The sequence below is a fragment of the Alcaligenes sp. Marseille-Q7550 genome, from assembly GCF_965112015.1.
This window is the reverse complement of the sequence record NZ_CBCOPU010000001.1, coordinates 286,662-400,118: the sequence shown is the minus strand read 5'-3', so window position 1 is coordinate 400,118 and position 113,457 is coordinate 286,662. Positions and strand designations below refer to the sequence as shown.

The window sequence follows — 113,457 nt, the reverse complement described above, 5'->3', positions numbered from 1 at the left end:
TGGCGGGCGGCCCTATCTCCTTGCCCTGCGCCCGCAAGGTCTCGTTCAGGCGGATCACGAAATTGAACAGGTTCAGGTCGTGCTTGACGAAGGCATGGTCGCGCAGCTCGTCCAGGTTCATGGGCGTCAGCGGCGTGGTCGGGACCGGCGCGGGCGAATTGGCCGCGATGAAGGCCAGCACCTGGGAGCCCAGGTGGAAATGGCGCAGGATCAGCCAGTTCGCCTCGGGCGAGACGAAACGCTTCAGGCCCCACACCAGGATGCGGTGCAGACCGCCCGAATCCGACCAGCTGCGCCGCAGGAAGGTCATGACCACCTGGATCAGGATGCTCATCAGCCGCGCCAGCGGCCGCAGGAATGGCAGCAGGTACTGGCGCGAGGACGAGCTGGAGTCGGCCAGCCAGGCCTGCTTCACATCGTCGGGCAGCGGCGTGCTGCGGTCCAGGTACAGGGCCAGCCAGGGGCTGGGGTCCTGGGGATCGTGGGGCTTGCTCAGGAATTCAGGGCGTCGGTCCATGGCTCACGACTCTTTCACGTATTGGAACTGCATCAGGTACAGGGCGGCGGTGCGGCGCGCGGTCTCGACGATGACCTGCTCGGCGCGGCCGGTGTCGTCGCAATCCAGGGCCAGCTCCACGGCCATCAGCCAGCGCGCCAGGTGATGCTCGTCGTTCTGGCCGTGATAGTGCAGGAAGCGGTACATGGAAGGCTCCAGATCCAGCGAGGACTTGAGCAGCGGCAGCAGGGCCGGCACGATGCGCTGGCCCGTGCCTTCGATGATGTAGATGGCGCCCAGCAGGCCGATCGGATCGCGGCTGGCGGCCAGGGCATGCAGATAGGCGTTCAGGGCCTCGCCGCCGGGGTTGCGCGCCAGTTGCGCGATGTCCGTCCTGTCGCCGCCGGCCTGGCGGTAGTCCTCGAACAGGATCTGGAAGTCGTCCTGCTCCTCCCCTGCGTGCAGGCGGATCAGCTCGGCCAGGGGCGCATAGACGGGAGACAGGGAATCGCAGGCCTCGCGCATCCACTTGGCGCCCTCGCGCACCTGGGGAATCCAGTCGGCCATCCACTTGCGGTAATCTTCCATGCCGATGGTGCCGTCATGCAGGCTGCGCAGCAAGGGCGTGCGCCAGACGCGCGAGCGGTAGTCGTGCCAGATGGGCGCCAGGCGCGTCAGCAGCTCGCGCAGTCCCTCCGGCGCATCGTCCGGATCATGAGGCGGAGCGATGTCCACCTGGGCCTCGGGCGTCGCCGCCCGCGCCTGGGCCGCGGGATGGGACAGGGCCGGGGCCGGCGCGTCGCAGGCCTCCACTTCCAGCAGCATGTAGGCCGTCATGAAGCGGCCCGATTCGGGGATGTAGCACAGGATCTGCTCGCCGGGCTTCAGGGTTCGGTCGCGCAGGAACTCGGCCAGCATGATCAGGATGGAAGCCGCGCCCGTATTGCCGCGCCAGCGCAGATTGCTGTACCAGCGCTCGGCCGGGATGGCCAGGCCGGCCTGCTCCAGCAGATCGGCCACCACGGGCATGAATTTCTCGGAGGAGTAATGGCACAGGAAATGGCTGATGCGGGCCGGGTCCACCCAGCCGTCGCGCACCAGCTTCACGTACTCGTGGATGCCGATGTCGAACAGGTGCGGCAGCAGGCGTATGTCCTGGCGCAGCGCCAGGGCGCCGGCCTGTTCGGCCTCGGCCCAGGAGTCGTAGTCCAGGTGGCTGCGGGAGGATTCGCGCCCTGCTCCCAGCTGCATGCAGACGGGATAGTCGCCCGAGAAGGACTTCTGGTGTATCCAGCGCAGCCGCAGGCGCAGGCCCGGCTGCGCCGTGGGCAGGACTTCGTCCTGATGGCTCAGCAGGGCGGCGCCGGCGCCATCGGACAGCATCCAGCGCAGGAAATGGGAATCGAAGTCCGCCTGGTAGTCCTGCGACGCAAAACGCGAGCGGCGGAACAGGCGCGAAGGCATCTCGCTGGCCACCGCCACGCCGTGCCGGTGCGCGCCCAGTTCGATGCCCTGGGCCGCGGCCTGCAGCGCCGTCACGCCGGCCGCGCAGATGCCGTGCACCGAATGCACTTCCAGGGGCGGCGCGCCCAGCTCGCCCTGCACGGCATTGGCCAGTCCGGGCATCAGCAGGTCGCCGCCGGAGGAGCCGCTGGCCAGCAGGCCGACTTCGCCCAGCGCCAGCCCCGCCTCCTGCAGGCAGGCGCGCACCGCATTGGCGGCCATGACGGTATTGCTCCAGCGGGTGGCGCCGTCCTCGCCGATGGCGTAGTAACGCTGGCGTATCCCGTTCTCCGCCAGGATGCGCTGCTTGATGCGCCCGGACAGGCGGTTCAAGGGCGCGATGAAGCGATCCATGGACTCATTGTCCACGGGTTCGCCCGGCATGAAGAACTGCGCCTGATGGATGACGACCTGCTCGAAGGCCACGGGCATGGGAATGCTCCTGACTAGACGGGGTCGCGCCGGCGCTGTGGCTCGCCGGCGGGCATGAAAGGTTGACTGCGGCAGGCCGGCACGAACAGCCCCAGCACGAAGACCCGCAGCATGTAGGGCAGCAGGCCGCCCTCGTTCAAGGCGGCGGAAGTGCGGTCGCGGTACTCGGTCTCGTGCAGGCGCGTCAGCTCCGACCAATGGGCGCGCGAATGCTCGTGATGCGCCACGTGCAGGCCGATATTGAACAGCAAAGGGTTGACCATGCCTTCGAAATTGCGGGCATAGGCCAATTGCGGGCCGCGGCGCCCCTGCGGCCGGCCGTCCGCATGGGCGTGCTGCAGGTAATTGGTGGTCAGCAGCCAGTGCAGGCCATGCAACTGCGGCAGGATCACGTACAGGAACCCCTTGACCGGATCCAGCGCCAGGGCCAGGCCCCAGCTGCCCAGCCACAGGCCGTACTGCGCCATGCAATAGCGCCACACGCCCGGCCGGCGGCGGCGCAGGCCGCCCAGCCAGCCAAAGATCAAGGGGTACAGCGCCGGTACCGCCTCGAAAGGATGGATGAGCCAGCCCAGGGTATCGTTGGTGTCGCCGCGCCGGAAACGGTAGGTGCGGGCCACGTCGCGCTCGCCATGCTTGTAGCGATGGTGGTTGCGGCCATGCGCCGGCCAGAACACGCAGGCGGGATGGCCCTGCAGCAGGGTCAGCCAGAAGTCCGTCAGCCGGTTGGGCAGGCGGCCATGCCACATGCGCAGGTGATGGTGGTTGTGATTGATGACGCCCACGCCCAGCGTAAGGAACCAGAAGCAGGCCAAGCACCCCCAAGAAGCCCCCGCCCCGCCACAAAGCGGCAACCAGCGCCGGATATGCCAGCAGATAGGCCACGCTCTGCCAGTCGCGGCCGTTGCGCAGCCGCCAGCCGGCCGTCATGCCCGCGGCTCCCCCGCCGGCGCGAGGCGCTCCGTCAGGCGCGTGCCGAACAGGCGGTCCATGAAGGTGAACTGGAAGCCGTAGTTGCCGTTGTAGCGGGCATGATGCAACTGGTGCCGGCGGCTGGCCGCCAGCCAATGACCGCCCGAGACACGCGGGAAGAAGTCGTAATTGGAATGGCCGATGCTGTTGAAGAACAGGCTGAACAGCGGCACCGACAGCAGCGACCAGAAGCTGAAGTCGTGCACCACCATGGGCAGCAGGATCACATTGCCCAGCATCAGCGATTCGATGGGATGGAAGCTGTAGGTGGAGAACGGCGTCACCACCACCGAAGAGTGATGCGGCCCGTGGAAGCGCCGCAGCCAGGCCGTGTGCAGCAGGCGGTGATTGATCCAGAAATGCACCTCGTTCCAGATCACCAGCGCCAGGATCTCCAGGGCGATGCGACCCGCGCCGGCGTCGGGCGTCAGATGCGCCCAGCCAAGCTGCAAAAGCCCCCAGGGAAAGACCATGCCGGTGCCGAAGATCAGGATGGCGGTGCCGGACTGCTTCAGTTCCCGGCGCAACTGGCCGGGGCGCAAGGGGCGCGTGTCCAGCGGGCGCCCCCAGCCCAGGGCCGGCAGCAGCCAGCGCGTCAGGGCCAGGGTGCCCAGCGCGAACAGCAGGTAGATCCCGCCGAAGAACAACAGCCCCACGCCCATCACCTGCCAGACGTTCAAGGCCTGAAAAGCCTGCCCCATTCCGTTCTCTTTGTATCAAATTGCGCCCATCGTAGCCTGAGCGCGGGTAAATCGCCTGCAATATTGGTTACAAATTGCTGTATGCGGCAAAGCTCAAAAGAGCAATACAGTTTTGCGCCGGCGGGGGCTAATCAAGCGCGGGAATCAGTACTACCCTTTGATATATAAACTTTTTTTCGACAGGAACACAACAATGAAAAACGTAATGGGCGTCCTCAACGCACCCCGGCCCCACTGGGTCGGAGACGGCTTTCCCGTCCGCTCCCTGTTCAGCTATCACGACGATGCCGCGCAGCACAGCCCTTTCCTGCTGCTGGACTACGCCGGTCCCGCGCAGTTTCCCGCCGGCTCGCACCGGCGCGGCGTGGGCCAGCACCCGCATCGCGGCTTCGAGACCGTGACCATCGTCTACGACGGCGAGGTCTCGCATCGCGATTCGACCGGCCAGGGCGGCACCATAGGCAAGGGCGACGTGCAATGGATGACGGCCGGCGCCGGCATCCTGCACGAGGAATACCACTCCGACGCCTTCGCGCGCGACGGCGGCACCCTGCACATGGTGCAGTTGTGGGTGAACCTGCCCGCCAGCGCCAAGATGACGCCGCCCCGCTACCAGGCCATCCTGGACGCCGACATTCCCGCCGTGCCCCTGGAAGGCGATGCCGGCCAGGTGCGCGTGATCGCCGGCGACTACCAGGGCCGCAAGGGCCCGGCCGACACGCACACGCCCATGCACGTGTGGGACGTGCGGCTGAAGGCCGGCTGCCAGGCCCGCTTCACCCTGCCCGAAGGCTGGAACACGGGCGTGGTGGTGCTGGGCGGCACGGTGCAGGTCAACGAGCAGACCATCGCACGCGAAGCCCAGATGGTATTGCTGGACCGGAAGGGTACGGAAGTGCGCCTGGAGGCCAACGGCGATGTGCAATTGCTGCTGCTCAGCGGCGAGCCGATCGACGAGCCCGTGGTGGGCTACGGTCCCTTCGTCATGAACAGCCAGCAGGAGATCGTCGAAGCCATCAATGATTTCAACGCCGGGCGCTTCGGCCAGATGCAGTAAGGCGCGCGGCCCTTCGGGGCCGCGCCTCCCCTTTGCCTCGCGCCCGCTTGCATGCGCGAGGCGGGCATACGATATACTGGGGCTCCCCTGACTTGCACCCGACAATATGAGACGCTGGTTCGTCGTCGTCTTACTGCTCATTCTCCCCTTCCAGGCCTACAGCGCCCACTACCAGGCCACCGTCCAGGACGGCCTGTCCGCCATGGCCCGCCACGAGGTCAGCCAGGCCTCGCCCGCCGATCGCCTGGGCGCCCGCTGGCTGACGTCCCTGCAGAATCTCTCCGCCCTCATGGCCGAGACGACCATGCAGGACTATGTGGACCATGCCGACACCCCGCTGCCCAGCCTTGCGCAGCCTTCCTGGCTGCTGCTGTGGCCGCCCGAATTCACCAGCCTTTTCCTGCCTGCCATTTCCTGCGAGTTCGCCCCCGAGCGCCGGCCGCCGCGCGCCTGACCCTTGCGCGCGCCCGCGCGCCTTGCACGAAATCCCCGCAGTCTTCTTTTTCTGTCTAACAGGACACCCTTATGGAATGGCTACTCGACCCCAGCATCTGGGTCGGTTTATTGACCCTCGTGGTGCTTGAGATCGTTCTCGGCATCGACAACCTCATCTTCATCGCCATCCTGGCCGACAAGCTGCCGCCCGAGCAGCGCGATCGCGCCCGCCTGATCGGCCTGTCGCTGGCGCTCATCATGCGCCTTGGCCTGCTCAGCGTCGTCTCCTGGCTGGTGACCCTGACCACCCCGCTGTTCTCCCTGGGCCCGCTGAGTTTTTCGGGCCGCGACCTGATCCTGCTGCTGGGCGGCCTGTTTCTGCTCTTCAAGGCCACCAGCGAGCTGCACGAGCGCCTGGAAGGCGGCAGCCACCACGCCAGCGCCAACAAGGCCTACGCCAGCTTCGGCGTGGTGGTCGCGCAGATCGTGGTGCTGGACGCCGTGTTCTCTCTGGACGCGGTCATCACCGCCGTGGGCATGGTGGAACAACTGCCCGTCATGATGGCGGCCGTCATCATCTCCATCGCCCTGATGATCTGGGCGTCCAAGCCGCTCACCAGTTTCGTGAACAATCACCCGACCGTGGTGGTGCTGTGCCTGAGCTTCCTGCTCATGATCGGCCTGACCCTGACGGCCGAGGGCCTGGGCTTCAAGATACCCAAGGGCTATCTGTACGCCGCCATCGGCTTCTCCATCCTGATCGAGTTCTTCAACCAGATCGCGCGCCGCAGCGCCCTGCGCTCGCAATCGCGTCGCCCCTTGCGCGACCGCACCGCCGAAGCCGTGCTGCGCATGCTCAGCAACCGCAAGAGCGAGGCGGGCAAGGACGAAGGCCAGGACGAGCATGCCGCCGAACAGGAAGAACAGGCTTTCCGCACCGAGGAGCGCAACATGGTCAGCGGCGTGCTGAGCCTGGCCGAGCGCCCCATCCGTTCGCTGATGACGCCGCGCCAGGAGATCACCTGGCTGGACACCGAGGACGACCACGACACCCTGCGCCAGCAGTTGCGCTCCACGCCGCACAGCTTCCTGCCCGTCTGCCAGGGCCAGCTGGACCAGGTGGTGGGCGTGGCGCGCGCCAAGGATCTGCTGGCCGACCTGGATGATTATCCGCAGATCAGCCAATGGCCGGACTTGCGCGAGCCCATCATCGTGCATGAGCACACCGATGTGCTCAGCGCCATCGCCATCCTGAAGCAGTCCAACGGCCAGTTCGTGCTGGTCACGGACGAGTACGGCGCCATCGAGGGGCTGCTCACGCCCATCGACATCCTGGAGGCCATCGCCGGCGAGTTCCCGGACGAGGACGAGCAGCCCGCCATCCAGCAGATCGGCCCCAATCTGTGGCAGGTGGACGGCGGCACGGACCTGCTGCCGCTGGCCCAGGCCGTGGACGCCGAGGAACTGTTCCTGAAGGACAGCAGCTTCAGTTCCGTGGCCGGCTTCCTGCTGGAGCGCCTGGACTCCCTGCCCGAGGTGGGCGCCGTGGTGGAGGCCGACGGCCTGCGCTTCGAGATCACCGAAGTCAGCCAGCGCCGCATCGCCACCGTGCGCGTCAGCCGCCTGCAGGATGCCGAGACGCCGGCCGAATGAGGAGGCCGGTCCGGCTCAGCGACAAAAGCCACTCCTGCGGGGGTGGCTTTTTTATATGGCTCCTCGCGCAGTGCCCCAAGGCCACGATGCGTCACGACGTTCTTTATCGGCAAACACCCCCATCGGCTGGTCGATAAGGTGCCCATTGCTTGAACGGCGTCTTCACAAAGACCAGCTCTGCTATCGATCAGCCGATTTGCGCCCCAACAGGACGATGCCGCCCGGCAGGCGCGTCAGTTCCACCCCGTAGGCGTTGCGTATCCGTTCGGGCGCCTCGTCCAGGCGATCCAGCGTGAACTGCGCGGTGACGCGGCTGCCGCCCAGCGATTCATCGGTCAGGATCAGGCGGCCCGCCCAGTAGCGGTTCAGCTCGCGCACCACGTCCGACAGCGGCACATTGTCGAACACCAGGCGGCCCTGGCGCCAGGACGGCGCCTGCTGCTGCGGCACGGCCTGCGGCTGGCTCAACGAACGACGGCCGTACACCACCTGCTGCCCGGCCTCCAGCGTCTGGCGCTGGCCGGAATAATCCACCAGGGCGCCGCCCGACAGGCAGGTCACGCAGACCTCGCTGTCCAGGTAGCGGATATTGGTGCGGCCATTGAAAGCCTGGATGGTGCCCGTCCCCGCGAACACGGTGAAGGCGGCCGCCGACATGCCGGCCTGGCGCACCTCGATCTCCCCGTCCAGCAGTTCCACGGAACGGCCCAGGTGCGGATCGTCGCGCAGGTTCAGGCGGGTGCGGGTGTTCATGTCCAGCCAGACGTGCTCGGCCACCTCCACGCGGCGCTGCTCGCCCGCGCCGGTGCGGTAGTCGGCGCGCAGGTCGGCCAGGCTGGGCCACAACTGCATGGGCGGACGGGCGACCAGGTACAGCGCGCCGCAGGCCGCGACGCCGCCCAGGAAGGCGCGCCGTGCGGGACTGTGGCGGCGCCCCTGGCGCATCTGGAAGTCCTGCGTCCATTGCTCACGGGTCTGCGGCAGGGCCTCCCAGACTTCGCGCGCCTGCGCGAAGGCCGTGGCGTGCGCCTGGCTGCGGCCGCACCAGCGGCGGAACTCGCGCGCCTGCCGCTCGGTCAGGGAAGAGGTCTTCAAACGGATCACCCAGGCCTGCGCCTCCAGCTGCAGGGCGTCGTCGTCCAGATTCGGGGCGGGTGGGGTGGCTGGGTTCATCGAAAAATCAATCAGACAGGGGTGAAACAAAGACGGCTCAGGGCATGGGAGCGCCGACCTGACGGCAATCCGAGCCTGCATCGGAACGCGGCGCCAGCGCCAAGGTGACGGGCTGAGCGAAATTGTACGGAACGCGACCCGGTATCGTCAAGCCGTACGCGCTTTCCGACAAGCCGGAGGGGGAAAATGCGAGGAAATAATGCCCATCAGGCGCGGCGGCCCCAATCCGGCACGCGAATACGGCAAGATAAGGCCTGTTTCAACTCTGGAGATTGCTTCATGCCCGGCTCATCCCTGTTCAGCATGCTCATCGCCCTGCTGGCCGGCTCGGCCGTTCCCTTCCAGGCCGCCAGCAATGCGGTCCTGGGCAAGATACTGGGGCATCCGCTCTGGGCCACCCTGGTATCGCTGGCCGTCAGCGCCGCCCTGGTCGTACCCACCCTGTGGCTGATGCGCGCGCCCGCGCCGCTGACCGCCCAATTGACCCACGCCCCCTGGTGGGTGTGGACGGGCGGGGTGGGCGGAGTCATCTACATCAGCGCCGCCCTGATCCTGACGCCGCGCATGGGCGCGGGCAGCTTCATCGTCTGCGTGGTGGCCGGCCAGATGCTCAGCTCCATGCTGATCGACCACTACGGCCTGATGGGGCTGACGCCCCGTCCCGTGCATGCGGGACGCATCCTGGGCGTACTCCTGATCCTGGCCGGCATGGGACTGGTGCAGTGGTTCACTCCGTCCACGCCGGCCCAGGCGTCCAGCACCGATTTCTCCGCGTCTTAGGACCTGCTCCAGGCCTCAGGCGCTCTGCGCCGCCGCGCCGCGCTGGCTGCACCACCACAGCGAGGCCGACAGCGCCGCGCTGGCCAGCATGCCCAGGGCCAGCAGCAGCGCGCTGTCGAACAGCAGGGGCGCGATCACGCCCGATACCGTCGCGAAGATCAGCATCTGCACCGCGCTCTGCAGCGACGAGGCCAGCCCGCGCATGGTGGGGAAGGTGCCCAGGGTCACCACCGTCATGCCCGGCAGAGCCATGGACATGCCGAAGGCGTAGATGAAGATGGGCAGCACCGCCCAGGGCACGGCGGCCTGGAAGAACAGGTTGTACACCGTGTTCAGCCCCGCGCCCAGGAACAGGATGCTCAGGCCCAGGCGTATCATGCGCGCCGGAGCAATGCGTTCGGCAAAGCGCGCATTGATCATGGAGCCGCCCAGCATGCCGCCGATGAATGGCAGGAACAGCCAGGCGAAGGCGGTTTCAGGCAGGCCGAGGATGCCGATCACGAAACCGGCGGCCGAGGCGATGTACAGCGCGAAGCCGCCGAAAGCGAAGGCCACGGCCAGGATGGCCAGCAGGAAGCGCCCGTTGCGTACGGCCCGGTAATAGTTGCCCAGGACCGGCAGCAGCTTCATGGGCTGGCGCGATGCCGGCGGCAGGGTTTCGGGCAACTGGCGCAGGCACAGCGCAATCAAGCCGACGGTCACCAGCGTCAGCATCCAGAAGATGGCCCGCCAGCCGGTATGGCTGCTCAGGTAGCCGCCCACCACCGGCGCGATGGCCGGCGCCAGGCTGAACACCATGGTGATGTGGGCGAACAGGCGCTGGGCGGCGGCGCCCTGCACGCAGTCGCGCGCCAGGGCCTGGCCGACCACCCGTCCCGCGCCGGCCGAACAGCCCTGCAGCATGCGAAAGAACAGCAGCCAGCCGAAGGACGGCGCCAGCGCCGACCCGATGGAGCCGATGCCGAACAGGAACAGCGAGGCCAGGATGACGGGCCGCCGCCCGAAGCTGTCGGACAAGGTGCCCCAGAACAGGCTCATGAAGGCAAAGCCGAAGAGGTAGACGCTCAAGGTCTGCTGCACCAGGGACGGGTCCACCTCGAACTCGGCGCCGATGCGGTGGAAAGCGGGCAGGTAGGCGTCCGTGGCGAACGGTCCCAGCATGGCCAGCGCCGCCAGCACCAGCGTCAGGTTGCGGTAATTCATACGCGAATATATGTAGACGAATGGAATAGGGCATCGTACTCGGATATGCCCAGGTACAGGAAATTTCCTGGCGGCTGTCATGAGTCTAAAAGGCGCTGTAAAGCCGCCGCTCAACATACGGTTGGGGCGGCTCATAATGGGGTTGCAGCGCCTAGCCATTCTTGGCCGCCTCGTCACCCCCCAAATTGGAGCTGAGCAATATCTCAGGGACGCCGCTGCACCCCCGGCGTGCCGAAGGCTTCGCGGCTGGTCTGGCCGAAGCCGCTCTGGTGCAGCAGGCTGCGTTCGATGAAGCGGCTGACCTCGGCGCGCAGCTCCGGCAGCCAGGCTCCTTGGTCGAACACCTGCGGGAACTTCATGCTGAACCAGGCGTACAGGCTGATCTGCTTGCTGAGCAGCTCGGCGTCTTCCAGGCGCGACGGGCTGGCCGATTTCAGCCAGGACGGCGCCGGCGGCAGGGCCAGGGGCCGCTGCGCGACATAGGCCGCCAGGCAGCGCTTGAAGTAGTCCAGCTCCGCGTCCTTGTCCACCGACACGGGCGCGCAGGCAAAGGTGAACTTCTCGCGCAGGTCCAGCCGGGGCGCCAGGCGGTCCACGCAAAAGCCCAGCTCGATGGCGTCCTTCAAGCCCGCCGTCTGGAACAGCGGACTGTCCGAGGCCACTTTCTGAGCGAAATACTGCAGCACCGCGCCGATGTTCTGGTTGTCCAGCAGCTCGGCCAGCGCCTGCACATGGTCCGGGCCGGGCGCGATGGGCAGGCGCAGGTCCACGGGCGGGTCGTCGGCCTGCAGCTGCGCGCGCACGTGCTGCAGGTCATGCGCGTCCATGGCGCCTACGTAGCCCTTGGGATAGAGCCCGTAGCGGCCGGCCCGGCCGGCGATCTGGCGCACCTCGGTGGCGTTGAGCGCGCGCATGGAGCGGCCGTCGAACTTGTGCACGGTGGAGAACAGCACGCGGCGTATGGGCAGGTTCAGGCCCATGCCGATGGCGTCGGTCGCCACCAGCACGTCCGCATGCCCCTGCGAGAAGCGTTCCGATTCGGTGCGCCGCACCTCCGGCGCCAGGGCGCCGTAGATGGTGGCCACCTTCAGGCCCTGGGCGCGATAGCGGGCGCTGAGCGTCAGCACATCCTTGCGCGTGAAGGCGACGACGGCGTCTCCCTTGGCCACGCCCTGGGCGTCGCGCTGGCGGTCCTTGCGGCCGCGCCAGGGCGGCGACTGGCGGCCGCGCTCGCCGCCCCGGGTCGCGCGCGGCGGCTCCACGGGATGCGCCATGACTTCCAGCGGCGTCTTGCGTTCGGTGAAGGCCAGCTCCATGCTTTCCTCCATGGCGCGCACCAGGCGCTCGCAGGGCCGCAGCACGGACGGGTCGCCGCAGACGAACAGGGTGCGCGCCGGCATGCCCACCAGCGCCGCCGTCCAGGCCCAGCCGCGCTGCTCGTCCTGCAGCATCTGGATCTCGTCCAGGACGGCGACGCGCACTTCCATGGTCGGGTCCATCATTTCCACGGTGCAGGCCGTGTGACGGGCTCCGGGCACCATCACGCGCTCTTCGCCCGTCACCAGATTGCAAGGGATGCCTGCATTCATCAGCCGGTCCCGCACCTCCATGGCCAGCAGCCGCAATGGCGCCAGGTACACGCCCGAGCGGGCTTCCATCAAGGCCTCCAGCGCCTCGTGGGTCTTGCCCGAATTGGTGGGTCCCAGGCGGAACACCAGGTGCCGCCGTATGCCGCGCGCCAGGCTGAACATCTGCGGGAAGTCGCCCAGGCGCAGCAGGTCCTGGGCGCGCTGGCGCTCCACGGTCTCCAGGATGCGCCGCACCGGTCCGCCCACCAGGCGTTTTTCGAAATCCCCGGCCTCGATGTCCTGCTGTTCTATCCCTTCCTCCAGGGCCTGGCGCAGGGCCCGCGCCAGTTCCAGGAAGGACTGGCCGTCGATCAGGGGGCGCTGGGCCTGCAGAAACGCGTCCAGGGCGTCGGCCAGGCGCTGCGCCAGCCGGTTCTGCGCGGCCTGGGTGAACAGCACCGCGACGCGCGCGGGCAGGCGGTCCAGCTCGGCGCCCGTGCGCGGCAGGGGCAGGGCCGCCTGCATGCGCACATTGGCCCGCCAATTCTGCAGTTCGCCCGCCACCGGCACCGCGACCGGCAGCCACAGGTCCTTGCGCCACCACAGGCGCTGCGGGTCCTCGGGATCCGCTTCATGATGGCATTGTTCCTGGGCATCGATCTGGGCCAGCGCCTGCTGCTGGCGCCATTGCGTGCGCGCCCGGTCGGCCGCGCGCTCGTACTGGGCGCGGTCGCGCGCGTTCAGGCGCGCCAGCGCCTCCCGGCGCCATTGCTCGATCTGCGCCTGGTCAATGGCGGCCAGCAGGTCGGGATGATGCGCCACGCGGGCGCGTCCGCCCTTGGCCGCTCCGCGCAGCTCCAGCTTGACGCTGGGCAGGCGCCGGTCGGCCAGCCAATGCTCGTACTCCTGACGCGTGATGCCCAGCATGGCCATGACCTCCTCGGGGCCCACGCATTCCTGCTCCCAGGCCCAGCGCTGCTGGCGCTGTTCGCGCAGGCGCTCTTCGCGCTGGGCCTGCGCCTGCAGCAGGATGTCCTTCTGGTCCTGGGGCAGGTCGAACACCTGGGCCAGCACGCCGGCGCTGGCATTGCGGCCGTGCACGGTCATGAACCAGTGCGCCGGCTCGCCGGACTGTAGGCCTTCGAAGGCCTGTACCGGAATGAAATGCGGCCCCGCTCCCTGTTCCCGCAGCCAGCCCTCCAGCCGTTCCCGGGCCTGGTCCAGCTTGCTCTGTTTCTGTTCCTGCTCCTGGCGGCGCGCCTGCTCGCGTTCCTGCCTGGCCTGCTCCCAGCGCTGGCGGCGCAAGTCCTCGTCCCTGCGCTCGGCCTGCAGGCGCCATAGATAAGCCTGGGCCAGGGGCAGGGCCTGCCAGGCGCCCACCAGGGCCTCCAGGCGTTCGCCCCGCTCGGCCTCGGGCCAGGCGTCGCTCAGCGGCAGGGACTGGGAGGCGATCGTGCCGGCCAGTTCGGCGCGCCGTTCGATCAAGGTCCCGCGCAAGGCGGCGAAGGACGCCGGATCCAGGTCGGCTTCGCTCATCTGGAACAGCAGGCGCAGGCATTGCACGACCACCTCGGGCACGCCTTGGGCACGCAGGCGCTCGTCGGCATCCGGCAAGGCCAGCTCGGCAGCGATGATCTGATTGAAGAATGCCGCGTCCTGCGGCAGCCGCCAGGCCTTGAGCCACAGGCGGCGGATCGCCTGGCGGTCCTCGAAGCGGGCTTTCTTGGCCGCCTGGCGGGCGACGCCTTCCAGGCGCGGATAATCCAGCCATTGCGCATGCAACAGCAGACCCGTCTGCTCGGCTGGGGAGTCGGAATGAGAGCAAGCGCGATGCGCGGCCATAGGGCAGGACCTGAAAACACGGTGCGGGAAACAGAAAAGGCCTGGAAACGGCCAGGCCTTCGGCCTCGCCCATTATACGGAACCCCGGCGCGCAACCGCAGTGAAGAACTCAGGCCTCGCAGCCGGGCAGATCAGCTCGTGCATTAAAAACTTGTCGCCCAGCAATAAGTTTTGTCTACAATACGCCGGTTGGCATTCACGATGTCCTCACGGAGTTTCCATGCCCGCCATCTTTCCCCCCGATGATTTCCTGCCCGGCGCCCAACTGACCGGCAAATCCCTGCAGGCCATCACCCGCATCGCGTCCTGGGCGCGCTGGTTCCTGCTGGTCGTCAGCACCCTGCTGTTCTTGGGAGCCGTCGGACTATGGATCCCGGACGAGGATTTCATGCCCTCGCTGATCATGTTCCTGGAAATCACGCCCGAACAGGTCGACTGGCTGCACATCACGCCGCTGCACCGGCTGGTGGGCTTCGTCATCACCCTGGTGCCCGCCCTGCTGCTGATCCGCAGCATGAACCACGCCCGGCACATGCTCAACAGCTTCACCCGCGGCCAGGTGCTGACCTTGCTCAACGCCATGCGGCTGCGCAGCATCGCCGCCCTGATCACCGGGTTCGGCATCGCCTTCCCCCTGTCCAAGACCCTGACGGCCATCGCCCTGACCATCAACAACCCGCCCGAGCGCCAGGTCTATTCCTTCATCCTGAACCTGAGCGACATGATGCTGCTGGGCCTGGGCGTGTTCCTGTGGGTGCTGTCCTGGGCCATGGTGGAGGCCGCCCGGGTGGTCGAAGAAAACAACAGCTTTGTCTAAGCCCCTGAACAGGCCCTAACGCCATGATCATCATCCGCCTGGATGTCGTGCTTGCCCTGCGCAAGATGAAGGCCCGCCAGCTGGCCCAGGAAATCGGCATCACCGAACAGAACCTGTCCCTGCTCAAGTCCGGTAAGGTCAAAGGCATACGCTTCGAGACGCTGGAGAAGCTTTGCCGGGCGCTGGACTGCCAGCCGGGGGACCTGCTGGAATACCGCCCCGATCCGCCGGCGAACGCCTGAATCGGGTCGCCGCCCGCCTACGCCGGGCGTCACTGTTCAAGCAAAGGCAAGGCCGGCGCCGGACCAGCCAGCCGTTCACGCTCGCAGCCAGTCCAGGCAGGCCCGCGGCAAGGCCGTGGGACCGGCCGTGCCGTGCGTGCAATGCGGCAGGATGCGGAACCGGGGCTCTGCGCCCTGCTGGCGGGCCAGAGCCTGCGCCAGTTCGCGCGCACCGTCGACCATGCGCCGCTCCCGGCGGCGCTCCAGGCGCTGCGCCTGGACGTCCGGCGGCAGCGCCCGCTCCTCGGGCCCCAGACCCTGTTCATGCTCCCCCACCGTGATGGCGACCGGCACGGACAGCGCCTCGCGAGGCAGCGGCTGGGCCAGCAGGCGCGCCAGGCAGCCCTCGCCCCACCATGCCGAGGGGCTGGACACCGCCATGGCCTGGAACAAGCCGGGCAGGCGATACAGCAGGTGCAGGGCGAACAGCCCGCCCAGCGAATGGCCGCACAACAGCCGGCGCTGCGCATCCAGCGGCGCCCGCGCGTGCGCCCAGGGCAGGGCGACATCGCGCAGCAGAGCCATGAAATCATCCGCCCGTCCCGCTTCGCCGGGCGCGCCCGGCGTATAGTCCTGCTCGCGCCAGTTCTGCTGCGCATAGCCCACGCCCAGCAGGGCGCCCGGCAAGTCCCCCAATCCCTGCAGGGCCGTCAGCGCGGCCTGGAACTGCGGCTCGTCCAGCACGCAGGCCAGCGGCCAGCCGGCAGCCGGCGCCGGGCCGTCGGGCGTGGCCAGGGTCAGGCGGTAATGTCGCCCCAGGGGCGAAAAATGGTCCAGATAGTCAAGCGGCATAAAAGAATCACGGTGATGGCGCCAAAGCGGAGCCGATGAACTATACTTCTTTCTGCGTAAACAGTTCTCATTCAGACACTTAATGTCCACATCTGCTGTTCCGGCCACGGCGCTGGCCGATTATCGACACATCCTCAAGCGGCGCTGGCTGCTGGTGGGCGCCCTGGCCCTGATCATTATGGCCTCCATCGTGGCCGATTTCATGCTCGGCCCCTCGGGCCTGAGCCTGTCCGAACTCAGCCACGCCCTGTTCAATCCGGAGCAGTCCGATCCCACCACGCGCGTCATCGTCTGGGAGATTCGCCTGCCCTACGCTCTCATGGCCATGGCCATCGGCCTGGCCCTGGGCCTGTACGGCGCGGAGATGCAGACCATCCTGAACAACCCGCTGGCCAGCCCCTTCACGCTGGGCATTTCTTCTGCGGCCGCCTTCGGCGCCTCGCTGGCCATCGTGCTGGACCTGTCCCTGCCCGGCGTGCCGCAGGCCTGGACCATCGCCGCCAACGCCTTCATCTTCGCGCTGCTCTCGGCCATGCTGCTGGACGCGGTCGCGCGCTGGGGCGCCATGAGCACCGCCAACCTGGTGCTGTTCGGCATCGCCCTGGTGTTCTCCTTCAACGCCCTGGTGTCGCTGGTGCAGTTCGTGGCCAGCGCCGAAGCCCTACAGGGCCTCGTGTTCTGGACCATGGGCAGCCTGTCGCGTTCTTCCTGGGCCAAGGTGGGCATCATGCTGGCGGTGTTCGCCCTCATCCTGCCGCTTTCGCTGCGCGACACCTGGAAGCTGACCGCCCTGCGCCTGGGCGAGGACCGCGCCGCAAGCTTCGGCATCAACGTCTCGCGCCTGCGCCTGACCTCCCTCATCCGCATCAGCCTGCTGGCGGCCATGGCCGTGTCCTTCGTGGGCACCATCGGCTTCGTCGGCCTGATCGCCCCGCACATCGCCCGCCGCCTGTTCGGCGAGGACCACCGCTTCTACCTGCCCGGCAGCGCGCTGGTGGGCGGGGTCATCCTGTCGCTGGCCTCCATCGCCTCCAAGAACATCGTGCCGGGCATCATCATCCCGGTGGGCATCGTCACGTCCCTGGTCGGGGTGCCTTTTTTCCTGGGCGTCGTGCTGCGGCGCCAAATGAAGTAAGCCATGCTTGAAGTCCGCGATCTCAGCCTGTCCTACGGCAAACGCCCGATCCTGTCCGATCTGACCGTACAGCCCCTGCAAGCCGGCCAGCTGGTGGCCCTGCTCGGCCCGAACGGCAGCGGCAAGTCCACCCTGCTCAAGTCCCTGGCCGGGCTGCTCAAGCCCACGGCCGGCCACATCCTGCTGGACGGCCAGGAACTGAACGGCGTCAGCTTCGAGCAGCGCGCCCGGAAAGTCGTCTACCTGCCCCAGTCCCTGCCGGCCTCGGTGCACCTGCGCGTGTTCGAATCCGTGCTGGTGGCCGCCAACGCCTCGGCGCCCGGCGGCCAGGCCCGCGACGTGGACCACGAGCACATCCTGCGCATCCTGCAGCGCCTGGGCATCGCGCACCTGTCCATGCACTACCTGGACCAGCTCTCGGGCGGCCAGAAACAATTGGTGGGCCTGGCCCAGGCCCTGATCCGCAAGCCCAAGCTGCTGCTGCTGGACGAACCCCTGTCCGCCCTGGACCTGAACTACCAGTTCCACGTCATGGACCTGCTGGCCCAGGAGACCCATGACAACCAGCTCATCACCCTGATCGTGCTGCACGATCTGAACGTGGCCCTGCGCCACAGCGACTACGCCCTGATGATCCAGGGCGGCGGCCTGCTGGGCCAGGGCGCGCCGCGCGCGGTCATCACCCCCGATTCCCTGGCGCAGGCCTACGGCGTGCGCGCCCGCGTGGAGAGCTGCTCGCTCGGCACGCTGCAAATCATCATCGACGGGCTGCAAGAGCCCGTGCTGTGACCCCGGAGACCCCATGAAGATCCTGCGCCACCTGCTTGTCTCGCTGTCCCTGCTGCTGCCGCTGGCCGCCCACGCCCAGGCCATCCAGGTCACCGACGCCATGGGGCGCCAGGTGGAGCTGCCCGGCCCGGCCAAGCGCGTGGTGCTGGCCCAGGCGCGCCACTTTCCCGTGCTGGCCCTGGTGCATCCGGACCCGGCCGGCATCGTGGCGGGCTGGTCGGACGAATTCAAGACCTCGTTTGCCAACGAATACGAAAACTACCTCAAGCGCTTCCCCCAGTTGGCCTCGGTGCCCGTGGTGGGCCGCCACACCGCCGACACTTTCTCCGTGGAGCAGACCCTGGCGCTGCGCCCCGACCTGGTGGTGCTGACCGCCGCCTTCGCGGGGCTGACCCCCGGCCAGGATGCCGGCGACTCGCCCCTGATCCAGCGCCTGACCGCCGCACGCGTGCCGGTCATCGTCATCGACTTCTTCGTCAACCCGCTGGAAAACACCATTCCCAGCCTGCGCGCCCTGGGCTACGCGGTGGGCGAACAGGCCCGCACGGACGAATTCATCGCCTTCTACGAGCAGCACATGAAGGGCATCGCCCAGCGCCTGGCCGACCTGCCCGAAGGCGAACGCCCGCCCGTCTTCGTGCACGCGCACGCCGGCAGCACGGACTGCTGCAATTCGCCGGGCGCCGGAACCTTCAACGACATGATTTCCTATGCCGGCGGCCACAATATCGGCGCCGACGTGCTCAAGAGCTCCACCGGCAAGCTGAACTTCGAGTACATCAACTCGCGCGCGCCCCTGGGCTACGTGGCCACCGGCACCGGCTCGGGCAAACGCACCAGCTCGGGCCTGCGCATCGGCACGGGCGTGGCCCCCGAGCAGGCGCGCGCAAGCCTGCAGGCCATCATAGACGGCAACCGCCTGCAGGCCCTGCCGGCCGTGCGCAGCGGCAACAGCCACGGCATCTGGCACGCCTTCAACGATTCGCCCCTGCACATGATCTTCATCGAGGCCCTGGCCGGCTGGATCCACCCCGACCGCTTCCAGGGCGTATCCGCCGCGCAGACCCTGCAGGAGGTCAACCAGCGCTTCCTGACCGTGCCCATGGAAGGCACCTACATGATAGACCTGCTGGACGGACCGGCTCAGAGCGCAGCCGCCCGCTGATCCATGGCCCGCCTGATCCCGCTGGACCTGCCCCCTGCCGGGGGGCATGAACACCAGGCGCAACTGCGCCTGCCGCAGCAATCCCCCGCCCATGCCCTGCCCCTGCTGTGCCTGCTGGACGGCCAGTGGACCCTGCCGCTGCTGGAGCAAAGCGGCCACCCGGCACTGGAGCGCTGCGCCGTGCTGGCGCTGGGCTATGCCGGCGACCCGGAGCACATCAAGCGTTGCCGCGCCCTGGACTACACCCCGCCCGCCCCCGACGGCGCCCTGTGGACGGATCCGCGCGTACCGCGCTGGCAGGCCGGCGGCGCTCCCGCCATGGTCGAACAACTGCGTCTGGCGCTGGCCCTGTGCCGCCAAGTCGAGCCCGCCCTGGCCTCGTCCCCCGCCAGCCTGTACGGCCACTCCTACGCCGGCCTGTTCGTGCTCTACGCGCTGGTCCGGGGCGCCCTGCCCCTGGACCGCTACCTGTGCGCCAGCCCTTCGCTTTGGTGGCGCGATCCCCTCGTCTGGACCTTGCTGGAGGGCGCCACCGCGTCGGCCCGCATCGACATCCTGGCCGGCGCCTCGGAAGCCTGGTATCCGGTCAGCGCCCAGGCGGCCGGTCCCGAAGGACGCCGCAACGGCGTGCCTACCCTGCCCGCCATGCAAAAGCTGCAAAGCCTGCTGCAGAACCGCGGCCTGGCCGCGCAACTGTACGTGCTGCCCGACGCGGGCCACGGCCAGATGCTGGCCCGGGCCACCGTGCGCGCCCTGGAACTGGTCGTCGCCGCGCCGCGATCCTGAGCGCCCCTAGGGTAATTCCCCCCTTTCCCTCTCTTGTTTTAAGCCTAAACATCTTTTAGTCTGTATTTATATGCAAGTGCATAGAAATAACGAGTCAAAGACTGGAGACAGACATGAAGGTAGCGGTATTAGGTGGCGGACATGGTTGTTACGCGGCGGCAGCCGACCTGAGTGAACAAGGCCACGAGGTGCGCCTGTGGCGCCGCGACACGGCCCAGCTCCAGCCCCTGCTGGATCGCCCCGTCATCACCTTGAAGGACGAACGCGGCGAGCGCGAGGTCGCCATCGCCCGCGTGTGCGCCGACATCGGCCAGGCCATCGCCGGCGCCGACCTGGTGCTGATCCCGTCGCCGGCCATCGCCCAGCGGGACATCGCCCGCGCCATGGCCCCGCACCTGAGCGACGGCCAGGTCGTGTTCCTGCCGCCGGGCACCTTCGGCTCCTTCCTGATGAGCGAGATCGTGCGCGAACACGGCAATACGGCCGACGTGAGCTGGGCCGAGACCGGCACCCTGCCCTGGCTGGCGCGCAAGCACGGCGACACCGTCATCAACATCACCACGCGCGCCACGCGCCTGCCCACCGGCGTCTACCCGGCGCGCAACACCGACCACGCGCTGCAGGTCATCAGCCAGGTCTTCCCCAGCGTGGAGCGCTGCGAAGACGCCCTGTCCGGCGCGCTGATGAACGCCGCCCCCACCACCCCCCCGCCGCTCATCCTGATGAACGCCGGTCCCCTGGAGCACTTCCCCGCCTGGGACATCCATAACGAAGGCACCCAGCCTTCGGTGCGCGCCGTGACCACGCAGCTGGACAATGAGCGCATGCGCGTGCGCGAGGCCCTGGGCTATGGCGCGCCGCACTTCCCGCTGTCCGACCACTACGAGAACGACCAGTGGATGTACGGCGACCGTTCCTCGCACGCCAAGCTGGTCAAGAGCGGCGACTGGCGCGAGAAGATCGACCTGCAGGAGCACCGCTACATGCGCGAGGACACCATGCTGGGCCTGGCCTTCCTGGCCTCGGTGGCCGACTGGGCCCAAGTCGACGCGCCCGTGACCCGGGGCCTGCTGGCCGTGGCCGGCGCCATCGTCGGCCAGGACCTGCGCCGGGGCGAACGCACGCTGGGCGCCCTGGGGCTGGACGGGCTGAGCCGCGCCCAGATGCAGGAGCTGCTGGCCAACGGGAGAGCCTGATGAACGTCTCCGCCCCCATCGTCGCGGCGGGCGCGGGGCGCATGGGCCGGGGCATCGCCCTGGCCTACGCGCTGCGCGGCCATGCCGTGACCCTGCTGGATTTCAAGCCCCGCGGCGCGCAGGACAGCGCCCGCCTGGAAGCCGACATACGCCGGGAACTGCGCGCCACCCTGGAGCAGCTGGCCGAGCTGGGCCTGTTCCCGGCCGAGCAGGCCGACAGCCACCTGGCCCGCATCGCGCTGGCGCGCCTGGACGAGGCGGCCGGCGTGCTGGCCGGCGCGGACCTGGTCTATGAAGGCGTGCCCGAAACCCTGGAGGCCAAGCGCGACGCCCTGGGGCGCATCGCGCGGCATGCGCGGCCCGACGCCCTGATCGCGTCCACGACCTCCACCATGCTGGCCTCGGACCTGGCGCCCATGGTCAGCCATCCGGAACGCTTCCTGAACGCCCACTGGCTCAATCCCGCCTTTCTGATCCCGCTCGTCGAGATCAGCGCGCACCCCGGCACCAGCCAGGACGCGCTGGAGCGGCTGCGCGGCAATCTGGAGTCCATCGGCAAGGTGCCGGTGGTCTGCGGCTGCCACCCCGGCTTCATCGTGCCGCGCCTGCAGACCCTGATCATGAACGAGGCCGCCCGCATGGTGGACGAAGGCGTGGCCAGCGCCGCCGACATCGACAAGGCCACCCGCTACGGCCTGGGCTTTCGCTTCGCCAGCATAGGCGTGCTGGAGTTCATCGACTACGGCGGCAACGACATCTTGTATCACGCGGGCAATTACCTGGCGCAGAACCTGGATCCCCAGCGCTACGCCGTGCCCGACATCATCGCCCGCTACATGGAAAGCGGGCGCAACGGCCTGCGCAGCGGGCAAGGCTTTCACGATTACCCGGCCGAGCAGGAACAGGCGTACCGCCGCGATGTGCTGGCGCGCGTCCTGGGCATGCTGCGCCACGTCGGCCTGGCCCCCGCCGGCGCCGATCACCTCGCCAAGGAGACACAGGAATGAAAAAACGCGCTGCACTGCTGTTCGCCCTTATCGCCTGCCAGGGCCTGGCGCAGGCCCAGGACTTACCCACCTTGCGCGTGGGCTGGACCATTCCGGGTGAAGAAGCCAAGTACCTGATGGCCAAGCGCCCCGAGCTGTTCCCCAACCTGGGCAAGACCTACCAGATCCAGTGGACCCAGTTCCAGGGCACTTCGCCCATGGTGCAGGCCATGCGCGCCAAGGTGCTGGACTGCGCCACCATGGCGCCCATGTCGCTGGCCAACGGCGCCATCGAGAGCGGCCTGAAGGCCTACATCGTGGCCCAGCACGTGCACTCGGACGCGGGGCACTTCTCCGTGTACTGGGCCGTGAAAGAGGACAGCCCCATCAAGACGGCCGCCGACCTGAAGGGCAAGGTCATCGGCACCAACGCCTACGGTGCAGGGGTGTACTTCGACATGCTGCTGTGGCTGCGCCAGAACGGCATCGATCCGGACAAGGACGTCAAGATCGTGGAAACGGGCTTTCCGCCGGCCGCCGACGCCATCCGCAGCGGCCGCATCGACGCCGGCCCCATGGCCCAGCCCTTCGCCCTGCTGAATGAAGAAAAAGGCGGCCTGCGCAAGCTGTTCTCCCTGTCCGAAGTGGCCAGCCCGTCCGTGCAGATCTTCGAGGGCTGCAGCCAGGAATACAGCGACGCCCACCCCGACGTGGTGCGCGCCTACGTCCAGGACCTGAAGCACGCCATGAGCATGATGAACAAGGATCCGTCGCTGGCGGTGGAGGTCACCTCGCAGGTGACGCGCGCGCCCAAGGAGCTGCTGTCCAAGTACCTGTTCACCGACAAGGACTTCGCGCGCGTGCCCGACATGCAGCCGGACCTGGATTCCATCCAGAAGACCTATGACCGCTACCACGAGGCCGGCTTCCTGAAGCAGGCCCTGAACGTGCGGGACTTCTACCGCGCCGACCTGCGGGAGGACAAGCCATGATAGAACTGGACGGTGTGGGCAAGATATTCAGCACGCGCCGCGGCAGTTCGCACACGGCCCTGCGCGACATCGCCCTGGACATCCCCGCCGGCCGCTTCGTCTCCATCCTGGGACCCAGCGGCTGCGGCAAGAGCACGCTGCTCTACATGATAGGCGGCTTCGAGTCCTGCTCCAGCGGCCAGATCCGGGTCCAGGGCAAGCCGGTCACCGGCCCCGGCCCGGACCGCGGGCCGGTCTTCCAGGAATACGCCCTGTTCCCCTGGAAGACGGTGCTGGGCAATGTGGCCTACGGCATGCAGGAACAGGGCGTGCCGCGCCGCCAGGCCGAAGAGCGCGCCCGCGAGTGGCTGGACAAGGTCAAGCTAGGGCCCTACGCCTCCTTCTATCCGCGCGAGCTCTCCGGCGGCATGCGCCAGCGCGCCGCCATCGCCCGCACGCTGGCCTACGAGCCCGGCATCCTGCTGATGGACGAGCCCTTCGGGGCCCTGGATGCCCATACCCGCGTCAACCTGCAGACCGAACTGCTGACATTGTGGGAACAACTGCGCAACACCGTCGTCTTCGTGACGCACGGCGTGGACGAGGCCGTGTTCCTGTCCGACACCGTGGTCGTCATGACGGGCTCGCCGGGCCGGATCAAGGAAGTCGTGGACATAGACCTGCCGCGTCCGCGCGTGCGCGCCGAGCTGCTGCGCAACCCCGTCTACCAGGACACCATCATCCGGCTGGAACAGTCGCTGATGGCGGAGGCCCACCCATGAGCCCGCGGCACTGGTACGAGCGTCGCTGGGCCACGCTGGCCCTGGCCGCCGCCCTGGTGCTGCTGGCCTGGGCGGGCCTGGCCCGCTGGGTCGGCCTGGACTCCTTCCCCGGCCCCGAGGCGGCGCTGCGCGAGCTGCCCGCCCTGGTCGCCGACCCCACGGCCTGGAGCGCCATCCTGCAGTCGGTGGGGCGCATGTTCGCCGGCTACGCCCTGGCCCTGGCCGTGGCCGTGCCGCTGGGCCTGGCCATGGGCCGCAGCCGCCTGGTCTACACCCTGTTCTATCCGCTGGTCGCCCTGGCCTATCCCATGCCCAAGGCGGCGCTCATGCCCATCCTGATGCTGTGGTTCGGGCTGGGCGACTTTTCCAAGATCCTGGTCATCGCCATGGGCGTGTCCCTGCCGCTGCTCTACCACAGCTATCACGGCGCCTGCCGCATCGAGCCCAAGCTGGTCTGGGTGGCGCGCTCCATGGGCATGGGCCCGCTGGCGCGGCTGGGCAAGGTGGTGCTGCCCGCCGCCCTGCCCGAGGTGATGATAGGCTGCCGGGTCGGGGTGGTCATGGCGCTCATCGTGATGGTGTCCTCGGAGATGATCGCGCGCCAGGAAGGCATAGGCAATCTGCTCTTCACCTCCATGGACATGGCCCAGTACCCCACCGTCTACGCCGTGATCGTGCTGCTGGCCGTGCTGGGCATCGCCTGCGACGCCTTGTTCGAGCAGGTGCGCAAGCGCTGCACGCACTGGTACGACTCGGCCCAGGCCCTGATCGACAAGGGATGAACCCATGACAAGCAAAACCTTGCCCTCCGCCCGCCTGGAACCGCGCCCCGCGGCGGCCTCCATGCCCGCGCGGCGCTGGAACCTGTCGGGCCTGTCGCTGTGCATCAGTCCCGCGCTGCTGCTCATCGTCTGGGAACTGGCCACCCGCCTGGGCTGGGTCAGCCCGCAACTGCTGCCCGCGCCCTCGGCCATCGTGCTGCGCGTGCTGGAGCTGGCCGGACAGGCCGACTTCTGGCGCAACCTGGGCATCACGGTCTATCGTCTGCTCAGCGGCCTGCTGATCGCCTCGGCACTGGGCGTGGCGCTGGCGCTGGCGGCCCAGCTCTCGCGCTGGAGCGCTTTGCTGCTGGACGCCCTGATCCGCCTGCTGGCGCCCATCCCCAAGATCGCGCTGTACCCCGCGCTGATCCTGATCCTGGGCTTCGAGAGCGCCTCCAAGATATCTTTGGTGGTCTCGGACGCCATCTTCCCGGTGCTCATGGCCACCTGGGTGGCCGCCCAGACGGTGGACCGCAAGCTGATCTGGTCGGCGCGCGCCGCCGGCGCCTCGCGGGCGGCCTGCCTCTGGAAAGGCGTGCTGCCGGCCATCTGCCCCACCGTGCTGGCCGGCGTGCGCGTGGCCGGGGTGATCGCCTGCGTGGTCGTGTTCCTGGCCGAGATGATCGCCTCCACCGACGGCCTGGGCCACATGCTGACCACCGCCGCGCGCAGCTACCGCATCACCGACATGTTCGTGCCCCTGGTGTGGATCTGCCTGCTGGGCTTTGCCCTGAACCTGGCGATTGCCGCCTTGCAGCGCAAGGTGGATCATACGGGCTGACACGGCCACTCTCCCGGCCGCATCCACAGGCGCGGCCGGGACCTTGCGGGCCCGCTCCGCCGGCACGAGGGAGCAGGCCTGTTTTTTTTTGACGATTGCGTGGAACCAGAACAATCATGACGACCCCTACCCCGGCCGGCGCCGCCACCGACGCCTATACCGGGCACGACACCTTCATTCCCTATCTGCTGAACCGCACCACCTCGGCCCTGAACGCCGACTTCCAGATTCTGCTGCGCAGCCATGACCTGACGCTGCTGCACTGGCGCGTGCTGGCCTTCCTGAACGAGACCGACGGCCTGGGGGTCAGCACCCTGGCCCAGTACACCGATGTGGACCAGACCACACTGTCCCGCGCCCTGGTCGTCATGGAGAACGCCGGCTACATCTCCCGCCAGCCCAGCCCGCAGGACCAGCGCATGGTGCTGATCCATATCCAGGAGCAGGGCCGGCGCCACTTCCTGCACGTGCTGCCGGCGGCGCTGGACATCCACCTGCGCGCCATCCAGGGCTTCTCCGCCCAGGAGCTCAAGCAACTGCGCCAATTCCTGAATCGCATCCGCGCCAACATCAACGGGGAGGCGGCCTGATCGGGGAAGAACTTCACTGAACATTAATACGTTCAGGCTCTCACCCGCATTCCGACGTTGAGAACATTTTTTTCATCAAACTGCGGACGGGAACTGGTCGATAACAAAGCAGGCCTTTGAGAAGCCGCCGCTCAAGCCGGGGGACGAATCGCGCTCCGAGTTCACGACCCGCCCGCTCCGGCGTTCTGCCAAGGGAACCCGTGCGCAGCACGGGCGAAGGACCAGCCAAGCCGGCCCGCCCAGGCCCGCCTCAAGAAAGCTGAGACTTCCTCCTGCTTGGCCCGAAAGGCTACCTGCGCTTTACGCTTTATTTACCAGGCAAAAGCTCCTAAAATGATAATGATTAACATTTAGTAGAGCATCCGCACGCTCTGAAGCGGTAATCAGAGGCGCGGCCGCCTATCTTGCGGAACCAGAATTCGTGACCACCTCCCATCCCAGCGCTGGCCGACGCCAGCTCTTGCTGGCCGCCGCGGCCAGCCCCTTGCTGTTCGGCGTGCCGCGCCTGCTGCGCGCCCAGGACGGCCCTCTGAAGATCGCCCTGCTGACCTCGCTGTCCGGCCCCTTCGCCTCGTTGGGGGAGAGCATGCGCGCCGGCCTGGAGCTGATGCTGCAGCAGTGCAATTACGAGATGGGCGGACGCAAGGTGCAGCTGCTGGTCGAGGACGACCACGGCAAGCCCGATGAAGCCATCCGCAAGGTGCGCAAGCTGATCTCGCGCGACCGCATCGACGTGCTGGGCGGAGTCATCAGCGCCAACATCGCCCTGGCCATCCGCGACATCGTGCACGACGCCGAACTGCCCACCTTCATTTCCAACGCCGCCGCCAACGCCCTGGCGCGCGAGGCGGCCAGCCCCTACGTGTTCCGTCCCACCAAGACTAGCTGGATGCTGGGCCACACCGGCGCGCTCTGGACCTACGAACACATCGAAAAATCCGGCGGGATCACCCTAGGCTCGGACTACACGGCCGGGCGCGAATACATCGAGGACTTCGCCCATACCTACCAGGAACAGGGCGGCTCGCTGGGCGAGCGCATCTGGACGCCGCTGGGCACGCCGGACTTCGCGCCCATCATCATGAACCTAGCGGCCAGCAATCCCAAGTTCGTCTACACCTTTCTGGCCGGCGCGGACGCCGTGCGCTTTCACCAGCAGATGCAGGACTACCAGTTGCACGGCAAGATCCAGGTGATCGGCCCCGGCGCCCTGTACGACCAGGAAGACGTGGTCACGGCCGTGGGTGAAGCCGCCCTGGGCGGGGTCAGCACCTTTCACCAGTCGCCCGGCGCGGCCGGCGCCCAGGAATTCGCGGCCGCCTACCAGGCCGCGCGCGGCCGCCTGCCCGGCGAGGCCAGCACCTCCGGCTACGTCACAGGCCAGGTCATCAAGGCCGGCCTGGACGCCGTCAAGGGCGATCTCTCCAGCAAGCCGGCCTTCAAGCAGGCGCTGCTGGACAAGCCCATAGACACCGCCTTCGGGCCGCTACAATTCGACCCGCGCAACAACCAGTCCATCCTGGACATCTACGTGAACGAAGTGCGCAAGGACGCGCAAGGGCGCCCCTTCAACACCGTCGTGCACACCTACTCCCGCATCCAGGATCCCGGCCCGCGCAGTTGAGCACCGCCTTGTCTTACTTCCTGCTTCAAGCCCTGAACGCCTTGTCCTTCTCGGCCCTGCTGATGTTGGCGGGGCTGGGGCTGTCCCTGGTGCTCAGCCTGATGAACTTCATCAATCTGACCCACGGCTCCTTCTTCCTGCTGGGCGGCTACATCGGCGTGCAATGGCTGGCCTCGGGCGCGCCCTGGTGGCTGGCCTTCCCGGCCGCCTTCGTGCTGTGCGCCCTCATGGGCTGGCTGCTGGACCGCTTTCCGTTCCGCCAGTTCTACCAGCGCACCCACCTGATGCAGGTGCTGCTGACCTACGGCATCTCGGTCATCTTCGCGGACCTGATGCGCTGGGGCTTCAGCGCCGACACGCTCTCGCCCGTGCTGCCCCAGGCGCTGCGCGGCGTCGTGTGGGTGCTGGGCCTGCCCTTCCCGGCCTACCGCCTGTTCCTGATCGTCACCGGCCTGGCGCTGGCCCTGCTGTTCTGGCTGCTGCTGGACCGCACCCTGTGGGGCGCGGCCATACGCGCCTGCGTGCAGGACGCTGGCGTCGTCGAAACCCTGGGCCTGGATTCGCGTCGCCTGTTCGCCATCGGCATGGCGCTGGCCGCCGGCCTGGCCGGACTGGGCGGGGCCCTGGGCGCGGGCATGCTGTCCGTCTACCCCGGCCTGGACGAGGAAATCCTGTTGCTGGCCCTGCTGGTGGTGGTCATCGGCGGCCTGAACTCGGTGCGCGGCACCCTGCTGTGCGCCCTGATCCTGGGTTTTGTCAGCACCTTCGCCCGCGTCTGGGTGCCCGCCTTCGCCAACGCCGCCACGCTGGCGGTCATGCTGGGCATGCTGGCCATCTGGCCGCGCGGTCTGAACAGTTCTTCCACGCGTCAAGTCTAGGAACCTGTTCAATGCGCACCCGATCCACCTCCCCGCTGTCCTCCTGGCTATGGCCCGCGCTGGCCAGCCTCGTGCTGCTGAGCAGCGCGGCCTGGGGCGACCCCTTCCTGTGGCGCTTCGCCACCGAAGCCCTGCTCATCGGCTGCGCGGTGCTCAGCATCAACCTGCTGATCGGCTACGGCGGCCTGGTGTCCCTGGGCCACGGCGCCGTATTCGGCTTCGCCGGCTACGCGACCGCCATCGCCAGCCAGTCGCTGGGCGCCAGCCTGCCGCTGGTCCTGGCGATCGGCATCCTGGCGGGCGTGCTGCTCTCGGTCCTGATGGCCCTGGTCAGCCTGCGCACCTCGGACCTGTTCTTCCTGGTCACCACGCTGGTCGCCGGCCAACTGGTCTGGGAAGTGGCCTTCCGCTGGCGCGAGCTGACCGGCGGGGCCGACGGCCTGCGCGGATTCCCGCGCCTGAGCCTGGGCGACATCCCCTGAGCGCCCCCTACACCCTGATGACGCTGGCCCTGGCATTGGCGCTGCTGTGCTGGCTGCTGCTGCGCTCCTTCAGCCGCGCGCCCATCGGCCTGGCCCTGGTCGGCCTGCGCGACCAGCCCCTGCGCACGGCCGCCCTGGGCTACCAGGCCTGGCGCATCCGCCTTTGCGCCTTCATGACGGCCGGCGCGGTCGCAGGCGCGGCCGGCGGCCTGTACCCTTTCGCCAACCAGTACGTCAGCCCGCAGCAGGTGCACTGGAGCTTCTCGGCCACCCTCATCATCATGGGCGTGATCGGCGGCATACGCACCTGGCGCGGCGCCTTCATCGGCGCGACCGTCTACCTGTTCGCACAAACCTACCTGAGCTCCTACACCGACCGCTGGCAACTGCTGGTGGGCCTGATCTTCGTGGCCACCGTGCTCTTCATGCCCAACGGCCTGGCCGAGCGGCGCAGGAGATCTTCGTGAGCGCACTGCTGAGCTTGCGCGGCGTGGCACTGCGCGTGGGCGGACTGGAGATCCTGAGCTGCGTGGACCTGGACCTGCAGGCCGGCGAGACCCTGGGACTGATCGGCCCCAACGGCGCCGGCAAGACCACGCTGTTCAACATCATCAACGGGATGGCCCGGCCGTCGGCCGGTCAGGTGCTGCTGGACGGCGCCGACCTGCGCGCGCACAGCCCCATCCAGCGCGCCCGGCTGGGTCTGGTGCGCAGCTTCCAGACCAGCCGCATCTTTCCCGAATTGAACCTGCTGCAGAACCTGGCCCTGGCCGTGCGCCTGAAAAAAGGCTGCGGCTACCGCTGGTGGGTCCGCGACGCCGCGCGACGCGACAGCGACGCCGCCGCCCTGGCGCTGCTGGAGCACAGCGGCCTGGCCGGCCGCGGCCACATTCCGGCCCGTTCGCTGTCCTTCGGCGAGCAGCGCATCCTGGACCTGCTCATCGCCCTGGCGCAACAGCCGCGCGTGCTGCTGCTGGACGAACCGACCGCAGGGCTGTCCGAATCCGAATCGCGCGAGGTCATAGCCCTGGTGCACGCGATGCGCGGCCAGTGCGCCGTGCTGCTGATCAGCCACGACATCGACATCGTCTTCCAGGAGTGCGACCGCATCGCCGTGCTGTCCTCCGGAAACCTGCTGACGACCGGCACGCCCGCGCAAGTGCGCCGCCACGCGGGCGCGCGCCAGGCCTACCTGGGCGAACTGGCCCTGGAGACGGCATGAACACAGACTTGACACTGGGCGGCCTGTGCGCCCGCTACGACAGCGCCGACATCCTGCAGGACATCAGCCTGGACATTCCCGCCGGGCAGAGTGTGGCCCTGCTGGGGCGCAACGGCGCCGGCAAGACCAGCCTGCTGCACTGCCTGTTCAACATGGGGCCGCAGTGGCGCGGCCAGGTCCGCATCAAGGGCCAGGACATCGCCGGCTGGCCCACGCACCGCATCGCCCGCCTGGGCATGGCGCTGGTGCCCCAGGGGCGGGGCCGCTTCCCCACCCTGACCGTGGCCGAAAGCCTGCGGCTGGCCGGCCTGGCGCGCCGCGCCCGCCCCGGGGACGCCTGGACGCTGGAACGCATCTATGACGCCATGCCGCGCCTCCACGAGCGCCGCCGGTCCTCCTGCGCCGCGCTCAGCGGCGGCGAGCGGCAACTGCTGGCGCTGGCCCGCGCCCTGCTGACGCAGTCCTCCATCCTCCTGCTGGACGAACCCAGCGAGGGGCTGGCGCCCATGACCATCGAGGACACCCTGCTGCCCCAGCTCCAGCAATTGCGCGAGCAAGGCATCACCGTGCTGCTGGCCGAGCAGAACCTGAACCTGGCCCTGCGGCTGGCCGACCGGGCGCTGCTGCTGGGCCACGGGCAACTGGTGTACGACGGCCCGGCCCGGCAACTGCGCCAGGACGCCGCGCTGCTGCAGCGCCACCTGGGACTCTGACGTGCTTCGCCTGTTCGCCCTGCCGCTGCCGCTGGCGCCCGGACTCCTTCCCTGGCTGCAGGCCCAGTTGCCGAACAGCCTACAGGCGGGCATCGCCCGGCGCCGCCGGCCTGCCGACCAGCACCTGAGCCTGCTGGCCCACGCAGCACTGCGCCACCTGCTGGCTCCGCTGCTGGGCTGCGCGCCGCAAGAACTCCCCATCCGCATCCTGCCCCATGGCAAGCCCGTCCTGGACACCGCACGCCCCGACCTGCACTTCAGCCTGTCGCACAGCGGCGAACGCGTGCTGCTGGGCTTCGCCGACCAGCCGCTGGGCGTGGACATCGAGGCCATCCGCCGTCCCGTGGCGCCCGCCCTGGTGCGCCAGTGCAGCCTGCCCGCCGAACAGGACTGGCTGCGCGGCGATGCGGACTTCTACGCCCTGTGGTGCGCCAAGGAGGCCGCCCTGAAGCAGGCCGGCACCGGCTTCAGCATAGGCCCCCGGGAACTGGCCCTGGACGCCCATCCCGACCTGGGCTGCGACGTGCGCTCGGCCCATACCGTCCTGGACGGGCTGCGCGTACAGAGCAGCGCGCCCGAGCCGGGCTACGCCGCCGCCCTGTGCCTGCCGGCGACGCTGCCGCCCTGGCGGATCGAATACATGGACCCCGTCCGCCTGCCCGAAAGCCGGCTGGACCGCGCCCCGGAAACCTGAGCGCGAGGCTCTATCCCTACACAAGCCACTCTTTTTATGTAATAGTTCTCATTACCATGATGACATCTATTCCTGTTGAACAAAACTGGCCCGAAGAATTCGCCCAGCGCTACCGCGCCGCCGGCCACTGGCAAGGCGAAACCTTCGGGGCCCTGCTGCGCACGCGCGCGCAACGCCACCCTGAACGCGAAGCCGTCGTCGGCGGGCAACAGCGCTGGACCTATGGCGCGCTGGACCAATACGCCAGCCAGATCGCCGCCGGCCTGCTCAAGGCGGGCCTGCGCAAGGGCGACCGCGTGCTGGTGCACCTGCCCAACATTCCCGAATTCATCAGCGTGATCTTCGGCCTGCTCCGCGCCGGCCTGCTGCCCGTCTATGCGCTGCCGGCGCACCGCATCACCGAGATCGAACACTTCGCCAACAGCGCTCCGGCGCGCGCCTACGTCGGCGTGGACCAGCACGCGGGCTTCGATTACCTGCCCCTGGTGCGTGAACTGCGCGAGCGCTGCCCGCAGGTCGAACACGTCTTCATCGTGGGCCAGGCCCAGGAATTCACCTCACTGGCGCAGCTGCAGGCCAGCGCCCTGGATATGGACGTGCCGGCCTCGGCGGCCCAGCCCTCGGACGTGGCCTTCCTGCAGATCTCCGGCGGCAGCACCGGCCTGTCCAAGCTGATCCCGCGCACGCACGACGACTACATTTACACTCTGCGCGAAAGCGCCAGGATCGCCGGCCTGGACCAGACCAGCGTCTTTCTGGGCGCGCTGCCCATCGCGCACAACTTCCCCATGAGCTCGCCCGGCTTCCTTGGCGCCCTGTACGCCGGCGCCAAGGTGGTGCTGAGCCCGGCGCCCAGCCCCGACGCCTGCTTCGAGCTGATCGAGCGCGAAGGCGTGACGGACACCAGCCTGGTGCCGCCGCTGCTGCTGCTCTGGCTGGAGGCCGCCGGCAAGGCCACGGCCCGTCTGGATTCCCTGAAGGTCATCCAGGTCGGCGGCGCCAAGCTGAACGCCGAAGTGGCCAAGCGCGTGCGCCCCACCCTGGGCGTCACCCTGCAGCAGGTCTTCGGCATGGCCGAAGGCCTGGTCAACTACACGCGCCTGGACGACCCCGAGGACATCATCGTCAACACCCAGGGCCGCCCCATCAGCCCGGACGACGAGATCCTGATCGTGGACGACGAGGGCCAGCCCGTGGCGCCCGGCCAGACCGGCTACCTGCTCACGCGCGGCCCCTACACGATCCGCGCCTACCACAACAACCCGGCCGCCAATGCGCGCTCCTTCACCGAGGACGGCTTCTACCGCACCGGGGACGTGGTGCGCATGACGCCCGAAGGCTACCTGGTGGTGCAGGGCCGCGCCACCGACCACATCAACCGCGCCGGCGAGAAGATCTCCGCCGAGGAGATCGAGGACCATCTGCTGGCCCACCCCAATGTGTTCGACGCCGCCGTGGTCTCGGTGCCCGATGAATTCCTGGGCGAGCGCAGCTGCGCCTTCATCATCCCCAAGCAGGACAAGCCGCGCGCCGTGGAGCTGAAGAAATGGATACGCAGCCGCGGCCTGGCCGACTTCAAGGTGCCCGACCAGATCGTCTTCGTGGACCGCTTCATGGAAACCGCCGCCCTGAAGATCAGCCGCAAAGAGCTGCGCGCGCAACTGCGCCAGCAATTGGAAAACACGACGCAAGAATGACTATGTATACCGCTCTCACCCTGGAACGCATGCGCCAGGACATCGCCGCCATGCTGCACGAAGACCCCGAGGACATCCAGGACGACGACAACCTGATGGATCTGGGCCTGGACTCCATGCGCGTCATGACGCTGGCCACCCGCTGGCGCGAAGCCGGGGCGCCCGTCGAATTTTCGGAGATGGCCTCGGTCGTCACCCTGGGCCAATGGTGGGCGCTGATCGAGCGCGCCCAGCAAAGCGCCCGCTGATTCACCCCGTTGCACCCGTTCCGCGATGTCTGACCCTGTTGCCAATCTCCCGCTGCGCCCCCTGACCGAAGCCCAGGAAGGGCTGTGGTACGCCCAACGCCTGGATCCGCTCAACCCGGTCTTCAATACCGGCCACTGCACGGAGATCCGCAGCCCCCTGGACATCGCCCTGTTCGCCCAGGCCGTCAACGCCACGCTGGCCGAGGCCGACGCCCTGGCGCTGCGGATGGCGGACACGACCGAAGGGCCTCGCCAGTACATCTGCGAGGCGGCGCGCATCCAACTGGAGATCATGGACCTGTCCCAGGCGCCGGACGGGCATGAGCAGGCCCGGCGCATCCTGCTGGCCGATCTGCATACCCCGCTGGACCCCGCCAGCGCGCCGCTGGCCCGCCACATCCTCTTCGTGCTCGGCCCCAGCCGCTGCCTGTGGTATCAGCGCATACACCACCTGGCCGCCGACGGCTACGGCATGGCCCTGATCGAGACCCGCGTGGTCAAGCTCTACAAGGCCTTGCTGCAGGGGCGCGCCGACCACGGCGAACCGCTGCTGCCCTTCGCCCTGCTGCAGGACGACGACCAGGCCTACCGGGAATCCGAACGCCGCGCCAAGGACCGCCAGTTCTGGCTGGACGCCCTGGGCTCGGCCGAGCCGGCCCAGAGCCTGGCCGAATCCCAGGCGCTCAGCGATCACCGCTTCCTGCTGGCGCGCGCCGCCGTCGACCCCGCGCTGACCGGGAGGCTGCAGGCGCTGTCCCGGCGCAGCGACATCAGTTGGCCCGACATCCTGACCGCCCTGACGGCCGCCTACGTGCGCCGCCACACCCGCCAGGACGAATGCATCGTGGGCGTGCCCTGGATGGGCCGCCTGGGCAATGTCAGCGCCCGCATCGTGGCCACCGTCATGAACGTAGCGCCGCTGCGCCTGCGGATCGACGAATCCCTGCCGCTGGAGCAGTACCTGATACAGGTCGCCAAGGCCCTGCGCGAGGCGCGCCGCCACGGCCGCTACCGCATCGAGCAGTTGCGCCGCGACCTGGGCCTGCTGGGCGGCATGCGCCGCCTGCACGGCCCCATCATCAACGTGCTCCCCTTCGACGCGCCCTATGAACAGGCCGGCCTGGACGCCAGCCAGACCGTGCTGTGCGCCGGCCCCGTGGAAGACCTGAACTTCACCTTCCGCGCCCAGCCCGACGCGGGCGGCATGCGCCTGGAAGTGGAAGCCAATCCGCGCCTGTACACCCAGGACCAGATCCAGACCCATCTGCGGCGCCTGGAACAGTTCCTGATCCGCGCCCTGCAGGCGGACACGCTGGCCGCCGTGCCTACGCTGACCGACGCCGAGCATCGCCACTGGATCGAAGAGGTCAACCAGACCGCGCACCCCGTGCCCGAGACCACGCTCTGGGCCCTGATCGAAGAACAGTTGCGCCTGCGCCCCGATCAGCCCGGCCTGGAGTTCGACGGCCAGGTGCTCAGTTACGCCCAGATCGATCGCCAGAGCGCCAACCTGGCCGCCCAGTTGCGCCAGGCGGGCGTGCAGACCGGCGACATCGTGGCCGTGGCCCTGCCGCGCTCGCTGGAACTGGTGCTGTCCCTGCTGGCGATCCATCGCGCCGGCGCCGGCTACCTGCCGCTGGACCTGCAGCAGCCCCAGGACCGCCTGAACACCATTCTGCAGGCCGCCCGGCCGCGCCTGCTGCTGGCTCAGCCCGGCTGCGCCCTGCAGGCTCCCCTGCTCACGCCGCGCCCGCAGGACGACACCGACGCCGGCGCCTGGACCCCGGCGGGCCCGCATGATCCGGCCTACATCATCTACACCTCGGGCTCCACCGGCGCGCCCAAGGGCGTGCTGATCAACCACGACGCCATCGTCAACCGGCTGCTGTGGATGAAGACCCACTACGGCATAGGTCCGGGCGAGCGCATCCTGCAGAAGACGCCGGCCACGTTCGACGTGTCCGTCTGGGAATTCTTCCTGCCTTTCCTGAGCGGCGCCACCCTGGTGGTCGCGCCGCCCGAGGCCCACAAGGATCCCGCCCATATCGCCCGCCTGATGCGCGAGCGCGGCATCACCGTGCTGCACTTCGTGCCCTCCATGCTGGCCGCCTTCCTGGACGAGCCGGCCGCCCGCGGCCTGGCGCCGCGCCTGGTGTTCTGCAGCGGCGAAGAACTGCCGGCCGCCACCCGCGACCGCTTCCACGCCACCCTGCACGCCGAGCTGCACAATCTCTACGGTCCCACCGAAGCCGCCGTGGATGTCTCCTGGTGGCCAGCCTCGCGCCAGGACCGCTCCCAGCCCATCCCCATCGGCTTCCCGGTCTGGAACACGGCCCTGTACATCCTGGACGAACAGTTGCGGCCCGTGCCGCCCGGCGTGGCCGGCCACCTGTATCTGGCCGGTCGCCAGCTGGCGCAGGGCTACTGGGGCCGCCCCGACCTGACGGCCGAACGCTTCGTGCCCGATCCCTTCGCCCTGCATGGCGACCGCATGTACGCCACGGGCGACGTGGCCCGCTGGCGCGAGGACGGCGCCGTGGTCTTCCTGGGACGTTCGGACCACCAGATCAAGCTGCGCGGCCAGCGCATCGAACTGGGCGAGATCGAAGCCGTGCTGGCCCGTCACCCGGACGTGGCCCATGTGGCCGTGATTGCCCGCGAGGACACGCCCGGCCAGATGGCCATCGTGGCCTACTGGGTGCCGCAGCCGCGCAGCGGCGCCGACGAGGCCGCGCTGGCCGCCTTTGTCGGCGAGCACCTGCCCGCCTACATGATCCCGGCCGCCTGGGTCGTCCTGCCCGAGCTGCCCGTCACCGCCAATGGCAAGCTGGACCGCAAGGCCCTGCCGGCGCCCGCGCTGCAGGCCCGGCCTGCGGGCCGGCCGCTGAGCGGCGCCACGGAGCAGCAGATCGCCGCCGCTTTTGCCGTCGTCCTGGGAAGCAATGAAGCCTTCTATGCCGACGACGACTTCTTCGCCCTGGGCGGCCACTCCCTGCTGGCCGCCAAGCTGGCCCTGATCCTGCGCGAGCAGCGCGGCCAGGATATTTCCCTGGGCACGATTTTCGAGTACCCGACCATCGCCCGGCTGGCGCGCCACCTGGACCAGGCCGGCGCGGCCGCGGGCGACGGCTTCGGCCCGCTCATCACGCTGCGCCCGGCGCAGGACGAACAGCCCGCCTTGTTCGTGATTCATCCGGCCGGCGGCCTGTCCTGGTGCTACGGCGCGCTGGCGCGCCGCCTGCCGCCGGGACGCGCCATCTACGGCCTGCAGGCCGGCGTGCTGTCGGACGAGGCCCTGGGCCTGGACGCCAGCCTGGAAGCCATGGCGCAGGCCTACGCGGACCGCCTCGAACAGGCCCAGCCGCAAGGCCCCTATCATCTGGCCGGCTGGTCGGTGGGCGGCATCATCGCCCAGGCCATGGCGGTGGAGCTGCGGCGCCGCGGGCACGGCGTGGGCCTGCTGGCCCTGCTGGACGCCTACCCGAGCGATGCCTGGCGCGGCCAGCCCGAGCCCGAGCCCAACGCCATCTACAAGGCGCTGCTGCACATCGCCGGCCACGATCCGGACAGCCTGCCGGACGTGGCGCTGACGCGCGAAGGCGTGATCGGCTTTCTCAAGCGCAGCGGCCATCCCCTGGCGGAACTGCCCGACGCCCGCCTGGACAGCGTGTTCCAGGTCGTGGAGAACAACAACCGGCTGGTGCGACGCCACCGCCACCAGGCCTACGACGGCCCGGTGCTGTACTTTCGCGCCGCCCTGGACCATGCGGGCACCAACCTGCATCCGGACCTGTGGCGGCCCTACGTCGCGCAGCTCGAGAGCCATGACATCGCCTCGCTGCACGCCCACCTGACCGGCCCCGAAGCCGTGGCCGTCATGGCCCCGCTGATGGAGTCGGCCATGGTCCGCGCCGAACAGGCCGCGGCCCAACCTGTATGTGATGCCTGATCCATGTCTGTAAGCCGTTTCCTCCTGGACATTTCCCCGTTGCGCGAGAGCCGCGCGTTCCGCTACGCCTACTTCGCGCGCGCCGCCACCGTGCTGGTCACCGGCATGCTGATGGTGGCGGCCAGCATCCAGCTCTACGATCTGACCCAGTCCAGCGTGGCCGTGGCCTTCCTGAACGTGTCCATGGCCACGCCCATGGTGATCGCGCTCATCATCGGCGGCGTGCTCTCGGACCGCATGGACAGGCGCAGCCTGATGGTCTGGTCGCGCAGCGTCTACATCATCAGCGTGGTGCTGTTCCTGGTGAACACGCTGCTGCCCCAGCCCGGCGTCTGGCTGATCTACCTGGCGGCCGCCATCGGCGGCGCGGCCGGCGGCATCAGCGTGCCGGCCATGATGGCCGCCACCCCCGCGCTGGTGGGCCGCGACAAGCTGGCCGCGGCCGCCGCCCTGTCGGGCCTGGCCATGCAGCTGGGCGGCATCATAGGCCCGGCCCTGGCCGGCCTGCTGATCTCCGGTCCCGGGCTGATCTTCTGCTATGTCATCGTGCTGTGCGGCGTCATCGTCACCCCCCTGCTGCTGCGCGCCCTGCCTTCCCTGCCTCCGCAGACCGGCAACCGTCCGCCGCAGAAGGCCTTGCAATCGCTGCAGGACGGCCTGCGCTTCGTGGCGGGCAATCCGCTGCTGCGCGCCCTGCTGCTGATCGACCTGGCCGCCCTGATCCTGGCCACGCCCCTGGCCCTGCTGCCCGAATGGGGCGACGCCATCCTGGGCATGGGCGCGCAGGCCCCCGGCTACCTGTATGCGGCTCCCGCCGTGGGCGCGACGCTGGCGGCCCTGTCCAGCGGCTGGTGCCGACAGGTGGCCCGCCCCGGCGCGGCCATCGTGGCGGCCGTGCTCATCTGGGGCCTGGCCGTGGCCGCGCTGGCGCTGCATGCCTCGCTGGCCTGGGCCCTGGCCTGCCTGGCCGTAATGGGCGCCGCCGACACGATTTCCAAGATCCTGCGCATGGCGCTGGTCCAGAAGCACACGCCCGACTATCTGCTGGGCCGGGTCTCCAGCCTGTGGATGACGCAGTATTCACTGGGCCAGGCCCTGGGCAATGTGCAGATGGGCTACCTGTCCCGCCTGCTGCAGCCCGCACTGGCCGTGACCGTGGGCGGACTGGCCTGCGCCGCCATGGCCGCCGGCTTCGGCGCCCTGAACCGCGGCCTGCGCGCGGTCCGTCAACAGGATGCGCCGCCCCATGCCTGAGTTTCTTCATTCGTTCCGCTTTGCCTTGCTGTACACCTGTAGCAGGACGTCCCGGCCGGGACGTCCCGACGCCCGAACTTTTTTTTAGGATAAATAGATGCAAATCAATTTCAATTGCATTCGCCATACTCCTGCCAGCCTGCTGCGCAAGGCCGGCCTGAGCGCCGCCGTCCTGTCGCTGTCGCTGGCCAACGCCTTTGCCGCGCCGTCGTTCGATCAGCCCGACCCGGACTTCCGCGGCATGGTCACTGCCGCCGGCGCGGTCTACCCGGGCTCCGACGCTCAACTGGCCGGCCGCGGCTTCACGCCCGGCCAGGAAGTCATCCTGCTGCAGAACGGCAACGCCCTGACCCAGGACGCCCTGGTCGCCGACAAGGACGGCAACATCAGCGCCAAAGTCGCCATCCCGGCCCAAGCCGCGACCGGCTTGCACCCCGTGGTCGTGCAGGCCAGCAAGCCCTCGGCCGCCGCCGTGTTCGAGCTGAAGGTCTCGCCCAAGGTCGAGCTGAGCGGCCAGGACAAGTTCGAGCTGCAATCGCAGCATCTGGTCCCCGGCCTGTACCAGAGCGCCTACAGCCCCAGGAGCAAGGCGCTGTTCGTGACCTCCGCCGTGGGCCGCCCTCCCGTCAAGGAATCCCAGCTGCTCAAGGTCAATCCCCAGACCCTGGCCATCGAAGCCCGCGTGACGCCCGCCGCCCAGAAAGGCCGTGACGACGGCCAGGTGCAGGCCGTCTACGGCGTGGGCGTGGACGACGCCCACGGCAACGTCTGGGTCACCAACACCCGCAGCAACACCGTGTCCGTCTACAGCCAGAAGGACCTGAAGCTGGTCAAGCAGTTCGAGGACGGCGCCGCCAGCCATGCCCGCGACGTGGCCATCGACGAAAAGGCCCAGCGCGCCTATGTGTCTTCGCCCGGCTCCAAGCTGATCTCGGTGTTCGACACCAAGAAGCTCGCCGCCCTGGAGCCCATCGAGCTCAAGTCCAGGACCCGCAAGGAGCTGAGCCCCATGAGCCTGGCCCTGGACAGCGAGCATGGCCGCCTCTATACCGTCAGCGCCAGCACCAATGAGCTGATCATCGTCGACCTGAAGAACGGCAACGCCCAGACCGTCCACGCCCTGCCCGGCGCGCGCGGCGCCGCCGGCGTGGCCGTGGACAGCAAGAACGAGCAGGTCTACGTGGCCTCCCAGGGCAGCGACAACCTGCTGATCGTCGACGCCAAGGACGGCAAGGTGCTGCACCAGGTTCTGGTGGGCGCCGGCGCGCTGAACGTGGCCTATGACCCCAAGACCGAACTGGCCTACGTGGCCTCGCGCGGCGCGGGCACCGTCACGGCCGTCAACGGCAAGGGCGAGATCGTGGCCAACCTGGACGGCGGCAGCTTCCCCAACCACGTCTCGCTGGACGGCCTGGGCAATGCCTACCTGGTCAACAAAGCCAAGGGCAAGGACGATCCGACCGCCGACCGCATCACCCGCATCCACCTGAAGTAAGCCCGCAACGGCCCCCGCGGGGGCCCGACCGGCCAGCCGATTGAACCGAAAGGGGCTCCCATGAACAGCCGAATCAGTGATGAAGTCCGAGCCTGCACCATCGAGCAATGGCTGCAGCACTACCAGGCCGGCAGCACCGTGTTCGCCTCGCCCACCGTCAGCCTGATGGCGCAGGGCACGGCGCTGGAACTGCACGCGACCAACGCCCAGGGGCAGTTGCTCGCGCAGTCGCGGGACCTGCTGGAGCAGGCGCACCGGCGCGGCCTGGCCGCCCCCTGCTGCTGGGGGCCATCCCTTTCAATCCGGCCCGCCAGGCCTACCTGCGCGTGCCCGCCCAATATCGCCGCGACCCGGTGCTGCTGCGTCCCGTGCAGCGTCCGCCGCTGGCGCGCTCGGCCAATACCGTGGCCGCGCAACGCCTGCAGCCCGACGGTCCCGGCTACGAAGACAGCGTCGCCCGCATCCTGGAGGTGATGCGGGCGCAGGGCATCCAGAAAACCGTCATGGCGCGCACCGTGTCCGTGACGCTGGAGCAGCCGCTGGACCGCCTGACCGTCTTGCGCAACATGCTGCACGGCAATCCCGCCGGCTACACCTACGCCATGCCCTTGCCGGGCGGCGACGTCGGCGATCCCGCCACCTTCTTCGGCGCCAGCCCTGAACTGCTGGTGCGCCGCCACGGCGAGCGGGTCACCGTCAATCCGCTGGCCGGCACCGCGCCGCGCCATGCCGACCCGCAGCGCGACCAGGCCAGCGCCGAGCACCTGATGGCATCGGGCAAGGACCTGCGCGAGCACGCCTACGTCATCGACGACGTGGTGCGCATCCTGTCGCGATTCTGCGACGAGCTGGAGGTGCCCGACGGCCCCAGCCTGACCAGCACGGCCAATCTCTGGCACCTTTCCACCCGGATCAGCGGCCGCCTGCGCAACCCGGGCACCAGTTCGCTGGAACTGGCCCTGGCCATGCATCCCACCCCGGCCGTGTGCGGCTACCCCACGCTGCCGGCCATGCAGGCCATCGAAGCCGCGGAATCCTTCGAGCGCGGCTTCTTCGCCGGCGCCATAGGCTGGAGCGACCATGAAGGCAACGGCGAGTGGGCCGTGGCCATACGCTGCGCCCACTACGAGCGGCAGCGCCTGACGCTGTCCGCCGGCGCCGGCATCGTCGAGGGCTCGCGCCCCGAACTGGAGCGCCAGGAGACCGGCAACAAACTGATGACCCTGATTCACTCCCTGGGCCTGGCCCAGGACATAACCATCTGACGGAGACCCGGCCATGACCATTCATGCGCTTCCCAGCTACCCCCTGCCCGAGGCCCCGGTGGCCAATCGCGTGGACTGGCGTCCCCAGGCGCAACGCGCCGCGCTGCTGATCCATGACATGCAGGCCTATTTCCTGCGCAAGTACGATATGGATCAGGCGCCCATTCCCGCCCTGATCGAGCGCATCGCCGCCTTGCGCGCCCTGTGCCGGGAACTGGGCATTCCCGTGTTCTACACGGCCCAGCCGGTCGAGCAGCCCGCGCAGGACCGCGCCCTGCTGAACGACTTCTGGGGGCCGGGCCTGACCAATCCGCAGTTCCATGAGCAGCAGGCCGTCATTCCCGAACTGGCGCCCGCCGAGGACGACATCATGCTGACCAAATGGCGCTACAGCGCCTTCCAGCGCTCCAACCTGCGCCAGCACCTGGCCGAGCTGGGCCGCGACCAGCTCATCATCACCGGCGTCTACGCACACATAGGCTGCATGACCACGGCCCTGGAAGCCTTCATGCAGGACATCCAGCCCTTCCTGGCCATCGACGGCGTGGCGGACTTCTCGCTGGAAGAGCACGAGATGGCCGTGCGCCATGTCTCCCAGCGCTGCGGCGTCAGCCTGACCTGCGCCCAGATCCAGGACAGCCTGAACGCCTGATGGAGACCGCCACGACATGAGCACATCAACACTGGAATTCGACGGCGAATGCATCGCCGTCACCGGCGCGGCCAGCGGCATAGGCGCCGCGGTGACGCGGCTGCTGCTCGAGCGCGGCGCGCGCGTGATCGCCATGGACCTGGACGCCGACGGCCTGGCGCGCCTGGGCGAAGCCGGGCGCAAGGACCGCCTGTCCTGCCACACGGTGGACGTCAGCGACGCCCGGGCCGTGGACCAGGCCCTGGCCGAGGGCCAGGCCAGGCTGGGCCCCACCCGGCGCCTGGCCTGCGTGGCCGGGGTATTGCAGATGGGCCGCATCACCGAGCTGAGCAACGAGCAATGGGACCGCACGTTCGCCATCAACGCCACAGGGGTCTTCAACGTCTGCCGCAACGTGGCCAAAGGCATGATGGCACGCCGCCAGGGCGCCATCGTGACGGTCAGCTCCAATTCCGCCGCCACCCCGCGCATCGCCATGGGCGCCTACGCGGCCTCCAAGGCTGCGGTCAGCCAGTTGACCCGCTGCCTGGGCCTGGAACTGGCCGAGTACGGCATACGCGTGAATATCGTCTCGCCCGGCTCCACGGACACGGCCATGCAGCAGGCCATGTGGAAACAGGGCAGTTCGCGCGAGACTGTCATTGCCGGCTCGGGCGAGCACTATCGCCTGGGCATCCCGCTGCGGAAAATCGCCCGCCCCGAAGAAGTCGCCGAAGCCGTGCTGTTCCTGCTCTCGGACCGCGCCAGCCACATCACCCTGTCCGACCTGCGGGTGGATGGCGGGGCGACGCTGGACCAAGGATAAGCCTACTCGCGGCGATTCATACTGCCGCTGCCCCATTCGTTCTTTAGGCAGACTGGCATAAAGACTTTCTTTCTTGAAACGTGTTTGCTGCCTGATTGATGCCGCGGACTTGGTCGATAGCAAAGATAGACTTTGTGGAGACGCCGTTTCAGGCAGGGGCGGGGCAGGCTGGGCTGGCGGCTTGCCCCGCCCCTGCCTGGGGGAAATCGTCTGTCCTGCCCTGCTTCTAGCCCAAACCCGCAAGCGACAGGGCCTTACCCTCGACCTGTAGCTACCAAACGAAATCCACACCCGAAAATAGACCAATTCGCATCAGGTCAACCCTAAATAGGTCTGCGAAACAATAAAGCTGTCGCACTGCCGTTTGGGCAAAGCAAAACGGTGCTGTTTTCTTGAGGGGCGCCGGCCCGAGCCGGCGCCCCTCAAGAAAACCAAGTTTCTCCCGCTGCGCCCAAACCTTCGGCCTGACGCAAGACGAGTGCTTGGCCTAAGCCTGCCACCTAAGCTTCTGCTTTGAAGCGCTCGATCTGCCGTCAATCAGCAGACCCTGGCCTGGACTTTACTCACCCCGCCCCGCCTCCGCTCCAGCAGGCCGGCCGAGCAGATGCTCCAGCCCCAGAGCCAGAGCGTCGCGCCAGGCCACGTAGTCGTGGCCGGTCGAGCTCTCGTCATAGCGCACGTCATAGCCGCGTGCGCGCAGCACGTCGTACAGGTGGCGGTTGGCCTGAACCAGGCTCACGTCCAGGCCCGAACCCGAATTTTCGAAAATGCCCGCCGACATATAGACCTTGACCGGCGCGGCCGGCGCGTCGGCGATGCGGCGCGTCAGCCACTGCCCGCGCTCGCCGGGCGGCCCCCACCAGTACGAGCCCGACAGGCTCAGGACATTGCCGAAATACTGCGGCAGGCGCCAGCCGGCATGCAGGGCCGCCAGCCCGCCGTAGCTTGAACCCGCGATCACGGTGTCGCCGGCCGCCGCCGCCACCCCATGAGCCGCCAGCCAGGGCATCAGCTCCATCTGCAGGAATTCGATATAGGCGTCATTGGGCGGCAGCTCGCGCGAACGGGCGGCCGAGCCGGGGTTGTCGACCAGCACCACCCAGGCCGGCGGAATGCGACCCTGTTCGATCAGCGCATCGACCAGGACAGGCGCATTGGCGATCTCGCGGTACTCGCGGCCGTCGAACAGGATGAGCAGATGGCGCAGGCCCGCCGCCTGGCTGCCGGCGGGCTGATAGATATGGATGTCGCGCTCATTGCCCAGCGTCCTGCTGGACAGGCGGCCCGAACGCCACTGGCCCTGCGGCTGGTCCGCCGCGCTCACCTGCACCTGCGGCGCCGGCGCCTGGGGCAGGCGCAGCACGGAGCCGCCCTCGAACAGGTCGGCGCTGTCCTCGGGGATCAGACGGGTATTGTAGGGATCACGCTGCAAGGTGGCGCGCAGGGCCGCGCGCCGCTCCGCCGGGCGGGTATGGGGTACGTCCGCCGCCACCCGGTAGCTGAAACGGGCGTCGCGCGGTACATCGTAGCTGATGTACCAGATGTCCGAATCGCCCAGACGCCGCATGCGGTCATTGTAGGAAGCCGGGCCGCCATGGATGCGCGCATTGTTCCGCGCGCCGCGCCACACGAAGGTGACGCGATCGTGCGTGGCGCTGTAACGCTCCACCAGAGGCGAGCCGACCCGCTCCACATAGTCCCAGAAACGATCGGAGGATTCGCCGGCCCGCAAGCGCAGGGCCCATTGCCGGATCACTTCGCCCTGAATCGGCTCAGCCTGCTCGGGCGCCTGCGGGGCGGAAATGGAAGTGAGCTGCCATTCGTAGCTGCCTTGCCCGGCCACCCGCAGACGATATTCCCCTGCGGAGCGCGCCACAAAACCGAATGGGCTGCCGTCGTCATCATCCTGGGAAAGGCGGCGAATGCGTTTGCCGTCCGGTCCGAGCAGCTCCAGAGCGACTGCACCGCTCTGCTGCCAGCGTCCCTGCACGAAATCATCCTGCTGCAGGCTGAGTATGCGTTCGTGATGCTCATGCGCCTGGATCTGCCCCTGGGCCGATGGAAGAGTCGCCGTCCAGGCCGTGCCTGCCGTCATTGCCGCCAACACCGCCGCCGCACGCCTGCGCCACATACTCGTACTCCCGCTGAAACCGTGAACCAAAAGGCAGTATACGATCAAAAATAATGAGAATTACTAACAATTGAACGAAATACTGCCGGACTGCATGCTGAAGAACCCGATCCAATGGGCCGGAGCTTCGTCATCACTATACAAATGCGCCTTCGGCGCCAGCAAATGCAGCCCGGCCTCGGCTGCCAGGCCGAGGCTTTCGTTTTGACGCGCGCTCAAGCCAGGCGGAAAGTCTGGATCAGGCGATTCAGCTCCTGCACCTGATCCTGCAGTTCGCTGGACGTGTTGGCCACCTGATCCACCATGTCGGCATTCTGCTGCGTGGCCGTGTCCAGTTGCCCCACCGCCACATTGATCTGCTCGATGCCGATGGTCTGCTCGCGCGTGGACGCCGCGATCTCGTGCACGATGGTCATGACCTGGGAGCTGCCCGTCACCATCTCCTCGATGACCCCGCCCACCTGCTCCATCAGTTGCACGCCTTCGCGCGTACTGCTGGAAGACGCCTCCACCAGATGCGCGATCTCCTGAGCCGAAGCCGTCGTGCGCTGCGCCAGGGCGCGCACCTCGCCGGCCACCACCGCGAAACCACGCCCCTGCTCGCCGGCGCGCGCCGCCTCCACGGCAGCGTTCAAGGCCAGGATATTGGTCTGGAAGGCGATGGAATTTATCACGTTCGTGATGTCGGCCACCTTCTGGCTGGTCTCGCGGATGGCATCCATGCGATCGACAAGCTGGCTGACCATCTGCCCGCCGTGCTGGGCCGTCTTCTGCACCTGGGTCGACACCTCTTCGGCCCGCACCGCATTGTCTTCGCTCATGCGCACCGTGCCCGTCATCTCTTCCATGGCGGAGGCCGTCTCCTGCAGCGCGGCGGCCTGTTGCGTGGTGCGGCTGGACAGCTCCAGATTGCCGCTGGACAGCTGCACCGCGCCGCCGGCGATCACGCCGCTGCTGTGCTGAAGCGTGCGCATGACCGCGCCCAGCTTGATGCGCATCTGCTCGATGGAGGCCATCACGCTGTCCGCCGGGATGTGGCGCAGCGAATGGGACACGCGCAGGTCGCCGTCGGCGATGGCGTGCGCGACATCGCGCAGCAGCGTGGGCTCGGCGCCCAGCTCGCGATAGATCTGGCGCGCCAGCACGCCCGCCCCGGGGCAAGCACCGCGACCAGCACCGCCAGCACCAGTGCGGACTGCCAGAGGCGCTCGTAGAACTCGGACTGGATGTCGTCGATGTACACGCCCGACGTCAGCACCCAGCCCCAACTGGGCATGCCCACGCCGTAGGCCAGCTTGGCGGCGATCTGCTTGTTGCTGAGCTTGGGCCAGACGTATTCCAGGTAGCCCGAGCCGCCGCCTTCGCCGATGCGGCCCAGCTCCGCGAAGGTCCGCACTCCATTGGCGTCGGTCAGGTCGCTCATGTCCTTGCCGTCCAGGTCCGGGCGGGTGGGATTCATGATGGACACCCCCTTGGTGGACAGCACCGAGACATAGCCCTCCTGGCCGAAACGGATGCTGCTGATGCGCTGCAGGGCCTGGCGCTGGGCCACGTCCTGCGTCAAGACTTCTTTCTGCACCAACTGCTCGTAATCCTGCGCGATCTGCAGCGCAATATGCACGATCTGCTGCAGACTGGTCTTGCGCTCCTGCAACTGCGCCTGATAGAGCTGATAGCTATCGAAAGCAAAGACCGACAACATGGCCAGCAGGCTCAAGGCCAGCGGCAACCACAATTTCTGTTTCAAGCTCAAACGCATCACACACCCCATCCCCACACGGAAAAGAACAAGCCCCTACGCACGCACAGGCCGGTCGTGTTTACACGGCCGGCCTGTGAGCAAGACTCATCGAACAGACTGGGTAACGGCGTGAAATGCCAATATTTAACCGATGTTACATGTCGCAAACATGAAGATGCCAAATTCCATCAGTGTCCGGCTCCGGTCAGGCGGCGCGGATTTTCATTATTGCTGCTGAAGGCCGGCTCGCTGCTGGCCAAGGTGAGCAGGAAGCCGTCCTCGGACATCAGTTCGGACGTAAGCTGGCCCTGGTAATGGCTGAGTTCCAGGCTCAGTGCGAGGTCGCGCTGCTCCAGCGTGTCCACGCCCTTGACCACTACTTCCAGCCCCAATTCATTGATCAGATGGCAAGCCGTCTCCAGCAAGGCCTTGAAGGTCGGCTCCGCGCAGGCCCGCTTGATCACCTGCGGCTCGAGCTTGATGCCGCGTATGGGCCACTCGCGCAGGCGGCTCAAGTGGTGATTTTCGATGTCCGCGCTGCTCAGCCATACTTGCACCCCGCTCACGCGCAAATACTCCAGGCTCGGCACCAGCTTGGGGAAGTCCCCCAGCATATTGTCGCTGAACACATCAAGCTCGATGCTCGCCGGGTCAAGCTCGAACTGGCGCAGCAGGCTGGGCAATCGCTTGTAGCAATGCTCCAGCATCTCCGCGGGCAGCTTGATGCCGATATGGCTGGCCCGCAGGGAATACTCCTGCCACCAGCGGCGCACGTCGCTCATCAAGGTCTGCATCATCCATTCGCACAAGGCCTGGCGGCGGTCCAGGTCCGTGATGTGCTGCAGGAGGCGGTCGGCGCCCAGGCGCTGGCCGCTGGGCGCGGTCCAGAAGACCTGGGCGTCCACGCCGCTGTACTGGCCCGAGCCGGCCGCCACGCGCAGCTGATAGCAGAACGACAAGGCTTGCGTGGTGCGCGGATCCAGCACATCCAGAGACTCCACGGCGCGCAGCAGCTCGGCGGGAATGGCGTGCTCCAGCACGGGCTCCTCGCGAAACGGCTGGAATTCCATGACTTCCTGCTCATGCGGCTCCAGATGCGCGACCAGCTTGCCGGTGAAGGTATAACCCCAGCCATGCACGGATTTGATGGGCAGCGCCACCCCGGCCTGCGAAGCCTTGCGGCGCAGCCGGCTGATCAGCGAATCCACGGCGCGGCTGTCGCCGGCCGCAATGCCCTTGTCGCGCATCAGATCCTCGCGGCTGAAACGGGCGTCCGCGTGGCGCACGAAGGCGTCCATCAACTGGCGCTCGCTGTGCGTCAGCTCAAGACTGACGCCCTGGGGCGAGACCAGCGTCCACCCCTTGTCGCGCAGAACCCATTCCTCGGGTTCGGGCTGGCCATGGCCATCGGGGGCCGCGCCGGCCGGCTCGCCCGCCGGCACGTGCAGCAGCCGGCGACGCACGGCATGGCACCAGGCCATGAGCTCGGGCACGTCGACGTCGGCCGGCACGCAGGCATCCGCCCCGGTCAGCAGCAACTGCACGCGCAGGCTGGCCGACAGGTCCTCGTGCATGGCCACGATGCCCAAAGCCTCGAAGTCGTTGCGCAGCTTGGCAACCATCAAAGGGACATAGCCGATCTCGACAGGAAAAAGGAGGAGGTCTGCCTGCGCGGTGCGGCACGCGTCCGCCACCATGTCCAGCGACCCCAGTACGGTTGTCTTGGCGCCAAAAAGCGAAAGCTGTTCCTGCCAGGACTGCAGACTTTCACCATCCTCCAAAACAACCAACACGCAGTGTGCATGTTCCATAGGCGCCTACTATTCAAATACTTATTGCGCCGCCCTCGTCACAACTGTGGACGGACAACTGTTTTTCTTTCAACAGTTCCGATTATCACTTCAACAATACGCAGTAAAAAGTCAAGAATCGTCAAATTGTGGCGTTTGAAATCTTTTGTCTTGAAAATCATGTCCCTACCAAACAAATTGCATGACAAGAATGCGTTTGCATGACCGGAATTGCTTTAACAAGTGCTACTAAAAAACACTTATAGTTTTCATAGCATTTAAGCATAAAAAAACCCGCCATATGGCGGGTTGCTCTACATCAAGCGCTAGAGGAAACGCTTACTTCGCGGCGGCAGCCTCCAGGCGCGCCTGCAGCTGGTCGGCGGGCAGCCAGCCGTCGGCGCGCGTGCCATCGGCGAAATAGATGGCGGGCGTACCCTGGATGCGCAATTGCCGGCCCACGGCCAGCAACTGGTCCAGGGGATGATCGCAGGAGGCGTTCTCGGGCCGCGCGCCCTTGCCCATCCAGGCCGTCAAGGTCTGGGCGGGATTCTTGGCGCACCAGATATCTTCCGCCTTGCGCCGGCTGTCCGGCCCCAGAATGGGAAACATCAGGCTGTAGACGGTAACGTTGTCGATGTCCTGCAAGGTGGCGTGCAGCCGCTTGCAGTAGCCGCAATTGGGATCTTCGAAGACCACCATGCGGCGGCTGCCGTCGCCCTTGACCAGCTTGATGGCCTTGTCCAGCGGCAGGGAATCCAGTGAAATCTTGTTCAGTTCCTGCATGCGCTGCTCGGTCAGGTCCACGCGGGTCTTGCTGTCCAGCAAGGCGCCCTGCAGCACGAAGCTGGCCTGCTCGTCGGTGTACAGCAAGGTGCCGCCAACCTGTACTTCCAGCAGATTGGGATAGGGCGTGGCGCGGATGGCGTCCACCTGCACGCCGGGAAAGGCGGACTCGAACGCCTTGCGGGTGGCCTCGAAGCGGGCCGCCGAGGGCGCGCCGGCGGCCTGGACCAGGCCGGCCGCGGACAGCAGCGCAACGGCCAATACAGTTCGAACTTGTTTATACATGGAACAGCTTCCTTTACATGGCAGCCCAGCGCCATCAGAACAACAGGGAACCAGGCGCGACCCCGGCCGCATGCGCAATGATACGCCGCTTCACCCATGGCAGGCGATCCACCAGCTGCATGCCTGCATTGCGCACCAGCGAAGCCGGCGCGCCCGACGCGGCGAACAGGCGGTACAGGCCGTCGGTGGCCGCCCGCATGGCCGCGATGGGTTCGGCGCGCGCGCGCTTGTAGCGGTTCAGCACGCGGATGTCCCCCACCGAGCTCTGCGGGCTGCGCGAGGACAGCGTCTGGATCAGGGCCTCGATGTCGCCCAGCCCCAGGTTCAGGCCCTGCCCGGCCAGCGGGTGCACGCGGTGGGCGGCATCGCCCACCAGCGCCACGCCCGGCGCGACCATGCCGCTGCGCTCGAACGTCAGCGGGAAGCCGTGCACGGGACTGCGCAGGCTCAGCTCGCCCAGGCGTGCGCCCGTCATGGCGCGCAGGCTGGCCTGCAGATACTGCGCCTGCTCCTGCCCCTTCAGGGCCAGGACGCGCTCGGCCTGCGTCCGCGACACGGACCAGACCATGGACACCTGCGGCCGGCCGTCCACGTCGGGCATGGGCAGCAGCGCCAGGATGGAGTCGCCGGTGAACCACTGCACGGCCACCTGCTGGTGCGGGCGTTCGGCGTTCAAGTGGGCGACCAGGCCCAGGTCGCCATATTCGCGACCCTGGTGCTCGATGCCGGCCGCCGCCCGCAAGGGCGAACGGGCGCCGTCGGCCCCCACGATCAGGTCGGCCTGCAGACGCTGCCGGCCGGCGGTGATCACGGCGCCCGGCTCCAACTGCTCGAAGCGATCCTCGATCCAGGGCACGCCGAACACCTGCAGGGCCTGACGCAAGGCTCGCTCCATCTCGCCGGACTCCAGAATCCAGGCCAGGCAATCCTGCGCATCCTGCCAGGCGTGCAGATTGACGCAGCCGCCCGCATCGCCATGGACTTCCATGCCCTGTACGGGTTCGATGCGTTCGGCCGGCATCAGGTTCCACACGCCCAACTGCGTCAGGAAACGCTGGCTCGCGGCCGACAAGGCGTAGACGCGCGGATGATACTGCCCCGGCGCCAGCTCCATGGCCTTGTAGGCCGGCGCCAGGATCGTGACGTCAAAACCCGCCTTGCGCAGGCCCAGGGCGCAGGCCATGCCGGCCAGCCCGCCCCCGCACACCAGAATACGTTCGTTTTTCATCGCGCGCTCGGAGCTCCTGCGTTGCGTGGCCAGAGCAGCCACATTTCACCCTTCTGCTTCATGCGCCCGGCCAGGGCGCCGGCCTGATCGCCCGTGCCCCAATAGAAGTCGGTGCGCGCCGCGCCCTTGATGGCGGCGCCGGTGTCCTGGGCGAACACCAGGCGCTGCAGGGGCTGGCCCGAACCGGGATGCGTGGTGGCCAGGAATACCGGCGTGCCCAGCGGCACGAAGGTCGGATCAATGGCCACGGAGCGTTCCCCGATCAGCGGTATGCCGTAGGCGCCCTTGGGCCCCAGTTCCGGGTCCACGATGCGCTCTTCCTTGAAGAACACCATGGCGGTATTGACGTTCATCATCTCCTGCACGCGCTGCGGATTGCGCTGCGCCCAGGCCTTGATGTTCTGCATGGACGTCTGCGCCAGCGGCATCTCGCCCTGCTTGGCCAGCCACTGGCCCACGGAGGCGTAGGGACGGCCATTGTGATCCGCATAGGCCAGGCGCACGGCGCTGCCGTCGGGCAGCAAGGCGCGGCCCGAGCCCTGGATCTGCAGGAAGAAGCCTTCCACCGGATCCTCGGCGTAGACGATCACCGGCGGCTGGCGGTCCGGATTGGCCACGATCTGTTCACGTGTGTCGTAAGGCACGATGCGCTTGCCCACCTGCTTGCCACGCACGCGCTTGCCGGCCAGCTCCGGATACAGGCCGCCCAGGTCTATGGTCAGCCAGCCATCCGCCGCGGCGAACAGGCGCCACTGATGTTGCCCGCTGCGCGATCGCGCAGCCTTGAGCAGGGGTTCGTAATAGCCGGTGACGGTGTTCTGCGCGACCTGCCCGTCGCTGGTCAGCAGGCGCCAGGGCTGGAGCTGCTGCTGCAGAAACTGGCGTATGGCGGCCGTATCGCGGCTGTTCGCATCCAGCCCGGCGGACGCCGCGGCCTGGCAGACCGGCTGCCAGGCGCGCGGATTGGCGCGCGCCGGCATGGCCAGCGAACCGCTGACCGGACGCATCAGGCCCTTGCAGTTGTTGATGAAGCCCTTCCAGACATGGTCCAGCGTGTCGGCCTGCCAGCCCGGCAGGGCGGACCAGTTCACGGCCTGGTATTTTCCGGCCAGCGCGCGCCGGGGTTTCAGGCAGCGCCGAGAGCGCGGGCACGCGCAGGGGCTGCAAGGCGATGTCGCCGGTATCGGACGGGGCCTCGGGAGCGGCCCCGTGGTCGACGGGGGCCGTGGAACAGGCGGCCAGCGCCAGCAGCACCGGCAGGCAATAAGCGATCTTCATGGATGGAGCCATAATGCGAGGATGAAAGCCTTAATGCAGGGTACGGGGGGAGGCCAGCACGAACTCCTCGATGGGGACCTCGAAGGGAACGCCGTTCTCGCCGACGCACTGGTAGCTGCCGCGCATGGTTCCGATAGGGGTGTGCAAAGGGCAGCCGCTGGTGTATTCGAAGGATTCGCCCGGCGCCAGCACCGGCTGCTGGCCCACCACGCCCAGGCCGCGCACTTCCTGGACCTGCTGGTTCTCATCGGTGATCACCCAGTGACGACTGATGATCTGCGCCGACTGCTGCCCATGGTTGGTGATCCGCACGGTATAGGCAAACACATACTGGTTGCTGTCGGGTTCGGATTGCTCAGGCAGGTACTGGGGCGTCACGCGCACCTCAATATCGTCAGGCTTCATGATGGCTTCCAATTTACGGCTGTACAAATACGGGGCGCGGCAGACGAGCCCGCTTGAAACTGCAATAATGACATACGCACACGTTTTACGTGATGTCTAATCTTTACCACTCCTATTATGTCCCAAGCCAGCTCCACCCGCATCGCCCCCAGTCTCCTGTCTGCCGATTTCGCCCGCCTGGGCGAAGAAGTGCGCAACGTCGTCGCCGCGGGCGCCGACTGGATCCACTTCGACGTCATGGACAACCACTTCGTCCCCAACCTGACGTTCGGCCCCATGATCTGCGAGGCGCTGCGGCCGCACACCAGCGCCCCCATCGACGTGCACCTGATGGTCGAGCCGGTGGACGCCCTGATCCCGGCCTTCGCCAAGGCCGGCGCCGACATCATCACCTTTCATCCGGAAGCCTCGCGCCACGTGGACCGCACGCTGTCGCTGATCCGCGACCTCGGCTGCAAGGCCGGCCTGGTGTTCAATCCGGCCACCTCGCTGCACTGGATGGACTACGTCATGGACAAGCTGGACATCGTGCTGCTCATGTCCGTGAACCCCGGCTTCGGCGGACAGAGCTTCATTCCCGGCACGCTGGAAAAACTGCGCCAGGCGCGCGCGCGCATCGACGCCTGGACGGCCCAAGGCGGCCAGCCCATCCTGCTGGAAATCGACGGCGGCGTGAAAGTGGACAACATCCGCCAGATCCGCGCAGCCGGCGCGGACACCTTCGTGGCCGGCTCGGCCATCTTCGGCAAGCCCGACTATGCCCAGGTCATCGCCGACCTGCGCGCCCAGATCGCGCTGGCGGAACAGGACTGAGCCGCGCCCTTGCGGCCCCGCCTGGGTCCGCCGCGAACGGCGGATCCCACGCGCGGGCGCATGGTCATTGCATCACCGTATCGCAACTGAAACGGGACTGGCTGATCATGTTTTCGGGATGGCGCCGCTCCACGAACAGCGCGTTGCCCTGGATCTTCTTGGCCTGCGCCTTGGCGGAGGTGGCCAACTCGGCGATCAGCGAACCCGAATACAGCTCGGGCCTGTCCACCATCACCACGCCCAGCGACAGGCTGACCAGCGGGTGGAACACGGGCATTCCCTGTCGGTTCTCGGCCAGATAGCCGCCCGCCTGCAGATGCTCGCTCAGGTACAAGGGCTCCAGCTCGCGCGCCAGCTCCTGCAGGATGGCGTGACAGCGCTGCGACCAGTCCGCGCTGGTGAAGACCAGGATGAAGTCGTCGCCGCCCACGTGCCACACGAAATCCGCATCGCGCACGGCATGGCGCGTGAACAGCTCGGCCATGGCGCGCAGCAGCTCGTCGCCCTTGCGGTAGCCGTACAGGTCGTTGTAGGGCTTGAAATGGTCCAGGTCCGCATAGCAGACCGCGAAACTCTCGCGGCTGCGCAGCAGCGCATCGATATGTTCGTTGATGGGCACATTGCCCGGCAACTGCGTCAGCGGATTGGCGTAGCGCGCGGTCATGATCTGGATCTGGGTGATCTCGCGCATCAGCTCCACGCTGGAGCCCAGCCCCATGTACTCGCCGTCCGAGGTGATGATGAAGCCGTCGCTGAGCGCATCGTCCGCGCCTTGTGACATCAGCGTGCCCAGCTCCAGCAGGCTGGTGTCGCAATCCACGATCAGGGGCGCGGTCTCGATGAACATCGAGCAGGGCTTGTTGCCATAGAGCTCGCGGTGATAGGGCCGCGCGAGCTGGTCGTACAACTGGCTGCGCCGCAGGATGCCGGTGGGCCGCCCGTCGCGCAGCAGGACCACGGCGCTCAGTTCGGGATGGCTCTGGAACAGGTCGTAGACCCGGTTCGTGGGCGTATGGTCGGAGACGGCGGGCGCCGTGCGCAGCAGCCGGCGCACGCTCATGGAATTGCGCCCCTGGGTCGAGCGCCGCGAGCGGGCTGCGGCGGACCCGAACAAGGCGGCCTGCGCCGGCTCCAGTTGCGGCGGCGGAAAAGGCTGCGGACGGCACAGCAGATAGCCCTGGCCGCAAGCCACGCCCAGATGGCGCAAGGTGCGCAGCTCGGCCTCGGTTTCTATGCCTTCGGCGATCACCGTGGACTGCGCGTGATTGGCGATGTCGCAGATGGAACGCACCAGTTGCTGCTTGAGCATGTCGGTGTCGATGTCGCGCACGAAATACTTGTCGATCTTGACGTATTCGGGCCGCAGCTCGGACCACAGGCGCAGCGAGGCGTAGCCTTCGCCCAGGTCGTCGATGGCGAACTGCAGGCCTTCCTGGCGGTACAGCTCGGTAGCCTGGCTCAGGTGGTCGTAGGTGACGGTGCGCTCGGATTCAGTCAGCTCGACCACTACCCGGTCCCATTCCATGTCCGCCAGTTGCGGCAGCGCCGCGCGCCGCTCCTGCCGGGTGGACGCCAGCAGGCGCATCACCATGTCGGGGCTGGAATTCAGGAACAGCTTGCCCGCCAGCGCCTGGCGCTTGAAGCTGGCGGTCAACTCGCGGCAGCATAGCTCTTCCAGGTCCCAAAGGCGCCCGCACTGGCGCGCTGCGTCAAACAGCGCCAGGGGCGAATGAAAGCAGCTCTGTTCCGGTCCGCGGATCAGGCCCTCGTAGCCCAGGATGAAACCCGACCGCAGGTCAACGATAGGCTGGAAGACGGGTGTGACTTGTTTTTCTTTGAGAATCTGGTGAAATGTGTCGAGCATCATACTTCCGCTCCCACGGCCTGTCCGAACGGAAGGCCGAAAGCCAAATATGTAACTAAATGCGGCGCACTCACTTTAACGGATAAGCTCAGGCAAACATAGCGGCCATATGGTAATCACTTAATCTGAATCAAATCCTGAAGCCCTCGAAAATATTTAAGCTTAGACATTAACAGGGGTGTGACAATATTTTGTCACAAGCTCGCTACAAAATGATGAAATTTTTCTCCGCCTTGTTCGACCTGGACGGCACGCTGCTGGACACCATTCCCGACCTGGCCCTGGCCTGCAACGCCATGCGCGCCGACCTGGACCTGCCCGCGCTGCCCCAGGAACGCATCGCCACCTTCGTGGGCAAGGGCACGGAAAACCTGGTGCGGCGCGCCCTGGCCGATGTCACCGGCGACGCCCCGGATGCAGCGCAGGCGCTGGACTTGTTCCACCGGCACTACGCTTCATGCAATGGCCGCCACAGCCGGCTCTATCCCGGCGTGCTGGAAGGCCTGCGGGATTTCCTGGATCAGGGCCTGCGCCTGGCCGTGGTCACCAACAAGCCCGAACGCTTCGCCCGCCCCCTGCTGGAGCAGACCGGCCTGGCGCCCTACTTCGAGCTGGTGGTGGGCGGGGACACCTGCGCGCGCAAGAAACCCGACCCCCTGCCCTTTTTGCACGCCTGCGACCAGATGGGCATGGCGGCCGCCGGCGCGCTGGTGGTCGGCGACTCCCTGAACGACGCGCAGGCCGCGCGCGCCGCCGGCATCCCCGTCCTGCTGGTGCCGTATGGCTACAACGAAGGCCGGAACGTGCAAAGCCTGGAATCCGATGGTATAGTTGCTTCCATCGCTTGCGCGGCCCGCTGGGTGCGCCAGGCCAACCAAACAGCAAACGCGTAACATTACTCATGTCTACTTCCCTCAACGTTCGCATTACCTACGGCGCTTATTGGCGCTGGTGGCGTTCGTGTATCGGGTAGACATAAACCCTGTAGTCTGGCGGCCGTAACAACACAGCAGCACCTGCGGATCGCCTCCAGGAAAACAAGCCCGGTAATCACAACGACCGGGCTTTTTTTGTTTCTGTCCGGCTCGTCGTACCCACTGACTCACCGAGACCCCCATGACAGAAATAGAATTCAATGCCCTGGCCGCCGAAGGCTTCAACCGCATCCCGCTGATCGCGGAAACCTATGCTGACCTGGACACCCCCCTCTCGATCTACCTGAAGCTGGCCCACAACAGCCCCGAAGGCGGCCGCTACAGCTGTCTGCTGGAATCGGTGGTCGGCGGCGAGCAGTTCGGCCGCTACTCCTTCATCGGCCTGCCCGCCAAGACCGTGATCCGCAGCCGCGGCCGCCACACCGAGGTGCTGCACAACGGCAAGGTGGTGGAAAGCGTGGAAGGCGATCCGCTGGACTTCATCGAAGGCTTCCAGGCGCGCTTCAAGGTCGCCCTGCGCCCCGGCATGCCGCGCTTCGCCGGCGGCCTGGCCGGCTACTTCGGCTACGACACCGTGCGCCACATGGAGCCCTCGCTGGGCGATAGCCCCAACCCCTTCCCGGCGGGCCAGGAAAACGGCGTGCCCGACATCGTGCTGCTGCAGATCGACGAACTGATCATCGTGGACAATCTGGCCGGCCGCACCTACCTGCTGGTCTACGCGGACCCCGCCCAGCCCGAGGCCTACGTGCAGGCCAAGCGCCGCCTGAAGGAGCTGCGCGAGAAACTGCGCACGCCCGTGGTCATCCCCTACGCCTACGCCAGCATGCAGACCGAATGCGAGCGCGACTTCGACAAGAAGGACTACCTGGAGGCCGTGCGCCGCGCCAAGGAATACATCGCCGCCGGCGATCTGATGCAGGTCCAGGTGGGCCAGGTCATCACCAAGCCCTTCCGCGACTCGCCCCTGTCCCTGTACCGCGCGCTGCGCTCGCTGAACCCCTCGCCCTACATGTACTTCTGGAACTTCGACGACTTCCAGGTCGTGGGCTCCTCTCCCGAGATCCTGGTGCGCCAGGAAGAGCACGTGCAGGACGGCCGCCACAGCGAGCGCGTCACCATCCGCCCCCTGGCGGGCACCCGCAAGCGCGGCGCCACGCCCGAGGCCGACGCCGCCCTGGCCGCCGAGCTGCAGGCCGACCCCAAGGAACGCGCCGAACACCTCATGCTGATCGATCTGGCCCGCAACGACATCGGGCGCATCGCCAAGACCGGCACCGTGCAGGTCACCGACACCATGACCATCGAGCGCTACTCGCACGTGCAGCACCTGGTCTCCAACGTGTGCGGCGAGCTGCAGGACGGCATGAGCCAGATGGACGTGCTGCGCGCCGCCTTCCCGGCCGGCACCCTGACGGGCGCCCCCAAGGTGCGCGCCATGGAGCTGATCGACGAGCTGGAGCCCGTGCGCCGCGGCATCTACGGCGGCGCGGCCGGCTACCTGAGCTACTCGGGCCAGATGGACCTGGCCATCGCCATCCGCACCGGCGTCATCAAGGACGGCATGCTCTACGTGCAGGCCGCCGCCGGCATCGTGGCCGACTCCGATCCCGAAAAGGAATGGCAGGAAACCGAGGCCAAGGCGCGCGCCGTCCTTCGCGCCGCCGAACAGGTGCAATTCGGCCTGGACGAACCCATCTAAATTCCTGATTGCGACCTCTTTCCGCCGGAGTACTTCCCATGCTGTTCATGCTCGACAATTACGATTCCTTCACCTACAACCTGGTCCAATACTTTGGAGAACTGGGCCAGGAGGTCGTGGTGCGGCGCAACGACCAGGTCACCCTCGAGGAGATCGAAGCCCTGGCCCCCACCCATCTGTGCGTCTCGCCGGGGCCCAAGTCCCCGGCCGACGCGGGCCTGTCCGTGGCGCTGATCCAGCACTTCGCCGGCAAGCTGCCCATCTTCGGCGTATGCCTGGGCCACCAGGCCATCGGCCACGCCTTTGGCGGGCGCATCGTGCGGGCGCAGGAAATCATGCACGGCAAGGTCTCGCCCATCACCCACCAGGGCACCGACCTGTTCAAGGGGCTGCCTTCGCCCTTCAACGTGACGCGCTACCATTCCCTGGCCATCGAGCGCGACAGCCTGCCCGACTGCCTGGCGATCACCGCGCAGACCGAGGACGGCGAGATCATGGGCGTGCGCCACCGCGAACTGCCCGTCTACGGCGTGCAGTTCCACCCCGAATCCGTACTGAGCGAACACGGCCATGCCCTGCTGAAGAACTTCCTGGAAATCTGATCACATGAACACCATCACCCCCACCGAAGCGCTGGTGCGCTGCATCGAGCACCGCGAGATCTTCCACGACGAGATGCTGCACCTGATGCGCATGCTCATGCGCGGCGAAATGTCTCCCCAGATCGCCGCCGCCCTGCTGATGGGCCTGCGGGTCAAGAAGGAAAGCGTGGGCGAGATCACCGCCGCCGCCCAGGTCATGCGCGAGTTCGCCACCCCCGTCATCACCCCCGACCCCAGCGAGCTGCTGGACATGTGCGGCACCGGCGGCGACGGCTCGAACACGTTCAACATCTCGACCGCGGCCATGTTCGTGGCCGCCGCCGCCGGCGTGAAAGTGGCCAAGCACGGCAATCGCAGCGCCTCTTCCTCGTCGGGCAGCGCGGACGTACTCGAAGCGCTGGGCGCCAACCTGGTGTTCTCGCCCGAGCAGGTCGCCGCCAGCATCGAGGAAACCAATATCGGCTTCATGTTTGCCCCCGCCCACCACGGCGCCATGAAGAACATCGCCGCCGTGCGCAAGGAACTGGGCGTGCGCACCATCTTCAACATCCTGGGCCCGCTCACCAACCCGGCCAGCGCGGGCCACCAGCTCATGGGCGTGCTCCACCCCGACCTGGTGGGCATCCAGCTGCGCGTGATGCAGCGCCTGGGCGCCCAGCACGTGCTCATCGTGCACGGCAAGGACGGCATGGACGAGGCTTCGCTGGGCGCCGCGACCCTGGTGGGCGAGCTCAAGGACGGCCAGGTGCGCGAGTACGAGATCCACCCCGAGGACTTCGGCATGGCCATGACTTCCAATCGCAGCATACGCGTGAGCAGCCGCGAAGAATCGGCCGCCCTCATCATGGAAGCCCTCAATAACCAGGAGGGGACGGCTCGTGATATTGTTGGCCTCAATGCCGGGTTGGCCATTTATGCGGCCAACCGCACGGACTCCATCGAAGCCGGCCTGAAGCTGGCCTTCGAAACCATCGCCAATGGCGCAGCCCGAGAAAAACTCGAACAATTCTGCTCCTATACAAGGAAGTTAAACGCATGAACGACATTCTGGCCAAGATCCTCGACACCAAGAAAGCAGAAGTCGCCACCGCCCGCCAACTGCGCAGCGAATCGGACGTGCTGCGCGAAGCGAAGAACCGGAACGACCTGCGCGGCTTTGCCAGCGCCATCGAAGACAAGATCGCCCAGGGCAAGCCCGCCATCATCGCCGAGGTCAAGAAAGCCTCGCCGTCCAAGGGCGTGATCCGCAGCGACTTCAACCCCACCGAGATCGCCTCCAGCTACGCCGCGCATGGCGCCGCCTGCCTGTCCGTGCTGACGGACGTGCAGTATTTCCAGGGCGCCTACGACCACCTGCGCCAGGCGCGCGCCGCCTGCGCCCTGCCGGTGCTGCGCAAGGATTTCATCATCGATCCCTACCAGATCATCCACGCCCGCGCGCTGGGCGCGGACTGCATCCTGCTGATCGTGGCCGCGCTCAGCCCCCAGCAGCTCAAGGAATACGAAGCCGTGGCCCAGGAGCTGGGCATGGATGTGCTGGTGGAAGTGCACGATCGCGCGGAGCTGGACACGGCGCTGGACATGCAGACCACCCTGCTGGGCATCAACAACCGCAACCTGCGCACCTTCGAGACCAGCACCCGCAACACCCTGGACCTGCTGCCCTTCATCCCCGCCGGCAAGCGCGTGGTGACCGAAAGCGGCATCCACACGGTCGAGGACGTCGCCCTGATGCGCGAACACGACGTGCAGGCTTTCCTGGTGGGCGAAGCCTTCATGCGCGAGCCCGATCCCGGCGTGGCCCTGCAGAACCTGTTCTTCGGCCAGCCCGCATGAAGCGGGCGGGCTGCCCCCTGTGCGCGCTCGAACCCGGCCAGGTGCTGTGGTCGGGCGCCGGGCTGCACGTGCTGGAAGTCGCCGACAGCCCCTTTCCGGGCTACACGCGCGTCATCTGGCAGGATCACGTCGCCGAAATGACGGACCTGCCCGGACCGCAGCGCGAACTTTTGATGGAAGCGGTGTACCTGGTGGAGACCGTCCTGCGCGAACATCTGCAGCCGGCCAAGATCAACCTGGCCCAGTTCGGCAACCAGGTGCCGCACCTGCACTGGCACCTGATCCCCCGCTGGACGGATGATCCGCTCTTTCCCGATTCGGCCTGGTCGCCCGCCCCGCAGCGCACGCCGGAACAGGCCCAGGCCTGGAGCCGGCGCCGGGACGCGCTGCTGGCGCAATTGCCCGCCTGCCATCGTCACCTGCAACAGGTGCTGCAAACGCGTCTCGCAGCCGGCTGAGGCTCTGGCCTCAGGCCGCGTACTTCGCCGCCAGCATTGTTCAAGCAATAACTATTTGGCCGGCAGGGTGGCTGGCGAAGAAGCCTGTATCAAGGTGCTACAGTGAATTCGGATTTCGCCCGGAATCCGCGTTCTACTGACGAGGTGCCTTCATGCCCCTGCACCACAGCTGGACCGCGCCCGTCGACGCGACGGCCGACCCTCTGGTCCATTACGATGCGCAGCGCCGCCGCTGCCCCGTCGCCCGCGACGACGCCCTGCAGTATGCCGTGTTCCGGCACGCCGACGCCCTGCGCCTGCTGCTGGACCACGACACCTTCAGCAACCAGGCCTCCCGCCATCGTTCCGTCCCCAACAGCATGGATCCGCCCGAGCATGGCGCCTACCGCCGCCTGATCGAGCCCTACTTCAGCGCCGGGCGCCTGGCGCAATTCCTGCCCGCCTGTCGCCGCATCAGCGCGCAGTGCATCGCCGCGCTGCCGCAGGACGGCGTGGCGGACCTCATGAGCGCGCTGGCTCACCCTTTCGCGCTGCGCATGCAATGCGCCTTCATGGGCTGGCCCGACAGCCTGCACGAACCATTGCGGCAATGGGTGCGGCGCAAGAACGAGGCCACCCGCTCGGGCGACCCGCAAGCCACGGCCCAGGTCGCCCAGGATTTCGAGGAACTGCTGGCCCGCGTACTGGCGGACTTTCGCCGCGCCGATCCGCCCGGCCAGGACGCCACCTCGCGCCTGCTGCGCGAAACCATAAACGGCACGCCGCTGCAGAAACCGAGATCACCAGCATCCTGCGCAACTGGACCGTGGGCGAACTGGGCACCATCGCCGCCAGCGTGGGCATCATCGCCCACTACCTTGCCGCGCATCCGGATCTGCAGGAACACCTGCGCCGCCACCCCGGGGACGTGCGCCGCGCCAATGACGAAATCCTGCGCATTCGCACGCCCCTGGTGGCCAACCGCCGCAAGACTACTCGCGAGGTGGATGTCTCCGGCACGCGGGTGCCTGCCGGCGCGCGCCTGACCTTGCTGTGGGCCAGCGCCAACCGGGACGAAGCCGTGTTCGGCGATCCGGACGAGTTCCGGCTGGACCGCGATCCGGCCCTGAACCTGCTGTACGGCGCCGGGATCCACGCCTGCCCGGGCGCGGGGCTCGCACGCATGGAACTGGAAAGCATCATCCAGGCCCTGCTGGCGGCCACGGACTCCTTCCTGCCCGAGCCAGGCCACCGCCCGCGCTACGCCACCTATCCTGAAGGCGGGTTCGAGACGGTCCCGCTGCGGCTGCAGCGCACGCCGTCCCCTTGAGCCGGCACAGGCCTGAGGCCCCGACGGCGGGCGATGCCGGCCAAGCCGCCTCGTCCGCCGCTTGGAATTAACCTGGATCAAGCCTGGAGCAAAAAAACCGGGAAGCGACTTGAAAGCACTACATATAGTGCCTAGCATCTATCCATGCACTATATATAGGATTCATCATGAACGACAGGTCCGCCCCCGACACCCTGGCCAGGCCCGTGCCGCAGATCGACATCATCCGTTCCGTCACCGAATACCTGGACCGCCAGGACTGGCGGGTCAACGCCAACGCCAACCAGGGCTACTCGCTGGGCGGCCTGATCCTGAACACCTCGGGCAAGATGATCGCCAACTACTGGCTCAGCTACGTCTACCCCGAGACCATAGGCCAGGCCCACCGCCAGGCGGACCTGCACATCCACGACCTGGACATGCTCTCGGGCTACTGCGCCGGCTGGTCGCTGCGCATGCTGCTCACCGAAGGCCTGAACGGCGTGCCCGGCAAGATCGAGTCCGCGCCTCCCCGCCACATGTCCAGCGCCGTGGGCCAGATCGTGAATTTCCTGGGCACCTTGCAGAACGAATGGGCCGGCGCCCAGGCCTTCAGCTCTTTCGACACCTATATGGCGCCCTTCGTGCGCAAGGATGCCATGGACTACGCCCAGGTGCTGCAATGCATGCAGGAGCTGATCTACAACCTGAACGTGCCGTCCCGCTGGGGCACGCAGACGCCCTTCACCAATCTGACCTTCGACTGGACCTGCCCCGAAGATCTGCGCGCGCAGGCGCCGGTCATCGGCGGCGAGGAAATGCCCTTCTGCTACGGCGAGCTGCAGCGCGAGATGGACATGATCAACCGCGCCTACATCGAGGTCATGACCCAGGGCGATGCACGCGGGCGCGCCTTCACCTTTCCCATCCCCACCTACAACATCACGGCGGATTTCGACTGGCACAGCCCCAACGCGCAGCGCCTGTTCGAGATGACCGCCAAGTACGGCCTGCCCTACTTCCAGAACTTCATCAATTCCGAGCTCAAGCCCAACATGATCCGCTCCATGTGCTGCCGCCTGCAACTGGATCTGCGCGAACTGCTCAAACGCGGCAACGGCCTGTTCGGCTCGGCCGAGCAGACCGGCTCGCCGGGCGTGGTCACCATCAATTGCGCGCGCCTGGGCTATCTGCATCGCGGCGACGCCGAGGGCCTCTTCGCCCGCCTGGACCAGTTGCTCGAGCTGGGCCGCGACAGCCTGGAGATCAAGCGCCGCGTCATCCAGGAGCACATGGACCAGGGCCTGTTCCCCTACACCCGGCGCTACCTGGGCACCTTGCGCAACCACTTCTCCACCCTGGGCGTGAACGGCATCAACGAAATGATCCGCAACTTCACCGGCGACGAGCACGACCTGACCACGCCCTGGGGGCACGCCTTCGCCGTGCGCCTGCTGGATCACGTACGCGCCCGCATGATCCAGTTCCAGGAAAGCACCGGCCATATGTACAACCTGGAAGCCACGCCCGCCGAAGGCACCACCTATCGCTTTGCCAAGGAAGACCGGGCCCGCTGGCCGGACATCCTGCAGGCCGGCACGCCGGACATGCCCTATTACACCAACTCCTCGCAGTTGCCGGTGGGCTTCACCGACGACCCCTTCGAGGCGCTGGAACGCCAGGACGAACTGCAGCGCAAATACACGGGCGGCACCGTGCTGCACCTGTACATGACCGAACCGCTGTCCACCGCCGACGCCTGCCGCACCCTGGTGCAAAGGGCGCTGAGCCGCTTCTCCCTGCCCTACATCACGGTCACTCCCACCTTCTCCATCTGCCCCAAGCATGGCTACCTGCCCGGCAAGCACGAGTTCTGCCCGCATTGCGATGCGGACATCCTGGCGCGCAAGCAGGCCGCCTGCCGGCACGAACCATGAGCGCCATCGCGCCCGCCCATCCTCACGCTGCCGGCCATTGCCTTGCCATGCAGAATGAAGGCGCCAAGCGGCACACCGACTTTCCATTCTTCCGTGGCCCGGCCCGGATTCTCACCAGGAGCTTTCCATGACAGACACCACGTTCACAGACACCACGTTCACCCTCGATGACGCCGAACGCCAGCCTTGCGAAATCTGGACGCGGGTCATGGGCTACCACCGCCCCATGTCCTCGTTCAACATCGGCAAGCAAGGCGAATTCCATGAGCGGCGCTACTTCACCGAACAGCGCGCCGGCCTGAACCCCGAACCGCGCACGGCATGACCACGCGCCTTTGCACCGGCCCCGCCGCTCCCGCTCCCTCCGGGGCGGCGGCGCGCCTGAAGGTGGGCGGCTTCGTCCCCTTTACCGCGACCGACTACCCCGGCCGCCTGGCGGCGGTGATCTTCGTGCAAGGCTGCCCCTGGCGTTGCGGCTACTGCCACAACCCTCATCTGCAGGAACGCACTTCGGACAGTCCTCTGGACTGGGAAACCATCCTGGACTTCCTGCGCCGCCGCGCCGGCATGCTGGACGCGGTCGTCTTCAGCGGCGGCGAGCCCACCATGGACCCTGCCCTGGGCGCGGCCATGCGCGCCGTGCGCGACCTGGACTTCAAGATCGGATTGCATACGGGCGGCACGCATCCGCGCCGCCTGCGCGAAGTGCTGCCCTGGACGGATTGGGTGGGCCTGGATGTGAAAGCGGGCTTTCAGGACTATGACGCGATCACGCGGGTCCAAGGCAGCGGCGTCGCCGCGCAAGCCAGCCTGGATATCCTGCTGGAGCACAACGTCGACTTCGAATGCCGCAGCACCATACATCCTCGCTTGCACAGCCCCGACGCGCTGCTGTCGCTGGGTCGCCGCCTGCATGATCTGGGCGTGCGGCGCTACGCCCTGCAGGTATTTCGTGCGCAAGGCTGCCAGGACGCCGCCTTGAATGACAGCGGAAAGGCGCTGGGCGCCTACCCCGGAGACGCCCTCATCCGGACGCTGGCCGGATTGTTTCCTTCTTTTGAAGTGCGGCGCGCCTAGGCTCTCAGGCTCCGGCGCGGCAGGGGGCCGCGCCGCAAGACGGCCCACGCCTGCCGCAGCACGGCGCGCGGCTGCAGGACGCCCGGATCCAGCGAGTCCAGGGTGTTCTTGACCATCAGGCCCAGCTCGGTATCGCCTTCTATCACCAGGCGCCGGTTGAAGAACAAGGTGTCCGGGTCCTCGCCGCGTTGCAGCAGTTGATAAAAGTCCCAGACATCGGCGCGCAAGGTCAGGTCCGGCGCCGGGCCGCCGCTCGCCAAGGGCTGGAAAGCGCCGTTGCGCCAGGTGTAGTCGAATTCCAGCCGCGCATCGACCACTTGCAGCCGCAGGCGTCGCCCCTCCAGCCGCTGACAGGTGTCGGCAGGCAGGTGAGGCGCCATCAGCAGATTCAGGGCGCTGGTCAGCGCCCGGGAACCGGGCCAGCGCGGCAGGCGTTGCAAGAGGCCAGCCAGGGGGCTGGGACTCGCGGGGTGGGCGAAGAAGAAGCGTTCATCGTCAGAACTCCAGGACTCCGAATGGTGAAGGACTCAAGCTTTGCGGACAATGCGAAGGCGCGCTCAGAAACGTTCGGACGCGGGCGAAACCATGTCCAGGCCCGGCCGGCCGTGCCAGAAGCCATTGCAGGCGCTGGCCGGCAACAGCTCCAGCAGTTGCTCATGCGCGACCGTGCTGGCCTGGCGCCCGTCCGCGACATCGCGGTAAAGCCTCAGGACCTCGCCCATGTCGCGGGACTGCGGACTGAGACGGATCACGTCCACGCCCAGGCTCTCCAGATCACGCAATTCGTGCAGCAGTGTGTAGACCCAGGCGGACTGCGTCTGTATGCCGTTGATGGTCAGGAAGCCTTGGCCTTCGCGCGTCTCCAGCAGGAGTCCGTCGGGATGGTCCATGCACACGTACTGGCAGTTGTCCTTGGGCAGGTTGCGATTGCGCGCCGTGAAGCACCGCGCCGAAAAAGCCAGGGGCAGGCGGCCGAAGGCGAAGACCTCGGTTTCCAGGCCGCGGGGCCTGTCCTGCTGGAGCTGCGCCAGGCCGGCGCGCCCCATTTCCAGCGGCATGACCCAGCGCACGGCGCCCTGCGAGGCGATCAGCTCCAGGGCCGGCGCATTGTAGAGATTCAGGAAGGGGCCGGCGACGAAGTCCCGGCCCTGCATGCGGCGCACCGCGCCCATGTCGTTGGCCTCGACCAGGTAGCGGCCGTGTTCGGTCACTCTGCGCAGGGTCGTCATGTCCCGGCCCGACTCCAGCAATACCTGCGTGGACAGGATCGGGATCTTGCCGGCCTGGGCGAGCATATCGGCCACTTCCAGCCAATCCTCCAAGCGCAGTTCGTGCCGCCGGGAGCAGACGGTTTCCCCCAGGTAGACCATATCCACCGGCCACTCACAGGCCGATTCGTAGAACTGCAGCACGGCGATGCGCGACCAATAGTATTGCAGGGGTCCCAAAGCGAATTTCATGATCGTTCTCCGTCGCCGGCTTATTTCCAGGGCCGCGAGTACGCGCCCAGCGTATGCTGCTGGCCTTCGGCCAGCTTGTCCAGGGCGCCCATCCAGGCCGGATGCACCGAATAGCGCGCCGTGCGGGACTGCGCCAGGTCTATGGCCTGGCGCCAGACCTGCGTGACCTGGGCGACGTAGGCCGGGCTGCGCTGCCGTCCTTCGATCTTGATGGCGGCAACGCCCGCGGCCAGCAGCTGCGGCAGCAGCTCCAGCGTATTCAGGCTGGTGGGCTCCTCCAGGGCGTAGTAATTTTCGCCGGCCACATCGAAGCGGCCCTTGCACAGTGTGGGGTAGCCCGCGTTCTCGCCGTCCTGGTAACGATCGATCAAGACCCCGTTCAGGCGCGACTCCAGGCCGCGCTCCGTCTGTTCCCAGCGCACGTGCCGGGCCGGAGAGCAGACGCCATGCGTGTTGGGAGACTCTCCGGTCGCGTAGGAGGACAGGGCGCAGCGCCCTTCCACCATCACGCACAGGCTGCCGAAACCGAAGACCTCCACCTGCACGGGCGCCTGCTCGCAGACTTGCTCGACCTGCGCCATGGACAGCACGCGCGGCAAGACCACGCGCTGGATGCCGAAATGATCGTGATAGTAGGAAATGGCCTCGGGATTGGTGGCCGAGCCCTGGACCGACAAATGCAGGCGCAGGTCCGGATGGCGCTCGCGGGCGTAGGCCATGAGGCCCGGATCAGCCATGATGACGGCGTCCACGCCGGAGCCGGCGGCCCGGTCCACGGCGTCGCGCCACAGGCGCCAAGCCTGCGGCTGCGGGTAGGTGTTGAGGGCCAGGAGGACTTTGCGGCCGCGTTCGTGCGCATAGCGCATGCCTTGTTCGATCGCCTGGGCGTCGAAGTTCAGGCCTGCGAAATTGCGCGCGTTGGTCGCATCGCGAAAGCCCAGGTAGACTCTTTCCTCGCCATGATCGATTTCTGCTTTCAGCTGCCGGCAGGCTGCCGGCCGGGCAGACCAGCTCCAGCCGCGGTTCCAGAGGCGGGACAGCCGCCCGAGATACTGTATTCATGAGACTCCCGATCAGACATCTCGCCGGGGCCCGCCCCGGCTCGGCAATGCCCACCACTATGCCCGCTCCTGCCGGCGCCCTCCTTAACCCACATCAATTCCTGCGCATCTTCTGATCACGGACAAACCGGGATCATTCAGAATCGGCAGCCGGGGACCGGCCTGGCCCACAATGCCAGCAAGCCATTCCAACTCTGATCGAGCACCCTCATGACAAGGACTGAAACACGGCTGGACATGCGCGGCCTGCCCGCACCGCAACCCCTGGAGCACTGCCTGGAAGCGCTGGCGGGACTGGCGCGCGGACAGGAGCTCATCATGCTGATCGACCGCGAGCCCTTCCCGCTCTATGCCATCCTGCAACGCCATGGCTTCGAGCACGACTGCATGGCATGCGGTACGCATTACCGGCTTGTCATACGACGGACCTGAACCATGCAGCGCGCCCTGTCCATCGACCGATCCCCGCCCCTGGCCCTGAGCCTGCCCTTTTTCCTCAACGTGCCACTGTTCGGGCTGCTGGCGTCCATCCTGGCCGCCTGGACGGGCCCCGAGTTGTTCACGTCCCGCTGGCATCCTGCCGCGCTGGCGCTGACCCATGCCTGGACGCTGGGCGTGCTGGGCAGCGCCATGCTGGGCTCCCTGCTGCACATCCTGGCCGTCGCCGCCAATGTACGCCTCGCCCTCCCCGGAGCCATGAGTCTGGCCTTGTGGGGTCTGCTGAGCGCCGGCACGCTGCTGCTGATTATGGGTTTCATGACATGGCAGCGCTGGACCTGGCTGCTGGCGGCCTTGTCACTGGGCGCGGCCCTGGCGGCTTATCTGGGCGTCATGGCCGCGGCGCTATGGCGCCAGCGCCGCCAGGTATTCCCGGGCGCCCGCGAGATCTTGACGCCGGTGCGCCTCGCCCTGGCGTTCCTGGGCCTGACCCTGCTGTCGGGGCTGGCCATGCTGCTGGCGCTGGGCCTGGACAGGCCTGTCCCCAATCTGCTCGACAATCATGTGGCATGGGGTCTGGGCGGCTGGGCCGGCCTGCTGTTGATGGCCATGTCTTTTCAGCTGCTGCCCATCTTCCAGGTCACCGAACTCTACCCGCGCCCTCTGGTGCGCTGGCTGCCCTGGACCTTGGCCGGCCTGCTGCTCGCCCGCTGGGCGCTGGAGCCCTTGCCCGGCCCCTGGCTGCCGCTGCGCGAGCTGCTGCAATACCTGATCCTGCTGTCCTACGCCTTGTGGGCAATCGTCACCTGGATCCGACTATGGCGCCGCAAGCGTCCCAAGGCCGACGTCAGCACGTTGTTCTGGTACAGCCCCCGGGCCAGCCTGCCCGCCTGCGTGCCCCTGGGCCTCCGGCTGAACACGCCCGCAGGTCAGGGCTCCGCCTTGAGCATCGGCATCCTGCTGATCATGGGCGCGCTCGGCTCGGCCGTCTCCGGCATGCTCTACATCATCGTTCCCTTCCTGCTCTGGCGGGAAGCCCAGCAAGCCGTACCCTTCGACGCAGACAAACCCGAGCAGACCCGCGAACTGTTGCGCCTGGTCCCCAAGACCGGCCACTATATGCCGCAATCGGCCGCACGCCGGCACTGGGTATTGCACAGCGCCGCCGTTCTGGTCTGGGCCCTGGCCGCATTGGGCGGGCGTGTGTTTGCGTGGATGGCCGCTGCTGTGCTGTTTCTGTCTTTTGCCGTGCTGGCTTGGAACCTGTGGACGGCATGGCGACGCTACCGCGAATGCCTCAGCGCTATCGCTGCGTATGCCCCTACCCGCGATACTGGCGCAGGGCCTCGCTGTCCAGAATCGTGAAATTGCGGCGCTGCACGCGGATCAGGCCGCGGTCCATCAACTCGCGCAAGGTGCGCGACAAATGTTCGGGCGTCAGGTTGAGCCGGGAAGCAATCACCGACTTGCCCACATCGATACGGAACGGCTTGCCCTCTTCGCCCGGCCACTCCTGCAGCAGATAGGACACCAGGCGCTGCACGCCATTCTGCAAGGTGTAGGACTCCAGCTCGCCCATCAGGCGGTACAGGCGCTCACTCAGCCCGGCCAGCATGCGCCGAGCCACGCCCGGGCTTTGCTCCAGCCGGGTGAACAAGGTGTCGCGCCCGACATGCAGCAACAGGGAGTCCACCAGCGCCTGCGCCGTGACGATGTAATTGCGCTCCATGAACATCAGGGCTTCGCCGAAACCTTCGCCCGGTCCCACCAGGCGCACGACCCGCTCCAGGCCTGAAGAGGACACGAAGACCAGCTTGATGCGTCCATACACCACCACGTGAAAGCCCAGGCAGGGATCGCCGCTGCGAAACAGGATATCGCCCCGCAGGGCATGGATTTCCCTCGTGCCCAGGGCGATGGGCTCCAGCTCGCTGCGGGGCAATTCCTTGAAGAGCGGCAGATGGGCAAGATGCGCCTGTATGCGCGTCAGACGCCGCGCCTCCTCCTGGGCGGTGAAGCCCGAACCTGCCGATCGCTGCGCAAGCCCTTGCTGGCAACTGTCCGGGTCCGTCATGGCCAACTCCAAAATCAAAATAAGATCCCGGAAAGACTGACACACTCCCTCCCCTCCTGGACGGGCAGGGCCATGCCTTGCTTGATGCAGGTCAATGGGATGGGTCAGGGTATTCAATGACTGGAAGCCGGGCCGCCTCCGAGCGCCTGGAGCAAGCGCGCCACGGCGCGGCGGCCTGCTGTCGGATCGGGTGCGGCGCCGGTTCTGAGCCGTGCCGGGCGGATGGCTCCGGCCGTCGCCTCCGGACGGACGCGGCGGGACACCGGATATGGCGGGTGCGGCGGCACGCCATGCAGGGGGCGGGCGGCACCTCCTGGCCAAGCCTCGGGGGCGAGGAGGCCTTGTTGCGGGCGCCCAAAATGCAAAACCCCCGCAAGGGGTGCTTGCGGGGGTTTTGACGGATAAGAGCTTGACGATGACCTACTTTCACAGACGTCCGTCCACTATCATCGGCGCGAAGGCGTTTCACAGTCCTGTTCGGGATGGGAAGGCGTGGGACCACCTTGCTATGGTCGTCAAGCGTAACTGGTTGCCGGGTCGCCTCGGGAGGCGGCCTGGCCAATATGGAAGAAGCACCGTATTCGGATCAGTACGGATCGCGAACACGTGTCTCGAAGGGTTGGCGCGCGGGTTGCGCTGCGCATTCAATATTTACGTTCTGTGGTCAACAACTTGTACTCACTACAACCCCAAGGGTTATAGGATCAAGCCACACGGGCAATTAGTACTGGTTAGCTACATGCATTACTGCACTTCCACACCCAGCCTATCAACGTCCTGGTCTCGGACGACCCTACAGGGGGTCAAGCCCCCGGGATACCTAATCTTCAGACGAGTTTCCCGCTTAGATGCCTTCAGCGGTTATCTCTTCCGTACGTAGCTACTCGGCAATGCCATTGGCATGACAACCGATACACCAGTGGTACGTCCACTCCGGTCCTCTCGTACTAGGAGCAGGCTCCGTCAAGTATCCAACGCCCACGGCAGATAGGGACCAAACTGTCTCACGACGTTTTAAACCCAGCTCACGTACCTCTTTAAATGGCGAACAGCCATACCCTTGGGACCGGCTACAGCCCCAGGATGAGATGAGCCGACATCGAGGTGCCAAACACCGCCGTCGATATGAACTCTTGGGCGGTATCAGCCTGTTATCCCCAGAGTACCTTTTATCCGTTGAGCGATGGCCCTTCCATACAGAACCACCGGATCACTATGTCCTACTTTCGTACCTGTTCGACTTGTCAGTCTCACAGTCAAGCACGCTTATGCCATTGCACTATCAGAACGATTTCCGACCGTTCCTAGCGTACCTTCGAACTCCTCCGTTACACTTTGGGAGGAGACCGCCCCAGTCAAACTGCCCACCATGCACGGTCCCCGATCCCGATAAGGGACCTAGGTTAGAACCGCAAACAGACCAGGGTGGTATTTCAAGGATGACTCCACGCGATCTGGCGACCACGCTTCAACGTCTCCCACCTATCCTACACAGGCCGGTTCACAGTCCAATGCAAAGCTACAGTAAAGGTTCATGGGGTCTTTCCGTCTAGCCGCGGGGAGATTGCATCATCACAACCATGTCAACTTCGCTGAGTCTCAGGAGGAGACAGTGTGGCCATCGTTACGCCATTCGTGCAGGTCGGAACTTACCCGACAAGGAATTTCGCTACCTTAGGACCGTTATAGTTACGGCCGCCGTTTACCGGGGCTTCGATCAAGAGCTTGCACCCCATCACTTAACCTTCCGGCACCGGGCAGGCGTCACACCCTATACGTCCACTTTCGTGTTTGCAGAGTGCTGTGTTTTTAGTAAACAGTCGCAGCCACCGATTCACTGCGGCCTCGTCATGCTCCGTGCGCAGGCACTTCACACTACAGAGGCATACCTTCTCCCGAAGTTACGGTATCAATTTGCCGAGTTCCTTCTCCTGAGTTCTCTCAAGCGCCTTGGAATATTCATCCCGTCCACCTGTGTCGGTTTGCGGTACGGTCTCGTAGAGCTGAAGCTTAGAGGCTTTTCTTGGAACTGCTTCCAGTCAGTTTAGAGCCGAAGCTCTATCCAGTCACACCCTTGAATTACGCACCCGGATTTGCCTAAGTGCCTTCTACGATGCGCCAACGGGGACATCCAACACCCCGATGACCTTCTGCAATCCGTCCCCCCATCGCACTCTACGACGGTGCGGGAATATTAACCCGCTTCCCATCAGCTACGCATCTCTGCCTCGCCTTAGGGGCCGACTCACCCTGCGCCGATGAACGTTGCGCAGGAAACCTTGGACTTACGGCGAGGGGGCTTTTCACCCCCTTTATCGCTACTCATGTCAGCATTCTCACTTCCGATACCTCCAGCATCCCTCACAGGACACCTTCACAGGCTTACGGAACGCTCTCCTACCATGTGTACATAGTACACATCCGCAGCTTCGGTCTATGGCTTAGCCCCGTTACATCTTCCGCGCAGGACGACTCGATCAGTGAGCTATTACGCTTTCTTTAAAGGATGGCTGCTTCTAAGCCAACCTCCTGACTGTCTATGCCTTCCCACTTCGTTTCCCACTTAGCCATAGTTAGGGACCTTAGCTGGCGGTCTGGGTTGTTTCCCTCTTGAGTCCGGACGTTAGCACCCGGTGCTCTGTCTCCCACGCTGTACTTGTCGGTATTCGGAGTTTGCCATGGTTTGGTAAGTCGCTGTGACCCCCTAGCCATAACAGTGCTCTACCCCCGACAGTAATACGTGAGGCACTACCTAAATAGTTTTCGGAGAGAACCAGCTATCTCCAGGCTTGTTTAGCCTTTCACTCCGATCCACAGCTCATCCCCTAATTTTTCAACATTAGTGGGTTCGGTCCTCCAGCACGTGTTACCGTGCCTTCAACCTGGCCATGGATAGATCGCCTGGTTTCGGGTCTACACCCAGCGACTGAATCGCCCTGTTCGGACTCGCTTTCGCTACGCCTCCCCTATTCGGTTAAGCTTGCCACTGAATGTAAGTCGCTGACCCATTATACAAAAGGTACGCAGTCACCCCCGAAAGGGCTCCTACTGTTTGTATGCATATGATTTCAGGATCTATTTCACTCCCCTTCCGGGGTTCTTTTCGCCTTTCCCTCACGGTACTGGTTCACTATCGGTCGATCACGAGTATTTAGCCTTGGAGGATGGTCCCCCCATATTCAGACAGGATTTCACGTGTCCCGCCCTACTTGTTCGACGCTTAGTTCCACGTCCTGGATTTCGTCTACAGGGCTATCACCTGCTACGGCTGGACTTTCCATTCCATTCGACTATCCAAGACGCTAAAACGTCCAGGCTGCTCCGGTTTCGCTCGCCACTACTTCCGGAATCTCGGTTGATTTCTTTTCCTCGAGTTACTGAGATGGTTCAGTTCACTCGGTTCGCCTCCACACACCTATGGATTCAGTGTGGGATACCGCATTGCTGCGGTGGGTTTCCCCATTCGGACATCTACGGATCAAAGCTTGTTTGCCAGCTCCCCGTAGCTTTTCGCAGGCTACCGCGTCCTTCATCGCCTGTGATCGCCAAGGCATCCATCATATGCACTTATTCGCTTGATCCTATAACGCTTACGGCTATAGAACCTATGAGTATACGTTGTTGCCGTTCATCAATCCTTAGCTGTCATCCCTTCCAAAGAGGGGACAACGTCTATATTTTTGAGAACTTGTTGAACATAAATTGTTCGTGTTGCAATCACAACCCGTGCATTGTCTACACCGCCTCCAAAGAGTCGATGCGTATCAGACAACACACCTTCGTTGTGCTTCTTCCAGATTGTTAAAGAGCAGATCGTGGGTCGCATAACCCAACGAGCAGCGCTCTTGCAAAAGAACGCTCTTCGTTGAATCTCGCGTCGACCAGGTGAACCCCGGGCGCGCCCCGCTCATGTCATGACGTCTAGTACTGTCGCCGTACCGCCCGGCAGGGGCGGTGGTGGAGGATGACGGGATCGAACCGACGACCCCCTGCTTGCAAAGCAGGTGCTCTCCCAGCTGAGCTAATCCCCCGAGGTAATCGTGGTGGGTCAAGTTGGAATCGAACCAACGACCCCCGCCTTATCAAGACGGTGCTCTAACCGACTGAGCTACTGACCCATCTGTCACCAGTGGGCGATACCCTATGGTCATGACCTAACTAACAGCCAATAAGTGTGGACGCTTTCGCTTTGCGGGACCTTCGCTCTGAAAGGAGGTGATCCAGCCGCACCTTCCGATACGGCTACCTTGTTACGACTTCACCCCAGTCATGAATCCCACCGTGGTAAGCGCCCTCCTTGCGGTTAGGCTACCTACTTCTGGTGAAACCCACTCCCATGGTGTGACGGGCGGTGTGTACAAGACCCGGGAACGTATTCACCGCGACATTCTGATCCGCGATTACTAGCGATTCCGACTTCACGCAGTCGAGTTGCAGACTGCGATCCGGACTACGATCGGGTTTCTGAGATTAGCTCCCCCTCGCGGGTTGGCGACCCTCTGTCCCGACCATTGTATGACGTGTGAAGCCCTACCCATAAGGGCCATGAGGACTTGACGTCATCCCCACCTTCCTCCGGTTTGTCACCGGCAGTCTCATTAGAGTGCTCTTGCGTAGCAACTAATGACAAGGGTTGCGCTCGTTGCGGGACTTAACCCAACATCTCACGACACGAGCTGACGACAGCCATGCAGCACCTGTGTTCCGGTTCTCTTGCGAGCACGGCCAAATCTCTTCGGCTTTCCAGACATGTCAAGGGTAGGTAAGGTTTTTCGCGTTGCATCGAATTAATCCACATCATCCACCGCTTGTGCGGGTCCCCGTCAATTCCTTTGAGTTTTAATCTTGCGACCGTACTCCCCAGGCGGTCAACTTCACGCGTTAGCTGCGCTACTGAAGCCTAACGGCCCCAACAGCTAGTTGACATCGTTTAGGGCGTGGACTACCAGGGTATCTAATCCTGTTTGCTCCCCACGCTTTCGTGTCTGAGCGTCAGTATTATCCCAGGGGGCTGCCTTCGCCATCGGTATTCCTCCACATCTCTACGCATTTCACTGCTACACGTGGAATTCTACCCCCCTCTGACATACTCTAGCTCGGCAGTTAAAAATGCAGTTCCAAGGTTGAGCCCTGGGATTTCACATCTTTCTTTCCGAACCGCCTACACACGCTTTACGCCCAGTAATTCCGATTAACGCTTGCACCCTACGTATTACCGCGGCTGCTGGCACGTAGTTAGCCGGTGCTTATTCTGCAGATACCGTCAGCAGCGCCCTGTATTAGAGGGCGCCTTTTCTTCTCTGCCAAAAGTACTTTACAACCCGAAGGCCTTCATCATACACGCGGGATGGCTGGATCAGGGTTTCCCCCATTGTCCAAAATTCCCCACTGCTGCCTCCCGTAGGAGTCTGGGCCGTGTCTCAGTCCCAGTGTGGCTGGTCGTCCTCTCAAACCAGCTACGGATCGTCGCCTTGGTAGGCCTTTACCCCACCAACTAGCTAATCCGATATCGGCCGCTCCAATAGTGAGAGGTCTTGCGATCCCCCCTTTCCCCCGTAGGGCGTATGCGGTATTAGCTACTCTTTCGAGTAGTTATCCCCCGCTACTGGGCACGTTCCGATACATTACTCACCCGTCCGCCACTCGCCGCCAAGAGAGCAAGCTCTCTCGCGCTGCCGTTCGACTTGCATGTGTAAAGCATCCCGCTAGCGTTCAATCTGAGCCAGGATCAAACTCTTCAGTTCAATCTCTGTGGTTGTCCCGTCTTGCGACGAGACCGATTGTGTCTCAAAGAAAAATTCAGAGTTTACACAAGGTAAATCTTCATTTTTCGTCTGTGAGCACTTGATACAAACTTGTGGCGATTCCCATCAAGGGATTCGGCCCGCTCATGCCAAGCGCCCACACTTATCGGCTGTTAATTGTTAAAGAGCAGTGACAGTTGCCTGTCGTCCCGGCTGCCTTAGCATCGCCACATCAGCGTTGCTGTTGGAGCAGCAGAGAAACGAGATTATGAAGTGTTTCGTGCAGCGTGTCAAGCATTTTTTTTGAAGTTCGCCGGGAAGTTTTATTGACCACCCAACTCGTTCCTGCCTGACCGGAACCCAAAGCTCCGTACTGCTTGAACCCCTTCACAAGCCGCAATGCTAAATCTTCCAATCCGAACACTTAGCATTGCCGTCTCGTTTGCAGAACTTCAAACTATAACACAAGAATTTAAATCCGTGCAAGTTTTCTTTTCTGCTTCAGCTTGAACGCTTTCGGTGCGGGCCTCTGGGCCAAGGCGGTGAAAGCCGTTCAATCCGCTTGCCGCATCGCTCCGGGAAAACCCCGTTCGCTGCAGCAAGAAAGAAACTATAGCACGGTGTTTTTCGCGAACGCAAGCTTTTTGACAAGCATATTTCAAGCGCATCTAGGGATTTCCCTGAAACCCAGCTTCAACCCCATGAAAGAAAACAAGAAACTCGAAAAAGAAACCAAATGTAAATAAAATTCCGCCGCCCAAATTGGAAAAGTGTGACGCTCTGCCCTCCCTCGCTTAAGCGAACTTTGACGCCATGGGCCAGGCTGAAACCAGGATGTCCGCCATCATTGAGCCCCATCCCAGCCTGCCCGCATCTGTACGCTCCGCCTTGCTGACAGGCTGCCGCCTTTGCCGATCGACAGACTCGCCCCTTGCCGCCGCCTAGTCCTCTATCTATAAGATGGGTTTCATATAGCAGAAAGGAAGCGCCGGCCTTTGCTTGCCTCCGGTCAACGGATACTTACAGTGGCAGCCTGCTCCCGCCTTACAATACAGAGACAATCAACAAGCGATCATCATCATGGCTCGTTCCCCTTCTCCCCGCTCCACGGAGCAGCTCAGCCTGATTGGCGACGACATGCTGGCGGGCAATGCGCTGGAAGGCAGCGTCCTGTCCCATGTCGCCCGCTTGCCTGCGGACTGGCAGGCGGCATTGGACAGCCCGGAACTGCAGGCCACCCTCGGTACACTATCGGCCTGGCTGGACAAGGAACGCGCCGACGGGGCCACCATCTATCCGCGCGCGCCTTTTCGAGCCTTGCAATTATTGCCGCTGCACGAGGTCCGCGTCGTCATCCTGGGGCAGGATCCCTATCATGGTCCCAACCAGGCACAAGGCTTGTCCTTTTCCGTGCCTGATACCTGTCCGGCGCCGCCCAGCCTGCGCAATATTCTCAAGGAATTGCAGCAGGAGTACCCCGGCCAGCCCGAACCGGTCAGCCACGACCTGAGCAACTGGGCGCGCCAGGGCGTGCTGCTGCTGAACGCGACTCTGACCGTGGAAGACGGCTTGCCCGCTTCTCATGCCAAGAAAGGCTGGGAGTCGGTCACGGACGCATTGCTCATCCAGTTGGCGCGCCAGAACACCCGCCCCATCGCCTACATGTTGTGGGGCGCGCACGCCCAGGCCAAGGCGGAACTGATTCGCCAGCACTCGCAGGGCCCTTTCCTGATCCTGGCCGCCAACCATCCCTCGCCTCTGTCCGCCCGCCGGCCGCCCGTACCCTTCATCGGCTGCGGCCACTTCCGCCAGGCCAACGACTGGCTGACCGAACAAGGCGTCGCCCCCATCCAGTGGCTGGCCACCGGACCCTGACACCACTCTATATATAGATAGAAGAAACACGCCATCATGCCCCTGACTCCCGCCGATCCCGCCCTGAGCGCCGAGGAACAACATGCCTTGTGGTCTTCGGAGCTGATCCAGCAATATGCCTGGCAATTCGAGGGCGCCACGCCCCTGGCCGTGCCGCTGGCCTGCCTGCCTTTGCTGGAAGATCTGTTCAAGCTGGTCGACGAAACCATCAAGGACTCGTTCGATCGCTCCCTGTTCTGCTGGACCGACCTGAAGCTGGACGAATCCGGCCTGACAGCCTGGTATCTGGGCGTGGAAGACTACGATGCCGTCATCGAGCCCTATATAGAAAGCCTGTCGGCACGCTGCCTGGCCGCGGGGGCCTGATGGCAGCGACGGCCCGTCAAGCAAGCCGGTCCAGCCTGCACAGCGGAACGGCTCCCAAAAAAACCCGGCACATGAGCCGGGTTTTTTATGCGCCTTCCTGCGGGAAAGCCTAGGCAAGAACAGGCATCAGGACTGCACGCCCGCGGCATGGGCCTGCTGGTCCGCATGGTACGAGGACCGCACCATGGCGCCTACGGCGGCGTGCGTGAAGCCCATGGCGTAGGCTTCGCGTTCGAACATGGCGAACTCTTCCGGGGTAACGTAACGCATGACGGGCAGGTGGTGGCCCGACGGCTGCAGATACTGGCCGATGGTCAGCATGTCCACATTGTGGGCGCGCATGTCGCGCATGACGTCCAGGATTTCCTCGTTGGTTTCGCCCAGGCCCACCATGAGGCCCGATTTGGTCGGCACTTCCGGATGCAGCTTCTTGAATTCCTGCAGCAGCTTGAGCGAGTGATGGTAATCCGAACCGGGACGGGCCTGCTTGTACAAGCGGGGCACGGTTTCCAGGTTGTGGTTGATGACGTCCGGCGGGCAGGCGCCCAGGATGCCCAGGGCGCGCTCCAGGCGGGCGCGGAAATCCGGCACCAGGACTTCGATGGTGGTCTTGGGCGAATGCTCGCGCACCTGGCGGATGCACTCCACGAAGTGAGCGGCGCCGCCGTCGCGCAGATCGTCCCGGTCCACGGAGGTGATCACCACGTAGGACAGCTTCATGGCGCCGATAGCCTTGGCCAGATTGACCGGCTCGTCCTTGTCCAGGGGATCGGGACGACCATGGCCCACGTCGCAGAACGGGCAGCGGCGCGTGCACTTGTCGCCCATGATCATGAAGGTGGCCGTCCCCTTGCCGTAGCATTCGCCGATGTTGGGACAAGAAGCTTCTTCACAGACCGAGAACAGCTTGTGCTCGCGCAGCGTTTCCTTGATCTCGTAGAAGCGGGAATTGGGGGCCGCCGCCTTGACGCGGATCCAGTCCGGCTTCTTCAGACGCTCCGCCTGGACGACCTTGATCGGAATGCGCGAGGTCTTGGCCTCGGCCTTCTGCTTCTGCGTCGCGTCGTACTCGACTGTGCGCGGACGGACGGTGGGTTTGTGTTCGACGGGGGTGTCTACAGGGGTGGTCATAGGCGTAAGGGTAGTAAACAGCGTGCTGCGCCGCGGTTGTGCCGCGAAGCGGTCATCGGTCGATTGTAGCCCCAAGCTTTACAAGCGCCTAGAAGCGGGGCCATAGTTTGCTCATAAGCCCCTTCAATATAGAGCTTGGCGCGTCAAAGCAGCAACGCTGCCGAGTAGAACCTGCGCATACTACAAGTACGGAGACTCGCATGCCCCATGAACAAAACACGGCCCCGGTGCAACTGCATCAGCAAGACGGGCTGGCCCGCATCACGCTGAATCGGCCCGCACAGTACAACGCGCTATCCGAAGAGGTGCTGGAGGCCTTGCAGGACATCCTGAACACGCTGGCGCAGGACCGCGAGCTGCAATGCGTGATCCTGCAGGCCGAGGGCAAGGCGTTCTGCGCCGGTCATGACCTGAAGCAGATGCGCGCCCATCCTGATCACGACTACTACCTGGACCTGTTCCAGCGCTGCAGCCGCGTCATGCAGGGCGTGCTGAAGCTGCCGGTGCCGGTGATCGCCCGCGTGCAAGGCCTGGCGACCGCCGCAGGCTGCCAGCTCGTGGCAAGCTGCGACCTGGCCGTAGCCGCGCAATCGGCGCGCTTCGCGGTCTCCGGCATCAATGTGGGCCTGTTCTGCTCGACGCCGGCCGTGGCGCTGTCGCGCTGCGTGCCGCCCAAGGCGGCCATGGAGATGCTGATGACCGGGGACTTCATCAGCGCCCAGCGCGCCCAGGAACTGGGCCTGATCAATCACGCCGTGCCCGACGGGCAACTGGACCAGGCCGTGCAGGACCTGGCGCAGCGCATCCTGGCCAAGAGCCCGGTGGCCGTGCGCGCCGGCAAGGCCATGTTCTACAAGCAGCGCAGCCTGCCCCTGGAACAGGCCTACGATTACGCCGGCCAGGTCATGGCCGGCAATATGATGAGCGAGGATGCCTGCGAAGGCATAGACGCCTTCATCGAAAAGCGGGCCGCCGTATTCACGGGCCGCTGATCAGGCCGCCATGGCGTGGATTCGCTGCGCCATGGCCTGCGACAGGTGCGCACAGAGGAACTGCGCCGCCTGCTCCAGCGTGATGTCCGCCCCTTCCGAGCGCATGTCGGTGGTCTGCAGGCCTTCGTAGCCGCAGGGATTGATGCCGCCGAACGGCGCCAGGTCCATGGCGACGTTCAGGGCCAGGCCATGGTAGGAGCGGCCGTTGCGGATCTTGATGCCCAGCGCCGAGATCTTGGCCAAGCCCTCGCCTCCCTGGCGCAGCGGCACATAGACCCCCGGCGCGCCGGGCTTGCGGCAGGCGCCCGCCACGCCGAAATGCGTCAGGCAGGCAATGACGGCCTCTTCGAGCAGGTTCACGTATTCCTTGACGTACAGGCCGACGCGACGCAAATCGAACAGGCAATACACCAGCAGTTGCCCGGGGCCGTGGTACGTGACCTGTCCGCCCCGGTCCGTCTGCACCACGGGAATGCCGCCGGGGTTGAGCAGGTGCTCGGGCTTGCCCGCCTGCCCTTGCGTATAGACAGGCCTGTGCTCCACCAGCCAGATTTCATCAGGGGTATCGGGCTGGCGCTGTTCGGTGAAATCGCGCATGGCCTGCCAGACCGGACCATAGTCGGCTGGGCCGGCAAGCCATTTGACCTGAGGAACGTCGGACATGCTGGAGGAAGCTCCGCTTACAGGACGACGCGCACCAGATGATGCGCATGCAGGGCCCGATACAGATTGTCCAACTGTTCGCGCGAAGTGGCGCGCACGGTGAAGGTCAGGCCGGTGTAGTTGCCGGCCTTGCTGGGGCGCTGCTCGACGGTCGAAGCGTCGAAGTCGGGATCGAATTCCCGCACGATGGCCAGCAGCTCTTCCAGCAAGGTATCGTGGGTCTGGCCCATGACCTTGATGGGAAAGTCGCTGGGGTATTCGATCAGGGATTCTTCAGGGGAAATAGTCATGCGTGCTCCACTGCCTGGATGGCCTTGTCGTAGCCTTCGCGCAACTTGGCAAAGACCGGGCCGGGCCGTCCGTCTCCGACGGGACGGCCGTTGAACATAACGATGGGCAGCACCTCCTTGGTGGCCGCCGTCATCAGGATCTCGTCGGCGCCGTCGACTTCCTCGCGGGAAATCCGGCGCGCCTGGAACGGAATGCCGGCCTGCGCGGCCAACTCTTCCATCAGGCCATAGCGTACACCTTCCAGGATCAGGTTGTTGCGCATGGGCGCCAGCAAGGTGCCCTCGCGCACGATCCAGATGTTGCAGGAGGCGCCTTCGGTCAGGAAGCCGTCGCGGAACTGGATGACTTCGTCCACGCCGGCCTGCACGGCCTCCTGCTTGGCCAGCACATTGCCCAGCAGCGACACCGACTTGATGTCGCAGTGCAGCCAGCGCACGTCCTCGATGGCGATGGCGGTCAGTCCGTTCTCGCGCTCGGCCTGCACGCGCTGGAAAGGCGAGACCATGATGAACACGCTGGGGGCCGCATCCTTGGGAAAGGCATGGTCGCGCTTGGCCACGCCGCGCGTGACCTGGATGTAGACCATGCAGTCGCCGCCGCGACCCGATCGGGCCAGCATGTCCAGCACCAGCTTTTCCCATTCGCGGCGCGTGAAGGGATTGGCGATGCCGACCTTGGCCAGGCTGCGCTCCAGGCGATTCAGGTGCCCGTCCATGCGGAAGGGCTTGCCATGGTAGGCCGGCACGACGTCGTAGATGCCGTCGCCATAGATGAAGCCGCGGTCCAGCACGGAGATCTTCGCCTCGCCCAGGCGCACGAAATCGCCGTTCAGGTAGACGATGCTGTCGGGATCAATACCAGGAATCATGGGTTCGGTCTCGCACGGGAAAACTTATTCGAACATCAGCAGCACTTTGTCGACCATGCGGCCGAAAAAGCCCGCCTCGGGCACGTCCTCGAGCACCACCAGCGGCTGCTCGGACAGGGTCTTGCCATCCAGGGACAGGGTCAGGGTGCCGACCTTGGCCCCCTTACTCAGGGGCGCGACCAGCGGCTGGGTGTACTGGGCGACGGGCTTGATGTCGGCCGACTTGCCGCGCGGCACCGTCAGCCACAGCGGCTCGGCCGTACCCAGGCCCACGTTCTCCACCGCGCCTTCCCAGACGCGGGCGTTCACGGCAGGGTTGCCGGCATCATAGAGCTTGACCGTCTCGAAGTTCTGGAAGCTCCAGTTCAGCAGCTTCAGGCTGTTCTCGGTACGGGCGGCGTCGCTGGCCGTGCCGACCACCACGGACACCACGCGGCGGCCGTCGCGCAAGGCGGTGGACACCAGACAATAGCCGGCGGACTGGGTATGGCCGGTCTTAAGGCCGTCCACCGTGGTGTCCAGCCACAGCAGGCGGTTGCGGTTGGGCTGCTTGATATTGTTGTAGGTGAATTCCTTCTGGCTGTAGTAGTGCAGGTACTGCGGAAAGCGCGACACCAGCGCGGCAGCCAGCGTGGCCAGGTCGCGCACCGAAGTCAGGTGCTCGGGATCGGGCAGGCCGGTGGAATTGACGAAGTGCGTGGCCTTCAGGCCCAGCTTAGCGGCCTGTTCGTTCATCAGCGCGGCAAAGGCCGATTCGCTGCCGGCCACGGCTTCGGCCAGAGCCACGGAAGCGTCGTTGCCCGACTGCACGATCACGCCCTGCAGTAGCTCGTCCACCGGCACCTGGGTGTTGGCCTTGACGAACATGCGCGAGCCTTCGGTGCGCCAGGCCTTCTCCGAGATGTTCACCGGCTGGTCCAGCTTCAGGCGGCCGGACTCCAGCGCGTCGAACACCAGGTAGGCGGTCATGAGCTTGGTCAGCGAGGCCGGCTCCACGCGCTCGTCTATGCCCTCGGCGGCGATCACCTGGCCGCTGTTCACATCCATGGAAAGCCAGGCGCGCGCCGTCAGGCCGGGGGCCGGCACGATGGACAGATCGCCCGGCAAAGCCGCCGCACCGGCCGTCGCCGCGGCCGGCGCGACGGGTTGGGCCGCAGTCTGGGCCTGGACCAGCACGGGCAGCGACAGGGCGAGCGCCACCACGCAACGAGAGAGAATCGGAGAGACAAGTTTTTTTGCAGAGGTCATGGCTGGGAGAGATTGGAAGCCGCGAATGGGGCGGAAAGGGCCCATTATGGCAGAGCCCTACGGGCCTGTGAGCGCGCCCGGCCGCCTATCCGCAAATGAAAACGCAACGATTTGAAAACAAAAGGCGGCTTAAGTTCCAAGCGAGGCAAGATGGCGATTGACCACGTCGCGCAACTGGATGAGCTTGCCGTGGAAAAAATGGCCTGCCTCGGGCAGCACCACCATGGGCAGCTGGTGCTCGCGGGCGAACTCCATACCCTCGGCCAGGGGCACCACGTCGTCCAGTTCGCCATGCACCAGCAAGGTGTCGGCCGCAGGCTGCACCTGGCGGAAACGGAAACGGTTGACGGCGGTGCCGGTCAGCACCAGGGCCTGGGGCAGCGGCGCACCCGCTTCGCGCAGGCTCGCATGCACCTGCGCGGCCACGGCGGTGCCGAAGGAAAAACCGGCCAGCAGCCAGGGGCCGCCCGGCCACTGGGGAAACCGGGCGCCGAACTGCTCGATCAATTGCAGCATGTCGGCGGTCTCGCCGCGGCTCCGGTCGAATTCGCCGGCCGACAGGCCCACGCCGCGGAAATTGGGGCGCACCGCCAGCAGCCCCTGCTGGGTGGCGCAGCGCGACAAGGTAGTGACCACTTTATTGTCCCGCGCTCCGCCATGCAGGGGATGGGGATGCAGGATCAATGCCCAGCCGCGCGGCTCGGCGGCAGGCCAGTCCAGAGCACAGTCGATGACCCCGGCAGCGCCGGAAAATTGAATCGTATCCACGCGTTCAGACATGTTCAGACCAAATATCAAATAAGATTATGCCAAGCCCATCCAGTGTACCGGATTGTCATGAACACCTCTTCTCAATTCGCCCTGCCCAGTCCCCGGGACATGATCGCCGAGCTGCGCATCCGACTGCCGCATTTCAACCAGATCCGCTGGCTGGACTCCACCGAGTCCACCAATGCCGACCTGCTGAACCTGGCGCGCCAGGAGACCGGCCCGCGCGTGCGGCCCTGGCTGCTGGGCGCCCACCTGCAAAGCCGCGGTCGCGGCCGCGCCGGGCGCACCTGGCAGAATCGCGTCGGCGCCAACCTGATGTTCTCCTGCGCCTTCGACATCTTCCTGCCGGCGCGCCAACTGCCCACGCTCTCGCCGCTGGCGGGCATGGCCACCTGCGAGGCGCTGCGCCTGTGCCTGGAGCCGGCCCCGAGGCGCCGCCTGACCATGAAGTGGCCCAACGACGTAATGTGGGACCAGGCCAAGCTGGCCGGCATCCTGGTCGAGGCCACGCGCGCCAGCGCCGCGCCCAGCTCCAGCGACCATCACGTCGTCATCATCGGCATCGGCATCAATCTGCAGGACGCCGTCGATCTCAGCCAGCGCACACAACGCGCCGTGGCCGACTGGAGCGGCATCTCCGAGCACTCCGCGCAGGCCGCGCTGACCCGCTGTTCGGACATCGTCGCCAAGGTCGCCCAGTCCTGCTACCTGAGCCTGAACCACGTCACCGCCCAGGGTTTTGCCGACCTTCCCGAACGCTACGCCCAGGTGGACGCACTGGTGGGCCAGCATGTGCACATCATGGACAACGGCCAGATCCTGCACACCGGCGTCGTCACCGGCATCAATGAATCGGGCCAGTTGCTGCTGCGCCATCCCGACAGGACGGAGCGCGCCATCACCGTGGGCGAGGTTTCCGTACGTCCCCAGCGCTGATCGCTATACTGGCGCTTTTCCCCAACCGACTGGCCCGGCATGACTTTGCTGATCGACTCCGGCAACACCCGCATCAAGCTGGGCTGGCGCCACCCCCTTAGCGGCGCGCGCGAAGCGGCGCCGGTTTCCCTGCACGCCGACCAGCTGGACCAACTGGCCGCCTGGCTGCAGGCCGGCCATGCGCCCTTGCAGGACATGCGCGGACACGGCGGCGGGGCGATCGGCGTCAATGTGGCGGGCCCGCTCGTGCAGGCCCAGATCGACGCCGCCGTGCAAAGCCTGGGCCTGGGCACCGTGCGCTGGCTGCACAGCGAAGCGCGCGCCTTCGGACTGTCCAACGGCTATGAGCAACCCGGCCAGCTCGGCGCGGACCGCTGGGCGGCCCTGCTCGGACTGTGCGACCTGCTGAACGGCCAGGCCAGCCCGGCGCAGGCCGCCTTGCTGGTCAGCTTCGGCACGGCCACCACCGTCGATCTGCTCAGCCCCGTCCAGGACGGCGAGCGCCGCTTCATGGGCGGCTCCATCCTGCCCGGCCCGAGCCTGATGCTGGCTTCGCTCAAGCAGAACACCGCCCAATTGCCCGAAGCCCACGGGCGCGTGGCCTCCTTTCCCACCAACACCATGGCCGCCATCAGCACCGGCGTGGCCGCCGCCCAGGCCGGCGCCGTGCTGCGCCAGTGGGAACAAGGGCGGCGCCGCTTCGGAACGCCCCCGCTGGTCTTTCTGGCGGGCGGCGGCCGGGCCCTGATCCAGCACGAGCTGCATGACCAGCTGCAAGACCATTGCCGGCTGCTGGGCGTGCGCACGCCTCCCATCCAGGAGCTGGACACGCCGACGCTGCACGGGCTGGCCCTGTATGCGGGCTTGACCAGGGCATGACCTGGCTTGGCAGTCCGCAGGGACTGCCCTGGGTCCGGGACATCCTCAAGGGACTGTTATTGCCTTGGACGGTCCGGCGGTCCGGCGATCCGGCGATCCGGCGGCAAAAAAAGCCATGGATTCCCACATCCGGATACGTAAAGACTGATTAAACGGATGAACTTCCCGGCGCGACCCCGTACAATCGTCCGCTGAACTGTTTCTTTCCGGTGTCGGGGATGCGACTGCTTTTCATACTGATCCTGCTGGCGAATGTAGCCGTCCTGGCCTTTGGACAGGGCTTTTTCGGCACGCCTCCCAGCGAGCAGGGCCGAGAGCCCCGACAATTCTCCCAACGCAACCAGGACGCGGTAAAGCTGGGCGCGCCGCAGCACCCCGCCGCCCCCCGTTCCTGAACCACGATTGTCGAACCCATGAAACCTATCCGCAAAGCTGTCTTCCCTGTCGCCGGTCTGGGCACCCGCTTCCTTCCCGCCACCAAGGCCATGCCCAAGGAAATGCTGCCCATCGTCGACAAGCCGCTGATTCAATACGCCGTCGAAGAAGCCGTGGCAGCCGGGGTCACCGAACTGATCTTCGTGACGGGCCGCAACAAGCGCGCCATCGAAGACCACTTCGACAGTGCTCCCGAACTGGAAAAGGAACTGGAAGCCAAGAACAAGCTGGACATGCTGGAGCAAGTGCGCCACGTCATCCCCAGCCACGTCAATTGCATCTACACCCGCCAGTCGCGCGCCCTGGGCCTGGGCCACGCCGTGCTGTGCGCCGCACCCATCGTGGGCAACGAACCCTTCCTGGTGCTGCTGGCCGACGACCTGATCGACGCCGCCACGCCCGTCTCGCGCCAGTTGGTCGAGGCCGCCCACCAGTACAACGGCAGCATCGTGGCCACGCAGAATGTGGCCCCCAGCGAAACGAACAAGTACGGCATCGTGGCCGGCGAAGCGCTCGATGCCAACGCCACCCGCCTGAGCCGCATCGTGGAGAAACCCGCGCCTGACGTGGCGCCCTCCACCCAGGCCGTCGTGGGCCGCTATGTGCTCGAACCGGAAATTTTCGACCACCTGCGCCGCACCCAGGCGGGCGTGGGCGGTGAAATTCAATTGACGGACGGAATCGCCAGCCTTTTGGAAAGTCGCGCTGTATATGCGTATCAATATGAAGGCACTCGTTACGACTGCGGTAGCAAGGCCGGTTTCTTTCATGCTACGCTTGAATTTGGTCGTAAATACCACGGACTTTAACGAGGGGCGCAGAGGGGTCCGTACCAATAACAAACCTTGTTCGTAATTGTTTATCCCTTGCTTGTGACAAACTGTGCAAAGGGCGATTTAGCTTGACTTACAGGCCATTTCACCTCTACGATTAGCGGTGCAGGATTTCAAGTTCGTCGAAGTTTGTTCAATACGGTATTGTTTCTAATACTCATTGCCCTGATTTTTACATCTTGACAATCTTTTTTGAGCAGATTGCTCGTCATTTTTAGGGAATGCAGGAAATGCAAACAGAAACCGGTATCGTAAAATGGTTCAATAACGAAAAAGGCTACGGCTTTATCTCCCCCGACAACGGTGGCAAAGATCTTTTCGTTCACCATTCCGACATCCTGGGCACGGGCTTCAAATCTCTGGAAGAAAACCAGCGCGTATCCTACGTGTCTGCCGAAGGCCAGAAAGGTCCCCAAGCCAAGAGCATCCAGAAGCTGTAATCCATACGGATTCTGATCTCAAGAAAGCCCGCGAAAGCGGGCTTTTCTTTTGTCCATGCAGCGCCCAGGAAAGGATTTATGTCAGATAACTGCGACAGACCACCCTTTCCCTACGATAAATTGCTCATTTGCTTATGAGTCAGAGGGACGCGAAGCGCGGATCTCGGCCAGGCCCGAGAGCACGCGTACGACGGCGCCCTCGTGCATCTGCACCCAATGCAGGCCCGCGTCCGACATCTTGTGGTGGCGCGCCGGCGCATCCACCAGCTCCACGGCCTGCTGCAAGGCTGCCGACGGCGTGGCGGCGCGCAGCGCAGCGCCCGCATGCAGGGCGTCCTGAACCGCCTGTTCAAAATTGCGCGTATGCGGCCCGACGATGACGGGCACCCCGATGGCGCTGGCCTCGATGAAGTTCTGCCCCCCAGCGGCTGGAAGCTGCCGGCCACGATGGCCACCCTGGCCAGCGCGTAATACCAGTACATCTCGCCCAATGTGTCGCCCAGCAGCACGTCCATGTCGCGGCAGGCCTGCACGGCCGAGGAGCTGGAGTCCCCTGCTTGAGCAAGGCGCTGCGGCGTACATGGCGCAGGCCCAGCTTGTCCAGATAGGCGGCTGCATCGTCGAAGCGCTGCGGGTGGCGCGGGACCAAAGCGAACAGGATGGGGCTGTGCAATTCATTGCCGTGTTCGCGTTCGCGGCGCAGGAAATGCGCGATGGCATCGGCGAAGTCCATGTCTTCGGTCTCGCGCGTGCTGGCGATGACCACGATGCGCCGGTTCAGGTCGCTGGCAAAGCGCCGGCCTCGGGCGATCCTGTCCTGCGGCAGGTCCACATCGAATTTCAGGTTGCCCGAGACCCTGACGCCCTGCGCGCCCGCCTGCTCCAGACGCTGGGCGTCGGCCAGGCTCTGGGCGTACACCAGCCTGAAGGAACGGTAGGCCTCGCGCATCACCGAGCCGGCGCGCAGGCTGGCGGCCAGCGCGTGTTCGGAAAAACGGGCGCTGGCCAGCATCATGGGCACGCCTTGGCGGCGCGCCGCGGCCAGCAGGTTGGGCCAGACCTCGCGCTCGATGAGCACGCCGGCGCAGGGCCTGTAATGGGCCAGGAAACGTCGCACGGAGCCGGGAAAGTCATAGGGCAGCCATTGCTGGATGAGCCGTCCCTGCTCGATCTCGGCAGCGAAGGCCTTGGCACCTTCCTCGCGGCCCGTGACGGTCATGTGGGTCAGCAGCACGGTTTCGCCCTGGTCCAGCAAGGCCCGGATCAGGGGATGGGCGGCGCGCGTCTCGCCCAGGCTGACGGCGTGCACCCAGACAGGCGCCCGCGGCGGCGCGGCCTGGTCCTTGTAATACCCAAAACGGGCGCCGGAGAGCACCTGCCAGTCCCCGCCGGCGCGGCGAGCGCGCAGGCCCATCCAGGCCATCAGGGCGGGGGCCAGCATGCGTATGGAAGCGGTATAGAAAAAGCGGTTCACCAGCCTAGCCTCAGCGCAGGATCAACGCACATTGTACGCATAAAGCCGCGAAGCAAAAGCGCGAACTGCCGGGCAAGGCCGACTGCGAGCCGCTCCGGCCCGAATGCGAACTCCTTGGTCAGTGGCGGCAGGCCCTAGAGCGCCGGCGCGATCAGGGCCGGCGCAGCATCGCCGACGCCCTGGCTGCCGAGCGCCTGGTCGATGGCGCACAACACGGTCTGCGCCGAAGGCTCATGGCCGCGCTCGCCCAGGCTGGCCGTATAGGCCGAGCCTTCCAGGGGCGTACGCACCGGCGTGGAGGCTTTGTAGATGCCTATGGTGGGCCGTCCCAGGCCGGCGGACAGATGCGTCAGGCCGCTGTCCAGCCCCACCATGATGCGGGCGCCCGCCAGTTGCAGGGCGACGGGCGTCAGACCCATGCGCGGCAGCACGCAGGCATGCTCGCGCCCGGCGATCAGGTCCTGGGCCCGTTCAGTCTCCGCTGGACTGCCGGCCAACAGGCGCAGCTCCATGCCTTCTCCCTGAAGCCGGTCGAAGACCTGCAGCCAGTTGGCAGGTGCCCAGAGTTTGTCGTCCCGACTGGCCGAAGGCATGATGATGGCGTAGGGAGATTGCCCGGCCGGAGCCTGCTCGGCCAGGGCCTGCAGGCCGAAATCCGGCGCGCCCTCGAACTGATAGCCGAAGGCGGCCGCCGCCAGGCTGCGCTGGCGAAACACGGCCGGCTGCCAGAAACCGACGCGGTGGCGCACGTCGTAGAACAAAGAGGCCAGCGGCTCGCGCGCCGACTTCCAGTCCAGGCCGTGGCGGCGACCATGCGTCTGGCGCACCAGCCAGATGGATTTCATCAGGGCCTGCATGTCCAGCACGACATCGTAGCGGCGCGCGTCCAACTGCGCACGCAATGCCGCGCGTTCCCGGCGCGTCTGGGCGGACCACCACTGCTTGCGCCAGCGTCGGTGCGCCACGGGGATGGCCTCGTGCACGGCGTGGTGCCAGCGGGGGATCTCGGCAAAGCTTTCTTCGACCAGCCAGTCGATCTGTGCGCCTGGCACATGGCGTGCGATGTCCGAGATTGCTGGCAGCATATGGACCAGGTCTCCCAGGGAGGACGTACGCACAATGAGTATCTTGCAAGTCATGGCGGAATTATAGTGGCGGCGCATGAAAATCAAGCAGAAGCAGACAAATTTTTGCACTCCTTCTCAAAAGGGAGGCAGGTCCCTTAAGGCATAATAGAGAGAACCACTCCTGGACCGAAAACATGATTGATTTCAAACAGATCGAAGCCTTCGTATGGGTTGCCGAGCTTGGCGGCTTTCGGGCCGCCGCGGAGAAGCTGAACACCACCCAGCCTTCCATCTCGCAGCGCATCGCCGGTCTGGAAGCCGCCTTGGAGGTCCGCGTGTTCGACCGGGGCGCGCGCGGCATCAAGCTCACCGACAAGGGCCAGGAACTGCTCTCCCACGCCCAGCGCATGCTGGACCTGCGCACCGAGATGCTGCGCGCCGCCAAGGAGCAGAACGCCATCCGCGGCGTGCTGCGCCTGGGCGTGGCCGAGACCATCGTGCAGACCTGGCTGCACAATCTGATCGATCACCTGCATCAGGAGTACCCGGCGCTGGTCATCGAAATCCACGTGGACACCACCAATGTGCTGCGCCAGCAACTGGCCGCCTTCCAGATCGACATGGCCATGATCGTGGGCGTGGGGCAGGACCCCAAGGAACACTGCCTGCGCCTGTGCGAATATCAACTGGGCTGGGTAGCCAGCCCCGCCCTGAAGCTCCACGGTCGGAAAATCAGCGTTTCCGATCTAGGGGTTTACCCTGTGATCACCTATCCGTCAGGCAGCGTTCCCTACCAGTCCACACGCGAAGCCTTGCTGCGCGCGGGGGTGAAATCGCCGCGTCTTTTCGGCAGCGCCTCGCTCAGCACCATCGTGCAGATGACGCGCCGCGCCATGGGTCCCAGCGTGCTGGCTCCGGCTGTCATAAAAGACGAGCTTTCCGAGGGAAAACTGCGGCTTTTGAAGGTCGACCAGCCCTTGCCGGCGATCGAGTTTTTCGCCTGCTGGATGGACTCCCCGGACAGTCATATTGCGCGCGCGGTGGCCACCCACGCGCAGCGCATCGCACAGATATACGCAGAGACTGATAAGTAAAATTTATAACCTAATATTTGAACTTACAATTGGACAGGGATTGCCCCATCGGTTGCAATTCGTTGCTGTGATCAACCCCCTGCGTGCGAGTGGTCATCATGAACCTGGAACCCCTGCCAATACTGGCGCCCGAGGCCGAACAATGCCGCGAGCGCATCCGCGAAGAACTCCATACTGGTCCCACCGCCGGACTGGCGGCGGGCCATGTCCAGGCCAACCTCATGATTCTTCCCAAGGACTGGGCCGACGAATTCCTGCTGTTCTGCCAGCGCAACCCTAAACCATGCCCCCTGCTGGCCGTAACCGAGCCTGGTCAGTATCAGGTGCCGTCCCTGGGTCGTTCCATCGATATACGCACTGACTTCCCCCGCTATCGGGTCTGGCGCGACGGACAACTCAGCGCCGAACCCCTCAATGTCCGCGACCTCTGGCGCGACGACCTGGTCTCCTTCCTGATCGGCTGCTCGTTCTCGTTCGAAGAGGCGCTCCTGGCGGACGGAATCGACGTGCGCCACATCAGCGCAGGCGTGAACGTACCCATGTACCGCAGCACGATCCAGACGCACGCAACCCGTCGTCTGGCCGGTCCTCTGGTGGTCTCCATGCGCCCCATGCGCGCCGCCGACGCCATTCGCGCTGTACAGATTACCTCCCGTTTTCCTTCGGTGCACGGCGCCCCGATCCACATCGGCGACCCTGCCCTCATCGGCATATCCGACATCAACCAGCCTGACTACGGCGACGCCGTGCAGATCAGGCCGGACGAGCTGCCCGTGTTCTGGGCCTGCGGCGTCACCCCGCAAGCCGTCGCGGCCCAGGCCGGACCGGAGTTCTGCATCACTCACGCCCCCGGGCACATGTTGATCACGGACCTCCTGAACACACGCCTGGCAGCGCTTTGATACTAGTTTGACCGGCTGATCCCGGTTCCCCTCGTGGTTTTATATTGCTGTTCTTCCCGTGTCTTACCGGCACATTCCAAGCATTGCAGCTAGACAGCTATTCGGAGCACATTATGAAAAAAATCGTGTTGACCTCCCTGGCCCTGGGCACCCTGGCCCTGGGTTCGGCAGCCCTGGCCCAGACCAGCGCCCAGGACCTGCCCAAGACCCAACTGAAAGTCGTGGGCGGCCTGAGCAACCTGACGGCCTACCAGAACACGGAACAACCCTTCTGGACCAAGACCATTCCTGAACTGTCCGGCGGCCAGGTCACGGCCGACATCAAGGGTTTCAACGACATGGGCCTGAAGGGTCCTGAAATCATGCGCCTGATCGGTCAGGGCGTGATCCCCTTCGGCACCGCCACCCTGGCCTACTTCGCCAGCGACAACTCGATCAACGAGGCCATCGACCTGGCCGGCCTGGCTCCCGACATCGCCGTGGCCAAGAAGCTGACCGAAGCCTTCACGCCCGCCTACGAGCAGTTCTACGAAAAGAACAACGTGAAGGTGCTGGGTTTTTCGACCTACCCCGCGCAGGTGCTGTTCTGCAACGGCGACTTCAACGGCCTGGCCGACCTGAAGGGCAAGAAAGTGCGCACCAGCAGCCGCACGCAGGCTGAATTCGTCCAGGCCCTGGGCGGCAACAGCGTGACCATCCCGTTCGGCGAAGTGGTTCCCGCCCTGCAGAACGGCGTGGTCGACTGCGCCATCACCGGCTCCATGTCCGGCTACTCGGCCAAGTGGTACGAAGTCAGCACCAACCTGTACAAGATGCCCATCAACTGGAACCAGCAGATCCACGCCGCCAACCTGAGCGCCTGGAAGAAACTGGATCCCAAGGTGCAGGACTTCCTGGCCAGCAACATCAAGGTCATGACCAACCAGATCTGGGACGCCGCCGCCAAGGAAACCCAGGAAGGCTACGACTGCAATACCGGCGCGGCCGCCTGCTCGCAGCCTGTGAAGGGCAAGATGAAGCTGGTCGAGCCGACCGAGGCCGACCGCGAACTGCTCAAGAAGGTCATGAGCGAGACCGTGGTGCCCAAGTGGGCCGAGCGCAGCTCCGCCGACACCGTGGCCGCGTTCAACGCCAACCTGAGCCCCATCCTGGGCTTCGAAGCCAAGAAGTAAGCTTGTAGTATCGTGAATGCCGGCCGCCGCCACCCGCGCGGCAGCCGGCGGCCTGCACCCCAGGCCCCCTCCCTCCCAGACCCTGTACGGGGTAGACACCATGGAAAATACCGAGAAATTCGCAACGCTGAACCGTTTGCTGTCCGGTGCCACGACCCTGTCGCGCATCGCCATCTGGTTCGCAGGCAGCCTGACGCTGCTCAGCGCCCTCTACATCACCGCCGACGTGCTGATGCGCAAGTTCAGCGGCACGTCCCTGGGCGGCTCGGACGAGCTGTCCGGCTACGCCTTCGCCATCAGCATCTCCTGGGCCCTGTCGTTCGCGACCCTGCAGCGCGCCAACATCCGCATCGACGCCATCTACCAGCACCTGCCCGTACGCGTGGCCGCCCTGCTGGACTGGATCGCCCTGGTGGCCCTGTCCGTCTTCATCGTCTACCTGACCCGTTACGCCACCGACGTGGCCGGCCTGTCCTGGACCAACCAGTCCACCGCCAACACCGCCATGGGCACGCCCCTGTGGATTCCCCAGTTCCTGTGGGTGGCCGGCCTGGTCTGGCTGTGCGTGGTGCTGGCCCTGATGCTGCTGCGCTCCAGCCTGGCGCTGATCACCGGCGAAATGGCCGCCATCCAGGCCCTGTGCGGCATCCGCAGCACGCAGGAAGAAGCCCTTGAAGAAGCCGAAGCCGGCAAGCGCATGGTGCAAGGAGACGCCAAATGATTGCAACCGCACTGACTCTGCTGCTCGTCCTGATCGGGCTGAGCATTCCCGTGGGCGCCGCACTGGGCGTCCTGGGCCTGATCCTGGATCCGCTGTTTTCCATGCTGCCGCTGACCGGCGCGCTGGGCGAGATCTCCTGGGGCACCAGCAATGAATTCCTGCTGGTGGCCATTCCCCTGTTCATCATGCTGGGCGAGATCCTGCTGCGCTCGGGCATGGCCGAGCGCATGTACAACGCCATGAGCCTGTGGCTGTCCTGGCTGCCCGGCGGCCTGATGCACGCCAACATCGGCGCCAGCGCCCTGTTCGCCGCCACCTCCGGCTCCAGCGTGGCCACCGCCGCCACCGTGGGCACCGTGGCCTTGCCGCAGATCAAGAAGCAGGGCTACAACGAACCCCTGTTCCTGGGCAGCCTGGCCGCCGGCGGGACCCTGGGCATCCTGATCCCGCCATCGATCAATCTGGTGATCTACGGCGTGCTGACCAATACCTCCGTGCCCAAGCTGTACCTGGCCGGCATCATCCCCGGCCTGGGCATGGCCCTGCTGTTCATGCTGGCCATCGCGGCCGCCTGCGTCGTCAAGCCCCAGTGGGGCGGCGCCAAGATCAAGGCGTCCTGGGGCCAGCGCATCGCCAGCCTGGTCCATCTGGTTCCTCCGCTGGGCATCTTCCTGCTGGTGGTCGGCTCCATCTACGCCGGCATCGCCACTCCCACCGAAGCCGCCGCGCTGGGCGTGGTGGGCGCGCTGATCCTGGCCGCCTTCTCCGGACGCATGAGCTGGAACATGATGAAGGAAGTGCTGGAAGGCACCATGAAAGCCACCGCCATGATCATGCTGATCGTGATCGGCTCGGCCTTCCTGAACTTCGTCATGTCCGCCACGGGCCTGACCAACGCGCTGACCGAATCCATCACCGGCCTGGGCGTCTCGCCCATGGTGATGCTGCTGATCATCGTGGTGTTCTACCTGGTGCTGGGCTGCTTCATAGACCCTGTCCATGCTGCTCACCACCCTCCCCATCGTGGCGCCCATCATGATCGCCCTGGGCTTTGACCCGATCTGGCTGGGCATCGCCATCATCATCCTGGTGGAAGTGGCCCTGATCACCCCTCCGGTCGGCTTGAACCTGTTCGTGGTCCAAAGCCTGCGCAAGAGCGGCAGCATGAACGACGTCATGGTGGGCAGCCTGCCCTTCGTGATCATGCTGCTGGCCATGGTCGGCCTGCTGGCCATCTTCCCGGATCTGGCCCTGTGGCTGCCCCGCCTGTTCGGCTGATCCAATACTGTCCATTGATTAAACGAGTATCGCTATGCGTCTGACCTTTGAACTGGCCCAGGCCACCCACACCGAAATCGTCGAAGCCGATCTGCAGCACTGCATCGTGGCCGGCTGGGCCGGCCGCGACATGGCCGCCATCGAGCATCACATCGAAGAACTGGCCGAGCTGGGCGTCCCCCGCCCGAGCTCCGTGCCCCTGTACTACCGCATCGCCGCCAACCAGATGGTGCAGGACGACACCATCCAGGTGGTGGGGTCCGGCTCGTCCGGCGAATCCGAAGTCTTCGTGTTCAACCACCAGGGCCGCCTGCTGGTGAGCCTGGCCTCGGACCACACCGACCGCGTGCTGGAAGCCCACAGCGTGGCCCTGTCCAAACAGATCTGCGCCAAGCCCGTGGCCCGCGAAGCCTGGCTGTTCAGCGACGTGGCCGACTACTGGGACGAGCTGGTGCTGCGCGCCTACATCCAGGAAGACGGCAAGGAAGTGCTGTACCAGGACGGCACGCTGGCCAGCCTGAAGAACCCGCTGGAGCTGATCGAGGGCTGCTTCCAGTCCGCGACCATGCCCGCCGGCTACGGCATGACCTGCGGCACGGTGGCCGCCATCGGCGGCATCCGTCCCTCGACCCGCTTCACCATGGAACTGTTCGACCCGCGCCGCCAGCGCAGCATCCGCCACACCTACGTGACGGACGTCCTGCCCGAAGTGGCCTAAACTGCCACCCGGAACCTGTTCACGGCCTTTGCGGGGGGGCTCAAAACCCCCATGAACAGAACGTGAGCAGGCTCCAAACGTTCAGCCCATCTATTTTTGCGAGTGATCATGCTAGCGACCATTACCGAACTGCAACGCGCCCTGGACCGGGGTGAAACCACCTCGGTCGCCCTGACCCGGCAAGCCCTGGACCGCATCCAGGACGAGAACGGCGAGGGAGCGGCCACTTTCATCGAGGTCTTTGCCGAGCAGGCCCTGCAGGCCGCGCACGCATCGGACATACTGCGTGCGGCCGGACTGCGCCGCTCGCTGGTCGAAGGCCTGCCCATGTCGGTCAAGAATCTGTTCGACATCGCCGGCTACGTCACCCTGGGAGGTTCGGCCGTCCTGAAAGATGCCGAACCGGCTGAACACAACGCCGTCATCGTGGACCGCCTGCTCAAGGCCGGCGCCATCTTGATCGGTTCGACCAACATGACTGAATTCGCCTTCTCCGGGCTGGGCATCAACCCCCATCACGGAACGCCCCGTTCGCCCTGGGACCGCGCCAATGCGCGCATCCCCGGCGGCTCGTCGTCGGGCGCCGGCGTGGCCGTGGCCGAAGGCATGTCGGTATTTTCCATCGGCACCGACACCGGCGGCTCCATCCGCATCCCCTCGGCCTTCAACGGCCTGACCGGCTTCAAGCCCACCGCCGAGCGCGTGCCCAGCGAAGGCACCATGCCGCTGTCGCGCAGCCTGGACTCCAACGGCCCGCTGGCCGCCTCCGTCGAGTGCTGCGCCATCGTGGATTCCATCCTGACGGACCAGCCCTACGTGCCCGTGGTGGCTCCCGCCCTGGACACGCTGCGCCTGGCCGTGCCCACCTCCTTCGTCTTCGACGGCATCGACGAGACGGTGCGCGCCGCTTTTGATCGCGCCATCGCCCAGCTGCGCGAGCATGGCGCACAAGTCGAGGAGATCGACATCCCCGAGTTCGACCAGTTGCCGCACATCAACCGCAAGGGCGGCTTCGTCTGCGCCGAGGCCTGGTCCGTGCACCGCGAACTGATCGAAAGCAAGGGCGACCAGTACGATCCGCGCGTGGCCTCGCGCATCCTGCGCGGCAAGGGCATAGACTGCGCCGACTACATCGAACTGCTCGATACCCGCCAGGCCTGGATCGCCGCCGTGGAAAGCCGTCTGGAGCGCTTTGACGCCGTGCCGATGCCCACCGTGCCCGTGGTGGCGCCCCGCATCCAGGACCTGGTCGAGTCCGAGGACCTGTATTTCGCCAACAACGGCCTGATCCTGCGCAATCCCACCCTGATCAATTTCCTGGACGGCTGCGCCCTGTCGCTGCCCTGCCATGCCCGGGGCGAAGCGCCTGTGGGCCTGATGGTGGCCGCTCCCGCCTACCACGACGAGCACCTGCTCGGAGTGGGTGCGGCGATCGAAAGGGTATTGCCGCTGCGCGGCAATTGATCTTGTAAAATTGATATATCCAAGGACGGTCGCCCGACCGTCCTCGTGCTTTGCGCCGGGAGCCCCTCATGAGCACGCCCAAGACCGGAGCCGACAACCGGACGGCTCTCCCGCCCAGCGCCTTCCCGCTGGCAGGCGTGCTGATCCTTGTGCTGTCGTCCTGGGCCTTGTCGGGCCTGGACGCCAGCGGCAAATGGATCATGGGATTCGGCGTGCCGCTGCTGATCATGTGCTGGTTCCGCTACGTGGTGCACCTGGGCCTGGTGCTGACTCTGGTGCTGCCGGTCAAGGGGCGCCGCGTGCTGCGCAGCACGCGCCCCAAGGCGCAGATCCTGCGCGGCACGGTCATGATGCTGGCCACGTTTTCCTTTTTCTCGGCGCTGCGCTACCTGCCCCAGGCCGAGGCCACCGCCATCAATTTCCTGGCGCCCCTGCTGGTGCTGTCCGTGGCGCCCTGGCTGCTCAAGGAGCCGCCGCGCCTCAGCCGCTGGGTGGCCGCCGGCGTGGGATTCCTGGGCGTGCTCATCATCATTCGTCCGACCGGCGGCCTGCACCCCATGGGCGTGCTGTTCGGATTGATCACCGCCTGCATGTTCGCCACCCAGTTCATCGTCACGCGCCGCGTGGCCGTGGACGACGCCATGACCACGCTGATCTGGAGCGGCGCGGTGGGCAGCCTCTGCCTGACCATCGCGCTGCCTTTCATCCTGCCCGCCGCCCTGCCCGTCCTTCGGGAACTCACCGCCTTTCAATGGCTGATCCTGGTTTCCACGGGCTTCTGGGGCTGTCTGGGGCACCTGTTGCAGATCCAGGCCTACCAGCGCGCCTCGGCCTCCCTGCTGGCGCCATTCGTGTACCTGCAGATCGTGGCGGCCGCCGCGCTGGGCTGGATGATATGGGGACAGTTCCCCGACCTCTTCACCTGGATAGGCATCGCCGTGGTCTGCGCCAGCGGCATCGTGATCGGGGCCCTGGAGTGGCGGCGCCAGGCCCGGCCCGGCACCTGACGCCCTAGCTGGCGCGGGCCTGCCAGCCCTGCACGAAGGCGCTGACGGGCTGGCGCTTGCCGCCCGCCTTCTGGACTTCCAGCAAGCGCAGCACGCCCTGCCCGCAGGCCAGGTCTATGGCCTGCGCGCTCGCTGCCAGCACCTGGCCGGGCGCGGCCTGATGCGCCTGGGGCAGACTCTGGGCGCGCCACACCTTGATCGGCTGCTCCAGGCCGGGCAAGACCAGCGTCGAGCCTGGCACCGGGTCGAAGGCGCGGATGCGGCGCTCCAGCACATCCGCCGGCAAGGACAGATCCAGGGCGGATTCGGCCTTGGACAGCTTGGCCGCGTAGGTGACGCCCTGCTCCGGCTGGGGAGTGGCCTGCAGCCGACCGTCGCGCAATTCCTGCAAAGCCTGCAACAGGGCCTGGGCGCCCAGCTCGGCCAGCTCGTCATGCAGCACGGCGGCGCTGTGATCGTCCCGTATGGGCAATTCGCGGCGCACCAGCATGTCGCCGGTGTCCAGGCCTTCATCCATCTGCATGATGGTGATGCCCGTGGCCGCGTCGCCGGCCTCGATGGCCCGCTGGATGGGCGCGGCTCCGCGCCAGCGCGGCAGCAGGCTGGCGTGTATGTTGAAACAGCCATGGCGCGGCAATCGCAGCGTCCAGGCGGGCAGGATCAGGCCATAGGCGGCCACGACCATCAGGTCCGGCTGGACATCCAGCAAGGCCTGGCGCGCCTGGGCGGCGTCTTGCGGGTGCTTGCCGTCCAGCCGCAGGCTGAGCGGTTGCAGCACGGGAATGCCGGCCTGCACGGCGGCTTGCTTGACCGGACTGGGCGTGAGCTTCAGCCCGCGGCCCGAGGGGCGGTCCGGCTGGGTCAGGACGAGGGGGACATCAAAGCCCTGCGCCAACAAGGCGTCCAGGGCGATGCGGGCAAATTCCGGCGTTCCGGCAAAGACAATACGCATGCGAAATCAGCCGGCCGCCTTCAGGGCTTCGCGCTGCTGCTTGCGCAGGCGGCTGCGGATGCGTTCGCGCTTGAGCACGGAGAGGTATTCCACGAACACCTTGCCGTCCAGGTGGTCCAGTTCGTGCTGCACGCACACGGCCAGCAAGCCCTCGGCCTCCATTTCGTATTCCTCGCCCTTTTCGTTCAGGGCCTTGAAACGGATGCGCGCCGAACGCTCGACTTTGTCGTACACGCCGGGCACCGACAGGCAGCCTTCTTCGTAGACCTGCAGTTCTTCGCTCTTCCAGGTGATGACCGGGTTGATCAGCACCAGCAGCTCGTTGCCTTCCTCGGAGACATCGATGACCACGATGCGCTCGTGCACGTCCACCTGGGTGGCCGCCAGCCCCACGCCGGGCGCGTCGTACATGGTTTCGGCCATGTCCTTGACCAGCGTGCGGACGCGCTCGTCCACTCCCTGCACGGGCTTGGCCACCGTGTGCAGGCGCGGGTCAGGGAATTTGAGAATGGGAAGCAAAGCCATGGTACAAGTCCGAATAAAACCTATAAGTCTATATAATAAAACACTATTCAGGGCGGCAGCCGTTTCAGCCGGCCGGAACAAGGCCCTGGCGCGCATCCTTGTCCAGCCGGACGCCGCTGTCCTGCTCCCGGTCGGCAAACAATTTATTTCATGCCACACTGCCGCATGCCCCATCATTTTACATCGGAAGAACTGCGCGCCTGGCTGCGCCTGTCCCTGGAACCCGGCCTGGCGCCTGCCCAGGCGCGCCAGTTGCTGGCCGCGCTGGGCCTGCCGCAACAGATCTATCAAAGCCCGCCAGCGCGCTGGCCCGCCACATCCCGGCCGATCTGGCCGCCCGGCTCGCCCAGGACGCCCCCGACGAACTGCAGGACGCCGTCGGCCAGGCCATGGCCTGGCTGGAGCACCCGCGCCACCACATCCTGACACTGGCCGACCCCGCCTACCCGCGCGGCCTGCTGGACCTGCACGACCCGCCCCTGCTGCTGTACGCCAATGGCGAACCGTCCATCCTGCGCCATCCCGGCCTGGCCGTGGTGGGCGCGCGCAGCGCCACCCAGTCGGGCCAGGAAACCGCCCGGGACTTCGCCGGCGCCCTGGCCGCGCAGAGCTGGTGCATCGTCAGCGGCCTGGCGGCGGGCATAGACCAGGCAGCGCACCAGGGCGCCCTGCAAGCCGGCCCGCAAGGCGCAGGCACCGTGGCCGTCATGGGTACGGGCATGGATCTGGTGTATCCCGCCGCCCACCGCGACCTGGCGCACCGCATCGCCGAACACGGCCTGCTGCTCAGCGAACTGCCGCTGGGCACCCGCGCCCTGCCCCACCATTTCCCGCGCCGCAACCGGCTGGTCGCCGCCCTGGCCAAGGGCGTGCTGGTGGTCGAAGCCGCCCGCCAGAGCGGCTCGCTGATCACGGCCCGCCTGGCGGGGGAACTGGGCCGCGAGGTCTTCGCCATTCCCGGCTCCATCCATTCGCCCCTGTCGCGCGGCTGCCATGCGCTGATACGGCAAGGCGCCAAGCTGGTGGAGAGCGCGCAGGACATCCTGGACGAACTGGGCGCAGCCGCACCCGGCCAATCCAGCCTCCCTGTCTGCGCCGCACAAGTCGCCGCACACGCATCTTCCGTACCCGAGGAGCTGCGCCCCATACTGGATCGCATCGATTTCGCGCCCCTGTCGCCCGAGCAACTGCTGCGCCGCACCGGCCTGCTGGCCACCGAGCTGCCGGCCGTGCTGGCCGAACTGGAACTGGCCGGCTGCATCGAAGCCCTGCCCGACGGCCGTTTCCAACGCTTGAAACCTTAATGACCGGCGCGCGAGCGGTTATCATGGCGTCATAGTCGGCGGCCGCAAGGCCGCGCCTCTTTCCAGGAACCACCATGTCATACCCATCGCGCGTCAAGATCGTCGAGGTCGGCCCACGGGACGGCCTGCAGAACGAAAAGGAATTCATCCCCACCGCCGTCAAGGTCGAGCTGGTCGACCGGCTGGCACAGGCGGGCTTTGCCAATGTGGAAGCCACCTCGTTCGTGTCGCCCAAATGGGTGCCGCAGATGGCCGACGGCGCGCAAGTCATGCAAGCCATAGCGCGCCGGCCCGGAACGGTCTATTCCGTGCTCACCCCCAATATGCGCGGCTTCGAAGGCGCCCTGGCGGCCCGCGCCGACGAGGTCGTGATCTTCGCCGCCGCCAGCGAAGCCTTCTCCCAGCGCAACATCAACTGCAGCGTGGACGAATCCCTGGAGCGCTTCGCCCCGGTCGCGCAGGCGGCCAAGCAGGCGGGCCTGCGCCTGCGCGGCTCCATAAGCTGTTCGCTGGGCTGCCCCTACGAAGGCGAGGTCGCCCCGGCCAGCGTGCTCAAGGTGGCGCGCCGCCTGATCGAGCTGGGCTGCGATGAGATCGACGTGGCCGACACCATAGGCGTGGGCACGGCCCGGCAGGTCTACGAGCTGATGCGCCTGGTGACCGAGCAGGTCGACCCGGCCCGCGTGTCGGGCCACTTCCATGACACCTACGGCCAGGCCATCGCCAATATCGCGGCCTCCCTGCAGGCGGGCATCCACATCTTCCACAGCTCGGTCGCGGGCCTGGGCGGCTGTCCCTACGCCAAGGGCGCCACCGGCAACGTCGCCACCGAGGACGTGCTCTACCTGATGCAGGGACTGGGAATCGAGACCGGCGTGGACCTGGACGCGGTGGTGGACATAGGCCAGTGGATCTCCGGCCACCTGGGCCGCAAATCGGCCAGCCATGCCGGCAATGCGCTGGCGGCGCGCAAGGGGGCCGTCTCGTGCTGATGAGCCAGCCCGCCTCCCAGGAGGACATCGATGCCCTGCTCAAGGACATGTCCCCCCTGCCCATCCAGGGCCGTTCCTGGCCGCGCTGGGTCGCCGCCACCGCCTGGTTGGTGCTGGCCCTGATCGGCGTGCGCATGGCCCTGGTGGCCGGCTCGCCCCAGGGCGCCAACATCAGCCCGCTGCTGGCCGGCAGCCTGGTGCTGCTGTTCACCGGCCTGATCGTGATCGCCTGGTACATGTGGCACGGCATCACCACCATAGACCGCGACGGCATACGCCAGAGCTGGATCATGAAGCGGCAGGTGCAGTGGCAGGACATCCACTTCGCCAAGTTCGTGCCGCTGTTCAACTCCAAGCGCCTGATCTGCTTCACCCGGCGCGGACGCCCCATCATCTTCCAGGGCGCAACGCCCGAACTGCAGGTGGCCTTTGCCAAGATCTCGCTGGTGCTCAGGCGCAGGAACTGAGCCTTCCTCGCCCCGCACAGGCCCCCCCTGTCAAGAAAACCGGGACTTTTCCCTGCTTGGCTCAAGAAGGCACTGCCTGTATTGCAAGGTCCACGAAAAGCGAAGAAAAAAAAAACGGCTCCCCCCGGGGAGCCGGTTGCCGGCGGACCAGCAGGCTGGACGCAGGCTGATCAACGGATGGGCAGGCCGTAGATCAGGCCGCCGTTGGTCCACAGGGCGTTCAGGCCGCGCTCGATCTTCAGCGGGCTGTCCTTGCCCACGTTGCGCTCGAACGATTCGCCGTAGTTGCCGACCTGCTTGATGATGTTGTAGGCCCATTTTTCGTCCAGGCCCAGGTTCTTGCCCGCGCCGGGGGTGACGCCCAGCAGGCGCTGCACGTTGGGATTGGCGCTCTTGAGCTGTTCGTCCACATTGGCGCTGGTCACGCCCAGCTCCTCGGCATTGAAGGTGGCCTGCAGCGACCATTTCACGATGTTCAGCCAGGCGTCGTCGCCCTGGCGCACGAAGGGTCCCAGGGGCTCCTTGGAGATGATCTCGGGCAGCACCTGGTAGTCGTCGGGATTCTGCATCTTGGAGATGCGGATGGAGGCCAGGCCGGACTCATCCGTGGAGAACACGTCGCAGCGGCCGGCCACGAAGGCGTTGACCACTTCATTGAACTGCTCGATGACCACGGGCTTGTACTCGACCTTGTTGGCGCGGGCCCAGTCGGCCATGGTGTTCTCGTTGGAGGTGCCGGTCTGCATGCAGACCGTGGCGCCGTTCAGATCCTTGGCGCTGGATACGCCCAGCTTCTTGGACACCAGGAATCCCTGGCCGTCGTAGAAATTGATGCCGGCATGGATGGCGCCCACAGCCGTGTCGCGCTGCTGCGTCACCGTGGTGTTGCGCGCCAGCAGGTCGATCTCGCCGGACTGCAGCGCCGTGAAGCGCTGCTGGGAGTTCAGGGGCACGGCCTTGTACTTGCTGGCGTCGCCCAGCGTGGCGGCGGCCACGGCGCGGCACACGTCGATGTCCAGGCCGGTCCAGTTGCCCTTGTCATCCGGGGCGGAAAAGCCGGCAAAACCCGTGGTCACGCCGCACAGAACATGGCCACGCTGCTTGACGGTGTCCAGGGTGGCGGCCTGGGCGGCCTGCGCGCCGGCCATCACGGCCAGGGCGGCGGCGGAGTACTTCAGGAAGCGCATCGGTCTCTCCTCTTATGATGCTGGAACACATAATTTTCCTGCATATTACCGCAGCCCGATATAACCCTGTCGGCATAAATTCATTACCGATTATTCGTAGGTACGCTGGTCCTCGATGACTTTGCCGTCGCGCGGCAGCGTGTCCGGAGCCATCAGCTCGACCTGGGCGCGCAGCTTGGTGATCTCCCGTATGGTGTCGGCCAGCGCTTGTTCCAACCCCTGCGGCGCGCTCGCGCTCTCGGCCTGGAACACCATCTGGTCCTGGCCGGGCGCCCCGCGCACCACCAGCCGCGCCAGGCCCAGCTCAGGATGCCGGGCGCGTATCTGCTCCACCTGCGCCGGATGCACGAACATGCCGCGCACCTTGGTGGTCTGGTCGGCCCGCCCCATCCAGCCCCGGATGCGCTGATTGCTGCGTCCGCAAGGCGAAGCCCCGGGCATCAGGGCAGACAGGTCCCCCGTGCCGAAGCGCACCAGCGGATAGTCGGGGTTGAAGGAAGTGATGACGACCTCGCCAACCTCGCCCGGCTCGACCGCGTGGCCGGTGCCCGGACGCACGATCTCCAGGATGAGATCCTCGTTCAGGACCAGTCCTTCGCGCGCCGGGGTCTCGTAGGCGATCATGCCCAGATCCGCGCTGCCGTAGGCCTGGTAGCCGGCAATGCCCTGCCCGGCGAACCATTGCTGCAACGAAGGCGGGTAGGCCTCGCCCGAGAACAGCGCCTTGCTCAGGCCGGGCAAGGCCACCTGCATGGCCTGGGCCTTCTCCAGGATGATCTTCAGGAAGCTGGGCGTGCCGGTGTAGCCGTTGGGCATCAGGTCGGCCATGGCCTGCACCTGCTGCTCGGTCTGCCCCACGCCGCCCGGAAACACCGTGCAGCCCAGGGCATGGCCCGCCGTCTCCATCATGGAGCCGGCCGGGGTGAAATGATAGGAAAAACAGTTGTAGATCAGCTCGTCGCGCCGGAATCCGGCCGCATACAGGGCGCGCGCAAAGCCCCAGTAATCGGGTCGCGCGCTTTCGGGCTCGTACATGGGGCCGGGCGAGGCGAACACCTTGCGCGCCCGCCCCCAGCCTATGCTGGAAAATCCGCCGAACACATACCGGGCATGTTCCGACGAGGGTCCGCGCGAGCGGGCCTGTTCGCGCGACTTGAGCTGGGCCTGCAGCAGTTCGCTCTTGCGGATCACCGGGATGGCGGACAGGTCGTCCCGGCTGCGCATCGCCTCCACGTCCACGCCCTGCAACTGCACCGCGATGGCCGGCGCGCGCTCGCGCGCGGCCCGCAGCACCTGGGGCAGACGCGCCATCAGATGCTCCTCGCGCTGCTCGGGCGGCAAGGTCTCGCGTTCATCGTAGTACTCGCTCATATCCCCTCCAGCGGATGGACGTCGATCCACCCTAGGCCAGCCAGCGCTTGCGGCGCCGATAGAATTTGTTGTCCCGGAAGCTCTTGCGCTCGCCATGCGAGACGCCCAGGTAGAACTCCTTCACGTCCTCGTTCTCGGCCAGCGCCTGGGACGGTCCGTCCATCATGACGCGGCCGTTTTCCAGGATGTAGCCGTAGTCCGCATATTTCAGCGCCACATTGGTGTTCTGCTCGGCGAGCAGAAAGCTGACCCGCTCGCGCTGGTTCAGGTCGCGCACGATCTCGAAGATCTCCTCCACGACCTGCGGCGCCAGCCCCATGGACGGTTCGTCCAGCAGGATCATGCCCGGATCGGCCATCAGGGCCCGGCCGATGGCGCACATCTGCTGCTCGCCCCCGGAGGTGTAGCCCGCCTGGCTCGTACGGCGCTGCTTGAGCCGGGGGAAGTACTGGTAGACCTTGTCCAGCTCGGCGCTCAGTTCGCCGCGCGACAGCGAGCGCGTATAGGCCCCGGTCAGCAGGTTCTCCTCGATGCTCAGGTGCGCAAAGCAATGCCGCCCCTCCATGACCTGCACCACGCCGCGCTTGACCAGGTCGGCGGGCGTCAGTTGCTCGATGCGCTCGCCGCGCAGCTCGATATGGCCCTTGGTGACATCGCCGCGCTCGGCGCGCAGCAGGTTGGACACGGCGCGCAAGGTGGTGGTCTTGCCGGCGCCGTTGGCCCCCAGCAGCGCCACGATATGCCCTTCCGGCACGCGCAGGGACACCCCCTTGAGCACCAGAATGACATGGTTGTAAATCACTTCGATGCCATTGACGTCCAGCAGCACGGGCGCCTGCGTCTTCTGGCCTGCGGTTTCATTCATGATCATCCCCGCACAGGAAGCGCCCGGGGCCGCCCCCGGGCGCCTGGGTTCAACTCTCGCAGTTGCGAGGCGTGATCTTCTTCTCGGCCGCGTACTTGGCCGACATCTCCTTGACCAGCGGGTCGACGAACTTCTTGTCGGCCTGGTACCAGTCGGAGACGACCTCGAACTTGCTGCCGTTCCACTGCACGATGCGCGCCCAGTCATCCCCCATGTGGTTGCTGCACGAGGTCTTGACCGGCCGCATGATGCCCTCGAAGCCCAGCTCCTTCAGGCGCGCCTCGTCCAGGTTCAGGTTCTCGAAGCCCCAGCGCACCTGCTCGGGCGTCATGCGCTTGCCCTTGCCGAACTTCTCCTGGGCGGTGCGGATGGCCTCGACCTGCATCATGGAGATCATCATGCCGCGCGTGTGCGCCAGCGTGCCCACGTACTTGTCGCGGTTCTCCGCGCCCTTGCCCTGGGCGTGCATGGCCTTGACGGCCTCGTGCACCGGGCCGTCTTCGGCGCTGTTGTGGATGGTGATGCCCTTGTAGCCCTTGGCCGCCGCGCCCAGGTCGGCCACGTCGCTTTCGGAGGCAGCCCACCAGATGCCGTAGATCTTGTCGCGCGGATAGCCCACCGCCTGGGCCTCGCGGATGGCCGTGGGCGTCATGATGCCCGCGCTCCAGAGCAGGATGAAGTCGGGCCGGTTCTTGCGCACCTGCAGCCAGGTGGACTTCTGCTCCACGCCGGGCGCGGTGACCGGATACAGCTCCAGCGTGAACCCTTCGGCCTTGGCGCGCGCCTGCAGCAGCGCGATGGGCTCCTTGCCATAGGGCGAATCGTGATAGATCAGGGCGATCTTCTGGTCCTTGAGCTTGTCCTGCCCCACCTGCTTGGCGATGTCCTGGATCATGACGTCGGCCGCGGTCCAGTAGGTGCCCAGCAGCGGGAAGTTCCACTCGAAGACGGCGCCGTTCACCGAATGCGACAGGCCGTAGCCCATGGTCTCGATGGGAATGCCGTCCACGAAGGCCTTGTCGGTCAGGGCGAAGGTGATGCCCGTGGACTGGGTGTCGAAGCCCGAAGCCCCGCCGCCCTTGCCCTTCATGCGCTCGTAGCATTCCACGCCGCGGTCGGTGGCGTAGGCGGTCTCGCACTCCTCGTACACCAGCTTGACGCCGTTGACCCCGCCGTCGCGCTCATTGACCAGCGCCAGGTAGTCCAGCTTGCCGTCGGCCCAGGGAATGCCCAGGGGCGCGAAGGAGCCGGTGCGGTAGGTCAGCAGCGGAATGTACTGCTCTTCGGCCGCCAGGGCGGCCGTGCTCATGGTCAGCATCGCGGCGCAGGCGCTCAAGCCCAGCGCGGCGCGTTTCAGTCGTGTCGTCATCTCCTGGTCCTCCGATTAGTACCATGTTTTGATACCCCGTCCTGACGGCGGGGCTGTTCTTGTCATGCACCACCTTCCTGCATCAATGGGGGAAAGGCCACAGGCGCAGCTTTTCCTTGCCAATACTCCAGAGCCGCGCCAGGCCGTGCGGCTCCACGATCAAAAAGAAGACGATCAGCGCGCCGAACACCATGTGCTCGATGTGCGAGGCCGTGTCCACGCCCAGCGACAGCCCGAACCAGTGCGGCACATTGGTCAGCAGCACGGGCAGCAGCACCATGAAGGCCGCGCCGAAGAAACTGCCCACGATGGAGCCCAGCCCGCCGATGATCACGATGAACAGCAACTGCAGCGAGCGGTTCAGGTCGAAGGCCAATGGCTCCCAGGAACCCAGGTGGATGTAGGCCCAAAGTGCGCCGGCCACGCCGATGAAGAAGGAGCTGACGGCAAAGGCAGTGAGCTTGGCGTACACCGGCCGTATGCCGATGACCTCGGCGGCCACGTCCATGTCGCGTATGGCCATCCATTGCCGCCCTATGGCCCCGCGCACCAGGTTCTTGGCCAGCAGCGCGAACACCACCACGAAGATCAGCACGAACAGATACTTCTGCGCCGGGGTCTGCACGGGCAGGCCGAAGGCGCTCAGGGCCGGCACCGACACGTTGCCCGAGGGCGAATAATTGGTGAAGAAGGCGATGCGCAGAAAGGCCCAGTCCACGAAGAACTGCGCGGCCAGCGTGGTGACGGCCAGGTACAGGCCGCGGATGCGCAGGCTGGGGATGCCGAAGACCACGCCCACCAGGGTGGCGAACACCCCGCCCAGCAGGATCTGCCCCACCAGCGGCACTTCGGGGATGCGCACGCCGAAGTTCCAGGCCGCGTACGCCCCCACCGCCATGAAGGCGCCCGAGCCGATCGAGATCTGTCCGCAGTAGCCCACCAGGATGTTCAGGCCTATGGCGGCCAGCGACAGGATCAGGAACGGGGTCAGGATGGCCTGCAGGAAATAGTTGGACGCCAGCAGGGGCGCCAGCACGAAGGCGACGAGCAGCACGCCCAGCACCACGTAACGATCCTGGCGTATGGGGAAGATCTGCTGGTCCGCCCGATAGCTGCTCTTGAACTGGCCGTTTTCGCGATAAATCATGTCGTTTCCACCTCAGACGCGATCGATAATCTTCTCGCCGAACAGGCCTTGCGGCCGGAACAGCAGGAACACCAGGGCCAGCACGTAGGCGAACCAGATCTCGATGCCGCCGCCCACGTAGGGTCCCAGGTAGACTTCGGACACTTTCTCTCCCACGCCGATGATCAGCCCGCCCACGATGGCGCCCGGAATGGAGGTCAGCCCGCCCAGGATCACCACCGGCAGGGCGCGCAGCGCCGCCGTGGACAGGGTGAACTGCACGCCGTACTTGGAGCCCCAGATCACGCCGGCCACCAGGGCCACCAGCCCGGCCACGGTCCAGACCACCACCCAGATGCGGTTGAGCGGGATGCCGATGGACTGCGCCGCCTGGTGGTCGTCGGCCACCGCGCGCAAGGCCCGGCCCACCCCGGTGTACTGGAAGAAGAACGCCAGCGCGGCCACCAGCAGGGCCGCCAGCACGGCCGAACTCAGGTCCTCCATGCTGACCAGCACGCCGCCCTCGAACAGCGACTCCAGGATGAAGATCGGATCCTTGGGCATGCCCACGTCGATGGAATAGACCGAGCTGCCGAAGATGATCTGCCCCATGCCGTCCAGGAAATAGCTGATGCCTATGGTGGCCATGAGCAGCGTCGTGCCTTCCTGGTTGACCAGGTAGCGCAGCACCCAGCGCTCGATGAGCACGGCCAGCAGCCACATGAACAGGGCCGAGACGATGAAGGCCAGCACATTGCCCCACAGGCCCGGCTCCATGCCCAGCCATTGCGGTATCCACTGCGACAGGCGGGCCATCGCCAGCGCCGCCACCAGCACCATGGCGCCCTGGGCGAAGTTGAACACCCCGGAGGCCTTGAAGATCAGGACAAAGCCCAGGGCGACCAGGGCGTACAGCATCCCTATCATCAATCCGCCCAGCACGGTTTCCAGGAAAAATGCCATGATCGATTCCTCTCAGTGGCCGGCGCCCAGATAGGCGCGGATGACGTCCGGATTCTGCCGCACCTCATCGGGCGCGCCGTCGCCGATCTTCTTGCCGTAGTCCAGCACCACGACCCGGTCGGAGATGTCCATGACCACGCCCATGTCGTGCTCGATCACCACGATTGTGGTGCCGTATTCCTCGTTCACGTCCAGGATGAAGCGGCACATGTCCTGCTTTTCCTCGATGTTCATGCCCGCCATGGGCTCGTCCAGCAGCAGGATGCTGGGCTGCATGGCCAGCGCCCGGCCCAGGTCGACGCGCTTTTGCAGCCCGTAGGGCAGGCGGCCCACCGGCGTCTTGCGATAGGCCTGGATCTCCAGGAAATCGATGATGCCCTCCACGTATTCGCGGTTGCGGATTTCCTCGCGCTCGGCGCGGCCCAGCCGGAACGCCTGGGCCAGCACGCCGCTCTTCATGTGCAGGTTGCGGCCCGTCATGATGTTGTCCAGCACGCTCATGCCCTTGAACAGCGCCAGGTTCTGGAAGGTGCGGGCAATGCCCTGCTCGGCCGTATGACGCGAATTCATGCGCGCATACACGCGGTCGCGCAGCACGATCTCGCCCTTTTGCGGCGCATACACCCCGTTGATGACGTTCAGCATGGAGCTCTTGCCCGCGCCGTTGGGGCCGATGATGGAGCGGATCTCGTGCTCGCGTATGTCGAACGAGATGTCCGTCAGGGCCTTGACCCCACCGAAGGCCAGGGAAATGTTCTTCAGGTCCAGCACCACCGGCCCGATGCGCCGTTCCTGCGTCTGCGCCTCATTCATCACATGCTCCTCCCGGCCGCGTCCGGCATGCGCTCGATGCGCAGGTCCGCCGCGATGCGGCCCGTGCGGCCGTCTTCGAATTTCACCTCGGTTTCCACGTACTGGTGGTCCAGCCCCTTGAACAGGGCCTGCACCAGCACCTCGTACTTCTGCGCGATGAAGCCGCGCCGCACCTTGCGGGTGCGCGTCAATTCATCGTCGTCCGGATCCAGCTCCTTGTGCAGGATCAGGAAGGCGCGGATGCAGGAGCCGGCCAGCTTGGGGTCGGCGGCCAGGTCCGCGTTGACCTGGGCCACGCAATCGCGGATCAGGGCGTAGACCTCGGGCTTGGAGGCCAGGTCGGTGTAGCCTGCGTAGGGCAGGTTGCGGCGCTCGGCCCAGTTGCCCACCGCCTCCAGATCGATGTTGATGAAAGCGCAGACCTGCTCCTGGCCCGCGCCGAAGGCCACGGCTTCCTTGATGAACGGGAAGAACTTGAGCTTGTTCTCGATGTACTTGGGCGCGAACAGCGAGCCGTCGGCCAGCTTGCCCACGTCCTTGGCGCGATCGATGATCTTCAACTGCCCATCGCCGTCCAGGTAGCCGGCATCGCCCGTGTGATACCAGCCGTCCTCCGTGAAGGACTCGGCGGTGGATTCCGGATTGCGGTAGTACTCCTTGAACAGGCCGGGGCTGCGCACCTGGATCTCGCCGTTGTCGGCCACGCGGATCTCCACGCCGCGCACGGGCGGGCCCACCGTGTCGGCGCGCACCTGCCCATCTTCCTGCACGCAGACGAACACGGAGGTCTCGGTGGAGCCGTACAACTGCTTCAGGTTGATGCCGATGGAGCGATAGAAGTCGAACAGGTCCGGCCCGATGGCCTCGCCCGCGGTATAGGCCACGCGCACCCGGCTCATGCCCAGGGCATTGCGCAAGGGGCCGTAGATCAGCACATTGCCCAGGGCGTAGCGCAGGCGGTCCCAGGCGCTCACATCGCGCGCTCCGTCCAGGATGCGCACGCCCACGCGACGGGCCAGGTCCATGCAGCGCCGGTACAGGGCGCGCTTGATCGCGCCGGCGTCCTCCATGCGTATGGTCACCTGCGTCAGCAGGCCTTCCAGCACGCGCGGCGGGGCAAAATAATAGGTCGGGCCGATGTCGTGCAGGTCGATGGACACGGTGCCCGGTGATTCGGGGTGGTTGACCGTGAAGCCGGTCACCAGGAACTGCGTGTAGGAGAACATGTTCTGCCCGATCCAGGCCGGCGGCAGGTAGGCCAGCACCTCTTCGCGGTCGGTCAGCGACTCCATGTCCTGGATGGCCAGGGCGCGGTCGATCAGGGCGGCATGGGTCAGCACCACGCCCTTGGGCTTGCCGGTGGTGCCGGAGGTGTAGAACATGGCGGCCGTCTGGTCCGGACTCAGCGCCTGCCAGATGCGGCGCACGCTGTCGGGCTCATCGGCCAGCCGGGTGCGCCCCAGCTCCATCACGCGCTCGATGTCCTGCAACTGCGCCTGGCGATAGTTGCGCAGGCCGCGCGGATCGTCGTAGATCACGTGGCTCAGGTCCGGGCACTGATCCCAGACTTCCAGCAGCTTGTCCACCTGCTCCTGGTCCTCGACCACCGCCACCCGGATGCCGGCGTCGCGCAGCACGTGCAGCATCTCCTGCGCCACGGCGTCCTGGTAGAGCGGCACCGGCACGGCGCCCAGCATCTGGGCGGCCATCATGGCCAGGTAAAGGCGGGGCCGGTTCTCCCCGATCCCGGCCACGTGCTGGCCGTCGCGCACGCCCAGGCCAGCCAGGCCCGCGGCCAACTGTTCGGCCTGCCCGGCCACCTGCGTCCAGGTCCAGGTCTGCCAGATGCCCAGGTCTTTTTCGCGCATGGCGACCTTGCCGCCGCGCACCCGGGCATGATGATCTATCCACGCGGGAAAGGTGCCGGGAATGCCGGCCGCCTGCCCTTCATCCGTCCGAACAACCATGTCTCCTCCGAATTTTCCCGGCTTGTTATGGTCCAGGGGGCTGCTTATGATTGCCAGGGAAGACTTTCTCTGTGTCAGTCTGCTGTTTGCATCCTGTTGTCAATCAAGGTATCGACTGCCTGTCCGCGCAACTGTCACGGACATGACATTCCACCTTTATCTAGGGTTAATCCTCATGCATGTTCTAGACGCCCTGCCCGAGCGCGCAGCCTGGTTCGGCCTGCTGGCTCCCGAGCTGCAGGAGCGCGTGCGGCGCGACACCCTGGTCACCTTGTACGAGGCCGGCGCCATCATCGAGCGCAAGGGCGAGCGCGCCACGGCCTGGCTGGGCGTGATGTCCGGCCTGATCAAGGTGTCCGTGGGCAATCCCGACGGCAAGATCGCCTCGCTGACCGGCGTGCCCGCCGGGGGCTGGATAGGCGAAGGCTCCCTGCTCAAGGACGAGGAACGCAAGTACGACGTGGTGGCCTTGCGCGCCAGCCAGGTCGCCCGGCTGCCGGCGCGCACCTTCAACGACCTGCTGGACCAGAGCATCGCTTTCAATCGCTACCTCCTGCATCAGCTCAACGAGCGCGTCGCGCAGTTCATCGGCAAGGCCGAATACGACCGCCTCTCCACTCCCGACGCCCGCGTGGCGCGCTGCCTGGCCGAGCTCTTCAACCCGCTGCTGTATCCCGGCAAGGGCCCGCGCCTGGACATCACCCAGGAGGAGATCGGCTACCTGGCCCGCGTCTCGCGCCAGCGCGCCAACCAGGCCTTGCGCCAGCTGGAAAGCGAGGGCCTGCTGCTGATCGAATACGGCGCCGTCCAGGTGCTGGACCTGGACGCCCTGAAGCATTACGGGGACGTCCAGGCAGCCTGAGCCGGCCCTCCTAGTCCAGGCGGATGTCGGCGCGCCGGATCACCGCCGCCCATTCGGTTCGCTCGCGTTCGGCGAACTTGCGGAACTCGTCCGGCGACATGGGCATGGGCTCCACTCCCATGTCGCGGATGCGCTGCGACACGGCGGGGTCCTGCAAGGCCTGCATCAGGGCTTCGCTCATGCGCTGGCGCGCCTGGACGTCCATGTCGTGCGGACCGACCATGCCCTGCCAGGCATAGGCGTGGAAGCTCTTCACGCCCGCCTCGGCCATGGTCGGCACCTCGGGCAGCAGATCGATGCGCTTGGGCGTGGCCACGGCCAGCACGCGCAGCTTGCCCGCCTTGATGTTGGACAGGGCGGCGGCCGAATCCACGAAGGACATGTCCACCTGGCGGCCCAGCAGGTCCTGGATCGCGGGCGCCGCGCCCTTGTAGGGCACGTGGACGATCTG

Annotated in this window: 101 protein-coding genes, 2 tRNA genes, 3 rRNA genes and 6 pseudogenes (2 of these 112 running past the window's edge); 66 read left to right on the top strand and 46 right to left on the bottom strand. The window is 65.9% G+C overall.

Translation table 11 applies throughout. From position 1 onward, the window contains the following. The 4 genes and pseudogenes from ACWPWO_RS01880 to ACWPWO_RS01865 all read right to left on the bottom strand — a co-directional run. Window positions 1-517 (bottom strand): annotated as a pseudogene (locus tag ACWPWO_RS01880) (DUF6999 family protein); its annotated part reaches 359 nt to the left of the window's first position; the annotation flags it as partial. A gap of 3 nt (window positions 518-520) precedes the next feature. Beyond that, window positions 521-2,431 (bottom strand): iron-containing redox enzyme family protein, encoded by a 1,911-nt coding sequence (locus tag ACWPWO_RS01875; protein WP_454004001.1) that lies wholly within the window; start codon window positions 2,429-2,431, stop codon window positions 521-523. Window positions 2,432-2,445: 14 nt separating this feature from the next. Continuing rightward, window positions 2,446-3,361 (bottom strand): annotated as a pseudogene (locus ACWPWO_RS01870) (fatty acid desaturase). Beyond that, complete coding sequence (locus ACWPWO_RS01865) at window positions 3,358-4,104, bottom strand: sterol desaturase family protein (protein WP_454003999.1); 747 nt, start codon at window positions 4,102-4,104, stop codon at window positions 3,358-3,360. The pseudogene ACWPWO_RS01870 and the gene ACWPWO_RS01865 overlap by 4 nt, the downstream one beginning before the upstream one ends. A 193-nt stretch (window positions 4,105-4,297) precedes the next feature. Here ACWPWO_RS01865 and ACWPWO_RS01860 point away from each other — a divergent pair, with 193 nt between their 5' ends. The 3 genes from ACWPWO_RS01860 (at window position 4,298) to ACWPWO_RS01850 (ending at window position 7,249) form a co-directional block, all read left to right on the top strand. Then, on the top strand, window positions 4,298-5,161 hold the full coding sequence (locus tag ACWPWO_RS01860) for a pirin family protein (protein ID WP_454003997.1): 864 nt from the start codon (window positions 4,298-4,300) through the stop codon (window positions 5,159-5,161). 106 nt (window positions 5,162-5,267) lie between these two features. Further along, window positions 5,268-5,615, top strand: coding sequence for a hypothetical protein (locus tag ACWPWO_RS01855; protein ID WP_454003995.1), 348 nt, complete (start codon window positions 5,268-5,270; stop codon window positions 5,613-5,615). A 71-nt stretch (window positions 5,616-5,686) separates the two neighbouring features. After that, a complete protein-coding gene (locus ACWPWO_RS01850; protein ID WP_454003993.1) occupies window positions 5,687-7,249 on the top strand; it encodes a TerC family protein in 1,563 nt (520 codons plus the stop codon). 180 nt (window positions 7,250-7,429) lie between these two features. Here ACWPWO_RS01850 and ACWPWO_RS01845 read toward each other — a convergent pair whose 3' ends face one another. Next, entirely contained in the window at window positions 7,430-8,422 is a 993-nt protein-coding gene (locus ACWPWO_RS01845; protein ID WP_454003991.1) for a FecR family protein, read from the bottom strand. Between the two features lie 279 nt (window positions 8,423-8,701). Between ACWPWO_RS01845 and ACWPWO_RS01840 the strand changes: the two genes are divergently transcribed. Then, on the top strand, window positions 8,702-9,202 hold the full coding sequence (locus tag ACWPWO_RS01840; protein ID WP_454003989.1) for a DMT family transporter: 501 nt from the start codon (window positions 8,702-8,704) through the stop codon (window positions 9,200-9,202). A gap of 15 nt (window positions 9,203-9,217) precedes the next feature. On the opposite strand, the gene ACWPWO_RS01835 is transcribed toward ACWPWO_RS01840, so the two are convergent. Both ACWPWO_RS01835 and ACWPWO_RS01830 read right to left on the bottom strand, forming a co-directional pair. Then, entirely contained in the window at window positions 9,218-10,405 is a 1,188-nt protein-coding gene (locus tag ACWPWO_RS01835; RefSeq protein ID WP_454003987.1) for a multidrug effflux MFS transporter, read from the bottom strand. Between the two features lie 203 nt (window positions 10,406-10,608). Further along, complete coding sequence (locus ACWPWO_RS01830; protein ID WP_454003985.1) at window positions 10,609-13,815, bottom strand: helicase-related protein; 3,207 nt, start codon at window positions 13,813-13,815, stop codon at window positions 10,609-10,611. A 220-nt stretch (window positions 13,816-14,035) separates the two neighbouring features. Here ACWPWO_RS01830 and ACWPWO_RS01825 point away from each other — a divergent pair, with 220 nt between their 5' ends. Both ACWPWO_RS01825 and ACWPWO_RS01820 read left to right on the top strand, forming a co-directional pair. Beyond that, window positions 14,036-14,632: a hypothetical protein gene (locus ACWPWO_RS01825; RefSeq protein WP_454003983.1), complete on the top strand. Its 597-nt coding sequence runs from the start codon at window positions 14,036-14,038 to the stop codon at window positions 14,630-14,632. Window positions 14,633-14,655: 23 nt separating this feature from the next. Beyond that, on the top strand, window positions 14,656-14,874 hold the full coding sequence (locus ACWPWO_RS01820; protein WP_454003981.1) for a helix-turn-helix domain-containing protein: 219 nt from the start codon (window positions 14,656-14,658) through the stop codon (window positions 14,872-14,874). Between the two features lie 75 nt (window positions 14,875-14,949). Here ACWPWO_RS01820 and ACWPWO_RS01815 read toward each other — a convergent pair whose 3' ends face one another. Next, complete coding sequence (locus ACWPWO_RS01815) at window positions 14,950-15,705, bottom strand: alpha/beta hydrolase (protein ID WP_454003979.1); 756 nt, start codon at window positions 15,703-15,705, stop codon at window positions 14,950-14,952. Between the two features lie 82 nt (window positions 15,706-15,787). Between ACWPWO_RS01815 and ACWPWO_RS01810 the strand changes: the two genes are divergently transcribed. The 26 genes from ACWPWO_RS01810 to dhbA all read left to right on the top strand — a co-directional run bounded on the left by ACWPWO_RS01810 (window position 15,788) and on the right by dhbA (window position 42,685). Then, a complete protein-coding gene (locus ACWPWO_RS01810) occupies window positions 15,788-16,840 on the top strand; it encodes a FecCD family ABC transporter permease (RefSeq protein WP_454003977.1) in 1,053 nt (350 codons plus the stop codon). Between the two features lie 3 nt (window positions 16,841-16,843). Further along, window positions 16,844-17,629 (top strand): ABC transporter ATP-binding protein, encoded by a 786-nt coding sequence (locus tag ACWPWO_RS01805; RefSeq protein ID WP_454003976.1) that lies wholly within the window; start codon window positions 16,844-16,846, stop codon window positions 17,627-17,629. Window positions 17,630-17,642: 13 nt separating this feature from the next. Continuing rightward, window positions 17,643-18,794 carry an ABC transporter substrate-binding protein gene (locus ACWPWO_RS01800; RefSeq protein ID WP_454003974.1) on the top strand — a complete coding sequence of 384 codons (1,152 nt, stop codon included), beginning with the start codon at window positions 17,643-17,645 and terminating at the stop codon, window positions 18,792-18,794. 3 nt (window positions 18,795-18,797) lie between these two features. Continuing rightward, window positions 18,798-19,580, top strand: a complete 783-nt coding sequence (locus tag ACWPWO_RS01795; protein WP_454003972.1) for an alpha/beta hydrolase — start codon at window positions 18,798-18,800, stop codon at window positions 19,578-19,580. Between the two features lie 113 nt (window positions 19,581-19,693). Beyond that, the gene (locus ACWPWO_RS01790; RefSeq protein WP_454003970.1) at window positions 19,694-20,776 is read left to right on the top strand and encodes an NAD/NADP octopine/nopaline dehydrogenase family protein; all 1,083 of its coding nucleotides are present in this window, start codon (window positions 19,694-19,696) and stop codon (window positions 20,774-20,776) included. Further along, complete coding sequence (locus tag ACWPWO_RS01785) at window positions 20,776-21,783, top strand: 3-hydroxybutyryl-CoA dehydrogenase (RefSeq protein ID WP_454003968.1); 1,008 nt, start codon at window positions 20,776-20,778, stop codon at window positions 21,781-21,783. The genes ACWPWO_RS01790 and ACWPWO_RS01785 overlap by 1 nt, the downstream gene beginning before the upstream one ends. After that, window positions 21,780-22,754 (top strand): ABC transporter substrate-binding protein, encoded by a 975-nt coding sequence (locus ACWPWO_RS01780; protein ID WP_454003966.1) that lies wholly within the window; start codon window positions 21,780-21,782, stop codon window positions 22,752-22,754. Before ACWPWO_RS01785 ends, ACWPWO_RS01780 begins: the two co-directional genes overlap by 4 nt. Further along, window positions 22,751-23,515, top strand: a complete 765-nt coding sequence (locus ACWPWO_RS01775; protein ID WP_454003964.1) for an ABC transporter ATP-binding protein — start codon at window positions 22,751-22,753, stop codon at window positions 23,513-23,515. The genes ACWPWO_RS01780 and ACWPWO_RS01775 overlap by 4 nt, the downstream gene beginning before the upstream one ends. Continuing rightward, the gene (locus tag ACWPWO_RS01770) at window positions 23,512-24,297 is read left to right on the top strand and encodes an ABC transporter permease (RefSeq protein WP_454003962.1); all 786 of its coding nucleotides are present in this window, start codon (window positions 23,512-23,514) and stop codon (window positions 24,295-24,297) included. The genes ACWPWO_RS01775 and ACWPWO_RS01770 overlap by 4 nt, the downstream gene beginning before the upstream one ends. A 4-nt stretch (window positions 24,298-24,301) precedes the next feature. Beyond that, entirely contained in the window at window positions 24,302-25,117 is an 816-nt protein-coding gene (locus tag ACWPWO_RS01765) for an ABC transporter permease (protein WP_454003960.1), read from the top strand. A gap of 116 nt (window positions 25,118-25,233) precedes the next feature. Continuing rightward, the gene (locus ACWPWO_RS01760) at window positions 25,234-25,707 is read left to right on the top strand and encodes a MarR family winged helix-turn-helix transcriptional regulator (protein ID WP_394063493.1); all 474 of its coding nucleotides are present in this window, start codon (window positions 25,234-25,236) and stop codon (window positions 25,705-25,707) included. 421 nt (window positions 25,708-26,128) lie between these two features. Beyond that, window positions 26,129-27,331, top strand: coding sequence for an ABC transporter substrate-binding protein (locus tag ACWPWO_RS01755; RefSeq protein WP_454003957.1), 1,203 nt, complete (start codon window positions 26,129-26,131; stop codon window positions 27,329-27,331). Window positions 27,332-27,339: 8 nt separating this feature from the next. Next, window positions 27,340-28,209, top strand: coding sequence for a branched-chain amino acid ABC transporter permease (locus ACWPWO_RS01750; protein WP_454003955.1), 870 nt, complete (start codon window positions 27,340-27,342; stop codon window positions 28,207-28,209). Window positions 28,210-28,220: 11 nt separating this feature from the next. Further along, on the top strand, window positions 28,221-28,691 hold the full coding sequence (locus ACWPWO_RS01745) for a branched-chain amino acid ABC transporter permease (RefSeq protein ID WP_454003953.1): 471 nt from the start codon (window positions 28,221-28,223) through the stop codon (window positions 28,689-28,691). Between the two features lie 17 nt (window positions 28,692-28,708). Continuing rightward, complete coding sequence (locus ACWPWO_RS01740; RefSeq protein ID WP_454003951.1) at window positions 28,709-29,158, top strand: branched-chain amino acid ABC transporter permease; 450 nt, start codon at window positions 28,709-28,711, stop codon at window positions 29,156-29,158. Continuing rightward, entirely contained in the window at window positions 29,155-29,913 is a 759-nt protein-coding gene (locus tag ACWPWO_RS01735) for an ABC transporter ATP-binding protein (protein ID WP_454003949.1), read from the top strand. The genes ACWPWO_RS01740 and ACWPWO_RS01735 overlap by 4 nt, the downstream gene beginning before the upstream one ends. Further along, a complete protein-coding gene (locus ACWPWO_RS01730; RefSeq protein WP_454003947.1) occupies window positions 29,910-30,626 on the top strand; it encodes an ABC transporter ATP-binding protein in 717 nt (238 codons plus the stop codon). Before ACWPWO_RS01735 ends, ACWPWO_RS01730 begins: the two co-directional genes overlap by 4 nt. A gap of 1 nt (window position 30,627) precedes the next feature. Then, window positions 30,628-31,320 carry a 4'-phosphopantetheinyl transferase family protein gene (locus ACWPWO_RS01725; protein WP_454003945.1) on the top strand — a complete coding sequence of 231 codons (693 nt, stop codon included), beginning with the start codon at window positions 30,628-30,630 and terminating at the stop codon, window positions 31,318-31,320. A 56-nt stretch (window positions 31,321-31,376) separates the two neighbouring features. Then, window positions 31,377-33,017: a (2,3-dihydroxybenzoyl)adenylate synthase gene (locus tag ACWPWO_RS01720; RefSeq protein WP_454003943.1), complete on the top strand. Its 1,641-nt coding sequence runs from the start codon at window positions 31,377-31,379 to the stop codon at window positions 33,015-33,017. Window positions 33,018-33,019: 2 nt separating this feature from the next. Continuing rightward, window positions 33,020-33,265 (top strand): phosphopantetheine-binding protein, encoded by a 246-nt coding sequence (locus tag ACWPWO_RS01715; RefSeq protein ID WP_454003941.1) that lies wholly within the window; start codon window positions 33,020-33,022, stop codon window positions 33,263-33,265. A gap of 25 nt (window positions 33,266-33,290) precedes the next feature. After that, window positions 33,291-37,214 carry an amino acid adenylation domain-containing protein gene (locus ACWPWO_RS01710; protein ID WP_454003939.1) on the top strand — a complete coding sequence of 1,308 codons (3,924 nt, stop codon included), beginning with the start codon at window positions 33,291-33,293 and terminating at the stop codon, window positions 37,212-37,214. A 3-nt stretch (window positions 37,215-37,217) separates the two neighbouring features. Then, a complete protein-coding gene (gene entS / locus ACWPWO_RS01705) occupies window positions 37,218-38,468 on the top strand; it encodes an enterobactin transporter EntS (RefSeq protein ID WP_454003937.1) in 1,251 nt (416 codons plus the stop codon). Window positions 38,469-38,565: 97 nt separating this feature from the next. After that, window positions 38,566-39,963 (top strand): ATP-binding protein, encoded by a 1,398-nt coding sequence (locus ACWPWO_RS01700; RefSeq protein WP_454003935.1) that lies wholly within the window; start codon window positions 38,566-38,568, stop codon window positions 39,961-39,963. Between the two features lie 326 nt (window positions 39,964-40,289). Next, window positions 40,290-41,228 carry an isochorismate synthase gene (locus ACWPWO_RS01695; protein ID WP_454003933.1) on the top strand — a complete coding sequence of 313 codons (939 nt, stop codon included), beginning with the start codon at window positions 40,290-40,292 and terminating at the stop codon, window positions 41,226-41,228. A gap of 13 nt (window positions 41,229-41,241) precedes the next feature. Next, window positions 41,242-41,880, top strand: a complete 639-nt coding sequence (locus tag ACWPWO_RS01690) for an isochorismatase family protein (RefSeq protein WP_454003931.1) — start codon at window positions 41,242-41,244, stop codon at window positions 41,878-41,880. A 16-nt stretch (window positions 41,881-41,896) separates the two neighbouring features. Beyond that, window positions 41,897-42,685, top strand: coding sequence for a 2,3-dihydro-2,3-dihydroxybenzoate dehydrogenase (dhbA, locus tag ACWPWO_RS01685; protein ID WP_454003929.1), 789 nt, complete (start codon window positions 41,897-41,899; stop codon window positions 42,683-42,685). A gap of 559 nt (window positions 42,686-43,244) precedes the next feature. Here the strand turns inward: dhbA and ACWPWO_RS01680 are convergent. The 8 genes and pseudogenes from ACWPWO_RS01680 to apaG form a co-directional block, all read right to left on the bottom strand. Further along, complete coding sequence (locus ACWPWO_RS01680) at window positions 43,245-44,816, bottom strand: alpha/beta hydrolase-fold protein (protein WP_454003927.1); 1,572 nt, start codon at window positions 44,814-44,816, stop codon at window positions 43,245-43,247. 215 nt (window positions 44,817-45,031) lie between these two features. Next, window positions 45,032-45,637, bottom strand: coding sequence for a methyl-accepting chemotaxis protein (locus ACWPWO_RS01675; protein ID WP_454006229.1), 606 nt, complete (start codon window positions 45,635-45,637; stop codon window positions 45,032-45,034). 194 nt (window positions 45,638-45,831) lie between these two features. Next, window positions 45,832-46,563, bottom strand: coding sequence for a cache domain-containing protein (locus tag ACWPWO_RS01670; protein WP_454003925.1), 732 nt, complete (start codon window positions 46,561-46,563; stop codon window positions 45,832-45,834). A 182-nt stretch (window positions 46,564-46,745) separates the two neighbouring features. Continuing rightward, window positions 46,746-48,179 (bottom strand): EAL domain-containing protein, encoded by a 1,434-nt coding sequence (locus tag ACWPWO_RS01665; protein ID WP_454006227.1) that lies wholly within the window; start codon window positions 48,177-48,179, stop codon window positions 46,746-46,748. Window positions 48,180-48,686: 507 nt separating this feature from the next. Beyond that, the gene (locus ACWPWO_RS01660; RefSeq protein WP_454003923.1) at window positions 48,687-49,418 is read right to left on the bottom strand and encodes a DsbC family protein; all 732 of its coding nucleotides are present in this window, start codon (window positions 49,416-49,418) and stop codon (window positions 48,687-48,689) included. Between the two features lie 34 nt (window positions 49,419-49,452). Next, window positions 49,453-50,646 (bottom strand): FAD-dependent monooxygenase, encoded by a 1,194-nt coding sequence (locus ACWPWO_RS01655; protein ID WP_454003921.1) that lies wholly within the window; start codon window positions 50,644-50,646, stop codon window positions 49,453-49,455. Then, window positions 50,643-51,924 (bottom strand): annotated as a pseudogene (mltA, locus tag ACWPWO_RS01650) (murein transglycosylase A). Before mltA ends, ACWPWO_RS01655 begins: the two are co-directional and overlap by 4 nt. Window positions 51,925-51,954: 30 nt before the next feature. Beyond that, window positions 51,955-52,329: a Co2+/Mg2+ efflux protein ApaG gene (apaG, locus tag ACWPWO_RS01645; protein WP_394063453.1), complete on the bottom strand. Its 375-nt coding sequence runs from the start codon at window positions 52,327-52,329 to the stop codon at window positions 51,955-51,957. A 117-nt stretch (window positions 52,330-52,446) separates the two neighbouring features. On the opposite strand from apaG, the gene rpe reads away from it, so the two are divergent. Continuing rightward, a complete protein-coding gene (gene rpe / locus ACWPWO_RS01640; protein WP_454003918.1) occupies window positions 52,447-53,142 on the top strand; it encodes a ribulose-phosphate 3-epimerase in 696 nt (231 codons plus the stop codon). Between the two features lie 64 nt (window positions 53,143-53,206). Here the strand turns inward: rpe and ACWPWO_RS01635 are convergent, their stop codons facing one another. After that, window positions 53,207-55,009 carry a GGDEF domain-containing protein gene (locus tag ACWPWO_RS01635; protein WP_454003916.1) on the bottom strand — a complete coding sequence of 601 codons (1,803 nt, stop codon included), beginning with the start codon at window positions 55,007-55,009 and terminating at the stop codon, window positions 53,207-53,209. Between the two features lie 209 nt (window positions 55,010-55,218). On the opposite strand from ACWPWO_RS01635, the gene ACWPWO_RS01630 reads away from it, so the two are divergent. From ACWPWO_RS01630 to ACWPWO_RS01580, 11 genes are all read left to right on the top strand, one after another. After that, on the top strand, window positions 55,219-55,899 hold the full coding sequence (locus ACWPWO_RS01630; protein ID WP_454003914.1) for a phosphoglycolate phosphatase: 681 nt from the start codon (window positions 55,219-55,221) through the stop codon (window positions 55,897-55,899). Between the two features lie 223 nt (window positions 55,900-56,122). Beyond that, complete coding sequence (gene trpE, locus ACWPWO_RS01625) at window positions 56,123-57,643, top strand: anthranilate synthase component I (protein ID WP_454003912.1); 1,521 nt, start codon at window positions 56,123-56,125, stop codon at window positions 57,641-57,643. Window positions 57,644-57,681: 38 nt separating this feature from the next. Beyond that, window positions 57,682-58,245, top strand: coding sequence for an anthranilate synthase component II (locus ACWPWO_RS01620; protein WP_454003910.1), 564 nt, complete (start codon window positions 57,682-57,684; stop codon window positions 58,243-58,245). A gap of 4 nt (window positions 58,246-58,249) precedes the next feature. Next, a complete protein-coding gene (trpD, locus tag ACWPWO_RS01615; RefSeq protein WP_454003908.1) occupies window positions 58,250-59,284 on the top strand; it encodes an anthranilate phosphoribosyltransferase in 1,035 nt (344 codons plus the stop codon). Then, window positions 59,281-60,081, top strand: a complete 801-nt coding sequence (gene trpC, locus ACWPWO_RS01610) for an indole-3-glycerol phosphate synthase TrpC (RefSeq protein WP_454003906.1) — start codon at window positions 59,281-59,283, stop codon at window positions 60,079-60,081. Before trpD ends, trpC begins: the two co-directional genes overlap by 4 nt. Next, a complete protein-coding gene (locus tag ACWPWO_RS01605) occupies window positions 60,078-60,539 on the top strand; it encodes an HIT family protein (protein ID WP_454003904.1) in 462 nt (153 codons plus the stop codon). The genes trpC and ACWPWO_RS01605 overlap by 4 nt, the downstream gene beginning before the upstream one ends. A gap of 152 nt (window positions 60,540-60,691) precedes the next feature. Next, window positions 60,692-61,564, top strand: coding sequence for a hypothetical protein (locus ACWPWO_RS01600; protein WP_454003902.1), 873 nt, complete (start codon window positions 60,692-60,694; stop codon window positions 61,562-61,564). Continuing rightward, window positions 61,447-61,848, top strand: coding sequence for a cytochrome P450 (locus tag ACWPWO_RS01595; RefSeq protein WP_454003900.1), 402 nt, complete (start codon window positions 61,447-61,449; stop codon window positions 61,846-61,848). The genes ACWPWO_RS01600 and ACWPWO_RS01595 overlap by 118 nt, the downstream gene beginning before the upstream one ends. Before the next feature lie 167 nt (window positions 61,849-62,015). Further along, window positions 62,016-63,764, top strand: a complete 1,749-nt coding sequence (locus tag ACWPWO_RS01590) for a ribonucleoside triphosphate reductase (protein ID WP_454003898.1) — start codon at window positions 62,016-62,018, stop codon at window positions 63,762-63,764. Window positions 63,765-63,891: 127 nt separating this feature from the next. Then, a complete protein-coding gene (gene nrdD / locus ACWPWO_RS01585) occupies window positions 63,892-64,089 on the top strand; it encodes an anaerobic ribonucleoside-triphosphate reductase (RefSeq protein ID WP_454003896.1) in 198 nt (65 codons plus the stop codon). Continuing rightward, on the top strand, window positions 64,086-64,841 hold the full coding sequence (locus ACWPWO_RS01580) for an anaerobic ribonucleoside-triphosphate reductase activating protein (protein ID WP_454003894.1): 756 nt from the start codon (window positions 64,086-64,088) through the stop codon (window positions 64,839-64,841). Before nrdD ends, ACWPWO_RS01580 begins: the two co-directional genes overlap by 4 nt. Here the strand turns inward: ACWPWO_RS01580 and ubiT are convergent. The 3 genes and pseudogenes from ubiT to ubiU all read right to left on the bottom strand — a co-directional run bounded on the left by ubiT (window position 64,838) and on the right by ubiU (window position 67,363). Then, window positions 64,838-65,281: a ubiquinone anaerobic biosynthesis accessory factor UbiT gene (gene ubiT / locus ACWPWO_RS01575; RefSeq protein WP_454003892.1), complete on the bottom strand. Its 444-nt coding sequence runs from the start codon at window positions 65,279-65,281 to the stop codon at window positions 64,838-64,840. The genes ACWPWO_RS01580 and ubiT overlap by 4 nt on opposite strands. 117 nt (window positions 65,282-65,398) lie before the next feature. Further along, window positions 65,399-66,301, bottom strand: a complete 903-nt coding sequence (gene ubiV / locus ACWPWO_RS01570) for a ubiquinone anaerobic biosynthesis protein UbiV (RefSeq protein WP_454003890.1) — start codon at window positions 66,299-66,301, stop codon at window positions 65,399-65,401. Window positions 66,302-66,321: 20 nt separating this feature from the next. Beyond that, a pseudogene (ubiU, locus tag ACWPWO_RS01565) lies at window positions 66,322-67,363 on the bottom strand (ubiquinone anaerobic biosynthesis protein UbiU). A 209-nt stretch (window positions 67,364-67,572) separates the two neighbouring features. Here ubiU and ACWPWO_RS01560 point away from each other — a divergent pair. Beyond that, entirely contained in the window at window positions 67,573-67,794 is a 222-nt protein-coding gene (locus ACWPWO_RS01560; RefSeq protein WP_394063424.1) for a DUF2249 domain-containing protein, read from the top strand. Between the two features lie 3 nt (window positions 67,795-67,797). Further along, window positions 67,798-69,165, top strand: a complete 1,368-nt coding sequence (locus tag ACWPWO_RS01555; protein ID WP_454003887.1) for a hypothetical protein — start codon at window positions 67,798-67,800, stop codon at window positions 69,163-69,165. Here the strand turns inward: ACWPWO_RS01555 and ACWPWO_RS01550 are convergent. From ACWPWO_RS01550 to ACWPWO_RS01525, 6 genes are all read right to left on the bottom strand, one after another. After that, window positions 69,122-69,874: a Crp/Fnr family transcriptional regulator gene (locus ACWPWO_RS01550; RefSeq protein ID WP_454003885.1), complete on the bottom strand. Its 753-nt coding sequence runs from the start codon at window positions 69,872-69,874 to the stop codon at window positions 69,122-69,124. The two genes, ACWPWO_RS01555 and ACWPWO_RS01550, sit on opposite strands and share 44 nt — an antisense overlap. Window positions 69,875-70,281: 407 nt before the next feature. Next, a 5S ribosomal RNA gene (gene rrf / locus ACWPWO_RS01545) occupies window positions 70,282-70,394 on the bottom strand. Between the two features lie 180 nt (window positions 70,395-70,574). Next, window positions 70,575-73,455 (bottom strand): 23S ribosomal RNA (locus tag ACWPWO_RS01540). Between the two features lie 374 nt (window positions 73,456-73,829). Next, window positions 73,830-73,905, bottom strand: a tRNA-Ala gene (locus tag ACWPWO_RS01535). Window positions 73,906-73,915: 10 nt separating this feature from the next. Further along, window positions 73,916-73,992: transfer RNA gene (locus ACWPWO_RS01530), tRNA-Ile, on the bottom strand. A gap of 90 nt (window positions 73,993-74,082) precedes the next feature. Beyond that, window positions 74,083-75,618, bottom strand: a 16S ribosomal RNA gene (locus tag ACWPWO_RS01525). The 16S, 23S and 5S rRNA genes sit together here with 2 tRNA genes alongside, the layout of an rRNA operon. Window positions 75,619-76,698: 1,080 nt before the next feature. Here ACWPWO_RS01525 and ACWPWO_RS01520 point away from each other — a divergent pair. Both ACWPWO_RS01520 and ACWPWO_RS01515 read left to right on the top strand, forming a co-directional pair. Continuing rightward, window positions 76,699-77,493 carry a uracil-DNA glycosylase gene (locus ACWPWO_RS01520; protein WP_454003883.1) on the top strand — a complete coding sequence of 265 codons (795 nt, stop codon included), beginning with the start codon at window positions 76,699-76,701 and terminating at the stop codon, window positions 77,491-77,493. A 36-nt stretch (window positions 77,494-77,529) separates the two neighbouring features. After that, on the top strand, window positions 77,530-77,859 hold the full coding sequence (locus ACWPWO_RS01515) for a hypothetical protein (RefSeq protein ID WP_454003881.1): 330 nt from the start codon (window positions 77,530-77,532) through the stop codon (window positions 77,857-77,859). Window positions 77,860-77,985: 126 nt separating this feature from the next. Here the strand turns inward: ACWPWO_RS01515 and lipA are convergent, their stop codons facing one another. Next, window positions 77,986-78,990: a lipoyl synthase gene (lipA, locus tag ACWPWO_RS01510; RefSeq protein ID WP_454003879.1), complete on the bottom strand. Its 1,005-nt coding sequence runs from the start codon at window positions 78,988-78,990 to the stop codon at window positions 77,986-77,988. A gap of 200 nt (window positions 78,991-79,190) precedes the next feature. Here lipA and ACWPWO_RS01505 point away from each other — a divergent pair, with 200 nt between their 5' ends. After that, window positions 79,191-79,982, top strand: a complete 792-nt coding sequence (locus tag ACWPWO_RS01505) for an enoyl-CoA hydratase (protein ID WP_454003877.1) — start codon at window positions 79,191-79,193, stop codon at window positions 79,980-79,982. Here the strand turns inward: ACWPWO_RS01505 and lipB are convergent, their stop codons facing one another. The 5 genes from lipB to ACWPWO_RS01480 form a co-directional block, all read right to left on the bottom strand. Beyond that, window positions 79,983-80,645 (bottom strand): lipoyl(octanoyl) transferase LipB, encoded by a 663-nt coding sequence (lipB, locus tag ACWPWO_RS01500; protein WP_454003875.1) that lies wholly within the window; start codon window positions 80,643-80,645, stop codon window positions 79,983-79,985. A gap of 17 nt (window positions 80,646-80,662) precedes the next feature. Further along, window positions 80,663-80,935, bottom strand: coding sequence for a DUF493 family protein (locus ACWPWO_RS01495; RefSeq protein ID WP_454003873.1), 273 nt, complete (start codon window positions 80,933-80,935; stop codon window positions 80,663-80,665). Beyond that, window positions 80,932-81,804, bottom strand: a complete 873-nt coding sequence (locus ACWPWO_RS01490) for a D-amino acid aminotransferase (protein ID WP_454003871.1) — start codon at window positions 81,802-81,804, stop codon at window positions 80,932-80,934. Before ACWPWO_RS01490 ends, ACWPWO_RS01495 begins: the two co-directional genes overlap by 4 nt. A 24-nt stretch (window positions 81,805-81,828) precedes the next feature. After that, window positions 81,829-83,052, bottom strand: coding sequence for a D-alanyl-D-alanine carboxypeptidase family protein (locus tag ACWPWO_RS01485; RefSeq protein WP_454003869.1), 1,224 nt, complete (start codon window positions 83,050-83,052; stop codon window positions 81,829-81,831). A gap of 129 nt (window positions 83,053-83,181) precedes the next feature. Further along, the gene (locus ACWPWO_RS01480) at window positions 83,182-83,832 is read right to left on the bottom strand and encodes an alpha/beta hydrolase (RefSeq protein WP_454003867.1); all 651 of its coding nucleotides are present in this window, start codon (window positions 83,830-83,832) and stop codon (window positions 83,182-83,184) included. A gap of 57 nt (window positions 83,833-83,889) precedes the next feature. Between ACWPWO_RS01480 and ACWPWO_RS01475 the strand changes: the two genes are divergently transcribed. The 5 genes from ACWPWO_RS01475 (at window position 83,890) to ACWPWO_RS01455 (ending at window position 87,346) form a co-directional block, all read left to right on the top strand. Then, window positions 83,890-84,759 (top strand): biotin--[acetyl-CoA-carboxylase] ligase, encoded by an 870-nt coding sequence (locus tag ACWPWO_RS01475; protein WP_454003865.1) that lies wholly within the window; start codon window positions 83,890-83,892, stop codon window positions 84,757-84,759. 39 nt (window positions 84,760-84,798) lie between these two features. Beyond that, on the top strand, window positions 84,799-85,638 hold the full coding sequence (locus tag ACWPWO_RS01470; protein ID WP_454003863.1) for a type III pantothenate kinase: 840 nt from the start codon (window positions 84,799-84,801) through the stop codon (window positions 85,636-85,638). A 218-nt stretch (window positions 85,639-85,856) separates the two neighbouring features. Beyond that, window positions 85,857-86,033: a hypothetical protein gene (locus tag ACWPWO_RS01465; protein ID WP_454003861.1), complete on the top strand. Its 177-nt coding sequence runs from the start codon at window positions 85,857-85,859 to the stop codon at window positions 86,031-86,033. A gap of 18 nt (window positions 86,034-86,051) precedes the next feature. Next, a complete protein-coding gene (gene galU / locus ACWPWO_RS01460) occupies window positions 86,052-86,882 on the top strand; it encodes a UTP--glucose-1-phosphate uridylyltransferase GalU (RefSeq protein WP_454003859.1) in 831 nt (276 codons plus the stop codon). Window positions 86,883-87,136: 254 nt separating this feature from the next. Next, window positions 87,137-87,346: a cold-shock protein gene (locus tag ACWPWO_RS01455; RefSeq protein ID WP_026483779.1), complete on the top strand. Its 210-nt coding sequence runs from the start codon at window positions 87,137-87,139 to the stop codon at window positions 87,344-87,346. 132 nt (window positions 87,347-87,478) lie between these two features. Here ACWPWO_RS01455 and ACWPWO_RS01450 read toward each other — a convergent pair whose 3' ends face one another. The 3 genes from ACWPWO_RS01450 to waaC form a co-directional block, all read right to left on the bottom strand. Beyond that, window positions 87,479-87,733, bottom strand: a complete 255-nt coding sequence (locus ACWPWO_RS01450; protein ID WP_454003857.1) for a hypothetical protein — start codon at window positions 87,731-87,733, stop codon at window positions 87,479-87,481. Then, on the bottom strand, window positions 87,696-88,820 hold the full coding sequence (locus ACWPWO_RS01445; RefSeq protein WP_454003855.1) for a 3-deoxy-D-manno-octulosonic acid transferase: 1,125 nt from the start codon (window positions 88,818-88,820) through the stop codon (window positions 87,696-87,698). Before ACWPWO_RS01445 ends, ACWPWO_RS01450 begins: the two co-directional genes overlap by 38 nt. A 134-nt stretch (window positions 88,821-88,954) precedes the next feature. Further along, window positions 88,955-89,959: a lipopolysaccharide heptosyltransferase I gene (waaC, locus tag ACWPWO_RS01440; RefSeq protein ID WP_454003853.1), complete on the bottom strand. Its 1,005-nt coding sequence runs from the start codon at window positions 89,957-89,959 to the stop codon at window positions 88,955-88,957. A 122-nt stretch (window positions 89,960-90,081) separates the two neighbouring features. On the opposite strand from waaC, the gene ACWPWO_RS01435 reads away from it, so the two are divergent. From ACWPWO_RS01435 to ACWPWO_RS01400, 8 genes and pseudogenes are all read left to right on the top strand, one after another. Continuing rightward, on the top strand, window positions 90,082-90,981 hold the full coding sequence (locus ACWPWO_RS01435; RefSeq protein WP_394063390.1) for a LysR family transcriptional regulator: 900 nt from the start codon (window positions 90,082-90,084) through the stop codon (window positions 90,979-90,981). Between the two features lie 98 nt (window positions 90,982-91,079). Continuing rightward, entirely contained in the window at window positions 91,080-91,883 is an 804-nt protein-coding gene (locus ACWPWO_RS01430; protein WP_454003851.1) for a putative hydro-lyase, read from the top strand. A 113-nt stretch (window positions 91,884-91,996) separates the two neighbouring features. Continuing rightward, window positions 91,997-93,055: a TRAP transporter substrate-binding protein DctP gene (dctP, locus tag ACWPWO_RS01425; RefSeq protein ID WP_454003850.1), complete on the top strand. Its 1,059-nt coding sequence runs from the start codon at window positions 91,997-91,999 to the stop codon at window positions 93,053-93,055. A gap of 100 nt (window positions 93,056-93,155) precedes the next feature. After that, window positions 93,156-93,776 carry a TRAP transporter small permease subunit gene (locus tag ACWPWO_RS01420; protein WP_454006225.1) on the top strand — a complete coding sequence of 207 codons (621 nt, stop codon included), beginning with the start codon at window positions 93,156-93,158 and terminating at the stop codon, window positions 93,774-93,776. After that, a pseudogene (locus ACWPWO_RS01415) lies at window positions 93,773-95,054 on the top strand (TRAP transporter large permease). The gene ACWPWO_RS01420 and the pseudogene ACWPWO_RS01415 overlap by 4 nt, the downstream one beginning before the upstream one ends. 34 nt (window positions 95,055-95,088) lie before the next feature. Then, entirely contained in the window at window positions 95,089-95,772 is a 684-nt protein-coding gene (locus ACWPWO_RS01410; RefSeq protein ID WP_394063380.1) for a DUF2848 domain-containing protein, read from the top strand. Between the two features lie 108 nt (window positions 95,773-95,880). Beyond that, entirely contained in the window at window positions 95,881-97,236 is a 1,356-nt protein-coding gene (locus ACWPWO_RS01405) for an amidase (RefSeq protein WP_454003847.1), read from the top strand. Window positions 97,237-97,304: 68 nt separating this feature from the next. Next, the gene (locus ACWPWO_RS01400; RefSeq protein WP_454003845.1) at window positions 97,305-98,243 is read left to right on the top strand and encodes a DMT family transporter; all 939 of its coding nucleotides are present in this window, start codon (window positions 97,305-97,307) and stop codon (window positions 98,241-98,243) included. Between the two features lie 4 nt (window positions 98,244-98,247). Here ACWPWO_RS01400 and fmt read toward each other — a convergent pair whose 3' ends face one another. Both fmt and def read right to left on the bottom strand, forming a co-directional pair. Continuing rightward, entirely contained in the window at window positions 98,248-99,195 is a 948-nt protein-coding gene (gene fmt, locus ACWPWO_RS01395) for a methionyl-tRNA formyltransferase (RefSeq protein ID WP_454003844.1), read from the bottom strand. Window positions 99,196-99,201: 6 nt separating this feature from the next. Next, window positions 99,202-99,720, bottom strand: a complete 519-nt coding sequence (gene def / locus ACWPWO_RS01390) for a peptide deformylase (protein ID WP_454003842.1) — start codon at window positions 99,718-99,720, stop codon at window positions 99,202-99,204. Between the two features lie 165 nt (window positions 99,721-99,885). Here def and dprA point away from each other — a divergent pair. From dprA to ACWPWO_RS01375, 3 genes and pseudogenes are all read left to right on the top strand, one after another. Next, window positions 99,886-101,024, top strand: a pseudogene (gene dprA, locus ACWPWO_RS01385) (DNA-processing protein DprA). A gap of 74 nt (window positions 101,025-101,098) precedes the next feature. After that, window positions 101,099-102,016 carry a hydroxymethylglutaryl-CoA lyase gene (locus ACWPWO_RS01380; protein ID WP_454003840.1) on the top strand — a complete coding sequence of 306 codons (918 nt, stop codon included), beginning with the start codon at window positions 101,099-101,101 and terminating at the stop codon, window positions 102,014-102,016. Next, window positions 102,016-102,483, top strand: a complete 468-nt coding sequence (locus ACWPWO_RS01375) for a hypothetical protein (protein WP_454006223.1) — start codon at window positions 102,016-102,018, stop codon at window positions 102,481-102,483. Before ACWPWO_RS01380 ends, ACWPWO_RS01375 begins: the two co-directional genes overlap by 1 nt. 170 nt (window positions 102,484-102,653) lie before the next feature. Here the strand turns inward: ACWPWO_RS01375 and ACWPWO_RS01370 are convergent, their stop codons facing one another. From ACWPWO_RS01370 to ACWPWO_RS01335, 8 genes are all read right to left on the bottom strand, one after another. Continuing rightward, window positions 102,654-103,670 (bottom strand): amino acid ABC transporter substrate-binding protein, encoded by a 1,017-nt coding sequence (locus ACWPWO_RS01370; protein WP_454003838.1) that lies wholly within the window; start codon window positions 103,668-103,670, stop codon window positions 102,654-102,656. A 90-nt stretch (window positions 103,671-103,760) separates the two neighbouring features. After that, window positions 103,761-105,041 carry a phenylacetate--CoA ligase family protein gene (locus ACWPWO_RS01365; RefSeq protein ID WP_454003836.1) on the bottom strand — a complete coding sequence of 427 codons (1,281 nt, stop codon included), beginning with the start codon at window positions 105,039-105,041 and terminating at the stop codon, window positions 103,761-103,763. A gap of 31 nt (window positions 105,042-105,072) precedes the next feature. Continuing rightward, window positions 105,073-105,906: an ABC transporter ATP-binding protein gene (locus tag ACWPWO_RS01360; RefSeq protein ID WP_454003834.1), complete on the bottom strand. Its 834-nt coding sequence runs from the start codon at window positions 105,904-105,906 to the stop codon at window positions 105,073-105,075. A gap of 49 nt (window positions 105,907-105,955) precedes the next feature. After that, window positions 105,956-107,224 (bottom strand): ABC transporter substrate-binding protein, encoded by a 1,269-nt coding sequence (locus ACWPWO_RS01355; protein ID WP_394065874.1) that lies wholly within the window; start codon window positions 107,222-107,224, stop codon window positions 105,956-105,958. 133 nt (window positions 107,225-107,357) lie between these two features. Next, window positions 107,358-108,422: a branched-chain amino acid ABC transporter permease gene (locus tag ACWPWO_RS01350; protein ID WP_394063357.1), complete on the bottom strand. Its 1,065-nt coding sequence runs from the start codon at window positions 108,420-108,422 to the stop codon at window positions 107,358-107,360. Between the two features lie 12 nt (window positions 108,423-108,434). Next, window positions 108,435-109,364, bottom strand: coding sequence for a branched-chain amino acid ABC transporter permease (locus ACWPWO_RS01345; protein ID WP_454003832.1), 930 nt, complete (start codon window positions 109,362-109,364; stop codon window positions 108,435-108,437). Between the two features lie 12 nt (window positions 109,365-109,376). After that, window positions 109,377-110,177, bottom strand: coding sequence for an ABC transporter ATP-binding protein (locus ACWPWO_RS01340; protein ID WP_454003830.1), 801 nt, complete (start codon window positions 110,175-110,177; stop codon window positions 109,377-109,379). Next, window positions 110,177-112,144 (bottom strand): AMP-dependent synthetase/ligase, encoded by a 1,968-nt coding sequence (locus ACWPWO_RS01335; protein ID WP_454003827.1) that lies wholly within the window; start codon window positions 112,142-112,144, stop codon window positions 110,177-110,179. The genes ACWPWO_RS01340 and ACWPWO_RS01335 overlap by 1 nt, the downstream gene beginning before the upstream one ends. A 175-nt stretch (window positions 112,145-112,319) precedes the next feature. Between ACWPWO_RS01335 and ACWPWO_RS01330 the strand changes: the two genes are divergently transcribed. Continuing rightward, window positions 112,320-113,006 (top strand): Crp/Fnr family transcriptional regulator, encoded by a 687-nt coding sequence (locus tag ACWPWO_RS01330; RefSeq protein WP_454003826.1) that lies wholly within the window; start codon window positions 112,320-112,322, stop codon window positions 113,004-113,006. Window positions 113,007-113,016: 10 nt separating this feature from the next. On the opposite strand, the gene ACWPWO_RS01325 is transcribed toward ACWPWO_RS01330, so the two are convergent. Further along, window positions 113,017-113,457: the 3' portion of a Bug family tripartite tricarboxylate transporter substrate binding protein gene (locus ACWPWO_RS01325; RefSeq protein WP_454003824.1), read on the bottom strand. The gene runs 528 nt beyond the window's last position; 441 of the gene's 969 nt are visible here — the last part of the coding sequence; its start codon lies off the right edge, out of view; it ends in the stop codon at window positions 113,017-113,019.

Coding starts and splice junctions, on each gene's coding strand:
- ACWPWO_RS01340 (WP_454003830.1), bottom strand. CDS start 110,177: ATGAATGAGGCGCAGACGCAGGAACGGCGCATCGGGCCGGTGGTGCTG.
- ACWPWO_RS01485 (WP_454003869.1), bottom strand. CDS start 83,052: ATGACCTCTGCAAAAAAACTTGTCTCTCCGATTCTCTCTCGTTGCGTG.
- ACWPWO_RS01680 (WP_454003927.1), bottom strand. CDS start 44,816: ATGTGGCGCAGGCGTGCGGCGGCGGTGTTGGCGGCAATGACGGCAGGC.
- ACWPWO_RS01410 (WP_394063380.1), top strand. CDS start 95,089: ATGCGTCTGACCTTTGAACTGGCCCAGGCCACCCACACCGAAATCGTC.
- ACWPWO_RS01780 (WP_454003966.1), top strand. CDS start 21,780: ATGAAAAAACGCGCTGCACTGCTGTTCGCCCTTATCGCCTGCCAGGGC.
- entS (WP_454003937.1), top strand. CDS start 37,218: ATGTCTGTAAGCCGTTTCCTCCTGGACATTTCCCCGTTGCGCGAGAGC.
- ACWPWO_RS01330 (WP_454003826.1), top strand. CDS start 112,320: ATGCATGTTCTAGACGCCCTGCCCGAGCGCGCAGCCTGGTTCGGCCTG.
- ACWPWO_RS01360 (WP_454003834.1), bottom strand. CDS start 105,906: ATGAATGAAACCGCAGGCCAGAAGACGCAGGCGCCCGTGCTGCTGGAC.
- ACWPWO_RS01620 (WP_454003910.1), top strand. CDS start 57,682: ATGCTGTTCATGCTCGACAATTACGATTCCTTCACCTACAACCTGGTC.
- nrdD (WP_454003896.1), top strand. CDS start 63,892: ATGACAGACACCACGTTCACAGACACCACGTTCACCCTCGATGACGCC.
- ACWPWO_RS01675 (WP_454006229.1), bottom strand. CDS start 45,637: ATGAGCGAAGACAATGCGGTGCGGGCCGAAGAGGTGTCGACCCAGGTG.
- apaG (WP_394063453.1), bottom strand. CDS start 52,329: ATGAAGCCTGACGATATTGAGGTGCGCGTGACGCCCCAGTACCTGCCT.
- ACWPWO_RS01345 (WP_454003832.1), bottom strand. CDS start 109,364: ATGGCATTTTTCCTGGAAACCGTGCTGGGCGGATTGATGATAGGGATG.
- ACWPWO_RS01375 (WP_454006223.1), top strand. CDS start 102,016: ATGAGCCAGCCCGCCTCCCAGGAGGACATCGATGCCCTGCTCAAGGAC.
- ACWPWO_RS01580 (WP_454003894.1), top strand. CDS start 64,086: ATGACCACGCGCCTTTGCACCGGCCCCGCCGCTCCCGCTCCCTCCGGG.
- fmt (WP_454003844.1), bottom strand. CDS start 99,195: ATGCGTATTGTCTTTGCCGGAACGCCGGAATTTGCCCGCATCGCCCTG.
- ACWPWO_RS01480 (WP_454003867.1), bottom strand. CDS start 83,832: ATGTCTGAACGCGTGGATACGATTCAATTTTCCGGCGCTGCCGGGGTC.
- ACWPWO_RS01655 (WP_454003921.1), bottom strand. CDS start 50,646: ATGAAAAACGAACGTATTCTGGTGTGCGGGGGCGGGCTGGCCGGCATG.
- ACWPWO_RS01790 (WP_454003970.1), top strand. CDS start 19,694: ATGAAGGTAGCGGTATTAGGTGGCGGACATGGTTGTTACGCGGCGGCA.
- ACWPWO_RS01660 (WP_454003923.1), bottom strand. CDS start 49,418: ATGTATAAACAAGTTCGAACTGTATTGGCCGTTGCGCTGCTGTCCGCG.
- ACWPWO_RS01845 (WP_454003991.1), bottom strand. CDS start 8,422: ATGAACCCAGCCACCCCACCCGCCCCGAATCTGGACGACGACGCCCTG.
- ACWPWO_RS01505 (WP_454003877.1), top strand. CDS start 79,191: ATGCCCCATGAACAAAACACGGCCCCGGTGCAACTGCATCAGCAAGAC.
- ACWPWO_RS01740 (WP_454003951.1), top strand. CDS start 28,709: ATGACGCTGGCCCTGGCATTGGCGCTGCTGTGCTGGCTGCTGCTGCGC.
- ACWPWO_RS01370 (WP_454003838.1), bottom strand. CDS start 103,670: ATGCGCTTCCTGAAGTACTCCGCCGCCGCCCTGGCCGTGATGGCCGGC.
- ACWPWO_RS01745 (WP_454003953.1), top strand. CDS start 28,221: ATGCGCACCCGATCCACCTCCCCGCTGTCCTCCTGGCTATGGCCCGCG.
- ACWPWO_RS01455 (WP_026483779.1), top strand. CDS start 87,137: ATGCAAACAGAAACCGGTATCGTAAAATGGTTCAATAACGAAAAAGGC.
- ACWPWO_RS01805 (WP_454003976.1), top strand. CDS start 16,844: ATGCTTGAAGTCCGCGATCTCAGCCTGTCCTACGGCAAACGCCCGATC.
- lipB (WP_454003875.1), bottom strand. CDS start 80,645: ATGTCCGACGTTCCTCAGGTCAAATGGCTTGCCGGCCCAGCCGACTAT.
- ACWPWO_RS01630 (WP_454003914.1), top strand. CDS start 55,219: ATGATGAAATTTTTCTCCGCCTTGTTCGACCTGGACGGCACGCTGCTG.
- ACWPWO_RS01850 (WP_454003993.1), top strand. CDS start 5,687: ATGGAATGGCTACTCGACCCCAGCATCTGGGTCGGTTTATTGACCCTC.
- ACWPWO_RS01490 (WP_454003871.1), bottom strand. CDS start 81,804: ATGATTCCTGGTATTGATCCCGACAGCATCGTCTACCTGAACGGCGAT.
- ACWPWO_RS01520 (WP_454003883.1), top strand. CDS start 76,699: ATGGCTCGTTCCCCTTCTCCCCGCTCCACGGAGCAGCTCAGCCTGATT.
- ACWPWO_RS01400 (WP_454003845.1), top strand. CDS start 97,305: ATGAGCACGCCCAAGACCGGAGCCGACAACCGGACGGCTCTCCCGCCC.
- waaC (WP_454003853.1), bottom strand. CDS start 89,959: ATGACTTGCAAGATACTCATTGTGCGTACGTCCTCCCTGGGAGACCTG.
- trpC (WP_454003906.1), top strand. CDS start 59,281: ATGAACGACATTCTGGCCAAGATCCTCGACACCAAGAAAGCAGAAGTC.
- ACWPWO_RS01590 (WP_454003898.1), top strand. CDS start 62,016: ATGAACGACAGGTCCGCCCCCGACACCCTGGCCAGGCCCGTGCCGCAG.
- ACWPWO_RS01420 (WP_454006225.1), top strand. CDS start 93,156: ATGGAAAATACCGAGAAATTCGCAACGCTGAACCGTTTGCTGTCCGGT.
- galU (WP_454003859.1), top strand. CDS start 86,052: ATGAAACCTATCCGCAAAGCTGTCTTCCCTGTCGCCGGTCTGGGCACC.
- ACWPWO_RS01785 (WP_454003968.1), top strand. CDS start 20,776: ATGAACGTCTCCGCCCCCATCGTCGCGGCGGGCGCGGGGCGCATGGGC.
- ACWPWO_RS01350 (WP_394063357.1), bottom strand. CDS start 108,422: ATGATTTATCGCGAAAACGGCCAGTTCAAGAGCAGCTATCGGGCGGAC.
- ACWPWO_RS01435 (WP_394063390.1), top strand. CDS start 90,082: ATGATTGATTTCAAACAGATCGAAGCCTTCGTATGGGTTGCCGAGCTT.
- ACWPWO_RS01865 (WP_454003999.1), bottom strand. CDS start 4,104: ATGGGGCAGGCTTTTCAGGCCTTGAACGTCTGGCAGGTGATGGGCGTG.
- ACWPWO_RS01470 (WP_454003863.1), top strand. CDS start 84,799: ATGACTTTGCTGATCGACTCCGGCAACACCCGCATCAAGCTGGGCTGG.
- ACWPWO_RS01825 (WP_454003983.1), top strand. CDS start 14,036: ATGCCCGCCATCTTTCCCCCCGATGATTTCCTGCCCGGCGCCCAACTG.
- ACWPWO_RS01495 (WP_454003873.1), bottom strand. CDS start 80,935: ATGACTATTTCCCCTGAAGAATCCCTGATCGAATACCCCAGCGACTTT.
- ACWPWO_RS01770 (WP_454003962.1), top strand. CDS start 23,512: ATGAGCCCGCGGCACTGGTACGAGCGTCGCTGGGCCACGCTGGCCCTG.
- ACWPWO_RS01800 (WP_454003974.1), top strand. CDS start 17,643: ATGAAGATCCTGCGCCACCTGCTTGTCTCGCTGTCCCTGCTGCTGCCG.
- ACWPWO_RS01820 (WP_454003981.1), top strand. CDS start 14,656: ATGATCATCATCCGCCTGGATGTCGTGCTTGCCCTGCGCAAGATGAAG.
- ACWPWO_RS01605 (WP_454003904.1), top strand. CDS start 60,078: ATGAAGCGGGCGGGCTGCCCCCTGTGCGCGCTCGAACCCGGCCAGGTG.
- ACWPWO_RS01840 (WP_454003989.1), top strand. CDS start 8,702: ATGCCCGGCTCATCCCTGTTCAGCATGCTCATCGCCCTGCTGGCCGGC.
- ACWPWO_RS01405 (WP_454003847.1), top strand. CDS start 95,881: ATGCTAGCGACCATTACCGAACTGCAACGCGCCCTGGACCGGGGTGAA.
- ACWPWO_RS01730 (WP_454003947.1), top strand. CDS start 29,910: ATGAACACAGACTTGACACTGGGCGGCCTGTGCGCCCGCTACGACAGC.
- ACWPWO_RS01715 (WP_454003941.1), top strand. CDS start 33,020: ATGTATACCGCTCTCACCCTGGAACGCATGCGCCAGGACATCGCCGCC.
- ACWPWO_RS01760 (WP_394063493.1), top strand. CDS start 25,234: ATGACGACCCCTACCCCGGCCGGCGCCGCCACCGACGCCTATACCGGG.
- ACWPWO_RS01465 (WP_454003861.1), top strand. CDS start 85,857: ATGCGACTGCTTTTCATACTGATCCTGCTGGCGAATGTAGCCGTCCTG.
- ACWPWO_RS01810 (WP_454003977.1), top strand. CDS start 15,788: ATGTCCACATCTGCTGTTCCGGCCACGGCGCTGGCCGATTATCGACAC.
- dhbA (WP_454003929.1), top strand. CDS start 41,897: ATGAGCACATCAACACTGGAATTCGACGGCGAATGCATCGCCGTCACC.
- def (WP_454003842.1), bottom strand. CDS start 99,720: ATGGCTTTGCTTCCCATTCTCAAATTCCCTGACCCGCGCCTGCACACG.
- ACWPWO_RS01475 (WP_454003865.1), top strand. CDS start 83,890: ATGAACACCTCTTCTCAATTCGCCCTGCCCAGTCCCCGGGACATGATC.
- dctP (WP_454003850.1), top strand. CDS start 91,997: ATGAAAAAAATCGTGTTGACCTCCCTGGCCCTGGGCACCCTGGCCCTG.
- ACWPWO_RS01855 (WP_454003995.1), top strand. CDS start 5,268: ATGAGACGCTGGTTCGTCGTCGTCTTACTGCTCATTCTCCCCTTCCAG.
- ACWPWO_RS01550 (WP_454003885.1), bottom strand. CDS start 69,874: ATGACGGACCCGGACAGTTGCCAGCAAGGGCTTGCGCAGCGATCGGCA.
- ACWPWO_RS01860 (WP_454003997.1), top strand. CDS start 4,298: ATGAAAAACGTAATGGGCGTCCTCAACGCACCCCGGCCCCACTGGGTC.
- ACWPWO_RS01720 (WP_454003943.1), top strand. CDS start 31,377: ATGATGACATCTATTCCTGTTGAACAAAACTGGCCCGAAGAATTCGCC.
- ACWPWO_RS01665 (WP_454006227.1), bottom strand. CDS start 48,179: ATGGTTGCCAAGCTGCGCAACGACTTCGAGGCTTTGGGCATCGTGGCC.
- ACWPWO_RS01380 (WP_454003840.1), top strand. CDS start 101,099: ATGTCATACCCATCGCGCGTCAAGATCGTCGAGGTCGGCCCACGGGAC.
- ACWPWO_RS01795 (WP_454003972.1), top strand. CDS start 18,798: ATGGCCCGCCTGATCCCGCTGGACCTGCCCCCTGCCGGGGGGCATGAA.
- ACWPWO_RS01355 (WP_394065874.1), bottom strand. CDS start 107,224: ATGCTGACCATGAGCACGGCCGCCCTGGCGGCCGAAGAGCAGTACATT.
- trpE (WP_454003912.1), top strand. CDS start 56,123: ATGACAGAAATAGAATTCAATGCCCTGGCCGCCGAAGGCTTCAACCGC.
- rpe (WP_454003918.1), top strand. CDS start 52,447: ATGTCCCAAGCCAGCTCCACCCGCATCGCCCCCAGTCTCCTGTCTGCC.
- ACWPWO_RS01335 (WP_454003827.1), bottom strand. CDS start 112,144: ATGGTTGTTCGGACGGATGAAGGGCAGGCGGCCGGCATTCCCGGCACC.
- ACWPWO_RS01635 (WP_454003916.1), bottom strand. CDS start 55,009: ATGATGCTCGACACATTTCACCAGATTCTCAAAGAAAAACAAGTCACA.
- ubiV (WP_454003890.1), bottom strand. CDS start 66,301: ATGAAATTCGCTTTGGGACCCCTGCAATACTATTGGTCGCGCATCGCC.
- ACWPWO_RS01765 (WP_454003960.1), top strand. CDS start 24,302: ATGACAAGCAAAACCTTGCCCTCCGCCCGCCTGGAACCGCGCCCCGCG.
- lipA (WP_454003879.1), bottom strand. CDS start 78,990: ATGACCACCCCTGTAGACACCCCCGTCGAACACAAACCCACCGTCCGT.
- ACWPWO_RS01600 (WP_454003902.1), top strand. CDS start 60,692: ATGCCCCTGCACCACAGCTGGACCGCGCCCGTCGACGCGACGGCCGAC.
- trpD (WP_454003908.1), top strand. CDS start 58,250: ATGAACACCATCACCCCCACCGAAGCGCTGGTGCGCTGCATCGAGCAC.
- ACWPWO_RS01875 (WP_454004001.1), bottom strand. CDS start 2,431: ATGCCCGTGGCCTTCGAGCAGGTCGTCATCCATCAGGCGCAGTTCTTC.
- ACWPWO_RS01430 (WP_454003851.1), top strand. CDS start 91,080: ATGAACCTGGAACCCCTGCCAATACTGGCGCCCGAGGCCGAACAATGC.
- ACWPWO_RS01690 (WP_454003931.1), top strand. CDS start 41,242: ATGACCATTCATGCGCTTCCCAGCTACCCCCTGCCCGAGGCCCCGGTG.
- ACWPWO_RS01515 (WP_454003881.1), top strand. CDS start 77,530: ATGCCCCTGACTCCCGCCGATCCCGCCCTGAGCGCCGAGGAACAACAT.
- ACWPWO_RS01835 (WP_454003987.1), bottom strand. CDS start 10,405: ATGAATTACCGCAACCTGACGCTGGTGCTGGCGGCGCTGGCCATGCTG.
- ACWPWO_RS01700 (WP_454003935.1), top strand. CDS start 38,566: ATGCAAATCAATTTCAATTGCATTCGCCATACTCCTGCCAGCCTGCTG.
- ACWPWO_RS01710 (WP_454003939.1), top strand. CDS start 33,291: ATGTCTGACCCTGTTGCCAATCTCCCGCTGCGCCCCCTGACCGAAGCC.
- ACWPWO_RS01775 (WP_454003964.1), top strand. CDS start 22,751: ATGATAGAACTGGACGGTGTGGGCAAGATATTCAGCACGCGCCGCGGC.
- ACWPWO_RS01365 (WP_454003836.1), bottom strand. CDS start 105,041: ATGAGCGAGTACTACGATGAACGCGAGACCTTGCCGCCCGAGCAGCGC.
- ACWPWO_RS01555 (WP_454003887.1), top strand. CDS start 67,798: ATGCAGCGCGCCCTGTCCATCGACCGATCCCCGCCCCTGGCCCTGAGC.
- ACWPWO_RS01815 (WP_454003979.1), bottom strand. CDS start 15,705: ATGCCGCTTGACTATCTGGACCATTTTTCGCCCCTGGGGCGACATTAC.
- ACWPWO_RS01560 (WP_394063424.1), top strand. CDS start 67,573: ATGACAAGGACTGAAACACGGCTGGACATGCGCGGCCTGCCCGCACCG.
- ACWPWO_RS01830 (WP_454003985.1), bottom strand. CDS start 13,815: ATGGCCGCGCATCGCGCTTGCTCTCATTCCGACTCCCCAGCCGAGCAG.